Origin of the sequence: Halanaerobium saccharolyticum (genome assembly GCF_003053565.1) — a bacterium.
GTDB lineage: Bacteria > Bacillota > Halanaerobiia > Halanaerobiales > Halanaerobiaceae > Halanaerobium > Halanaerobium saccharolyticum_B.
In genome coordinates this window covers 1-115,343 of the sequence record NZ_QAXS01000002.1, presented here as the reverse complement: position 1 = coordinate 115,343, position 115,343 = coordinate 1, and the positions used below count along the sequence as shown (strand labels likewise).

The 115,343-nt window shown below is 37.7% G+C and carries 106 protein-coding genes, 1 riboswitch and 2 other annotated features (1 of these 109 running past the window's edge); of the genes, 16 read left to right on the top strand and 90 right to left on the bottom strand.

What is annotated here, in order from left to right; translation table 11 throughout:
- The 6 genes from C8C76_RS01655 to C8C76_RS01630 form a co-directional block, all read right to left on the bottom strand.
- Positions 1–1,994, bottom strand: partial view of a glycoside hydrolase family 31 protein gene (locus tag C8C76_RS01655; RefSeq protein WP_108138039.1) — the 5' portion only. The gene continues 652 nt to the left of window position 1, outside the view; 1,994 of the gene's 2,646 nt are visible here — the first part of the coding sequence; its start codon is at positions 1,992–1,994; its stop codon lies beyond the left edge, outside the window.
- A 208-nt stretch (positions 1,995–2,202) separates the two neighbouring features.
- Positions 2,203–2,475: an HPr family phosphocarrier protein gene (locus C8C76_RS01650; RefSeq protein WP_108138037.1), complete on the bottom strand. Its 273-nt coding sequence runs from the start codon at positions 2,473–2,475 to the stop codon at positions 2,203–2,205.
- A 91-nt stretch (positions 2,476–2,566) separates the two neighbouring features.
- Positions 2,567–3,820 carry a zinc-binding dehydrogenase gene (locus tag C8C76_RS01645; protein WP_108138035.1) on the bottom strand — a complete coding sequence of 418 codons (1,254 nt, stop codon included), beginning with the start codon at positions 3,818–3,820 and terminating at the stop codon, positions 2,567–2,569.
- A gap of 93 nt (positions 3,821–3,913) precedes the next feature.
- The gene (pfkB, locus tag C8C76_RS01640; protein ID WP_108138033.1) at positions 3,914–4,843 is read right to left on the bottom strand and encodes a 1-phosphofructokinase; all 930 of its coding nucleotides are present in this window, start codon (positions 4,841–4,843) and stop codon (positions 3,914–3,916) included.
- 116 nt (positions 4,844–4,959) lie between these two features.
- Complete coding sequence (locus C8C76_RS01635; protein WP_108138031.1) at positions 4,960–6,852, bottom strand: PTS mannitol transporter subunit IICBA; 1,893 nt, start codon at positions 6,850–6,852, stop codon at positions 4,960–4,962.
- Positions 6,853–8,967 carry a BglG family transcription antiterminator gene (locus tag C8C76_RS01630; protein ID WP_108138029.1) on the bottom strand — a complete coding sequence of 705 codons (2,115 nt, stop codon included), beginning with the start codon at positions 8,965–8,967 and terminating at the stop codon, positions 6,853–6,855.
- A 491-nt stretch (positions 8,968–9,458) separates the two neighbouring features.
- Here C8C76_RS01630 and C8C76_RS01625 point away from each other — a divergent pair, with 491 nt between their 5' ends.
- Together C8C76_RS01625 and lipA are read left to right on the top strand one after the other, a co-directional pair.
- Positions 9,459–10,277, top strand: coding sequence for a lipoate--protein ligase family protein (locus tag C8C76_RS01625; RefSeq protein ID WP_219909353.1), 819 nt, complete (start codon positions 9,459–9,461; stop codon positions 10,275–10,277).
- A gap of 15 nt (positions 10,278–10,292) precedes the next feature.
- Complete coding sequence (gene lipA, locus C8C76_RS01620) at positions 10,293–11,159, top strand: lipoyl synthase (protein WP_108138027.1); 867 nt, start codon at positions 10,293–10,295, stop codon at positions 11,157–11,159.
- 62 nt (positions 11,160–11,221) lie between these two features.
- Here the strand turns inward: lipA and C8C76_RS01615 are convergent, their stop codons facing one another.
- The 6 genes from C8C76_RS01615 to thrC form a co-directional block, all read right to left on the bottom strand.
- Positions 11,222–13,177 (bottom strand): fructose-1,6-bisphosphatase, encoded by a 1,956-nt coding sequence (locus C8C76_RS01615; protein WP_108138025.1) that lies wholly within the window; start codon positions 13,175–13,177, stop codon positions 11,222–11,224.
- On the bottom strand, positions 13,177–13,695 hold the full coding sequence (locus C8C76_RS01610; RefSeq protein WP_108138023.1) for a GNAT family N-acetyltransferase: 519 nt from the start codon (positions 13,693–13,695) through the stop codon (positions 13,177–13,179). Before C8C76_RS01610 ends, C8C76_RS01615 begins: the two co-directional genes overlap by 1 nt.
- A gap of 28 nt (positions 13,696–13,723) precedes the next feature.
- Positions 13,724–14,500, bottom strand: a complete 777-nt coding sequence (locus C8C76_RS01605) for an EAL domain-containing protein (protein ID WP_258222401.1) — start codon at positions 14,498–14,500, stop codon at positions 13,724–13,726.
- A 5-nt stretch (positions 14,501–14,505) separates the two neighbouring features.
- Positions 14,506–15,360, bottom strand: coding sequence for a diguanylate cyclase domain-containing protein (locus tag C8C76_RS01600; protein WP_108138019.1), 855 nt, complete (start codon positions 15,358–15,360; stop codon positions 14,506–14,508).
- 176 nt (positions 15,361–15,536) lie between these two features.
- Positions 15,537–16,931: an MATE family efflux transporter gene (locus C8C76_RS01595; RefSeq protein ID WP_108138017.1), complete on the bottom strand. Its 1,395-nt coding sequence runs from the start codon at positions 16,929–16,931 to the stop codon at positions 15,537–15,539.
- A gap of 157 nt (positions 16,932–17,088) precedes the next feature.
- Positions 17,089–18,582, bottom strand: a complete 1,494-nt coding sequence (gene thrC / locus C8C76_RS01590; RefSeq protein WP_108138015.1) for a threonine synthase — start codon at positions 18,580–18,582, stop codon at positions 17,089–17,091.
- 232 nt (positions 18,583–18,814) lie between these two features.
- Here thrC and C8C76_RS01585 point away from each other — a divergent pair, with 232 nt between their 5' ends.
- Positions 18,815–19,510: a hypothetical protein gene (locus tag C8C76_RS01585; protein WP_108138013.1), complete on the top strand. Its 696-nt coding sequence runs from the start codon at positions 18,815–18,817 to the stop codon at positions 19,508–19,510.
- Positions 19,511–19,515: 5 nt separating this feature from the next.
- Positions 19,516–19,893: a GerW family sporulation protein gene (locus C8C76_RS01580; protein WP_108138011.1), complete on the top strand. Its 378-nt coding sequence runs from the start codon at positions 19,516–19,518 to the stop codon at positions 19,891–19,893.
- 76 nt (positions 19,894–19,969) lie between these two features.
- On the opposite strand, the gene C8C76_RS01575 is transcribed toward C8C76_RS01580, so the two are convergent.
- The 12 genes from C8C76_RS01575 to ilvB form a co-directional block, all read right to left on the bottom strand.
- Positions 19,970–21,508, bottom strand: a complete 1,539-nt coding sequence (locus C8C76_RS01575) for a sensor domain-containing diguanylate cyclase (protein ID WP_108138009.1) — start codon at positions 21,506–21,508, stop codon at positions 19,970–19,972.
- 27 nt (positions 21,509–21,535) lie between these two features.
- Entirely contained in the window at positions 21,536–22,492 is a 957-nt protein-coding gene (locus C8C76_RS01570) for an aldo/keto reductase (protein WP_108138007.1), read from the bottom strand.
- The gene (locus C8C76_RS01565) at positions 22,482–24,008 is read right to left on the bottom strand and encodes a phosphomannomutase/phosphoglucomutase (protein WP_108138005.1); all 1,527 of its coding nucleotides are present in this window, start codon (positions 24,006–24,008) and stop codon (positions 22,482–22,484) included. The genes C8C76_RS01570 and C8C76_RS01565 overlap by 11 nt, the downstream gene beginning before the upstream one ends.
- A gap of 66 nt (positions 24,009–24,074) precedes the next feature.
- Positions 24,075–25,679, bottom strand: a complete 1,605-nt coding sequence (locus C8C76_RS01560; protein ID WP_108138003.1) for a putative bifunctional diguanylate cyclase/phosphodiesterase — start codon at positions 25,677–25,679, stop codon at positions 24,075–24,077.
- Positions 25,680–25,983: 304 nt separating this feature from the next.
- Entirely contained in the window at positions 25,984–26,448 is a 465-nt protein-coding gene (ribH, locus tag C8C76_RS01555; protein WP_108138001.1) for a 6,7-dimethyl-8-ribityllumazine synthase, read from the bottom strand.
- Between the two features lie 55 nt (positions 26,449–26,503).
- The gene (locus tag C8C76_RS01550) at positions 26,504–27,694 is read right to left on the bottom strand and encodes a bifunctional 3,4-dihydroxy-2-butanone-4-phosphate synthase/GTP cyclohydrolase II (protein WP_108137999.1); all 1,191 of its coding nucleotides are present in this window, start codon (positions 27,692–27,694) and stop codon (positions 26,504–26,506) included.
- A 64-nt stretch (positions 27,695–27,758) separates the two neighbouring features.
- Positions 27,759–28,421: a riboflavin synthase gene (locus C8C76_RS01545; RefSeq protein ID WP_258222400.1), complete on the bottom strand. Its 663-nt coding sequence runs from the start codon at positions 28,419–28,421 to the stop codon at positions 27,759–27,761.
- Between the two features lie 33 nt (positions 28,422–28,454).
- Positions 28,455–29,603 (bottom strand): bifunctional diaminohydroxyphosphoribosylaminopyrimidine deaminase/5-amino-6-(5-phosphoribosylamino)uracil reductase RibD, encoded by a 1,149-nt coding sequence (ribD, locus tag C8C76_RS01540; RefSeq protein WP_108137995.1) that lies wholly within the window; start codon positions 29,601–29,603, stop codon positions 28,455–28,457.
- 224 nt (positions 29,604–29,827) lie between these two features.
- Positions 29,828–29,944: riboswitch (FMN riboswitch) on the bottom strand.
- A gap of 54 nt (positions 29,945–29,998) precedes the next feature.
- The gene (locus C8C76_RS01535; protein WP_108137993.1) at positions 29,999–31,384 is read right to left on the bottom strand and encodes a hypothetical protein; all 1,386 of its coding nucleotides are present in this window, start codon (positions 31,382–31,384) and stop codon (positions 29,999–30,001) included.
- Between the two features lie 109 nt (positions 31,385–31,493).
- Entirely contained in the window at positions 31,494–33,389 is a 1,896-nt protein-coding gene (locus C8C76_RS01530; RefSeq protein ID WP_108137991.1) for an LTA synthase family protein, read from the bottom strand.
- A gap of 154 nt (positions 33,390–33,543) precedes the next feature.
- Entirely contained in the window at positions 33,544–34,014 is a 471-nt protein-coding gene (locus C8C76_RS01525; protein ID WP_108137989.1) for a GNAT family N-acetyltransferase, read from the bottom strand.
- A 17-nt stretch (positions 34,015–34,031) separates the two neighbouring features.
- Complete coding sequence (ilvB, locus tag C8C76_RS01520; protein WP_108137987.1) at positions 34,032–35,786, bottom strand: biosynthetic-type acetolactate synthase large subunit; 1,755 nt, start codon at positions 35,784–35,786, stop codon at positions 34,032–34,034.
- Between the two features lie 107 nt (positions 35,787–35,893).
- Positions 35,894–36,148, bottom strand: a binding site (T-box leader).
- A 243-nt stretch (positions 36,149–36,391) separates the two neighbouring features.
- Here ilvB and glnA point away from each other — a divergent pair.
- The 4 genes from glnA (at position 36,392) to C8C76_RS01500 (ending at position 40,570) form a co-directional block, all read left to right on the top strand.
- Positions 36,392–37,726 (top strand): type I glutamate--ammonia ligase, encoded by a 1,335-nt coding sequence (gene glnA / locus C8C76_RS01515; protein WP_108137985.1) that lies wholly within the window; start codon positions 36,392–36,394, stop codon positions 37,724–37,726.
- A 224-nt stretch (positions 37,727–37,950) separates the two neighbouring features.
- On the top strand, positions 37,951–38,733 hold the full coding sequence (nadE, locus tag C8C76_RS01510) for an NAD(+) synthase (protein WP_108137983.1): 783 nt from the start codon (positions 37,951–37,953) through the stop codon (positions 38,731–38,733).
- Positions 38,734–38,877: 144 nt separating this feature from the next.
- Positions 38,878–40,218 (top strand): ammonium transporter, encoded by a 1,341-nt coding sequence (locus C8C76_RS01505; protein ID WP_108137981.1) that lies wholly within the window; start codon positions 38,878–38,880, stop codon positions 40,216–40,218.
- A gap of 13 nt (positions 40,219–40,231) precedes the next feature.
- Positions 40,232–40,570 carry a P-II family nitrogen regulator gene (locus C8C76_RS01500; protein ID WP_108137979.1) on the top strand — a complete coding sequence of 113 codons (339 nt, stop codon included), beginning with the start codon at positions 40,232–40,234 and terminating at the stop codon, positions 40,568–40,570.
- A 119-nt stretch (positions 40,571–40,689) separates the two neighbouring features.
- Here C8C76_RS01500 and C8C76_RS01495 read toward each other — a convergent pair whose 3' ends face one another.
- The 30 genes from C8C76_RS01495 to C8C76_RS01350 form a co-directional block, all read right to left on the bottom strand.
- A complete protein-coding gene (locus C8C76_RS01495) occupies positions 40,690–42,588 on the bottom strand; it encodes an HD domain-containing phosphohydrolase (protein ID WP_108137977.1) in 1,899 nt (632 codons plus the stop codon).
- 81 nt (positions 42,589–42,669) lie between these two features.
- On the bottom strand, positions 42,670–44,607 hold the full coding sequence (gene abc-f, locus C8C76_RS01490; RefSeq protein ID WP_108137975.1) for a ribosomal protection-like ABC-F family protein: 1,938 nt from the start codon (positions 44,605–44,607) through the stop codon (positions 42,670–42,672).
- A gap of 69 nt (positions 44,608–44,676) precedes the next feature.
- Positions 44,677–45,576, bottom strand: coding sequence for a DegV family protein (locus tag C8C76_RS01485; RefSeq protein ID WP_108137973.1), 900 nt, complete (start codon positions 45,574–45,576; stop codon positions 44,677–44,679).
- A 44-nt stretch (positions 45,577–45,620) separates the two neighbouring features.
- Complete coding sequence (yhbY, locus tag C8C76_RS01480) at positions 45,621–45,908, bottom strand: ribosome assembly RNA-binding protein YhbY (protein WP_108137972.1); 288 nt, start codon at positions 45,906–45,908, stop codon at positions 45,621–45,623.
- Positions 45,909–45,977: 69 nt separating this feature from the next.
- Complete coding sequence (obgE, locus tag C8C76_RS01475; protein WP_108137970.1) at positions 45,978–47,249, bottom strand: GTPase ObgE; 1,272 nt, start codon at positions 47,247–47,249, stop codon at positions 45,978–45,980.
- Positions 47,250–47,377: 128 nt separating this feature from the next.
- The gene (gene rpmA / locus C8C76_RS01470) at positions 47,378–47,656 is read right to left on the bottom strand and encodes a 50S ribosomal protein L27 (RefSeq protein WP_076545222.1); all 279 of its coding nucleotides are present in this window, start codon (positions 47,654–47,656) and stop codon (positions 47,378–47,380) included.
- A gap of 91 nt (positions 47,657–47,747) precedes the next feature.
- Positions 47,748–48,059 (bottom strand): 50S ribosomal protein L21, encoded by a 312-nt coding sequence (gene rplU / locus C8C76_RS01465; protein WP_108137968.1) that lies wholly within the window; start codon positions 48,057–48,059, stop codon positions 47,748–47,750.
- Between the two features lie 225 nt (positions 48,060–48,284).
- Complete coding sequence (locus C8C76_RS01460) at positions 48,285–49,967, bottom strand: Rne/Rng family ribonuclease (protein WP_108137966.1); 1,683 nt, start codon at positions 49,965–49,967, stop codon at positions 48,285–48,287.
- Between the two features lie 5 nt (positions 49,968–49,972).
- Positions 49,973–50,674, bottom strand: coding sequence for a TIGR03936 family radical SAM-associated protein (locus C8C76_RS01455; protein WP_108137964.1), 702 nt, complete (start codon positions 50,672–50,674; stop codon positions 49,973–49,975).
- On the bottom strand, positions 50,658–52,535 hold the full coding sequence (locus C8C76_RS01450) for a TIGR03960 family B12-binding radical SAM protein (RefSeq protein WP_108137962.1): 1,878 nt from the start codon (positions 52,533–52,535) through the stop codon (positions 50,658–50,660). The genes C8C76_RS01455 and C8C76_RS01450 overlap by 17 nt, the downstream gene beginning before the upstream one ends.
- A 16-nt stretch (positions 52,536–52,551) precedes the next feature.
- Positions 52,552–53,691: a rod shape-determining protein RodA gene (gene rodA / locus C8C76_RS01445; protein ID WP_108137960.1), complete on the bottom strand. Its 1,140-nt coding sequence runs from the start codon at positions 53,689–53,691 to the stop codon at positions 52,552–52,554.
- A gap of 15 nt (positions 53,692–53,706) precedes the next feature.
- Complete coding sequence (gene minE / locus C8C76_RS01440; protein WP_243733931.1) at positions 53,707–53,940, bottom strand: cell division topological specificity factor MinE; 234 nt, start codon at positions 53,938–53,940, stop codon at positions 53,707–53,709.
- 42 nt (positions 53,941–53,982) lie between these two features.
- On the bottom strand, positions 53,983–54,777 hold the full coding sequence (gene minD, locus C8C76_RS01435; RefSeq protein WP_108137958.1) for a septum site-determining protein MinD: 795 nt from the start codon (positions 54,775–54,777) through the stop codon (positions 53,983–53,985).
- A gap of 23 nt (positions 54,778–54,800) precedes the next feature.
- Positions 54,801–55,406 carry a septum site-determining protein MinC gene (minC, locus tag C8C76_RS01430; RefSeq protein ID WP_108137956.1) on the bottom strand — a complete coding sequence of 202 codons (606 nt, stop codon included), beginning with the start codon at positions 55,404–55,406 and terminating at the stop codon, positions 54,801–54,803.
- Positions 55,407–55,512: 106 nt separating this feature from the next.
- Positions 55,513–57,399: a penicillin-binding protein 2 gene (mrdA, locus tag C8C76_RS01425; RefSeq protein WP_108137954.1), complete on the bottom strand. Its 1,887-nt coding sequence runs from the start codon at positions 57,397–57,399 to the stop codon at positions 55,513–55,515.
- Positions 57,386–57,883 carry a rod shape-determining protein MreD gene (gene mreD / locus C8C76_RS01420; RefSeq protein ID WP_108137952.1) on the bottom strand — a complete coding sequence of 166 codons (498 nt, stop codon included), beginning with the start codon at positions 57,881–57,883 and terminating at the stop codon, positions 57,386–57,388. The genes mrdA and mreD overlap by 14 nt, the downstream gene beginning before the upstream one ends.
- Before the next feature lie 30 nt (positions 57,884–57,913).
- Entirely contained in the window at positions 57,914–58,846 is a 933-nt protein-coding gene (gene mreC / locus C8C76_RS01415; protein ID WP_108137950.1) for a rod shape-determining protein MreC, read from the bottom strand.
- A 12-nt stretch (positions 58,847–58,858) separates the two neighbouring features.
- Positions 58,859–59,899: a rod shape-determining protein gene (locus C8C76_RS01410; protein WP_108137948.1), complete on the bottom strand. Its 1,041-nt coding sequence runs from the start codon at positions 59,897–59,899 to the stop codon at positions 58,859–58,861.
- Positions 59,900–59,963: 64 nt separating this feature from the next.
- The gene (gene radC / locus C8C76_RS01405) at positions 59,964–60,659 is read right to left on the bottom strand and encodes a RadC family protein (protein ID WP_108137946.1); all 696 of its coding nucleotides are present in this window, start codon (positions 60,657–60,659) and stop codon (positions 59,964–59,966) included.
- A 20-nt stretch (positions 60,660–60,679) separates the two neighbouring features.
- Positions 60,680–61,285, bottom strand: a complete 606-nt coding sequence (locus C8C76_RS01400; RefSeq protein WP_108137944.1) for a Maf family protein — start codon at positions 61,283–61,285, stop codon at positions 60,680–60,682.
- Positions 61,266–61,805, bottom strand: a complete 540-nt coding sequence (locus C8C76_RS01395; RefSeq protein ID WP_108137942.1) for a Gx transporter family protein — start codon at positions 61,803–61,805, stop codon at positions 61,266–61,268. Before C8C76_RS01395 ends, C8C76_RS01400 begins: the two co-directional genes overlap by 20 nt.
- A 1-nt stretch (position 61,806) precedes the next feature.
- Positions 61,807–62,217 (bottom strand): NusG domain II-containing protein, encoded by a 411-nt coding sequence (locus C8C76_RS01390; RefSeq protein WP_108137940.1) that lies wholly within the window; start codon positions 62,215–62,217, stop codon positions 61,807–61,809.
- Positions 62,218–62,348: 131 nt separating this feature from the next.
- Positions 62,349–63,341: an RnfABCDGE type electron transport complex subunit B gene (locus tag C8C76_RS01385; RefSeq protein ID WP_108137938.1), complete on the bottom strand. Its 993-nt coding sequence runs from the start codon at positions 63,339–63,341 to the stop codon at positions 62,349–62,351.
- Positions 63,342–63,361: 20 nt separating this feature from the next.
- A complete protein-coding gene (gene rsxA, locus C8C76_RS01380; protein ID WP_076545240.1) occupies positions 63,362–63,952 on the bottom strand; it encodes an electron transport complex subunit RsxA in 591 nt (196 codons plus the stop codon).
- Positions 63,952–64,560, bottom strand: coding sequence for an electron transport complex subunit RsxE (gene rsxE, locus C8C76_RS01375; protein WP_108137936.1), 609 nt, complete (start codon positions 64,558–64,560; stop codon positions 63,952–63,954). Before rsxE ends, rsxA begins: the two co-directional genes overlap by 1 nt.
- Positions 64,560–65,120 carry an RnfABCDGE type electron transport complex subunit G gene (locus tag C8C76_RS01370; RefSeq protein ID WP_108137934.1) on the bottom strand — a complete coding sequence of 187 codons (561 nt, stop codon included), beginning with the start codon at positions 65,118–65,120 and terminating at the stop codon, positions 64,560–64,562. Before C8C76_RS01370 ends, rsxE begins: the two co-directional genes overlap by 1 nt.
- Positions 65,121–66,029: an RnfABCDGE type electron transport complex subunit D gene (locus C8C76_RS01365; RefSeq protein ID WP_108137932.1), complete on the bottom strand. Its 909-nt coding sequence runs from the start codon at positions 66,027–66,029 to the stop codon at positions 65,121–65,123.
- A 15-nt stretch (positions 66,030–66,044) separates the two neighbouring features.
- Positions 66,045–67,370 carry an electron transport complex subunit RsxC gene (gene rsxC, locus C8C76_RS01360; protein WP_108137930.1) on the bottom strand — a complete coding sequence of 442 codons (1,326 nt, stop codon included), beginning with the start codon at positions 67,368–67,370 and terminating at the stop codon, positions 66,045–66,047.
- Between the two features lie 141 nt (positions 67,371–67,511).
- Entirely contained in the window at positions 67,512–68,096 is a 585-nt protein-coding gene (locus C8C76_RS01355) for an SPOR domain-containing protein (protein WP_108137928.1), read from the bottom strand.
- Positions 68,089–69,417 carry a bifunctional folylpolyglutamate synthase/dihydrofolate synthase gene (locus C8C76_RS01350; RefSeq protein ID WP_108137926.1) on the bottom strand — a complete coding sequence of 443 codons (1,329 nt, stop codon included), beginning with the start codon at positions 69,415–69,417 and terminating at the stop codon, positions 68,089–68,091. The genes C8C76_RS01355 and C8C76_RS01350 overlap by 8 nt, the downstream gene beginning before the upstream one ends.
- 130 nt (positions 69,418–69,547) lie before the next feature.
- Here C8C76_RS01350 and C8C76_RS01345 point away from each other — a divergent pair, with 130 nt between their 5' ends.
- Complete coding sequence (locus C8C76_RS01345; RefSeq protein WP_108137924.1) at positions 69,548–69,979, top strand: divergent PAP2 family protein; 432 nt, start codon at positions 69,548–69,550, stop codon at positions 69,977–69,979.
- A gap of 150 nt (positions 69,980–70,129) precedes the next feature.
- On the opposite strand, the gene tkt is transcribed toward C8C76_RS01345, so the two are convergent.
- From tkt to C8C76_RS01225, 24 genes are all read right to left on the bottom strand, one after another.
- Positions 70,130–72,094 carry a transketolase gene (gene tkt / locus C8C76_RS01340; RefSeq protein WP_108137922.1) on the bottom strand — a complete coding sequence of 655 codons (1,965 nt, stop codon included), beginning with the start codon at positions 72,092–72,094 and terminating at the stop codon, positions 70,130–70,132.
- Between the two features lie 146 nt (positions 72,095–72,240).
- Positions 72,241–73,140 carry a DMT family transporter gene (locus C8C76_RS01335; RefSeq protein WP_108137921.1) on the bottom strand — a complete coding sequence of 300 codons (900 nt, stop codon included), beginning with the start codon at positions 73,138–73,140 and terminating at the stop codon, positions 72,241–72,243.
- Between the two features lie 24 nt (positions 73,141–73,164).
- Positions 73,165–75,501 (bottom strand): glycoside hydrolase family 65 protein, encoded by a 2,337-nt coding sequence (locus C8C76_RS01330; protein ID WP_108137919.1) that lies wholly within the window; start codon positions 75,499–75,501, stop codon positions 73,165–73,167.
- A gap of 22 nt (positions 75,502–75,523) precedes the next feature.
- Complete coding sequence (locus C8C76_RS01325; RefSeq protein ID WP_108137917.1) at positions 75,524–76,336, bottom strand: Asp23/Gls24 family envelope stress response protein; 813 nt, start codon at positions 76,334–76,336, stop codon at positions 75,524–75,526.
- A 101-nt stretch (positions 76,337–76,437) separates the two neighbouring features.
- Positions 76,438–77,448, bottom strand: coding sequence for a LacI family DNA-binding transcriptional regulator (locus tag C8C76_RS01320; RefSeq protein ID WP_108137915.1), 1,011 nt, complete (start codon positions 77,446–77,448; stop codon positions 76,438–76,440).
- A gap of 214 nt (positions 77,449–77,662) precedes the next feature.
- The gene (gene arcC, locus C8C76_RS01315) at positions 77,663–78,592 is read right to left on the bottom strand and encodes a carbamate kinase (RefSeq protein WP_108137913.1); all 930 of its coding nucleotides are present in this window, start codon (positions 78,590–78,592) and stop codon (positions 77,663–77,665) included.
- A 238-nt stretch (positions 78,593–78,830) separates the two neighbouring features.
- Positions 78,831–80,069 carry a beta-ketoacyl-ACP synthase II gene (gene fabF / locus C8C76_RS01310; RefSeq protein WP_108137911.1) on the bottom strand — a complete coding sequence of 413 codons (1,239 nt, stop codon included), beginning with the start codon at positions 80,067–80,069 and terminating at the stop codon, positions 78,831–78,833.
- Between the two features lie 38 nt (positions 80,070–80,107).
- Entirely contained in the window at positions 80,108–81,037 is a 930-nt protein-coding gene (gene fabD, locus C8C76_RS01305) for an ACP S-malonyltransferase (protein ID WP_108137909.1), read from the bottom strand.
- 120 nt (positions 81,038–81,157) lie between these two features.
- Entirely contained in the window at positions 81,158–82,147 is a 990-nt protein-coding gene (locus C8C76_RS01300; RefSeq protein WP_108137907.1) for a beta-ketoacyl-ACP synthase III, read from the bottom strand.
- A gap of 178 nt (positions 82,148–82,325) precedes the next feature.
- On the bottom strand, positions 82,326–82,931 hold the full coding sequence (locus C8C76_RS01295) for a hypothetical protein (protein ID WP_108137905.1): 606 nt from the start codon (positions 82,929–82,931) through the stop codon (positions 82,326–82,328).
- A 167-nt stretch (positions 82,932–83,098) separates the two neighbouring features.
- Positions 83,099–83,536 carry an MOSC domain-containing protein gene (locus C8C76_RS01290; RefSeq protein WP_108137903.1) on the bottom strand — a complete coding sequence of 146 codons (438 nt, stop codon included), beginning with the start codon at positions 83,534–83,536 and terminating at the stop codon, positions 83,099–83,101.
- A gap of 17 nt (positions 83,537–83,553) precedes the next feature.
- Positions 83,554–84,078, bottom strand: a complete 525-nt coding sequence (locus C8C76_RS01285) for a MogA/MoaB family molybdenum cofactor biosynthesis protein (RefSeq protein WP_108137901.1) — start codon at positions 84,076–84,078, stop codon at positions 83,554–83,556.
- Positions 84,062–84,556 (bottom strand): cyclic pyranopterin monophosphate synthase MoaC, encoded by a 495-nt coding sequence (moaC, locus tag C8C76_RS01280; protein WP_108137899.1) that lies wholly within the window; start codon positions 84,554–84,556, stop codon positions 84,062–84,064. The genes C8C76_RS01285 and moaC overlap by 17 nt, the downstream gene beginning before the upstream one ends.
- A gap of 7 nt (positions 84,557–84,563) precedes the next feature.
- On the bottom strand, positions 84,564–85,523 hold the full coding sequence (gene moaA / locus C8C76_RS01275) for a GTP 3',8-cyclase MoaA (protein WP_108137897.1): 960 nt from the start codon (positions 85,521–85,523) through the stop codon (positions 84,564–84,566).
- A 13-nt stretch (positions 85,524–85,536) separates the two neighbouring features.
- Positions 85,537–87,450 carry a molybdopterin biosynthesis protein gene (locus tag C8C76_RS01270; protein WP_108137895.1) on the bottom strand — a complete coding sequence of 638 codons (1,914 nt, stop codon included), beginning with the start codon at positions 87,448–87,450 and terminating at the stop codon, positions 85,537–85,539.
- Between the two features lie 75 nt (positions 87,451–87,525).
- Positions 87,526–88,779, bottom strand: a complete 1,254-nt coding sequence (locus C8C76_RS01265; RefSeq protein ID WP_108137893.1) for a molybdopterin-binding protein — start codon at positions 88,777–88,779, stop codon at positions 87,526–87,528.
- 263 nt (positions 88,780–89,042) lie between these two features.
- Positions 89,043–91,697: a valine--tRNA ligase gene (locus C8C76_RS01260; RefSeq protein ID WP_108137891.1), complete on the bottom strand. Its 2,655-nt coding sequence runs from the start codon at positions 91,695–91,697 to the stop codon at positions 89,043–89,045.
- An 84-nt stretch (positions 91,698–91,781) separates the two neighbouring features.
- Positions 91,782–92,056 (bottom strand) — a binding site (T-box leader).
- Between the two features lie 67 nt (positions 92,057–92,123).
- Entirely contained in the window at positions 92,124–93,596 is a 1,473-nt protein-coding gene (locus C8C76_RS01255; protein ID WP_108137889.1) for a M16 family metallopeptidase, read from the bottom strand.
- On the bottom strand, positions 93,593–94,966 hold the full coding sequence (locus C8C76_RS01250; RefSeq protein WP_258222399.1) for a M16 family metallopeptidase: 1,374 nt from the start codon (positions 94,964–94,966) through the stop codon (positions 93,593–93,595). The genes C8C76_RS01255 and C8C76_RS01250 overlap by 4 nt, the downstream gene beginning before the upstream one ends.
- Positions 94,944–95,576, bottom strand: a complete 633-nt coding sequence (gene mobA / locus C8C76_RS01245; RefSeq protein ID WP_108137888.1) for a molybdenum cofactor guanylyltransferase — start codon at positions 95,574–95,576, stop codon at positions 94,944–94,946. Before mobA ends, C8C76_RS01250 begins: the two co-directional genes overlap by 23 nt.
- A gap of 72 nt (positions 95,577–95,648) precedes the next feature.
- Entirely contained in the window at positions 95,649–96,026 is a 378-nt protein-coding gene (locus C8C76_RS01240) for an ArsR/SmtB family transcription factor (protein WP_108137886.1), read from the bottom strand.
- Between the two features lie 17 nt (positions 96,027–96,043).
- Entirely contained in the window at positions 96,044–98,194 is a 2,151-nt protein-coding gene (locus tag C8C76_RS01235) for a heavy metal translocating P-type ATPase (protein WP_108137884.1), read from the bottom strand.
- Positions 98,195–98,383: 189 nt separating this feature from the next.
- Positions 98,384–99,514: a M23 family metallopeptidase gene (locus C8C76_RS01230; RefSeq protein ID WP_108137882.1), complete on the bottom strand. Its 1,131-nt coding sequence runs from the start codon at positions 99,512–99,514 to the stop codon at positions 98,384–98,386.
- Between the two features lie 133 nt (positions 99,515–99,647).
- Complete coding sequence (locus tag C8C76_RS01225; protein WP_108137880.1) at positions 99,648–100,730, bottom strand: HD-GYP domain-containing protein; 1,083 nt, start codon at positions 100,728–100,730, stop codon at positions 99,648–99,650.
- A gap of 170 nt (positions 100,731–100,900) precedes the next feature.
- Here C8C76_RS01225 and C8C76_RS01220 point away from each other — a divergent pair, with 170 nt between their 5' ends.
- The 3 genes from C8C76_RS01220 to C8C76_RS01210 all read left to right on the top strand — a co-directional run bounded on the left by C8C76_RS01220 (position 100,901) and on the right by C8C76_RS01210 (position 102,347).
- Positions 100,901–101,146: a glutaredoxin family protein gene (locus tag C8C76_RS01220; protein WP_108137878.1), complete on the top strand. Its 246-nt coding sequence runs from the start codon at positions 100,901–100,903 to the stop codon at positions 101,144–101,146.
- Positions 101,147–101,343: 197 nt separating this feature from the next.
- Positions 101,344–101,823 (top strand): hypothetical protein, encoded by a 480-nt coding sequence (locus tag C8C76_RS01215; RefSeq protein WP_108137876.1) that lies wholly within the window; start codon positions 101,344–101,346, stop codon positions 101,821–101,823.
- Entirely contained in the window at positions 101,823–102,347 is a 525-nt protein-coding gene (locus C8C76_RS01210; protein ID WP_108137874.1) for a permease, read from the top strand. The genes C8C76_RS01215 and C8C76_RS01210 overlap by 1 nt, the downstream gene beginning before the upstream one ends.
- 94 nt (positions 102,348–102,441) lie before the next feature.
- Here the strand turns inward: C8C76_RS01210 and rpiA are convergent, their stop codons facing one another.
- Entirely contained in the window at positions 102,442–103,110 is a 669-nt protein-coding gene (gene rpiA / locus C8C76_RS01205) for a ribose-5-phosphate isomerase RpiA (protein ID WP_108137872.1), read from the bottom strand.
- A gap of 314 nt (positions 103,111–103,424) precedes the next feature.
- On the opposite strand from rpiA, the gene C8C76_RS01200 reads away from it, so the two are divergent.
- Positions 103,425–104,018, top strand: coding sequence for a zinc dependent phospholipase C family protein (locus C8C76_RS01200; protein WP_108137870.1), 594 nt, complete (start codon positions 103,425–103,427; stop codon positions 104,016–104,018).
- Positions 104,019–104,088: 70 nt separating this feature from the next.
- On the opposite strand, the gene C8C76_RS01195 is transcribed toward C8C76_RS01200, so the two are convergent.
- The 4 genes from C8C76_RS01195 to C8C76_RS01180 form a co-directional block, all read right to left on the bottom strand.
- The gene (locus C8C76_RS01195; RefSeq protein ID WP_108137868.1) at positions 104,089–104,598 is read right to left on the bottom strand and encodes an FxsA family protein; all 510 of its coding nucleotides are present in this window, start codon (positions 104,596–104,598) and stop codon (positions 104,089–104,091) included.
- Positions 104,599–104,636: 38 nt separating this feature from the next.
- Positions 104,637–105,314 carry an HD domain-containing protein gene (locus C8C76_RS01190; protein ID WP_108137866.1) on the bottom strand — a complete coding sequence of 226 codons (678 nt, stop codon included), beginning with the start codon at positions 105,312–105,314 and terminating at the stop codon, positions 104,637–104,639.
- Positions 105,315–105,424: 110 nt separating this feature from the next.
- The gene (locus tag C8C76_RS01185; protein ID WP_108137865.1) at positions 105,425–106,222 is read right to left on the bottom strand and encodes a TIGR00266 family protein; all 798 of its coding nucleotides are present in this window, start codon (positions 106,220–106,222) and stop codon (positions 105,425–105,427) included.
- A gap of 18 nt (positions 106,223–106,240) precedes the next feature.
- Positions 106,241–106,546, bottom strand: a complete 306-nt coding sequence (locus C8C76_RS01180) for a hypothetical protein (protein ID WP_108137864.1) — start codon at positions 106,544–106,546, stop codon at positions 106,241–106,243.
- Positions 106,547–106,731: 185 nt separating this feature from the next.
- Here C8C76_RS01180 and fliK point away from each other — a divergent pair, with 185 nt between their 5' ends.
- Both fliK and C8C76_RS01170 read left to right on the top strand, forming a co-directional pair.
- Entirely contained in the window at positions 106,732–108,324 is a 1,593-nt protein-coding gene (fliK, locus tag C8C76_RS01175) for a flagellar hook-length control protein FliK (protein WP_108137862.1), read from the top strand.
- Positions 108,325–108,387: 63 nt separating this feature from the next.
- Entirely contained in the window at positions 108,388–108,669 is a 282-nt protein-coding gene (locus C8C76_RS01170; RefSeq protein ID WP_108137860.1) for an EscU/YscU/HrcU family type III secretion system export apparatus switch protein, read from the top strand.
- A gap of 2 nt (positions 108,670–108,671) precedes the next feature.
- Here the strand turns inward: C8C76_RS01170 and C8C76_RS01165 are convergent, their stop codons facing one another.
- From C8C76_RS01165 to C8C76_RS01150, 4 genes are all read right to left on the bottom strand, one after another.
- Positions 108,672–110,147, bottom strand: a complete 1,476-nt coding sequence (locus tag C8C76_RS01165; protein WP_108137858.1) for a 4Fe-4S binding protein — start codon at positions 110,145–110,147, stop codon at positions 108,672–108,674.
- A gap of 167 nt (positions 110,148–110,314) precedes the next feature.
- Positions 110,315–110,839 (bottom strand): hypothetical protein, encoded by a 525-nt coding sequence (locus C8C76_RS01160; protein WP_108137857.1) that lies wholly within the window; start codon positions 110,837–110,839, stop codon positions 110,315–110,317.
- A 133-nt stretch (positions 110,840–110,972) separates the two neighbouring features.
- Complete coding sequence (locus C8C76_RS01155) at positions 110,973–111,428, bottom strand: chemotaxis protein CheX (protein WP_108137855.1); 456 nt, start codon at positions 111,426–111,428, stop codon at positions 110,973–110,975.
- Positions 111,428–111,859, bottom strand: coding sequence for a bacteriohemerythrin (locus C8C76_RS01150; protein WP_108137853.1), 432 nt, complete (start codon positions 111,857–111,859; stop codon positions 111,428–111,430). The genes C8C76_RS01155 and C8C76_RS01150 overlap by 1 nt, the downstream gene beginning before the upstream one ends.
- Before the next feature lie 165 nt (positions 111,860–112,024).
- Here C8C76_RS01150 and C8C76_RS01145 point away from each other — a divergent pair, with 165 nt between their 5' ends.
- The gene (locus C8C76_RS01145) at positions 112,025–112,843 is read left to right on the top strand and encodes a hypothetical protein (protein WP_108137851.1); all 819 of its coding nucleotides are present in this window, start codon (positions 112,025–112,027) and stop codon (positions 112,841–112,843) included.
- An 81-nt stretch (positions 112,844–112,924) separates the two neighbouring features.
- Here the strand turns inward: C8C76_RS01145 and C8C76_RS01140 are convergent, their stop codons facing one another.
- The 3 genes from C8C76_RS01140 to C8C76_RS01130 form a co-directional block, all read right to left on the bottom strand.
- A complete protein-coding gene (locus C8C76_RS01140; protein WP_108137849.1) occupies positions 112,925–113,569 on the bottom strand; it encodes a Spy/CpxP family protein refolding chaperone in 645 nt (214 codons plus the stop codon).
- 134 nt (positions 113,570–113,703) lie between these two features.
- The gene (locus tag C8C76_RS01135; protein ID WP_108137847.1) at positions 113,704–114,102 is read right to left on the bottom strand and encodes a DUF2177 family protein; all 399 of its coding nucleotides are present in this window, start codon (positions 114,100–114,102) and stop codon (positions 113,704–113,706) included.
- A 3-nt stretch (positions 114,103–114,105) separates the two neighbouring features.
- Positions 114,106–115,224, bottom strand: coding sequence for a CBS domain-containing protein (locus C8C76_RS01130; RefSeq protein WP_108137845.1), 1,119 nt, complete (start codon positions 115,222–115,224; stop codon positions 114,106–114,108).
- Between the last annotated feature and the right edge of the window lie 119 nt (positions 115,225–115,343).

Below are 115,343 nucleotides of genomic sequence, written 5' to 3'. Positions count from 1 at the left end.
ACAGGAAGAATTTTAAAGTTCAGCTGCTCCTGCTGCCAGCTCATTTTAAAGATTGTTTTAGCAGTTTTTAGTTCAGATTCTGCTGCAGCACCGTTATCTTCGTAAAGTTCAAACTTGTTATCTGTCCCCGGAAAAACATCTACTATAAGAATCTCCGGATTTGAAGTATCGCCAAAATCAGTTTCTCCTGCCAGTGGAATAATAGCTCCTGCCTTTGCAAAGAGTGGAAAATCTGAAAGATCTCCATAAATATTATACCAGTTCTTACCCTGATAATATTCACCGCTGAAGTAGTCAAACCATTCTCCCTCAGGCAGCCAGACTGTCTGTCGGCTCAAATTAGTCAGCTCTGAAGCTGGTTCTAAAAATGGAGCAGCAATCAGCTCACTGCCGAAATAATACTGGTCCGGAAGTGAATAAGCTGGCTCAGACTTTTCCTGATAGTACATCGGCCTAATTAAAGAAATTGCGGTCTCTTTTGCCTTATAGCTGTGGGTATAGAGATAGGGTATCAGCTGATGTCTAAGCTGCATGTATTCTTTTGCTATCTCAAAAACTTCAGCGCCGTGGCCCCAGGGTCTGCGGTCAAGATAAGGATCTTTGGTAGAATGAAGCCTCATTACTGGGCTGAAAACCCCAAACTGCAGCCAGCGGGTATATAATTCTCGATCTTCAGTTCCCATACAGTGGCCGCCTATATCATGGCTCCACCAGCCGTAGAGGACATTGGAAGCAGTAGCAGTAAAGTAGGGCTGAAATTTAAGTGAGTCCCAGCTGACTACTGTATCCCCGGAAAAACCAATTGGATAGCGGTGGCTGCCCAGACCGCCCCAGCGAGAAAAAATAAAGTTTCGCTTGTCATCATTGCGGGCCAGATCATAAAAATGAAGATGATTTAAGCCCCAGAGCGGGTCAACTCCCTCAAGGCCGCTTTCGGTTCCCTGCTGCCAGTCCAGCCACCAGAAATCAATCCCCTCTTCATCTTCCAGCGGATTATGTAAAAATTTAAAGTAGCCGTTAATAAAATCAAGATCACTTAAATCAAATTTTATTCCCTCTTCAGTCTCCGGATCAAGCTGCATAAATTCTGCCATCTGCTGATACTGATCTTCGTGAGGATGAACTCCATCGGCAGGATGCAGGTTGAGGGCAGTCTTTAGACCTTTGTTATGCAGCCACTGCACAAACTCTTTTGGCTCCGGGAAAAAATCTCGATTCCAGCTGTAGCCTGTCCAGCCGCTTGTATATTTATTTTCAACCTGATGCCAGTCCATATCCACAATACAGACTGAAAGTGGAATCTCTTTTTCTTCAAATTCCAGCATCAGATCCTTTAATTCCTGATCAGAATACTCCCAGTAGCGGCTCCACCAGTTGCCTAAAGCCCAGCGGGGAAGTAGTGGAATCTCTCCGGTGATTTTTGAGAAATCTTTTAATAATTCTTGATAATTTTCTCCATAGGCCAGGAAATATAAATCCTGATAGTTATTAGCTTTTCCTCGAGCTTCAAGCCAGCCTGTATCATTAAAAACGAGACTCTCTGTGTCATCAATTAATGTCCAGCCAGATTTAGAAAGCAGTCCTTCTTCCAGCTCAACCGCACCATTGACTCCGTCCAGAGTTCTGTGAGTACCTTTAAGATTCTCTTCATCTTCTTTTCCGTAAAACCATAGTTCATTATTTGCTTTAACTTTTATTTTTAAATTATCCTGAGATAATTTTTTACCATTTCTTAAATACTCTAATTTCAATTTTTCAGTTTCCAGGGTTAACTGCTGCTCATCTTTTTTGAGAGAAAACTCCGGTACTCTAAGTTCTCTCTTCCAGACAAGCTGAGTTGCTCGGTCATCAAATTCTTTTTTTGGATCATATTCCAGCCGCAGAATTCCTGCAGTTAAAACAGTAATTCGCAGCTGATCACAAAAAACCACAGCTTTTCTGGCAGCTGCAGAATTAAAATCAATCTGAAAATGTTTGGCAAGTTCTGTCATCATTTCAGCTCCTTTTTAAAATTTAGTTTTAAAGATCAATTTATATTATAACACTCTCTGATAAGGCAAACAAATATTATTTTGTGAATAAAATAACTTTAACCAGGTCCAAAAAAGCTCATCACCTGTCCAAAATGATGAGCCTTTTCTATATTGCTGCTGTAAACTTATCTATTAATTTGGAAATAATCTCCAGGTATTCGGTACCTGCCTACATCTTGAAGTCATTTTCTACCAGCTCAAGCAGGGAGTTAACTGCCTCTTCCTCATCACTGCCGTCTGCCTGAATGGTGATTTTGTCATCCTGAGTTGCTCCCATAGTCATAATTGAAATTATGCTTTTAGGGTTATACTCTTTCTCCTGATTACCATTTTTAAATAAAACAATATCAGCTTTAAACTTACTGGCCAGTTTGGAAAAAATACCGGCCGGTCTGGCATGAAATCCTTCCTCATGTTCTAAAATAAATTCTGCTTTTTTCATGAAATTCACTCCTACTTTTATAATTAAAATTACAAATTTAGTCAATCAAGTCCAGATTACAAAATGGAAATATTATCCAAGTGCTCGGTACCTAAAAGTTTTCTAGTAAATATTTTTCTGCTTCTGCTGACCAGAGACCATTGTTATCTGCTATGATTTCTGCCAGTTCAGCATATTTGGGATCTTCCTTACCTTTTTTAGCAAAGTCCTCCAGTGCTGTCAGCTCCATATCGATTGAAGTATAGATTAACTTTTTGCCGCCTGGAATCTTTGGCAGATTCTGAATTGTATCAGCTGCACTGTTAAGACCCCCAACATGGGTAATCATTGTGGCCGGATTTAATCTACCCTCTGCTGACATTTTAAGTGATTCGCGCATATCATCATCATTACCACCGGTTGAACCCATAATGTGAGTTGGGGAATAGTGAATATTGTATAAGTTAAATTCTGCAGAAAGTTCCTTATCTGTGGGGCCAGCAAAGAAGTTCATACAGCCGTCCTTACCCAGAATCTGATCTCCCTGCTCAGCCAGTTCTCTTACCGGAGCGTAGACGAAGACATCATCATAGCCTTCTCCACCAACCAGTTCTTTAAGTTCTGCCGGCACATCTTCCATCTCTGCTGTGTTGACAAAATGGAGTTCAACTCCCTGTTTTTCTGCCTCTGCCTGAGTAAATAAAGAAGCTGCGCGGTCCAGACGGTCCTGGTTGATATCAGTTACTACAACTACCGAAGGTTTGCGGTCTGCATGGAGGGCATAATCGATTGCTCCTAAGCCCATCGGTCCAGCAGCACCTAAAAGTGCAACCTTTCCACCTTCTACAATCCCCATTTTGTGAATGTAATTATTGCTCTCTGTGTGGTAAACTGCATGGTAGCCGCCTACAATACAGGACATTGGCTCTGAAAGTGAGGCTTCGTAAAATCCGTCTCCCTCATATTTTAGAAGATAGCCAAGCTCCATAACTTCCTGCGGAATAATTGTGTACTCTGTATTCCCGCCAAAGTATTTGTAGGAATAACCAGGGGCATAGGGGCTTCCTTTGTAGTTTAAAGCCGGCTGAACTGCAAATTTTTCTCCCGGCTCAAACTGATCCTGCCACTTTTTACCTACCTTAATAATTTCACCTGCAAATTCGTGTCCGGTAATAGTTGGATTTTCAGCCACATCATCTGGAACTCTTTTGTGGCGGCCGCCCTGAATTACTGCCTTATAAGTTGACATACAGATACTGTTGGAAACAATTCTGGCTAAAATTTCGTCGTCTTTGATTTCTGGAAGTTCAAATTCTTCCATTCTGAGGTCGTTTTCACCATATATGCGGACTGCTCTTGTTTTCATTATTTAATCACCCTTTTAATTTTAGTTTTATTAATTTTATTCTTAAAAATTTAAAATTTTTATTTGTCCCTGCTCTCAAAGCTGTCTAATTTCTTAAAGCCTCTTTAGCTGAATTGATTTTTTAAGTCTCTCTAGATCTTTTAGACTTCCCATCTCTGTGCCATCCTTAATCAAAGTTGCACTGCTGGCTGCTGCTGCAGTTTTGAGCATTTCCTCTAAGTTGAGTTCATTTTCTAAAGCATAGGCCAGTCCGGCAACCATTGCATCACCAGCTCCAACTGTACTTTTAACATCAAGTTTTAAGGGCTCAATTTTATATTTTTTCGCTGCTGTGATAAATACTGCTCCCTCGCTGCCGAGAGAAAGCATAATCATCTGAATACCTGTATCTAAGAGACTCTCAGCCTTTCTAATCATTGTCTTTAAATCCTTAAACTCTTCCTTAAAATGAAGGCTGAGCTCATGCTCATTCGGCTTAATTAAAGTTGGGCCTGCTTTTATTCCTGCTCTAAAAAGTGGGCCATCAGCATCCAGAACTGTTTTGATATCTCTTTCTTTTGCTGCTTCAATCAGCTGAAAGTAAATATCCTCACCAACTCCGGCCAGAACACTTCCTGCCAGAACCAGTATATCATCTGGCTTTAAATCAGCAAATAGTTTTGTTTTCAATTCTTCAATATCTGCTGCAGAAATGTGGGCTCCTGACTCATTGAGATCAGTGAAAGTGTTATTGATTGGGTCCACCATCTTGGTATTGGTTCGAGTTTCTTCTCTGGTTTGGATAAATTCTGTTTTGATACCTGAGTTTTCTACCTCTTTTTTGATAAAATCACCGGCAGCTCCACCTAAAAAACCGGCCGCTGTACTCTGCTGCCCCATATTTTTGAGCATTTTAGAAACATTAATTCCTTTCCCTCCAGCATCTTTATGAACCTTTTTGATGCGGTTGAGCTGGTTGAGTCTAAAACTTTCGACAATTATTGTTTTATCTAAGGCTGGATTTAAGGTCAGTGTTTTAATCATTATTATCAATCCTTATTAGGTTATTTCAATTTTGCTTCCCCATTCAGTCAGGTTCAACTGAGGCTGAACAGGGAAGCTTTGATTTGCAACTTTCAGTTTAGAAAATCAGTTTAAAATTAGAGTGTGAATTTTTCGTAGATATAATCTATGTCATCTGTGGTTCTCAACTTTTCAGCTGACTCATTTTCTTCTATCATCTCAGAAAGGTTAGCCAGAATTTTGAGGTGTTCATTTCCCACTCCGGCGATTGCAATTACCAGATAGGCTGTTTCACCTTCAAATTCAACTCCCTCTGGGAACTGCAGAACTGAAATTCCGGTCTTTTTAATCTTCTTTTTGGCAGCTCCTACTCCATGAGGGATTGCTACTCCTTGACCGATATAAGTTGACATCTCCTGTTCTCTGTCCAACATCGCTTCCACATAATCCTGGTCAACATAACCGCTGTCTACCAGAAGTTGGCCGGCCTTTTTGATTGCTTCTGCTCTTTTAACACTTTCCAGGCCAAGCTTGATATTTTCTTTTTTTAGAATTCCTTTGTTGGTAGAAGCAGCAGATTCAGACTCGTCATTTTTTTCTACTGCTTTACTCTGCTTTTTTTGATCATCTTCTCCAGCCTTAAGTCTTTCTACAAGCTGGTCATAAACTGGAGTCTGCAGAAAATCCTGGATTGAAATATGCTCAGCCTGAGGCGCCTTCTGTTTTGCCCGCTCAGTTAGATTCTGATGAGTAATTACAATCTCTGCATCCTGAGGTATTTCATCGATAGCTTTATTGACAACTAAAATATCCAGACCGGCTGCTTCAATTTTTTTGCGAAGTTTACCGGCACCCATAGCACTTGATCCCATCCCAGCATCACAGGCAAAGACAATTTTACTTACTTCTGAAACACTTAATTTTTTAGCTTCCTTATCCATGTGTAAATCTCTACCCTTCTGCTCTCTTACCTTAGACTGAGCAGATTCAAATTCCATGGTGTCTCCTCTGGCAACTGATCTTTTAATTAAAACAGAAGCGATAACAAAAGAGACTGCTGTTGCAGCTAAGATACCTGCAAATACTCCCAGATAATTACCCCTTGGTGTCATTGCCAGATAGGCAAAGATACTGCCGGGAGAAGGTGTAGCAACTAAACCGGTATTGAAAAGGTTGAAAGTAAAGATACCGCTGGCTCCACCACCAATAACTGCTAATAAAAGTGAAGGTTTCATTAAGACATAGGGAAAGTATATTTCGTGAATTCCTCCCAAAAAGTGAATGATTATAGCACCAGGTGCGGACTGTTTTACCATACCCTTAGCAAATACCCAGTAGGCTAGAAGAATTCCTAAGCCTGGGCCGGGATTTGTTTCCAGCATGAAAAAGATTGATTTACCAGCCTCTTCTACCTGCTGAATTCCTAAAGGACTTAAGACACCGTGATTAATTGCATTATTTAAAAATAGAATTTTAGCAGGCTCAATAAAAATAGAAGCTAAAGGTAATAAACCGCGACTTACAAATGCGTTTACACCAATTCTTAAAAATTCATTTAGACCTACAACAATTGGACCAATAATCTGATAGGCTAAAACTGCTAAGAGTCCACCTATTATACCAGCTGAAAAGTTATTAATCAGCATTTCAAAACCTGATTTGATTTTACCTTCAAACATTTTATCTACGTGCTTTATAGTCCAGCCGCCAAAGGGCCCCATTACCATGGCTCCAATAAACATTGGAATATCAGAACCTACAATTACACCCATTGTAGCAACAACCCCAACAACTCCACCTCTAACACCTGCAACTAATTTACCTCCAGAAAAAGCAATTAATAGCGGCAGCATATAGGTGATCATCGGACCAACTAAACCTGCCAGGCCTTCGTTTGGAACCCAACCGGTAGGAATAAAGAAAGCTGTAATCAAACCCCAGGCGATAAATGCTCCAATATTGGGCATTACCATTCCACTTAAAAATCTACCAAAATTCTGTACCTTATTTTGAAAACTACTCTTCTGCATTTAATTTTCCTCCTTGTGATATTTAACCATACTTTTTTGTTGTAAAAAATAATCAAAGTGTTCTGAAAGTCCATAATAAATATCTTCCCGACTGCCGCTGTTAACAGCAGCTATAAAATCCTGATTTTCTATTAATAAATGACTGATCTCACTTAATACTTCTCTTCCCTGAGTGCTTCCCTTAAGTGGAGCTGCCATGAGAACAATAATTTTAATTTCAGCTACCACACCATTATCAGCCTCAATTTCAAAACCTTTTTGGGGCCTAATCACTGCAAAATATAGTTCATTAACAGCTCTGCTCTGACAGTGGAGAAGCATTATCTGATTGTGCTTTAAAACTGTACTTCCTTTTTCTTCCCGCATACTTAAATCTTTTTTAATTCTTTCCCTTTGCTCCGGCGCATCCTTAAGCAGTGCAGCTGCATCTTCAATCAGTCCAGCTGTATTTTTAAAGTGATAACCATTTATCAATTGAAAATTATTCAGTACCTCTAAAATCCCCTGATTATAGTTATTGATCATTTCCAGTTTTTCTTTAAGGGTGATTTTATTATTTCTTTGCTTGTTTTTGGCTCTGTTTTTTAAGAGAAAATCATTGATTTCCTGCTGCTGTTTTTCGTTTAAAAGCGGGTTAACCACTATTACCGGTACTTTGCTCTCCGGTATGGCAACAGTAGAAATAATCAGATCAAGATTTAAATTCTCTATTTCCTGATTATCAAAATCCAGAGTTGAAATTAAGGAAGTAACTTCGATATTTTCAAATTCCTTGTTCAGCCTTGAAGCTAAAAGTCTGGAAGCTCCAATCCCACTGGTACAGGCCACTGCTGCTCTGAATTTCTGCTGCGGCTTTCTTTTTCTCTCTACTGCTGAGCCCAGATGCATTGCTATATAGGCAGCTTCCGATTCCGGCACCTCAATATTTTCTTTTTCTGCCAGAATAGCAGCACATTTTTTGGAAACTTCAAATAATTCAGCATATTTTTCTTTAATTTCTCCTAAGAGAGGATTTCGAATATCGAGCTTCAGTTTGATCCGATTAATTGTCGGCTCCAGATGCCGAACCAGTCCAATTAAAAGCTCCTCATCATCTTCCAGGTAAATTCCCAGCTCAATTTCTGCCTTTTCTATCATTTTGCGGGATATATTAACCAGATGATAATCTTCGGTCATTGAAATTTCGTCATTGTAAACTCCACCCCGACTCTTACTTCCCATTAAGTGCATAGTTACATAGGCAATTTCTGCTTCCGGGATTGTTACCTTAAATGCTTCTGCAATTGAGGAAACAAGTTCTCTGGCGATTATAAATTCTTTTTTTCCTTTTAGATTATTAAGTACTTCCTGATTAACAGTTATTTCTTCCCCATCTTTAATTCTTTTTAAGGCAATGGCCAGGTGAACCATCAGTGCAGCATAGGCATCATCAGCCAGCTGATAACTCATCTTTTTTTCTAACTTTTTGATGTATTCATCTAATAAATTAATTGTATCCAGTCCAATTAAATTTAATAGTCGATTTTTGGAAAGATTTTTTCTCAATTTTTCTTCTGGCTCAGAATACTTATCCTGAAGCAGTAATAAAATTTCTTCTAAATTAAAATTCTGATAGAGCAGATTAATACTTGCTTTTCTGATATCCTTTTCTTTTCCCTCAAGATATACACCAAGCCCGGGTTTTCTAATTAACTCAATCTGATATTCTTTCAGCCAGCCCTCAATCTCATCTAAATCATGACTGATAGTTGCTTCTGATACATTACAGACTCTGGTAAAGGCATAAAGCTTATTGGGACGTTGATCTCTTAATAGTTCCGAGAGAATAATCATTTTTCTCTCATCAGGTGTAAAATGCCTGTCAACAGCTTCAAACTCCAGCAGTTCTGCAATTCTTTTTTTATCTTCAGCTGAGCAGTTGAGCCGAATACCTGTGCCCTTTTTCTTTTCCAGCTGTATATCATTAGTCCGCAGCCACTTTTCTACTTTTTTCAACTCCCGTAAAACGGTTCTGGAGCTGACATCTAACTTTTGAGCAATTTTCTCAGTCACAATATAATCATCATTTTCAATTAAAATCTTAATAATCTTTTTAGTTCTAGAACTAATTTTCATAACTGGTACTCCTTTGGCCAAAATTTTAGTTAAGGTGTCTTATACACCTAATTTTGTCGAACTATTATAAAATAGTTCAAAATTAAGTAGAAGCAAATTATAAGCTTATAGCTGCTCTTATTAAATTGTGTCACTTAAATGCAGAATTAATTTTTAGCTCTTCTTAATTTCTAATTTAATTTTATGCCCTTAAGCTCTAAATTACAAGGAAAAGAAAAATAGTTCTGGCAGCTGTGATAAATGACAGAATTTATAATCTTTAATTTTGTCTTATAAGTGTACATGTATTTACATGCACCGTGAACCACCCGCTTTTTGTCGAATTGTAGCGAAAACAGCTAAAAATCAGGCTTTTTCGCGATATATCTACATAAACTGACAAGTTCCCGGTGCATGGACTTGTAAAATAAAAAAAGGACCTATATCTTTTAAATAGAATATATTATATAGAGAAATTATTTAAGATTTTGATTTATACTGGAGGGATAATTTTGCTTAAATGGCGGTTAATAATTGAAGCTGAAAATGATGCCTACTATAATATGGCAGTTGATGAAGCCATTATGAAAATTCACAGTCAGGGTGATACTCCTCCTACTCTGCGTTTTTATGGCTGGCAGCCGGCGGCTCTTTCCCTCGGCTATTTTCAGCAGGCTAAAAAAGAGGTTGATTTTGAGAAGTGTCAGCAGGAGGGAATTGATCTTGTTCGGCGTTTAACTGGTGGTCGGGCAATTTTACATGATCGGGAACTTACCTACAGCATTATAATTAGAGAAGATTATAATTTACTGGCAGATTCTATAGAAAAAAGTTACCAGCAGATCAGCAGTGGACTTGTTGCCGGCTTAAATCAGCTGGGGATTGCGGCAGAGCTGAAAGCGGTTGAGAGAGGCAAAAAGGCTCCGCGCGGTCATTCTGCTGCCTGTTTTGACGCCCCATCCTGGTATGAGGTTATTCTTAATAAAAAGAAGCTGATTGGAAGTGCCCAGCGGAGAAAAGAAAACACTATTCTCCAGCACGGATCCCTGCCTTTGGATGATTCCAGCGAAAAAATTTTTGAACTTTTAAACTACAATTCAGCTGAAATGAGAAAAAAATCCCGCCGCATCTTTAAGGCTAAATCTACCAACCTTAAAAGATCGGGCTCTAAAGTTGATAAAGAGGAACTGATTAAGGCTCTGAGCTCAGGCCTGGCAGAAAAATTTAATATAAATTTAGAAAAAGCTTCTTTAACTGAAAGTGAGATTGAACTGGCCCGTGAGCTGGCCAAAAACAAATATCAAAATCAAAACTGGAATTTTAAACGCTAAAAAGGAGAAGATAAAATGTCAAAAAGAAAAAGATTACCAAAATGGCTTAGAAATAAAGATCCCCTGCAGAAAGGGATGCTGGCCACCCGTAATATGCTCAAAAATTTAGAACTTAATACAGTCTGTCAGAGTGCCCGCTGTCCCAATATTGGAGAGTGCTACAGCAAAAAAACAGCGACCTTTATGATCTTAGGTCAGTACTGTACCCGCAACTGCCGCTTCTGTTCGGTTACTCACCACAGACCGGAAGCAGTTGAACCTGAGGAAGCAGTCAGAGTGGCTGAAGCTGTCGAGAAATTAAAGTTGAAACACGCTGTCATTACTTCAGTGACTCGTGATGATCTTGAAGACGGTGGAGCAGAACAGTTTGTGAGGGTTATTAATGCCATTCGAGAAAGGCGTCCGGAGGTTTCGGTGGAAGTACTGACACCTGATTTTAATAATGATCAGGCTGCTTTAGAAAAGATTATTAAGGCCAGACCAGAAATTTTTAATCACAATGTAGAAACTGTACCCTCACTTTACGAAAAGGTACGCCCTCAGGCTGATTATCAGCAGTCACTTGCTGTTTTAAATAAAGTGGCAGCGAGTGATCCCGATATTCTAATAAAATCTGGAATGATGCTCGGACTTGGAGAAAGTGAAGAAGAACTCAACGCAGTCTGGAAGGATCTACTGCAGGCTGGAGTTGAAATTTTAACTATGGGCCAGTATCTGCAGCCGACAAATGAAAATATTGAGGTGGCAGAATATATCAGACCGGAGAAGTTTGCAGAACTCAAAGAAAAAGCTCTTGCCCTCGGATTTAAATCCGTCTCCTCCGGCCCCCATGTTCGAAGCTCTTATTTAGCTGAAGAAACTTATCAGGAATTGAATTCTTAAATTTTTAATTCTTTAGCTGATATATTAAATAAAATAAGCTGCTTTTTAAATTAGAAAAGATTTTAGCCAGGATATTTTTCTTTAATTATTCCATCCTGATAGGCCGTAAGCAGCTGCATTAGGTGCTCTACATCTTCGTTCAATTTTTTACCGATATCTGTATCGGCAATTTTCTGTGGTCTTTCAAATTTTAAAACTTCAGTTGCCGAAATTGTGTCCCTGCTGTCTTTATGCAGGGCATTTTTTTTGCTGATAAAAGGTTCGTGAGATATCAGACGCATTTTAGTATTGCTGTAAGTTAGGGTATAGCCTGCAATACCTGTTTTTTCGTGGTAAGCTGCAGAAATACCTCCATCAATCACTAAAAGCCTGCCGTTGCCCTTAATTGGACTTTCTCCCTTTTTCTCAGCCACCGGGGTGTGACCATTAATAATGTGGCCGCTTTCCGGATCAAGACCAAATTCAGTCAGAATTTTTTTGCAGACATATTCATTTTCCCGGGCCTGATAGTAGGGGTTTTTCTTCTCCCGGTAGAGCTCAGGCTGGTCCTCATCGGTAAAATAGCGCAAAAAGGTTGTCATCTTTTCTTTACCAAAAAGTGGAGATAACTCTCCCCGCCAGAGATACCAGAGCCAGTCTTTATAGCCGCCTTCACTGTCTGGTTTGGAATAACTGCGCCTGATTACATCATCAAAAAAATCCATTAACTTTTTGCCGCTATATTCTTTTCCCTCAACTTCGATTGTCGAAAAATCTCCAGCTTCAGTCATCGGCAGACAGCCGTGAAAAAGTAAATTGCCGTTGTATTTTCTGTACATATTGCCGTTATTAAAAAGAAAACGGATATCTTCCTTTAAACGATCATTATTTTTAAAGGAATAACTGAGCTGTTCAATAACTTCTTCTTCCCAGCCGCTCAGACGGTAGGGATCCAGAGGATCAACGGTGGGAAAATGGGAGTCTGTTAATTTATATTCAGCATCCGCCAGAGAAATTGTTCCCTTTTCATAATCTATTTTTTCCAGGTAGAGTGCCTCATTCATTTTAAACTCCGGCCGCTTTTTGATCAGCTGCCCCTCCAGCTTAAACTGAATCACAGCAATTGCCTTATGCATCTGGGTCATTATCTTTATTTCATCCTGATCAAGCTCTCTTTCGATTAACTTTGGTTCAAAAATTTCAGAATCAGGCTCCTGATAGTGGTTCATGGCGAACCTGGCCAGGGGCCTCATATTAATTCCATAACCCTCTTCTAAAAACTCAAGGTTACCGTAGCGGAGAGCAATTCTTAAGGCAGTAGCAATTAAAGCTTTCTGACCGAGAGCTGCTCCCATCCAGAGAATATCGTGGTTACCCCACTGGATATCAACATTATGATGGTTTTTAAGTACATTCATGATTACATCCGGTGCCGGTCCCCGATCAAAAATATCTCCAATTATATGCAGCTTATCCACTGCAAAAGATTGAATCAGCTCGGAAAGTGAAATAATAAAATTCTCAGCCTGCTCTATTTCAATAATCGTGGTTAAAATCTGATCCTTATAATCCTTTTTATTTGGATCTCCTTCTTTAATGTGCAGCAGCTCTTCAATAATATAGGCAAACTTTTCCGGTAAAGCCTTCCTCACCTTGGAGCGGGTATAAATTGAGGAAACTTCCTGCGAAATTCTGACCATATAATCCAGGGCTTCCTTGTACCATTCTGGAGGAATACCTCCCCTTTCGTGCAGCTCCTTCATCTTTGATTTTGGATAAAAAATTAGAGTTGCCAGCTCTCTTTTTTCGGTATCAGTCAGCTTATCTGAAAATATCTGATCTATCTTATACTCAATTACTCCGGAGGCGGTTTTTAACATATACTTAAATGCCTCAGCTTCTCCGTGTAAATCGGTTAAAAAATGTTCTGTACTTTTAGGTAGATTTAAAATCGCTTTGAGGTTAATAATTTCTGTGCTAACTGCAGGTATATTAGGAAACTGTTCTGCTAAAAGCTCTAAATACTTCAGATCTTTCATTAATTGCTCCCTTCTTGAATTAATTTTTCGTAGGCCAGTCTTGGACTTCCATCTTTAGTATAAATAATGCCGCAGTAGTTAAAACCTGCTTTTTCAATCGCCCGCCGCATGGCAAGATTATCCTGGTGAGTATCGATCCGGATGCTGTCTGCTCCAAGATTAGCTCCCATTTTGAATGTTTTTCTGTAGATAATTGAAATAATTCCCTGGCCTTTATACTCAGGTGCTACTGCTGCCCGGTGGATTACTCCATATAAACCATCTGCCAGCCAGCTTCCCTCCTCAATTAAATTATAGGTTGGATCTTCACCAAAGATAACTGCTGCGACAGCAATTATTTTTCCTTCTTTTTTAATTATATAGGAATTTCCAGCTTCAATATCCTTTTTTAAAGTCTCCGGATTGGGATAATTATTCTGCCACTGGTCTATCCCCTGTTCTTTTAAATATTTCTGGGCAGCTTTAATAATCTTCATGATCTCCGGTATTTCTTCGATTTCTGCTCTAACAAAGTTCATCCTGCTTTAGTTCTCCTTTCAAAATAAATTAATTATCAATACTGTTTAAAATATATTTATCTTCTTCTGCCAGCTTTTTTATAATATTTTCTTTAGTATCCGGTCTGGCAAAATAATAACCCTGAGCATAATCACAGTCCAGTTCCTGCAAAAATTCAAGCTGCTCCTTTTTTTCTACTCCCTCTGCAACTACTTTTAAATTAAGAGCGTGGGCCATATTTATAATTGAATGAATAATATTTTCTGTAGATTTTTCCAGACCAATGTTTTTAATAAAATACCGGTCTATTTTCAAATAATCCACCGGCAGTTCTTTTAGGTATTTTAAAGATGAATAACCCTTGCCAAAATCATCAAGATAAATCTTGATTCCCTTTGCCTTAAGCTTTTTTAGCTTTTTGATATTTTCTTTAATTTCTAAAATCAAATCTGTCTCTGTTATTTCAAGGCTTAATCTTTCTGGATTGATATTAAAAAACTCCAAATTTTGAATTAAGCTTTCTGCAAAGTTTGGATGCTGCAGATTTCGGGCAGAAATATTGACTGCAATTGAATATTTTTCATCTTCATTTTTCTGGTTAAACTTATTAATGTCATTTAAAGCCCTTTTGACCACCCATTCAGTCAGTGGTTCAATCAGACTGCTCTGCTCAACTAGAGGAATAAATTCAGCAGGTGAGATAAAGCCTCTCTCTGGATGATTCCATCTGATTAGGGCCTCAAATGTTTCTACACTTTTGTCAAGCAGATTTACCTTTGGCTGATAATAAAGTTCAAAATCATCATTTAAGATTGATTTATTAATATCAGCTAATAATCCAATATTACTCTCTTTAAAGCTGCTGTCCTGCTCCTGATACTGCCACAGTACTGAAGTTTTTTGGTAGCTGCTTTTTCCAGAGATATAAAGGCCTGATCAATAAGCTCATCTGCTATCTGACTCTGTTCAGGATAAGCTGTAATCCCCAGACTGATATCATTAAAAATAGAAATCTGATTAAACTCAACAGCATGATCCATGTATTCTACAAATTGACTAAGAAAGATTGATAAATCTGCTTCTTTTTTTAAAATAAGCCCATATTTACTTTCATTAATATAATAAATTTGGTCTCTAATCTTTTCAAAGTCTTTTATATACTGCAGTAATTTTTTGATATAGTTAGAAAAGTTCATAAAGCCAATCATCTTATAAATATCAATAAAATTATTGATGCTTAAGATTAATAAATAGAAATCATTTTCAGCCTCAATCTCTTTTTCCAGTTCTTTTTTTAATTTTAACTTATTGGGCAGTCCTGTTTCAGAGTCATAATAAGCAATTTGATTTACCTGCTCAAGCTGACTTTCGAGCAGAGAAAATAAATATCCGGCAAAAGTTCCAACTATAACCAGTAGAGACATTCTAAAAGTCCAGTTTTCCAAACCCTGCATTGTCATAGTACTGGTATTAAGCGGCATATAAGGTCCCAGTAGAAATCCTCCAATTAATGCAGCAGTTATTCCTCCCTTTATTTTATAAAAATAAGCAGCCAAAATAATTGGCAGGTAGATTAAATGGGCATAACTAAAGCGGGTTCCACCAGTAAAATAAACAATGAAAGCAACTAAAACAGCAAGACATAAAATCACAAAAATTGAAAGCAGGGTTCTGTCTTCAAACAATTTCAGCTTTTTATATATTTCAGGCCTTTTAATTATCCTGCACCCCCTAATAAATCTTGATAATTTAACTTCTCTTTAATCTCTATTTAAATAATTCGCTGTCACTAATTTTTGACCTGTAAAAAATTCAAGTTGATTTTGCTAATTAATTGCCTGCCTGAATTACTTGAAGATAATTAGCTATTATTCTGCTCTTTTCTCCTCTCTGAGATCATAAAATCTGCCTCCTTGATCCAGTCATCACTTAAGTATTTGCGGCCAACCCAGAGTGCCCTGCCTAAAAAGTCAACCGGGAGAGCAATAAAAACTCCCAGCAGGCCCAGATTAAAGACTACTCCCAGTAGATAACTCAAACCAAGTTTAAAAATTGTCTGCGAAAAAAGATTGCCGTATAAGGCAGACTGAGTATTGCCGGCTCCATTTAAATGACCGGCCAGCACACCATAAATTGTAATCACCGGTCCCCCAATACTGAAGGCCTTAAGAAATCTTACAGCTATTGCCAGAGTTTCTGGATTATCTCCAAAGAGACTGACTAAAAGCGGTGAATTAAAAAAGATCAAGAGTGAAAAACTGCCAATAGAAATGATAGTTAAAATGATCATTGCCTCCACCGTCTTTTTACTCTCTTCTGCTCTAGCAGAGCCAATTTTTTGTCCACTTAAAATTGTTGTCACAGTATAATAAGAGCGGTGCATGGGAGCAATTAACTGCTGAAATACACGGCGAGCAATGTGGAAAGCCGCGGCAGCCTCGGTTCCAAAAAGCAGGACTATCGAATTAAAGGGAAAGGTAATCAGACTCTGATAAAGTCCCTGTGCTATTTTGGGAGCGCTGACTTTAAAAAGCTGTTTAATTAAAATGAAATCCCAGTGTTTGAGCGGATTTTTTAGATTGAATTCACTTTTGGAGCTTAAAAATATAAAAATAAAAATTAAAGCTGAAAGGGTCTTAGCTGTAAAAGTACCAATCCCAACTCCTGGCACACCAATTTTCGGGAAAAACCCAATCCCCAGGGCCAGCCCGGCCGAAACTATAATATTAATCAGGTTGGAAATAACCTCAACGACCATTGGAGTTTTGGTATCACCACTTCCCTGCAGGGCTCGAGCAGAAATAATAGAAACTATTCTAAAAGGAGCAGCTGCAAAGATTATTAAAAGATACTGAGATCCCAGTTTGATTACTTCTGGTGCTGCTCCCAGCAGAGAGATCATATTTTCAGCAAAAAATAGAGCGATAAAAATAAAGGGAATCCCGATTAAAATTGAGACATAGATTACCTGAGATAAAATAATATCTTTATTTGCTTTAGCAGCAGCTGTTTTAACCCCACTCTCCTGAGAAATTAAAGAAATACTGCCGGTGCCGAGGCCGAGACCAATTCTTAAAATTATACTTTCCCAGACATCTCCCAGTCCAACAGCTGTCACTGCTGCCGGTCCAAAAAAGCCCATTAGAATCATATCTGTAGTTCTCATTGCTGTGACAAAAATATGATTGAGCATTACCGGCCAGGCAAGGACAAATGCTTCTTTCCAGAGCGGTAGATATGATAAAAAAACTGCCATAATTAATTCTCCTTATTTTCCCAATGATTGTTCAGCAATTGATCAGTTTAATAAAGCGTTTTGTATTTATATAAATAAAGCTTCAGCTTTTTTTGTGGATTAGTAAAATAGCCGGCGATGAAGATAAATGCCGGCATCTGAAATGTATAGATAAAATTTAAATATTTAAGATTTCTGCAATCTTTTTCTTTACTTCATCTTTGCTGCAGCTCTTCTGATGTCTGCTTTCCATAGTCTCGAGACCTTTAAGGCCGCGGTGAATTTCTGTCTCAGTTAATGCTTCCAGTTCTTCGATTATTCTATATTCATCAGCATTAATCTCTTTTTCCTTTAAGGATTCCAAAACTGCCCGGCTGAATTTATAGGGACTGGCGGTAGAGTCGACAACAGCTTTTTTCTGATCAGCACTCTGACTGCGGTATTTAACCAGAGAATCAACTCCGACTGCTGTATGAGGATCGATCAGATAATTAAATTTCTTGAAAACATTATTAATTGTGCTGCGGGCTTCCTTTTCTGTACTGTACTGGCCAACAAATAGCTCTTTAATTTCCGCCAGAGTCTGCTCATCAATTTTAAATTTATTATTTGTCTTAAGTTCCTGATACCACTGCTTGATTTGTTCACTGTCATGTCCTGTAATTTCAAAAAGAAAACGCTCTAAATTTGATGAAATCAAAATATCCATAGAGGGACTAATAGTTTTTTTGAATTCACGCTCAGTGTCATATATTCCAGTTTCTAAGAAGTCTGTCAGTACCTTATTGTCATTTGAAGCACAAATGAATTTGTTTACAGGCAGCCCCATTCGATAGGCATAGTAGGCTGCCAGGATATTACCAAAATTACCTGTAGGTACAGAAATATTAATTTTTTCCCCTGCTCTGATTTCGTCCTTATTTAAAAGTTCAAAATAAGCTTTAAAATAATAGACAATTTGCGGCAGCAGCCGGCCCCAGTTAATTGAATTAGCTGAAGAAAATTGATAATTTCCTGCTTCCATCCGCTTTTTAAACTCCTGATCTGCAAAAACATTTTTGACTGCAGTCTGACAGTCATCAAAATTTCCTTTTAGAGAAACAACATCTGTATTCTGGCCTCCGGTTGTTTTCATCTGATCTTCCTGGACCCGGCTGACCCCTTCTTCGGGATAAAAAACAATAATCTTAACTCCCTCTACATCTTTAAATCCCTCAAGAGCAGCTTTACCAGTATCCCCGGAGGTGGCGACCAGAATAACTATTTCTTTTTTTACTCCCAGTTTTTTGACTGAGCGGACTAAAAGCTGCGGCAGCACCTGCAGCGCCATATCTTTAAAAGCTGCAGTTGGACCGTGCCAGAGCTCTAAAATAAAGGTGTTGCTGTTTAATTTAACAAGCGGTGTTTTAGCTGCAGGTGGAAAACTTTCCTCTTTATAAGCAGCCTCAACCGACCCTTCTATTTCCTCTTTACTAAAATCAGTTAAAAATTTCTTGAAAATCCACTGAGCAAGTTCCTGATAGCTGGCATCCTTTTTTGCTGTAATGGCATCCAAACTCAGCTCAGGTATTGACCGGGGAACAAAAAGCCCACCTTCTGGAACCATTCCCAGGCTGATTGCCTCTGCTGAACTAACACTTCTAAAATTACCTCTAGTACTTATATACTCCATACTCTCTACCTCCACTAATTTATAATCTAAAATTTAAAAAATTGATAACTATAAATTATTATATCGAAAGTAGCTGATGATGTCTATTAAATAAGAGATTTCTTTTTTTAATAATTAGGCAGTAACTGAAAATTAGAGCTTAAAAGTTGGTGATCGGAGATATTGTTACAGAAATCACTATACAAAACTAATATTTTTGTGTATAATATTATTGTGTAAAGGAGGAAAAAAATTGCTTCAGCTTTTATTTTTGTTATTAATTTTCTTAATATTCTTTCTACTTCTGCTGCTTGTTATTCCCTATTACTACAGCTTTAGTTTTAACTACCAACAAGATTTTAGCTGCAGCATTAATCTCTCGCTAATTTTTTTGAAATTACACTTCAGCTGGCAGGGGGAAGACCAATCTTTTGTTATTGAAATATTTGGTTTCCAGAAAAATCTGCAGTTAAGAGAAACTAAAGTGGGGAGTTTAATCGAAGAGAAATCAAAAAAGGTAATCAACAAAAAAATTAATGAATTGGGTTCTAAAAGTAAAAAGAAAGAAAAATCTAAAAAGAAATCAGCTTTCAACTTTGATTTTAAACTGATCAATAAGGAAAATTTAAACCATATTTTTAGATTTATTGTAGAGCTCTTTAAAATTCTAAAAATGGATTATCTAAAATTATACATCTATTTTTCCTTTGCTGATCCTTATTACAACGGACTTTTTCTGGCTTTTTATTACACTATTAAGGAACTCTTTGACTATCCCGATCTTAAGGCTGAAATCAGCTGGCAGGAGGTGGTTTTTGAAGCAGAAGGCTCTACCGGCGGTAAAATAATACCGGCCCAAATAATTTTTCATTTATTGAAATTTGTATTTTCTCTAAAGACTATTAAAATATTGTGGCGTTTATATCAATTAAATTCTAAGAAAGGATGATTCTGATGCAGAGTGCTGAAAAAGTTCTGGAAACAATGTATGCTAAACTCGATAACTTTTTAAAAACTGAAACAGTTGTTGGGGAAATGATTGAAGTTGGTGAGGTTAAATTGATCCCGATTATTACCGCTTCCTTTGGCCTTGGTGGTGGCATTGGCGAAGAAGAAAATGCTGGTGGCGGTGGAGGTGGAGTCGGCTGCAAAATCTCACCTGATGCGATCCTGGTTATTCGCGGGGCTGAAGTGGAAATGATACCTGTAAAAAGTAAGGGCTCTCTAGATAAGTTGATAGAAAAAGTTCCCTCTCTGATTGAAAAGATTGAAGAGGCAAAAGAGAAAAAAGAAGCAAAGAAAGAAGAGGCTGAGCCAGAAAAAGATGAGTAGTTAAGCAGCAGCTTTTTGCCCGTCTGTGCTTTCTAATTTAAAGTCCTGAGTTAAAAAACTCAGGACTTTTCTCTACTTAAACTTCAACTCTATTTCTTCCTTTTTCTTTTGCTCTGTAGAGAGCGTCATCTGCCCTTTTAATCAGTTGATCAATATTATCACCATTCTTAATTTCTGCAGCTCCAAAACTGGCTGTTACCTTACGCTTTTCCATAAAGTTATATTCTTCAATTTCTTTTCTCAATTTTTCGGCAAACTTTTCGGCATCCTGAAGACTGCTCTCCGGAGCAATAACTATAAATTCTTCTCCTCCCCAGCGGCCAAAATAGTCACTTTTACGGATGTTTTTCTTTACCAGTCTGCTCAGTTCTTTTAGAATGAAGTCTCCCTGATCATGGCCGAAATTATCATTAATACTTTTAAAGTGGTCAATATCAAAAATAATCAAAGAAAAAGAATTATTATATCTGCGGCTGCGGTCATATTCTCTTTCCAGAACCTCAGTCAGATGATGGCGGTTGCTTACCCCGGTCAGCTGATCATTGTGGGCTAAAAATCTGAGCCTGCTGTTGCTGGAAAAAATTATAGTCAGTAGAATAATAGTCAAAATCAAAAATATCATAGATATAATAATTGTCGTAAAGAAATTTTGATTGATAAAGTTAAGTGAATCATTCTCCTGATAGCTGATTAAATAGGCTTTGGTTTTTCCATCTATCCCCTTAATATTGATAAAACTGCCGGTATAGTAGCTGCCGTCAACTCGACTGGAAACTACAAAAGAATTTTCTGCAGCAGTTTGAGCAGCCAGTTCTTTTTGGTTTTTTCGATTAATTTCCCTGATAATATTAAGATTTACCTCACTCTCAGCTTTGAGCAGGTTATTATAAATTTCTTTATCATAACTGTATTCTGGAATAATTGAAGAGTTTAGATAATTCGACTGTTCTTCTTTAAATACAGTCTCTTCTATCAGCTCATTCTTAATTATAAAGGCATTTGCTCCACCAAAATTATCCTTTAACAGCTCTGTAACCGCCTGAAAAGAAAGGCTGAATTCAACTGAAGCCAGGTGTTCACCATTGTAATTTAAAGGATAAATATAGCGGTAACCATTAAAAATACGGCCCTCTTCGAAGCCTACAAATTTTCTTTCTTCTGTATTGACATATTTAATACTATCTCTGACGTCAAATAGATTATCACCATAGGTTTCTGGGCGGTGCATTCGCAAAAAACTGCTGCCATCTTTAAAATGTATGTGCAGCTGCCGGACATGATATCTTTTCAAATCCTCATATAAGGGCTCCAGCTCTGCCTGTAGGTAGTGGCGGTAGTTATCCCGGCGATCTTCAAACTCCCAGCCATAATATATTATCCTTTTGATCTTCTCACTGTCAAGAATATTGTTGAAAACAGCATCAGCTGCAATGTTATAGGTATTTAAGATTACCTCTACTTCAGAATTAAGTCTTTCTAAACTTCGATTTAAAAAGAACTGTTCCTCTTCTGTTTTTTCAGTATAACTAAATAATATAAACACTACAAAAACTATAATTACCAGAATTAGAGTCATCAGATAATATTTATTTGAGAAAAAAATAGGTTTCTGCATCAAACCATCCTTAATTCAGGCATATATTTAATTACTTAAATTTTCTATTACCTTGTTTGACTCCTCAGTTAAAGCAAGCATTTCTGCTTCACTCAGCTCAAAATCTGCTGCGGCTGCATTTTCTCTGGCCTGTTTTTCGTTTTTGGCCCCCACTAAAGCTGTGGTTATGCCCGCCCTACTAATTGCCCAGTTAATTGCTGTCTGAGCAGGGGTCTGATCATGGGCAGCGGCAATTTCTTTAAGCAGCTTAATCAGGCTCTGAGTCTGCGGCCAGTTTTCTTTTTTAAAGAAAGGATAAAAACCAGCTCTATTGTCCTTTTCATCCTCAAACTCCGGTCTTTCCTGATATTTACCGCTTAAAATCCCGCCACCTAAAGTTCCATAACTTAAGGAGCCAAGATTATGGTCAGTTAGGTAGGGTAATATTTCAGCTTCAATATCTCTTTTTAAAAGAGAATACTGAGGCTGCAGTGATATTATATCAGTCATCTCAGAAATCTGCTTAAGCAGATCTACTTTAAAATTACAGACACCCAAATACTTAAATTTACCTTCTCTTTTTAACTTCAGCAGTTCTTCCACACTTTCTTCTAAAGGAGTATCAGGATCAGGCCAGTGAATCTGATAAAGGTCTATCTGCTCAACATTTAATCTGCTTAGAGAGGACTCAATTTCTTTTCTAATTCTTTTCGGACTTAAATCTCTGATATATTTAGGCCCATCACGGTGAGTTCCACATTTTGTTGCAAGAACAACTTTATCTCTAATGCCCTCAATTGCCTGACCGACAACTTCTTCTGCATGTCCGGCACCATAAGCAGGTGCAGTATCAATTAGAGTAACTCCAGCCTCTACAGCAGCTCTGATTGCCCTGATTGACTGCTGATCTTCGACTCTGCCAAATGTATCATTACCATAGGCCCAGGTTCCCAGACCAACAGCAGAAACTTTTAAATTTGAATTTCCAAGATATCTATACTCCATAATTAACCTCCAATTTATCATAATTATTCAAAAAATCTTTAAGCTTTTTGAGAATTTGACTCAAACTCTCCTCCTGATCACATTCAACATTGAGGACCAGAACCGGATCATGGAGTGACATTCTTAATAAAAACCAGTCATTAGCACCACAATTTACCCGGACTCCCTGGTAGTTTTTAGGTGCAATCTCCCAGCCATCAATATCTTCAACAAAATCTTTTAGATTCTCGAGAATCTGCTGACCGTAGTCTTTAAAATCATCAAGCTGAATTGTCATTCGATATTCCTCTTTAATTTCAGCTTCAGCAAGATCTGCAATTAGATCTCCAACCTTACTATTTTCTTCAGCATTTAAATTAGCCATTTTGATCAGCACTTTTGCCACCAGATAGGCCCCATCATCAAGAAAATAATTTTCTTTAAAAGCTGCATGCCCGGAAGTCTCTATAGCAAGTGGAGCACTTTCACCTTCACTTTCCAGTCTTTTAGCTTCATTAATTACATTTTTGTAGCCTCTTTTAAAGCGGTGGTGTACTCCCCCCAGTTTATCTTCGATAAAATCTTTAAGGCCAACTGAGGTCACTGAATCTGTGACAATCGTTGCTCCTGGATCGTTTTCCAGAACAATTGCTGCAGCCAGGGCAATTAATTTATTCCGATTAATCTCCTGTCCGCTGCTGTCTACCACTGCGGCTCGATCAACATCAGTGTCAAAAATAATTCCCAGATCAGCTTTGTTTTCAAGCACTGCCTGCTGAATCGAATGCATTGCTTCTTTGTCTTCCGGGTTGGGAGCATGATTGGGAAAGTTCCCGTCCGGTTCTAAAAACTGACTGCCTTCGGTATCCGCACCAAGACTTCTCAGAATTTTTTCAGCAAAAAACCCACCGGAGCCGTTACCGGCGTCAACTATTATTTTAAAGTCAGCCAGTGGTTTATTCTGATCAACTTTGGGACTTAAGTTTTTGCGGATAACTTTTTTGATATGTTCAGCATAGTCAGAAATCAAATCAATCTCTTTTATTTCAGCAGAATCTAAATCCAGCTGACCTAAGAATTCTTCCTCTCTCTCAGCAGCCAGATTTAAAATATCAATTACATTTTCCTTTTCCAGTCCTCCCTGACGGGTAAAAAATTTAAACCCATTTTTATCAAAAGGAAGGTGGCTGGCTGTAATCATTATTGCTCCATCGTACTGGTGTCCCTCTAAAATAGTTGACATAAACATTGCTGGAGTAGAAGCCAGACCTGCACTGTAAACTTCTGCCCCTGCCAGTTTCATTCCCTGAGCGAGAGCTTTTTTTAGCCTGTCAGCACTTAAGCGGGAATCATGACCTACTGCAACTTCGATCTCCTCAGTTTCCCTGTCCAAATTAGCTGCCAGCCAGTTAACAAAAGTAAAACCTATACCTGCAGCCGCTTCTTCTGTTAAATTGGGCCTTTTTCCCTCAGCAGCAATTGCCCTGCCTCTTACATCAGTACCACTCAGTAGTTTTTCCCATTGAATATTTGACATTAAAATCACTCCATTTTGATTTTTTTCATTAAAAATAAAAATTTATCCTAATCAAAGCTTTATTAGTTAAAATACTTTTGATATCTGGTATTCACTTAAGGGTTTATTTAGAAGAAACCCCTGCAGATAATCACAATTATGATCTTCTAAATAATGCAGCTGCTCAACTGTTTCCACTCCTTCAGCTACAACCTTGATTCCCCACTGCTGAGCCATCTCAATAATTGGTGGAACCATCATTTTTTCACTTGCTGGATTCTGAGAAATTAGATCAATAAAAGCCTTATCAATTTTTATAACATCAAGTGGAATATGCTGCAGATAACTTAGAGAAGCATAACCGGTTCCAAAATCATCCATCGCAATACTGATCCCCAGCTCTTTTAATTTATATAAAACATCTATAACATATTCCTGATCAGATATAAAAAGTGACTCAGTAATCTCAAATTCCAGTTTAAAGCCTTTAATTTTTTCTTCATCTATAATTTTTTTAACTGCTGCTACAAAACCAGGATCAGTCAGCTGAACAACAGAAATGTTGATTGAAAGAACCGGGATTTCTTTAAATTTCTCTTCTAAAAGCTTAAATTTCCTAATCGAAGTCCTGATAACCCATTCTCCAATCTCCTTAATTAAACCAGTCTTTTCAGCAGCCGGAATAAAGCGGGCCGGGCTAATTGTTCCCTGTTCAGGTGAATGCCATCTGATTAAAGTTTCAAAACCCCTCAGTTTTTCGCCATCAATTTTATACTGTGGTTGAAAGACTAAATGAAATTCCTCGTTTTTTACTGCTCTTTTTAGAGAATCTTCCATCTGTACACCAGCGATAACATCTTTCTCCATATTTTTAGCAAAAAACTCTATTTCTTTATTAAGGCTCTGTTTGGCCTTATAGATTGCTATATCAGCACTTCTTATCATTTCTTTGCTGTTTTGACCATCTTCTGGATAAGCTGAAATACCGAAATTACTGCTTAATGTAATTTCTTTCTGATCATATTTATAAGTTCTTTCCAGTTCTCTTTTTATTTTCCTGATATATCTTTTCAATTCCTCTGCTTCCAGTTCACGCTGAACTACAACTGCAAACTCATCACCACCAAGACGAGCCGAAAGATCATTTTCATCAACAATTTTCTGGAGTCTAAAAGCTATTTCCTGCAGAATATAGTCTCCGGTTTCATAACCCCAGGAATCATTTATTTTTTTGAAATTTTTAAAATCAATAAAAATCAACTTATAATTAATTTTTTCAGCCTCTGACATTGAGGAAAGATAATCAAGCCTCTCAATTAACATTTCTCTATTGGCTATTTCTGTTAGATTATCATAATAAGCCATGTAATGTAATTTTTTCTTTTCCTTTTTCAGCTGATTAATTTTTAAGCTTATTTCCCGCTGGTAAACAAAAATTAAATACAGAATTATTAGGACTGTTAAATAAGCAATTAAAGCCGGTAAAAATGAGATAGAACTGCCAACGATCATTAATGTCAGTACCGAAAAGATTGAGAACACATTCAGTATTAAAGCTGAAACAAAGCCTTTTAGAGCATATTTGATTGTCAGGGAAAGCAGTAAAATAATCTGCAGCTGAACAATTATTCCTCTAATTGTTGCCGATGAAAATTTTAGACTGCTTAAATTTGCTGAATTACTGAGTATCAAAAAAACTGCAGAAAAAATATAGAAAATGTTAAATGAAATTAGAATTTTATTGTTTATATAATCACTAATTTTAATTTTCTTAATTTCATCCCTTAAAAAATATTCAAAGATTGTGTTGTTATCATTTGACCTGCCTTCAATATTAGTATTAGTTAATTAATAGTATACCTAATTTTATGATTTAAATCAATTAAAAACCGACTTAATTTAAGGCATAAATTAAAACAGTTGAAAAAATCCTCCTCAGGAAATCTAAAAATTTACTGACGAGGATTTATAATTAGTGGTTTTTTAAATAGTATTTTTATTCAAGTTCCTGAAAAAGGTTAACCATCTCAATCAGAGAAACAGCAGCATCATAACCTTTATTTCCGGATTTTGTACCGGCTCTAGAAATAGCCTGTTCAATTGTATCTGTTGTCAGAACTCCGAAAATAACCGGCTTTTCAGTATCCAGACCTGCTTTAGCAACCCCTTTTGAAACCTCTGCTGATACATAATCAAAATGAGGAGTTTCTCCTCTAATAACTGCACCCAGGGCAATTACACCGTCATATTCTTCTTTAACTGCAAGTTTCTTTGCAGTTAGCGGAATCTCAAATGCTCCCGGCACCCAGACAACATCAATATCTGCCTCATCCATTCCATGTCTTTTTAAGGCATCAACTGCACCTTCCAGTAATTTACCGGAAATAAATTCATTAAAACGCCCAACTACAATTGCTGTCTTCATTCCCTGTGCATTCAGTTTTCCTTCGATTGTCTTCATTTTTATCATTCTCCTTTTTGTGAATAATTTATTTTGTACCCGGTTCAAATAAGTTTTATAGATCGAGCAGATGGCCCATTTTATCTTTTTTAACTTTGAGGTAAAACTCATTTTCCTGATTTGGATCAATTTCGATTGGAACTCTTTCAGTCACTTTAAGGCCGTAACCTTCGAGGCCGACAATTTTGGTTGGATTATTTGTCAGCAGGCGGATTGTTGTCAGTCCAATTTCTGAAAGAATCTGAGCTCCAATTCCATAATCTCTTAAATCAGGATCAAAACCGAGAGCCACATTGGCTTCCACGGTGTCCATTCCCTGATCCTGCAGCTGGTAGGCCTTAATTTTGTTGACAAGCCCTATACCGCGGCCTTCCTGCCGCATATAGAGTACAACTCCTCGGCCCTCATCTTCAATTTGCTGCAGCGCTGCTGCCAGCTGCTCACCACAGTCACATCTTTTGGAGCCAAAAATATCTCCAGTAATACACTGGGAGTGAACCCGAACCAGTACATCTTCTTTATTTTCTACATCACCTTTGATAATTGCAATGTGCTCTTTATCATCAACTTTAGTTGTAAAAACCTTAATTTTAAAATCACCGAAATCAGACGGCAGTTCTGCTTCTGCTGCCAGCTCAATCAGCTTATCCTTTTCTTTTCTGTACTTGATTAAATCTTCAATTGAAATTAATTTCAAATCATGTTTTTCTGCAAATTCTTTCAGATAAGGTAGGCGCCCCATTTCCCCATCCTCTTTAATTATCTCACAGATAACTCCTGCAGGCTTTAAACCAGCCAGTCTGGCTAAATCAACAGCGGCCTCTGTATGACCGGCTCTTCTTAAAACTCCACCTTTTTTAGCAACCAGCGGAAATACATGGCCGGGGCGCATAAAATCACCGGCTTTGGAATTAGGATCGACCAGTTTTTGAATGGTAAGTGCCCTCTCCTGGGCAGAGATACCGGTTGTAACCTCTTTATGGTCAACAGAAACTGTAAAAGCTGTTCCGTGAGTTTCTGTGTTTTCATCAACCATTAACGGTAAATCAAGGCCTGAAATTGCCTCACTTTCCATTGGTGTACAGACCAGCCCTCTTGCCTCCTTGATCATAAAATTAATGGCCTCTTTATCTACTTTTTCAGCAGCCATTAAAAGATCACCTTCATTTTCTCGATCTTCATCATCAACAACTACTACCATTTTTCCTGCTTTAATATCTTCTACTGCAGCTTCTATTTTATCCATTTAAATTCTCCTTTCGGACAAATATTTGCTTTAACTTTTTAAAAAATATTTTTAAATATTTTATTTATACAAAACCATTTTCAGCTAAAAAATCTTTCGACATCTCTGTCTCAGCTCTCGCTTGACTGGTCTTATTCCCGAGCATCTTATAAACATATTTGCCCAGCATATCAGTCTCAATATTAACCAGATCTCCAGCAGCAAGTTCGGAAAGATTTGTTTCTGCCCAGCTTTCTGGAATCAGTGAAATCTTTAAAATACCGTCTGTAATTCCCATCACTGTCAGGCTGACTCCATTTAAGGCAACCGAGCCTTTGTGAACAATAAATTTTTCTGTCTCCTGATCAACTTCCAGTTCTATAATTTTAGCATTATTTTCACTTTTAATTGACCTAACAGGTGCTGTGCTGTCAACATGTCCGGTGACAAAATGACCGCCAATAAAGTCACCAGGCCGCAGAGACTGCTCTAAATTAACAATTGATCCCCGCTCTAAATCACCCAAGTTGGTGGCTTTTAAAGTCTCAGGCATCACATCCGCCCTAAAATAATCACTGCCAAAATCAACTACTGTCAGACAGACCCCATTGACTGCGATGCTGTCTCCTTTTTTTACTTCATTTAGAACTTTCTCAGCCTTAATTTCCAGCTGATACTTGCTGCTGCCTTTAAATTTGCGCAAAAATTGACCTTTTTCCTGAATTATACCGGTAAACAATAAATTCACCTCCCATTTCAGTGGCATATTTATAAACTAAACTCAGCTTTGAGTATTTTTCCTTTCTCCAATTAATAGAATATTATCTCCCAGATTTTTCTGTTCAGTAATTTTTAGTTCAACTGCAGCTGACATCATTTTGGGACCGCTGCCGCAGAAAGAAGCTATACCGTCACTGCCTCCATAAATTTTGGGAGCAATAAAATAATAAAATTTATCGACCAGATCTTCCTGCAAAAATGTATGACTTAATCTAGCTCCTCCTTCAACCAGGAGACTGCTTATTTTACGCTGATGCAGGGTTTTTAAAATTTCTCTAAGCTCAAAATAATCATCGTTTTCAGCCTTAAAACTCAAAAGCTGAACCTGCTCTTTTTCCATTAATTTTTTCTTTTTGGCGTGGATTGCTGCCGCCCTGGCAGGAGGAAAATCATCGGCACAGATAATCAGGGTTTCGGCCTCTGACTGCTGATTGATAATTTTAGCATCCAGCGGAATATCAAGTAGAGGATCCAGAATAATTCTTAAAGGATCAATACCATTTTTATCTTCCAGCCTGGCAGTTAGCGAAGGATCATCAGCCAGTACTGTACCAATCCCAACCATAATTGCATCAACCCGATGTCTTAATTTATGACCCTCCAGCCTGGCTTTGGAGTTGGTAATCCATTTAGAATCACCAGTGCTGGTAGCTATATATCCATCCAGGGTCTGAGCCTTTTTTAAATAGACAAAGGGATATTCACTCTGAATATATTTCAAAAAAATTTCATTTAAGACTTCAGCTTTTTCCTGAAAAAGTCCAACTTCAACTTCTATCCCCGCTTCTTTTAACATTTCAATTCCTCTGCCAGCTACCTCAGGGTTGGGATCAACCATAGCAATTACTGCTCTTTTAATCCCGGAATCAATAACTTTTTGAGCACAGGGTGGTGTTTTGCCATAATGGCTGCAGGGCTCAAGTGTAACATAAATCTCAGCACCACGGGCAGCTTCCCCTGCAGCCTCAAGTGCAAAGACTTCTGCATGGGGCCCACCATACTGCTGATGATAACCCTCACCAATAATTTCTCCATCTTTAACCACAACCGCTCCCACCATAGGGTTTGGGGAAGTACTTCCTTCACCTCTGCGGGCAAGATTTAAAGCCCTGGCCATATACTTTTGATCATCAATTGAAAAATTCTGCATCTTATACCTCCAGTACTTCTTAGATTATCAATCTTTATTCGATAATTTTTGTTTCCCAGATCTTAAAAGATATTTTTTAAGATCTTTTTATAGTATTAAAATAGAAAAAGCCCCTCCATCACTGGAAGGACTTTAATAGTCATTTTTTAATTTAAATCTATCAACAGCTAAAAACTTCACTTATTCTGCCATAAATCTACAAAATAAATTAGATTAATAAATTTAAAATCTAACTCCCTTCCAGACTTTACTGTCGGTTCTGCATTTCATCAGATCAATCCAAAATGGACTTGTGGACTATTACCACCGGTAGGGAATTTCACCCATCCTCGTTAGTTATATTCAATTTTCTAGTTATATTTTAGCATTTTAAGCTTGAATTGTAAAGTTAAATTTTACTCAAAGTTTAAATTATCCAGTCTTCCCCAGATCTCCAGCTGATAATATCCCTCTTCATCCTGCTCAAAATTATCACCATTTAGAAGTTGAGCAAATAAAAGGAGCTGTTCTACAGACTGATTTTTAGCTTTAAATTTAAGCAGTGAGCTGCTGATATAAGGTACCTCTTCACTATAATTGAATTCTGCATTCAGCCGGGCATCAATTAAGTTTGAAATTAAATCTAATTCGCTTTTGCCCTTCGGATGGTTAAACTGCTGCAGATAATTTAAAGAATTTATATTGAGTTCAAATTCACCATTTTGAGCTAAAATACCGAAACTGCTCTGATTTACTTCCTGACTTAAATTTTCTTTCAGGACAAGCTGAAAGTCACTTAGATTGAAATTAAGATCAAATTTCTGAATTTGATAATTCTTTTTTTCGGAATCTAAATACATTGCAAAATCAGAATCGAGATTTAATTCGGCAAAGGAAAATTGATTAAACAGCTCATTTTCAGAGAGATTTATTAACTCACCATTTAGAGCAAGTTGATAATTACTCTGCAGCTCTTTTAAAAGCAGTTTTTGATTTTGGCGGCTGTAAAGAACAATTTCTGCCAGTGCTGTTTCCATCTCTTCTACCATTTCTTCTGGCTCAGTGTCTGTTTTAGAAGTCTCTGCTGCTTCCACTTCTGCTTCTGCTTCTGAGCTCTCCTCCAGCACAGTCTCAAAATCAAGCTGATAATCGATAAATTCATTTTTTAAAGCAAAATCATTTACAGTTAATTTCTGATTCTGGCTCTGATAATCAGAGTTAAAAGCAAAGTCGCTAAAAGTAGAAATTCGCTCCCAGTTAGCTTTAGTAATTCCATAACTTCGATAAAAGGGATAATCATAAATTACTTCTTCACTTGCAATATTTAAGCGATGATTATTTTTAATTAGCTTTAGTGGTTCCTTAACAGACTGAGAATTGATCTCCCCCTGATAGCTGAGGCTGCTGTTATAAAAGTCAAAATGATTATTCTGCTGCAGATCATAAAAACTAAATTTGTCTACTTCTGCTGTAATGTCTTTTTTAGCTAAAAATTCTCCATCTTTAAGGTAATTGAAGATCTGCTGCCAGCTGAATTCTATTTCTGCCCCGTTGAGTTCAATACTCTGATCACTGTTATTTTGGAAACTCAGAGTATTAATCTCCACCCTTCTTAAAAGTGGGTTAGAATTAATATTTAAATAACGGAGCTGATAGTTATTTTCTGCTGCAATTTCTTTAAGATCATTTTCTAAATCTCCGGCCAGTTTGCGGCCCAAAAAATAATTCAGCGAAAATACTGCTGCCGCAATTAAGAGCATTAATAAGAGATAAATTGAGGCCTTTTTGAGAAATTTTTTCATAATTTGCCCCTTTCTTTTATTTTTATGAAAATTCTATTAATATTATAACATAAAGTCAAGTAAATAAAAATCTCCTCAGCCATAAACTTCAGGTTGAGGAGAATTAACTTTATTCACTTAAAAAGCTGTTCATTACTTCCTGCATATAATTAATTGTATTGTTTAAGCGTTCTTTTTCGTTTTCAGGAAGCTCAACATCTAAGTCGCCAGTACTCTTTTTATAGGAAATTTTTTCGAACTTACTTTCTTCTTCCGGGCCGGCAGGAACTCTAATGTAGAGCTGATCTTTATAAATTATCTGGGGTATCTCATGCAGAAAAAGCAGTGGATTTTCAAGATCTTTTAAAAGAGAAACTCCTAAAAATTCTTCCGGTTTTTCCGGATAACCCATTAGATCTAAAATTGTAGGAGCAATATCTGTATGACTGCCGCTTTTAGCAATAACTTCTGGCTCAATATCCTGATGATAAATAAAAAGTGGAATATGCTCAGGTTCTTTTATATTTCTGTGATTTGCAAAATTATCTCCTGACCTGTATTCTTCTTTATTTATATCAGCAACATGGTCAGAATAAATTACAAATAGTGTATCCTCCATAAGAGAACTTTCTTTAATTTTTTCGAAAAACATTTCCAGTGAATTGTCAACAAAATACATGGAATTAAAATAATCCCTGACGATTGGAGTTTCAATTTCTGCAAATTCCTCAACTTCATATTCTTCAGGGTAAAAATTAAAGGGAGTATGGCTGCTGACAGTAATAAAAATTGAGAAAAATGGTTCTTCTGCAGTTTTAAGATATTCAACTGACTGGTCAAAAAGGTCATAATCATTGATTCCCAGATAGGTATCCTCGCCGACTATTCCCTCTTCAACTGAAAAATCTTCCCGGCTGTAAAAACGGTCAAAGCCCATTTCTAAATAACCTTTGTCCCGATAGAAAAAGCCTTCTTTATTGCCGTGAAAAGCATAGGTATTATAATTATCCCGCCTTAAAACATTGACTATTGTATTAAATTCCCGCATATCATTACTTCTAAAAGCATAATTTCGGTTGATTGGATAAAGTGAAGTCAGAAAAGAAAATTCAGCATCAAAGCTGCCATTAATGTGGTGAGCGTAAATATCAGAAAAATATTTAGATTTATCTTTAAGCTGATTTAAAAAGGGTGTCACTTCTCTGCCATTATACTGATAATCTATTAATTTTGCATCCATTGATTCCAGCTGAATTACAATAACATTTTTAATGTTTTTAAGGTCTTCTTCAGCACTCAACTCTTTTTCTGTTTCCACCTTTTTTAAGTCAACCTCTAAATTCTCGGCGGTATTTTCCTTAGCCCGCTCTCTTTTATTTCTAAGCTGCTGATATTCTGCCAGATAAAGCGGTAAGATCCCGTAAACATTGACAAAAGCTGGAGTGCTGTGGTTAAAAAGTTCCATAAAATTATCAGCGGGAAATAGACTGTAGCTGTAGAGCAGCTGACTAAAAAATAAAATTATTATAATCAGCACTAAAATAAAATTGTTTTTAAGCAGACTTTTGCGGCTGAACTGGGAACTTTTTAATTGTGGTGTTTCTGGCTTAGCTTTATAGGTTAAATAGATTAAAATTGGGATATCAAAAACTAACAGGAGATCAAGATCCCAGTTAATAAGCTGTCTGGTCAGAACTCTAAAGGGGCGAATTCCCTGACCCATTATCATATCAGTCAGGCTGAGATAATTACCAAAATAGCGGTTATAATATAAATTGGCGATAAAAAATAAGAAAAAAAGCAGATAAATAACCAGGGTAACAATTTTTCTTTTTTTATTTCTCAAAATTATACCGTAAAGTAATGTAAAGGCCAGAACTACAATTACATTTTTTAAAAGCAGAATGCTTAAGGAAGGCACATTAAATATATACCAGTTAAAATAATTATATTTTATTAAAAATCCAATTAAAAGCAGAGCAAAAAAGAATTTATCCCGCTTTCTCAACTGCAGACTGCTGAACATTTTTAATCCCCCCTCAAGCAGAAAACTTTCCCTGATATTTAACTATTACAGAGAAAGTTTTGAGAATAATTATCATCTAATTATATCTTAAACCATTTAGGGATATTTATCAATAAATTATTTTTGAAATTTCTGTGAAGAATTAAAGGGAAGTTTATTTGAGCATCTTCTTATAAATGCTTTCCTCACTACCTTCAATTATCTGAGCAGAACAGGTCTTTTTATAATACTCTACAGGGCCAGCGCCTCCAATTACAGCATAGGGGTAGCCGTCCTCCCGCAGCGCTTTTAGAGACTTTAGTAAAAGTGAAGTTCCAATCCCCTTTTTACGGGCCTTTTCTCCCACCCCGGTCGGTCCAAAAAAACCTTTAGCAGTCGTATCATAACAGGCAAAACCTAAGAGTTCTCCCTCTTTAACTGCGATAAATATTTTAGCGGGGCTGGCAGCCACTGCCACATCCGCCTCAGAAACCCAAACTTCGGAAAAATTATCACGGATCCAGTTTAAAATATAATTTTTTTCTGGTGGAATGGCTCTTCTAATTTGAACATCCTCATCTTTTAAAGAATGAAGTGGCTTTTCTAAAACCTCTAAATCATATAATTTAACTAGCATATCTGGCATTTAAATTGTCCTCCTAATTATTTTTTATTATCTTTTCTTAAGATCATTTCCTTCAGGCTGCCTCCTGCCGAAACCATCGGGAATACATTTTCCTCTTCTTCAATCATAAAGTTAAGAATATAAGCTGAATCTGATTTAATAGCGTTTTCTAAAGCTGATTTGATATCTTTACGCTCGGTAATTGTCTCACCCTTAATTCCATAGCCCTTTGCTACCTGAATAAAATCGGGTATAATTTCAGGACAATTTTCATTTGGTTCGGAACATTTAGGGGGACAGTCTGCCTGACGGCGGAGACAGGTTGCAGAATACCTCTTATCATAAAATAATTCCTGCCACTGACGCACCATTCCCAGGTACTGATTGTTAAAGAGAATAATCTTAACTGCTACCCTGTTTTTGGCTGCAGTTGCCAGTTCCTGGATATTCATCTGGAAACTGCCGTCTCCAACCAGGGCAAAAACTTCCCGCTCAGGGTTGGCCAATTTAGCTCCAATTGCTGCCGGAAATCCATAACCCATGGTTCCCAGTCCACCAGAACTGATAAAGGTTCTGGGTTTGGAATATTTGTAGTACTGAGCTGCCCACATCTGGTGCTGTCCTACTCCAGCTGTGATTACAGCATCTCCTTCAGTCAGCTGATATAAAGTTTCAATGATCTCTGAAGGTAGTAATTTATCAGCTTTTTCTGGATCAGCCTTTTGGTCAAGCTGCTTCCATTCTTCAACTTCCTTAAGCCAGGCAGGCCTTTTGACCTCTTTGATTCTCGGCAGCAGCTCCTCTAAAGCCAGCTTAACATCTGCCGTAATCGGCACCTTAGTTTTAACAATTTTAGCAATTTCCGCCGGATCAATATCAATATGGATAACATCTGCATTAACAGCAAAATCCTCTAATTTACCGGTTACCCGGTCATCAAAGCGGGCACCGAGGGCTATGATCAGGTCAGAATTTGAGATTGTCAGATTGGCCTCTGTTGTCCCGTGCATCCCGAGCATTCCCAGGGAAAGGTAAGAGTTTTCATCAAAAATACCGATCCCATTTAGAGTTGTAGTTACAGGGATTTCGGCTTTCTCAGCCAGCTCTTTTATCTCCTGATCGGCACCGGAAATTATTGTGCCACCTCCGGCATAAATTACCGGCTTTTTGGCCTGATTAATCAGTTCTGCTGCTCTTTTAAGCTGCAGTTTATTGGCCCTATAAGTCGGGCTGTAGCCGGGAAGATCAACCTGATCAGGATAATGAAATTCGGCCTCGGCCTTTAAAATATTTGAAGGTATATCGACTAAAACCGGGCCCGGACGGCCTGTCGAAGCTATATGAAAAGCCTCTTTAATTATTCGGGACAGATCTTCCACCTCATTGACAATATAGTTATTTTTAGTAATCGGCATTGTAATCCCTTTGATATCAGCTTCCTGAAAGCCATCAGTTCCAATCATTGTATTTGGAACCTGACCGGTAAAAGCTACCAGAGGGACTGAATCCATATTGGCAGTTGCCAGGGCAGTAACCATATTGGCAGCACCCGGACCGGAAGTTGCAATACAGACTCCAGTCTTCCCGCTGGAGCGGGCATAACCGTCTGCTGCATGGACTCCTCCCTGCTCATGGTGGGGCATAATATGTCTGATTTTAGAGTCATAAAGTTTATCATAAATATCAATTACCTTGGCACCAATATAACCAAATACAGTATCTACTCCTTCTGCTTCCAGTGACTTTACAAAAATTTCTGCTCCTGTTATCTTATTATTTTGCTTACTACTCATCCTACTCACTCCTCTTTAAAATAAAGATAATAAATTTAAGCAATAATCTCTAAAATTTAACTTTAAAAATTAAAAAAACCCTCATCTCAACTAATAGCTAAACTATTAATCGGGACGAGAGTTCTCTCACGCGGTACCACCCAACTTGCTGTTTCAACAGCCACTTAAAGCACTGAATTAATAAATCTCAATACCTCTGCACTAGATAACGGATGCATTTCCAATCAGGAATCCGGCAGCTCCTACTCTGTTCAAAGCTGCAGTTCAAGGGCTACAAAAATAATTCTTTAGATCTCGGTTCTCAGCTATCCCGATTCTCTGTAATCACTGGAAATTACTTTCCTCCCTCTCACAACTTTTATCTTATTTATTTTGTATATTATACATTAATGTTAGAAAATTGTCAAGAATCAGTCGCCGGAATATTATATCTGTATACAGGTATTTAAAAATTGCTTATTTGCTTAAATTTTAGTTAAGAATCCTGCTGCAGCAGCTCTGATGACTATTCTTTTGCTGTTTTTAACTCTATTGACGAAATTAGAAAAAGGAATTATACTGAAATCAACAAATGAAAAACGAAAATTATTAGGAGAGTGATTATGATGTCCAAGTACAGCAAAGAAGATATTTTGAAAATGGCAGAAGAAAAAAATGTTAAGTTTATCAGAATGCAGTTTACTGATATTCTGGGAATAGTAAAAAATGTTGCAATCACAGCCAAGCAGCTGGAGGATGCCCTGGATAATAAAATTATGTTTGATGGATCTTCCATTGATGGTTTTACCAGAATTCAGGAGTCAGATATGTATTTAAGACCTGACTATGATACCTTTACTATTTTTCCCTGGCGTCCGGAAGAAGGTGGAGCGGTTGCCCGTTTAATCTGTGATGTTTATACACCAGACGGCAAGCCTTTCTCAGGTGGACCCCGTAATGTTTTAAAAGAGGCTTTAAAAGAAGCTGAAGAAATGGGTTATGATATGAATGTTGGACCTGAGCCTGAATTTTTCTTATTTCAGTTAGATGAAAATGGCGATGCAACTACCAAGACACACGATGATGGTGGATATTTTGATTTAGGACCAATTGATAAGGGAATTAATGCCCGCCGCAGTATTGTTTTAGCTCTAGAAGAGATGGGTTTTGAAGTTGAAGCATCCCACCATGAAGTAGCTCCCGGTCAGCATGAAATTGATTTCAAATATGCTCCCGCTTTAAAAACAGCTGATAATATCGCTACCTTTAAATTTGTGACCAAGGCAATTGCTCACGAGCACGGCCTGCATGCTACCTTTATGCCCAAACCAATCTTTGGTGAAAATGGCTCCGGAATGCACGTCCACCAGTCATTATTTAAAGATGGAGAAAACGCATTTTATGATGAAGATGACCGACTCGGTCTAAGTAAAACTGCTTATCATTATATTGGCGGATTATTAAAACATGCCAGAGCGATGGCTGCAATTACCAACCCTTCTATCAACTCCTATAAGCGTCTGGTACCTGGTTATGAAGCTCCAGTTTATCTTTCCTGGTCAAGTGCTAATAGAAGTGCTTTAATTAGAATTCCTGCAGCTCGTGGTAATGGAACCAGAGTTGAATTGAGAAACCCTGATCCAACTGCTAACCCTTATTTAGCAATTGCTGTCATGTTAAAAGCAGGTCTTGATGGAATTAAAAATGAAATTGAGCCGCCAAAAGAAGTTTTAGAAAACATTTATGAAATGTCCTTAGAGCGCAAAAACGAACTCGGTATTGAAAGTCTGCCCGGCAATATTAATGACGCTGTAAATCTGCTGTTAGAAGATGAAGTTATTAAAAGTGCCTTAGGTGAACATGTAATGGAACATTTTGTGGCAGCTAAAAAAGTTGAGTGGGATGAATACAGAACTCAAGTTAGCCAGTGGGAACTGGATAATTATCTAACCAAATTTTAATTAAGCTTATTTCTGAATAAAGTTGTTTCTCTAAAAACAAAGTAAAATAAGATAATCTATTGGAGTAATAAAATTTCTACTTTTTGAGAAATGAGAAGCTAGAAGAACTGACTCCCCTATAATTAATGGCCTCCCAGTTGAATATTTTCTGGGAGGCTAATGCTTTTATAATCTTAAACTTATAAGCTATCAAGAAAAATAATATTAAAATTGAGGTGTTAAAATTGTTAGATAGAAATTATCAAGAAATTGAAAATAAACTGGTGGACTGGATCAGAAAAAAAGTTAAAGCAGCAGGTTTAAAAGGTGCCGTGGTCGGCCTCTCGGGTGGAATTGATTCTTCAGTTACCTCTCTGCTCTGCCAGAAGGCTTTTCCCGGTGATACTCTGGGCTTAATTATGCCCTGTCAGAGCAGTCCTGAGGACCGAGTTGATGCAATTAAACATGCTGAAAAATTTGGTATTGACTATCAGGAAATTGATCTCAGCCTGACCTATCAGCAGCTTTTAAAAACAGCTGCAGCCAGTGAGCCCAAACTTAACTTAGAAAAAGTAATTAATAGAAAAAATTTGTCTGCTGCTGATCGGAGCACCAGGCTTGCCCTGGCCAATATTAAGCCCAGATTAAGAATGACTCTGCTCTACTTTTATGCAAATCTAAATAATTATCTGGTTGTTGGTACAGATAATAGAAGTGAGCTCAAACTCGGTTATTTTACTAAATATGGTGATGGGGGAATCGATATTGCTCCCCTGGGAAATCTGGTTAAACTTGAAGTCAGAGGGCTAGCCAGAGAAATGGGAATTGACCAGAAGATAATTACCAAAGCACCTTCAGCAGGTCTCTGGGATGGTCAGAGCGATGAAGATGAACTTGGTTTAAGCTACAGAGAGCTTGATTATTACCTGGTAGATGGAGAAGCTGAGCCAGAAACTGCAGCCAGAATAGAAGAGATTGCTGCAGCCAACCAGCACAAGTTAGAGCTGCCGGCCATACCTGATTTTTAATAAAGTAGTCGTCAATTAGATTTTTAAATCCAGCATGAATCACTGTATACTGTTATATAAACTTCAGATTCCTTGCTTTTTATGTAAGCTATATATATAATCTACTCATAGTTAACATATACCTAACACGAGGAGGAAATTATTATGAGTAGTAGAGGAATGAGAAGTGAAATGAAAAAAATTATTTTGATGACATTGTTGATGGTGATTTTATTTAGCGGACTGGTTCTGGCCCAGGAAGATCAGGCAGCAGCCAACGCAGTTGCAATTGATACTATCTGGACTTTAATTGCAGCCTTTTTAGTTTTCTTTATGCAGGCCGGATTTGCCATGGTTGAGGCAGGATTTACCAGAGCTAAAAACGCGGGTAACATTATTATGAAAAATATGATGGACTTTGCTTCCGGTTCTTTAGTCTTCTGGGCAGTTGGTTTTGCCTTTATGTTCGGCTCAGGCAACAGTTTTATTGGAACAACCGGTTATTTTCTCCAGGATACATTTGCAAATTTAGGACTTGATATCCCAATAGCAGCTTTCTTTATTTTCCAGACTGTTTTTGCAGCAACTGCAGCAACAATTGTTTCTGGAGCAATGGCTGAAAGAACTAACTTTTCCGGTTACTTAGCTTACAGTGTTGTGATTACCGCATTTATCTATCCTGTTGTAGGACACTGGATCTGGGGCGGCGGCTGGTTAGCAGAAATGGGACTTGTTGATTTTGCCGGCTCAACTGTTGTTCACTCTGTTGGAGGCTGGGCTGCTTTAGCAGGAGCTATTGTTTTAGGACCGAGAATTGGTAAATATAATAAGGACGGCAGTGCCAATGCCTTACCCGGACACAACCTTTTGATGGCCGCACTCGGTGTCTTTATTCTCTGGTTTGGTTGGTTTGGATTTAACCCCGGTTCCACAGTAGCTGGAACAGATTTATCTATCGCATCTATTGCAGTAACAACCAACCTGGCAGCTGCAGCTGGTGCTGTAATGGCGATGATTGTCAGCTGGATTAAATATGGCAAGGCTGATGTAAGTATGACTTTAAACGGCGCTCTGGCTGGCCTGGTTGGAATCACAGCCGGTACAGCTGCTGTAGGAAATCTTTCGGCGGTAATTATCGGTGCAATTGCTGGTATGATAGTAATTTACTCGGTTGAATTCTTTGACAAATTACAGATTGATGATCCTGTAGGTGCTGTTTCTGTTCATGGTGTCTGTGGAGCCTTTGGTACAATAGCAGTTGGAATCTTTGCAACAGAGGGCGGCTTACTATTTGGTGGTGGATTTGAGCTGCTGGTAACTCAGATAATTGGTGTGACAGCTGTTTTCTTCTGGGCTTTTGGTCTTGGTTTTGTGCTCTTTAAAGTTATTGATGCCGTTATCGGCCTCAGGGTTTCCGAAGCAGATGAGATTGAGGGGCTTGATTACTCAGAACACGGAGCAGAATCTTATCCGGACTTTATGGTAAATGTCAAAGCTCAAAATTAAAGGAGGTACTAAAATGAAAAGAATTGAAGCGATTATCAGGCCTGATAAAACAGACCGCTTGATTGACAGGCTTGAAGAAATTGGAATTAGTGGTTTAAATATTACAGAAATTAAAGGTTATGGTGCCCAGAAAGGTCATTCAGAAACCTATAGAGGTGTAACTTATAGAATCAGGCTCCGTAAAAAAATAAAGGTAGAAATTATTGTCGAATATACTGATGTAGATCGGATTGTTGAAGCAATTAAAGAAGCTGTTCAGACCGGGGAAGTTGGAGACGGAAAGATCTTTGTCTCTGATATTGAAAATGTAATTAGAATTCGAACCGGTGAAGAAGGTGCAGTAGCTCTTTAATTAAATCTGATAATATTATTAAACTATCACATAATAATATTATATTATAAGAAAAGCCTGCCAGATATTTTCCTTCTCTCGGCAGGCCTTTTCTTTATTTTGATTAAATTTTTATCATTTTAGTCAGCCATTAGCTCAATAAATTCTGCTGCCAGTTCTGGATCAAACTGACTCCCGGACTGTGCTTTAATTTCTTTTAGAGCCTCTGCTTTGGAAATCGCTTCTTTGTAGACCTGTTCTTCTGTCATCACATCATAGGCGTCAACAATAGCAATAATTCTTGCCAGCAGGGGGATCTCGTCTTCCTTCAAACCGCGGGGATAACCACTCCCATCCCACCTTTCATGATGTGAGAGCACTTCTTCTGAAATATGCGAAAACTCTTCAGTTGCATTTAAAACCCGATGTCCAACTGCCGGATGAGTTCGAATTTCTTTCCACTCGGCTTCAGTCAGTCTATCTTTTTTATTTAATATTTTTTCGGGAATTACCGTTTTACCTATATCATGCAGTTTGGCAATTAAAGTTAACTTATTAATCTCTGTCTGACTTAAACTAATTTTTTCTGCCAGTTTAGTTGCCAGCTCCGCCATCCGTTCCGAATGACTGGAGGTCTCCTGACTTTTTTCACTTAAGGTTTTTAAAAGGGTATTTAAAATATTGCTTTTAATACTCCTACTTTCTGTCAGTTTGTTTTTATACATCTTTGATTCCGCTTCATCCAAAATCTCAAAAACATCTTCAAAATAATGTTTTTTTACACCAAAGCCAAGGGCAGCAGAAAGCGGCAGTTTGCTTCCATCTTCAAATTCTAAAAAGGTATCAGCAATTTTTTTATTGATCCGCTCAATAATCTTTTTAACTGCCTCACTATCAGTCTCCGGCAGCAGGATCACAAACTCATCTCCACCCCAGCGGGCAATTAGATCAGTATCCCGACAGCTGTCTTTTAAAATCGCAGCCATTTTTTTAAGCAGTTTATCTCCTTCATTATGTCCATATGTATCATTTACCAGCTTAAGACCGTTTAGATCTGCCATAATCAGTGAAACTGGAAAGCGATTTTCCTGATTTAAATTCTGAATTTTATTTTCCAAATAGGAGCGGTTATAGAGATCAGTCAGGCTGTCATGATAGCTGGCATATTTTATTTTCTCTTCACTTTTTATCTTATCAGTAATATCACTCTGAATTGAAATTATTCCCACTTCATTGTTGGGAAGAGTTATTTTTCTCTCCTGGAGCCTGATAAACCTCTCTTCCCCACTGCTGTTTGCTGAAGGCAGCTCATGGATCATTAATTCTCCCTTTAAAATTTTTTCTATATTTTCTCTGGCTATATCTTCCTGATTATCCGGAACTACAGTTTCAAAAACTGTCCTTTTTACAAGCTCCTCTCTGGAATAGCCGCAGATTTTTTCCATAGTTTTGTTGACCTTTAATATTCTGCCATTTTGATCCTCAATCATAACTCCAACCGGCAGGTTTTCAATCAATTCCGCATAATACTGGCGGAGATTATTATTTAAGTGGCTTTGATATATGATCTCCAGATCACTTTCGATCAAATTTTTTATAAACTTAATCTGTTTTTTTACTAAAGTATTAAAATTTCGCTCTCTTTTATCGTGGATACAGACTGTACCATAAATCTCTCCTGTAGGCCATAAAATTGGATAACCCAGGTAAGCGATCAGACCATTTTCCATATAAATTGAATTCTGCCATTTTTTTATTTCAGCTGCATTATTAATTTCCAGTGCTGATTTTTGCTTAATTACATCATTACAGTAAAGCCCCTGAACTTTAAACTTTTCTCCTTCAGAAAAAATATTCTCCCTGTTTGAACTCCCCTTTTCAATCCTTATATAGGGTGCCTGATAGTGATTAATCAGAGCATCCTGAGCCTCAGAAAAATCAAGCAGGAGATCCAGGAGCTGCTGCCACTGCTCCACAACTGTCTCAGAAATCTCAATATTTTCAAGCTTAATTTCTATTTGATCTAATATATCCTCCATTATCCCTACCTCACATTTTAAAGTCCGGTTCCCATTCCGACATAATGCTCAGTTTCATTAGAAATTATTAAAATATTTTTATTAAATAAGTTTTTCCCATTCCCGATAGTAATCTTCTAATTTATCATTTTTAGTCTGATAGTCATCCTTTAACTGCTGCAGAAGTTCGTAGTTGTCGATATTTTTTTCAGCTGTCATCTCTGCCTCCAGAGCTGAAAGTTCTTTTTCCAATTTTTCGATTCCTGCTTCAAGCTCTTCCAGCCTCTTCTGCCGCTTCATTTCCTGACTGCGGGCCTCTTTTTGGGCCTCATAGTCAAGTTTGCCTTCACTCTTCTGCTCTTCTTTTTCCTGCTGCTCCTGAGCGGATATCTGCTCCTGCTTTTTTTCTTTATAATAGCTGTAATCACCAAAATATTTATTCAGTTCCCGCTGATCAAGCTCATAAATATAGTCAACAACCTTATCCAAAAAATAGCGGTCATGAGAAACAATTAAGACTGTTCCCTGATATTCCTGAAGTGCCTCCTCCAGCACCTCACGTGAAGCCAGATCGAGATGGTTTGTCGGCTCATCAAGGATTAAAAAATTATAATTACCACTCATCAGCTGCAGTAAGCGCAGACGACTTTTTTCTCCACCACTTAGCTGCCCTACCTTTTTGAAAACATCTTCTCCGGTAAATAAAAAAGAAGCCAGCATATCCCGTGCTTTAGAATTGTTTACAGCTGTTTCCCGCTGCAGGGCTGTGATCAGATCGTCTTCGGGATTAAAACCCTCAAATTCCTGGCGGTAATAGGCTGGATAAATATTGGTCCCGATCTTTACTCTCCCCTGATCGGCAGTAATTTCGCCCATGATAATTCTTAAAATTGTAGATTTTCCAGTTCCGTTGTCACCAATAATAGCTGCCTTGTCACTGCGGTGGAGTTCAAAATTTAAATCAGCAAAGAGTTTTAGGTCTTCAAAACTTTTCGCTAAATTTTCGACCAAAAGAACATCATCCCCACCTCTGATTTCAGTATCCAATTCCAGCTTCATTTTTCTACCTTTGAGCCGTGGTTTTTCCAGTCGGTCAATCCGCTCCAGCCTTTTTTCCATTGCCTTCGCTCTTTTAAACATCTTTTCGCTGTCCCGAGAGCGTCCCCAGATATATAACTGCTCGATTGCATCTTCCAGCTCTTTTATTTTTTTCTGCTGATTTTTATATTCCCGCAGCCGCTGCTCATATCTCCTTTTGCGCTCTTTTTGATAGTAGCTGTAATTACCGCTGTAATCTTCATTTTTGCCATTTTTAATCTCCACAATTCTTTCAATAGTATTGTCCAGAAAATAGCGGTCATGAGAGATAATCAGGAGGCTGCCCTGATAGGAATTAAGATAAGTTTCCAGCCACTCGACCGATTTTAAATCAAGATGGTTTGTCGGCTCATCTAAAAGCAGTAAATCAGGCTCCATTAAAAGCAGTTTAGCCAGACCAACTCTTGTTTTTTCTCCTCCACTCAGCTGAGCAAGAGTTTTGGTCTGAATCTCCTCTTCATCAAATCCCATACCGGCTGCCACCTGTCTAATTTTACTCTGGTATTCATAACCTACACCTTTTTCAAATTTGTGCTGAAGCTCACTGTATTCTCTCATAGTTGTTTCGAGATCATCAGAATGAGCCTCAGACTCTTCGGCTTTCTCACCGTGGTGGGCAATTTTTTCCTCCAGCCGCTGCATTTCTTTGATCTGCCTTTTGACTTCAGCAAAGACCTTTTCCAGCTCCTGATAAATTGTCAGTTCAGAATTAAAATCCGGCAGCTGGTCAAGGTAACCAACTTCAATATCATTGCGGACAGAAACTGTTCCCTCAGAAAAATATTCCTGGCCGGTAATAATTCTAAAAATTGTAGTTTTACCAGAACCATTTGGACCGATTAGAGCCACTGATTCTCCCTGATTTACATTCAGCGAAAAATCTTTGAGGACGGTTTCGATACCATATTCTTTTTTTAAATTATTAATATTTAAGATAGCCATTTAATATCACACATTTCTCTTCTCTTAATATTTTTATAATAATTATTGCTCAAATAAAATAGCTTAAGTTTAATATACTTCCGGTTCGGCAACTTTTTCGCTGTTTTTAAAAACAACAGCCAGGGTGCCTGGTCCAGCATGAGAACCAACTGCAGCCCCAATCTCACTGATAAAAATTTCTTTGGGCTTAAATCTGGCTTCGATTTCTGCTTTTAATTTCAGAGCATATTTTTCATTTTGAGAGTAGGTTAAGGCAATTACCTGTGATTCCGGCCTGTCAGCTTTTTTCTCTATTTGATCGAGCAGATAAGAAATCATTCTCTTTTTTCCCCTGACCCGGTCGTGAGCTAATATTTTACCATCCTGAATGTGGAGTATTGGTTTAATATTTAAGACATTGGCCATTACAGCCCTGGTCTTAGAAATTCTGCCGCCGCGCTTGAGCATCTCCAGATCACCAACAGCAAAAATATGCTCCAGCCGGGAGGCATCAGCCATTAAATCCTCTACCACCGAATCAAGTTCTCTTCCTTCCTGCAGCCATTTTGCAGCCCTGTAGACTAAAAGTCCCTGACCGACAGATGCTGCTTTGGAGTCAATAATTGTGATTCGATCACTATCCAGCTCATTATCAAGGGTGCTGTTTAGCTCTTTTTTGGCAAGTACTGCTGATTCTAATATCCCGCTCAGTTTGGATGAAAAAGCAATTACCAGCAGCTGGTCATATTCTGCCAGTGCTTTTTTGTAGACCTCAATAAATTTTGCTGGAGTTATCCTTGATGTTCTGGGAACTCCATTTTCCTCTTCTTTTAGCAGCTGATAGAAATCAGCAGGCTGCAGATCAGCACGATCATAGTAAGTTTTATTATTAATATTTACTTCTATATTTAAAAATTCAATATCATAGCTGTCAATTATTTCTGCTGGTAAATCAGAACAGCTATCTGTTATTATTTTAACTTTTGACATAAAAATTCCTCCCTGTGAAGCTCTCCCCCGGGTTTAATTGTTATTTAAAGTTTAAAATTTGAGTCTTCATCACGCTGGCGGAATAAAACTGCAATACCACCTATAACCTGCACTACATCCGAACCGGTTGCTGTGGCCAGCTCTTCTGCAGCAGATCGAGTTGTTCTGCCTGTGCTTTCTAGAATTCTAACTTTCAGCAGCTCATGGTCTTCTAAAGCAGCATCTAACTGTTCAATTACAGCCTCAGTAATTCCATCTTTACCCACATGAACAATGGGATCCAGCGAATTCGCCTCTCCTCTGAGATAACTCCTATTTTTTCCTGTTAACATTATATCACCTTCTTTCTGACAAATAACTATTTTTTACAAATTTCACTAAATTATCACATTTAGCATTTATTATTCCACATAATCAAATTCTAGGGGTCCAATAACTACTGTATCCCCTTCTTTTACTCCTTCTTTTTCCATCATATCATTTAAACCATAGTGTTTTAAAACCCGCATCAGCCTCTGCACAGCTGCATCATTATTAAAATCAGTTTTCTCCAGATAGGAGTCCAGCAGGGTTCCTTTAATTTCATATTTATCTTTATTTAACTTATCGATATATAATTCATCTACAAAATCAGGTCTGATCACTACCTCTTCTTCTTTTTCAATTTCTCTTTCCGGCAGTTCTTCCAGACGCTGTCCCAGATGATAAATTAGGGGCTTACACCCTTCTCCAGTTACTGCAGAAATCGGGAAAACACTGTAGCCTCGGTCATTTAATTCTGATTTAACAGTTTCTATATTCTGCCTTCCTTCTTCAAGGTCAATTTTATTTAAGGCAATAACCTGTTCTAAAGAAGCAAGGTAATCATTGTATTTATTTAGCTCATTATTAATTTTTTCAAAATCCTCAAGTGGATCTCTACCTTCAATCCCTGAAACATCAATTACATGAACTAAAAGCCTGGTCCGCTCTAAGTGTTTTAGAAATTCATCACCAAGACCTGTACCCTGATGGGCACCTTCTATTATACCAGGAATATCTGCCATAACAAAGGACTGATACTCACCATATTTAACAACCCCTAAATTCGGATGCAGGGTGGTAAAGTGATAGGAATCAATCTTCGGCTTGGCATGTGATACCTGAGAGATCAATGTTGATTTACCTACATTGGGATAACCAACCAGACCAACATCAGCCAGCACTTTAAGCTCCAGTCTGATTTTGCGCAGCTCACCCTTAGCTCCATTTTCAGAAAAACGGGGTGCTTTCCGAGTTGACTTTTTAAATCTGGCATTTCCTTTTCCGCCTCTGCCGCCTTCTGCAATCACATACTCATCTCCTGCCTCTTTTAAATCAGCAAGAAACTGATCAGTATCTGAATCATAGACCATCGTTCCCGGCGGTACTTCCAAATAGAGATCTTCTCCATTTTTTCCGTGCATCTTTTTACCCTGACCATTCTGGCCCCGGTCAGCTTTATAAATATTGTTATAGCGGTAATCAGCAAGGGTATTCATCCCTTCATCTACTCTGAGGATAATGCTGCCGCCATCTCCGCCATCTCCACCGTCAGGACCTCCCTGATCAATATATTTTTCCCGGCGAAAACTGACAACACCATTACCACCATCACCAGCTTTAACTTTAAATTCTACTTCATCTATAAACATCATCTTCACCTCCTATTTTTTGAATAAATTAGACAAAATCACAAAATACTTTTACGCAGCAGAGCTTAAAATTTAAACAGCAAAAAACCCTCAGCACCTAGAGCACTGAGGGATATTATACAATAATATTAGTTAGCAATAGCTGCTACCTGATCTTCTGTATAGACACTGATCTGACGATTCTTTTTACCTTTTCTTTCAAATTTAACATAACCGTCAACCTTGGAGAATAAAGTATCATCACTACCACGGCCAACATTTAAACCTGGCTTGAATTTAGTACCTCTCTGACGCACTAAAATACTACCAGCTGATACGAATTCGCCGTCGAATTCCTTAACACCAAGTCGTTTCGATTCACTATCACGACCATTCCGGGAACTACCAACACCCTTCTTCTGGGACATTTAACTCCACCCCCTTAGAAAATAAATTTTTAAAAATTTAAAAGTTAAATACTGACCAAAAGTCAATATTACTGCTTATCTATAAGATAAATTAAGCATTAATGTCTTCGATTAAAACCTTAGTGTAAGGCTGTCTGTGACCGGTTTTCTTGCGGTATCTGATCTTTGGCTTATATTTGAAAACGACAATCTTTTTATTCTTACCCTGTTCGATTACCTTTCCCTTAACAGAAGCTCCCTCTACCATTGGAGAACCTGCTTTAAAACCATTATCATCAGATAAAGCTAAAACCTGATCAAATTCTACATTTTCGCCTTCCTCAGCAGAAAGCTTTTCAATTTTAATAATCTGACCTTCTTCAACGCGGTACTGTTTACCGCCAGTTTTAATAATAGCGTACATTATATGTTACACCTCCCTTACCTCAGACTCGCCGGATGAGGCACTCTTCTTAGAAGAGATTTTACGGCCTGTACCATGCGGTTTTGGCACCTTCAAAATGAAGGCTGGATAAATAACTCCAGATATAAATTCTAGCATAAATCGGCTCCAGAGTCAAGGAAATCACCAAAATCAATGTTCTCCTCCTCGACCCTGAATTTTAAAAGTTAAAACTCTGATTAAAAATTAGGCCAGATGTGCTCTCGCATAGGTGCGGTGCATATCATCAATAATTATTTCAACTTCATTATCCACCATATTACCGGCTCCATTGACAATGATGATATAACCATCTATTCTGGCAATACCAGCATTTTCGTTGCTGGCATGCTGATCTTCGATTTTAACTGTTATTCTGTCACCGGCATCCAGATCCAGTACTTCCGGCTGCAGGTCTTCTTTTGTTCCCTTTTCAATAATCATATCTTCGTATTTAAGCTCAGCATTGCCGCTGATAAAAATATCAATACCAAATTTGTTTTCCAGCTCCTGCAGTTTTTCTCCTCCAGCACCAATTAAAACTGCTGCTACCTCAGGGTGCAGTTCTAAGGAAACTGCCGGATATTTTTTGCGGCTGGTAATCTCATCTATTTTACGGATAACCTTCATCGCTACTGTAGACTCTGATAAAACCTTTCCGGTTCCACCACAGACAGGACAGTCCTTCTGCATCAGTGAACCAAAACCCTCTCTTACTTTTTTGCGGGTCATCTCCAGCAGTCCGAGCTGCGTAAAACCTAAAATCGAAGTCTTGGTTCTATCTTTAGTCAGCTCATTTGCCAGCAGATCGGTAACTGACTGCTGATCAGAGTGATTGTTCATATCAATAAAGTCAATAATAATAATCCCACCGATGTCCCTCAATTTGATCTGGCGGGCAATTTCTGCCACTGCTTCTTTATTGGTTTTAACTATTGTATCCTGAAGATTTTTCTTACCGGTGAATTTACCGGTATTAACATCAATTGAAACTAAAGCCTCTGTCTGGTCAATTACCAGATAACCACCAGATTTAAGCCAGACTTTGCGCTGCAGCAGGCTCTCTATCTCTTTTTCGATATTATAAGCCGCCAGAATAGGTATATTGCGCTGATAAAGGGCAATCCTATTCTTTAAATCAGGGGCAAAAACTGAAGTTAGATCAATTAAACGCTGGTAGTCCTTTTTATCATCAACTACTACTCGATCAATATTTTCATCAAGATAATCTCTAATTAAATTTTTGAGTAAATCTTCTTCCTGATATAAAATATCTATATCATTTTTTTGGAAAAAATCATTACGAATTCGCTTCCAGGTTCCTGATAAAAAATTATAATCATTCTGCAGCTTGCTGTAGCTTTCATCATGGGCATTGGTCCGAATGATCAAACCTTCTTTACCATTTTTTAAATCCTGGGCGATTGATTTTAAGCGTCCGCGCTCACCATCATCATTAATCCTGCGGGAAATCCCGATTTTATTATCTGATGGAATGTAGACAAAAAATCTACCTGGGATCGAAATCTTACAGGTAACCTTTGCCCCTTTGCTGCCCATCGGTTCTTTAACAACCTGAACCATCAGCCACTGACCCGGCTGCAGCACATGCTTAATATTTAGATCTTTTTGACTCAACTTCTTTTTCTGCTCACTACTTAAAATTGGATATAAATCATTTAAGTGAATAAAAGCATTGCGGGCAATACCGATATCAACAAAAGCCGCCTGCATACCGGGCAGTACATCCTGCACCCTGCCCCGATAAACATTACCTGCAATTTTATGATAGGTATCTCTCTCAAAAAACAAGTCTTCCAGCGAATTATTATTTAATAACGCTGCTCTTCTTTCTCTGTATTCCGAATTAATTATTATTTGTCTGCTCATCTATCTCAACTCCCGATGAATTTTTCTGCATAGGGAGGGTCAAATTTTTCTCCATCATTTACAAAAACTCCCTCTCTCACAACCTGTAGAGGAGAAAACTCTTTGATTTCTGGATATTTTTCTCTGAGAGCCCGGTTGAGCTCTTCTGGTCTTACATTCCCTCTACTCCCTGTAACAACTGCAAATTTCCATTTGTTTTTATCTGTTATCTCTGCAGAAAATATTCTTTTCTTTAAATCTATTTTTCTGTCCGATTTTTTCCTTCTGTGTCTGATAATCATTATTTCTTCCTGATTCATAAATTCCTCTAACATTTTCCTTTCTGCTTCTAAACTTTTTGCTTCTGTATAATCAAAATTAATAGTATAGATAGCAGTATCAACTAAAGATGAAAGTGAACGAATATCATCCGGTACTGCTACCGCTTTTAAAAATTTTAAATGCTCAGGTGAGGCAGCATTTAAGTCTGCCAGGATCTTTTCCGGCTCCATTTCTTCCTCCAGCTCAAGATCAAAATACTCCCCCTTGCTGATTAAACCAACCGCAAGCGGTGGGCCAATAGCAAGATTAATCCGCGGATTATAGCCCTGAGAAAAGGCTGCCGGCAGTTCTGCTCTCCTGATAATTCTTCTTAAAGTTTTAATAACCTCTAAATGCGAAATATACATTAGATCTTCTAATTTAGCAAATTTAATCCTGTAATTCATTTGTTCTACCACCTACTAACTCTAAATCAACTTCAAAATTGCCGCAGATTGCACAGCCGTGACAGTCAGCGAATCTGCAGTCATCTATTAAAATTTCCTGGTAGGCATTTTTATATTCCCGCAGCAGAAATGATTTGGGAATCCCAATATCTAGTTTCTCCCAGGAAAAAATTTCATCTTCTTTTCTTTCCCTTAAATAATTTTCAGGGTCTATCTCATTTTCTCTAAAGGCTTCGCCCCAGATTCTGGGCTCAAAGCACTCATGCCAGCCTTCAAAGCGGCTGCCCTTTTCCCAGGCAGAAGCAATTACTTGAGAAAGTCTTCTGTCTCCTCTGGCAAGTACTCCCTCCAGACGAGAAAGCTCCGGATCATTCCAGCTGAAAGAAAAGCTTCTTCCCTTAATATTATCTCTTAAATAATCGTGTTTTTTTATAATCGTTTCTATATCATCCATCTTATGCCACTGAAAAGGAGTGAAAACTTTAGGAACAAAGGTTGATACACTGACAGAAACTTCTATCCGCCGCATTCTTTTTTTAGTATTTCGGCGGACTTCCTGGCCAATATTCCTTATTTTTTGAGCCATCTCTGCTATACCTTTAACATCTTCCATTGTTTCAGTCGGCAGACCAATCATAAAATAAAGTTTGATCTTGGACCAGCCATTTTCAAAAGCAGAGCGGGCTGCACTGTAGATATCCTCTTCACTGATATTTTTATTGATCACATCTCTTAAGCGCTGTGTCCCTGCCTCAGGTGCAAAGGTTAAACCGGTTTTACGAACTTTGTTGACTTCTTCGGCCAGTTCAACAGAAAATTTGTCGACCCGCAGTGAAGATAAAGAAACACTGATCATTTTGTCACTAAATCTTTCTGTCATCTGCTGCACCAGTTTTTTGGCCTCAGTATAATCGACTGTACTGAGAGAAGTTAAAGAAATCTCATCATAACCTGTTGACTTTAAAGCTTTCTCAGCCAATTCCATTAAGCGCTCAACACTTCTTTCTCTTACCGGCCTGTAGGCCATTCCAGCAGCACAGAACCGGCAGCTTCTGGTACAGCCGCGCGAAATTTCTAAAACAACTCTTTCGTGCACTGTATCGCGGTAGGGAACTATAAAATCTGTGGGGTAAAAAGCCTGATCCAAATTCTGAACTACCTGTTTTTTAACCCTATCTTTTTCACCCGGGGCTGAGTTTAAAGCTAAAATCTCACCCTGCTCACCATATTCCTCACTGTAGAGTGAAGGAACATAAACTCCGGGCATTTTATTTAGCTTCTTTAGAATCTCATCTTTTTTTAATCCCTGAGCCTTTAGATCTTTATATTTATTTAAGAGTTCAACAATAAAAGCTTCTGCCTCTCCTACAAAAAAGAGGTCAATAAACTCTGCTATTGGTTCAGAGTTAAATACAGTTGAGCCGCCGGCAATTACCAGTGGATCTTCTTCTGCTCTCTCGTCAGCATAAATAGAAAGACCGCTTAAGTCAAGCATATTTAAAATATTGGTGTAGCTCATTTCGTACTGCAGGGTAAAACCTAAAATATCAAAATCTTTAATTTCATGATAAGACTCCAGAGTATAAAGTGGAATCTCTTCTTCTTTCATTAAATCTTCCATGTCCTGCCAGGGAGCATAAACCCTCTCCGCCAGCATATTCTCTTCTCGGTTGATTAAATGGTATAAAATCTTCAGGCCCAGATGTGACATACCGATTTCATATACATCGGGAAAGGCCAGAGCCACTTTTAGGCTCTCCGGCTGCCAGTCCTTTTGAATAGAATTCCATTCATTACCAGTATAGCGCTCCGGACTGGAAATTTTATATAAATTTTCTATAATTTTTTTCTTATACTGCAAAAAACCACCTCATAATTTAAAACATCAATTTATTTTTTCTTAAGTTTATATTTATTACTATTGCCACTGCAGTCAGTGAGGTCAGCATAAATGTTCCCCCGTAACTGATAAAAGGCAGGGGAATACCCGTAATCGGCATAATTCCCATTGTCATGCCGATATTTTCTAAGACATGAAATAAAAACATTGCCATTACCCCAATCACAACCAGATAGCCATAGCGGTCCCTGGCATTTTCTGCTATATTTAAAAACTGCCAGAGTAAATATAAAAATAAAAGTATTACAACTGCTGAACCTAAAAATCCAAATTCTTCCCCAATTACTGAAAATATAAAGTCAGTATGTTTTTCCGGCAGAAAATTAAGCTGATTTTGAGTGCCTGCAAAAAGACCCTTACCAAAAGTTCTGCCTGAACCAAGGGCAATTATCGACTGAATGATATTATAGCCGCTGCCGTGGGGGTCAATATTGGGATTTATAAACACTATTAATCTATTTAACTGATACTCTTTTAAAAATGGTAGTGGTGTATCAAGCACAACATGAGCCGTTATTATAAGTACCAGTAAAAGAAAACCACCACCAAAAACTGCCGCCATATATTTAAAATTACCGCCGCCAGCAAAAAGCATTACTAAATAAATAAAAAATAAAACCAGGGCAGTCCCCAGATCATTTTGTAAAATAACCAGCACAAAGGGAATAAAGGCAATTATCGAAGGCAAAAACATCCCCTTTAAATAGCCCATATCATCAGAATTATTGTCAATTACTGCTGCCAGAACTAAAATCAACATAATTTTAGATAATTCTGAAGTCTGCAGGTTAAAGGCACCAATACTGATCCAGTGTGCCCCGCCGGCAACACCCTGACCCAAAAATATAGTTGCTGTCAGCATCAAAAGCATTGAAACATAAATAACTGCTGCATATTCTTTAAAAATTTTATAATCAAAAGCCTGCAGAATAAAAACAACCAGCAGTCCCAGTACAACTGAGACTGCCTGTTTTTGTAAAAACCTTAAAGCACCACTGTCTACCTGATTGATTTCGACAGCAGAACTAATGCTGACAAAACCAATAATAATTAACAGAATCACAGCAAATGGTACATTAAAATTTAAATAACGCAGGAATTTTTTATTCCAGTACATATTGGAACAACCCCTCTATTTTGAACCCTTGAGGGGGAAATTTGCAACTAAGGCAGTCATATCGTCCTCTCGTTTAACATCCATTTCAATCTTTTGAGAATCAACATCTATATATTTACTCAAAACACCTATTAATTCATCACGCATTGCATCCATTTCATCTGGAGTCAATTTCACTCTATCCTGAACAAGAACAAACTGCAGTCTTTCCTTTGCTACACTCTTACTCTTTTTGTCATCACTTTTCAAACCGAGCCACTTTAATATATCGATTTTACTCCCCCCCTTATATTAAGATAAACCAACTAATTTTTTGAATCTGGTTATAAAACTATCTTTTTCTAACGGCATCATCGGCAGATCTTCACCCATAATTCTGCGGGCAATATTGCGGTAAGCCTGACCTGCTTTAGCATTATCATTTAAGGCAATCGGTTCACCTTTATTAGTAGAAACTACAATACCTTCATCTTCCGGAACAATACCTATTAAATCAATAGCCAGTATCTCTATCATATCATCAATACCCATCATGTCTCCGCGGTCAACCATATCTGCTCTAATCCTGTTGATAATAACTTCTGGATCACGCAGACCTTCTGCTTCCAGCAGACCAATAATCCGGTCAGCATCACGGACAGCAGAAATTTCGGGTGTAGTAACAATAATTGCTCTGTCTGCACCAGCAATTGCATTTTTAAAACCCTGCTCGATTCCCGCTGGTGAGTCAACAACAATAAAATCCATATCTTCTTTTAATTTTTCAATAAGCTCCTTCATCTGAAAAGGAGTTACAGAAGTTTTATCTCTTGTCTGTGCAGCTGGTAGTAAATAAAGACCATCATAACGCTTATCTCTGATCATAGCCTGCTCCAGCCGACAGTTGCTTTCAACAACATCAACAATATCATAAACTATTCTATTTTCCAATCCCATAACAACATCCAAATTTCTAAGACCAATATCAGCATCTATTAAGCACACTTTATTCCCCTGCATTGCCAGGGCAGTACCAATATTTGCTGAAGAAGTAGTTTTTCCTACTCCACCTTTACCTGAAGTAATAACAATTGTTTTGCCTGCCAAATTTCATCCCCCCTGGGTTTATTCTAAATTTTCTCAACCATAATTTGATCATCTTCTATAAATGCTCTTTCTGCCTGAAGTTTTGAACTATCACTATCATCAGGTGAACGAGCAATTAAGGACGCAATTCTTAACTGGGTTGGGTTCAATTTTAAAGCTGCAACCTGAGAATCTTTGCTGCCGCCTGCACCTGCATGAACCACACCCCTCAGTCTTCCAAAAACAATAATGTCTCCACCCGCTATAACTTCAGCTCCGGGGTTAACATCACCAACAATCACAACATTGGCCTGATGCTTGACCCTCTGTCCAGATCTCAGGGTTCTGTTAATAATTACAGCATCTGATTGCTGGGCATCCATCTTTTCTTCAGTTTCAATTTTGCGAGCTGTAAAATAAATTTTATTAACCTGATTATAATTCTTTACTATTTCCATCAATTCTTCCAGCTGTTCATATGCCAATTCCAGTCCACTTAAGTTTAAATACAGATTAACACCTGTAAAAAAGTCAGACGCTTCAGCTGCATGAAGACTGACAGCCTTTTTGATATTACCAAAGGTACTGCCATCACGAAAATTCATTACTATACCATCTGAAACTGCCTGAAATGAAAATACAGAAGCCATAAGATCTCTCCTCAGTTAAACACTTTTTAATATATTCTTTAATTAAGTTCAAAGTCCTGCCTGAACTGTAAAAATACTGACTAATTAAGGATCTTTATAAAGTTAATCAGCCGTTAGCTTTTTCCTCCTGATAATAATAAATCTTTTTTCGATTATTATGGTGATTTTTGAAACCAAAATAATACTCCATAATTTCTCTAGCTATAGGTACAGAAAAAGCACTGGATTCCCCATTTTCTATAAATACCACTACAGCTATCTGAGGGTTATCATAGGGAACAAACCCGCCAAACCAGGCGTGGTTGGCCCCTCCTGTCTGAGCTGTACCGGTTTTACCGGCAGCAGTCAGTGGAAAATCATTAAAATGTCTGGAGGCTGTACCATAACTTTTATTGATTACATCATGCATTCCTTCTTTGATAGCCACAAATACACTGCTGTCAATTTGATCTCTTAAATCAATATTAATCTCCGGGTCAAATTCTTTTTCTATTTGACCATCAGCATTTCTAATTTTGTTAACTATCTGAGGCTTATATCCCAATCCATCAGCCGCGATAGTAGAAATTAAACTGACGATTTGAACCGGTGTTGTCAGCAGGCTGCCCTGGCCAATTGATAGGTTGACTGAATCTCCTGGATACCAGCCTGTGTTAAGCTGCTTTCTCTTCCACTGGTCATCAGGGACCAGCCCCTTTTTTTCTGAAGGAAGATCTATACCTGTTTTGCTGCCCAGTCCATACTTTCGGGCATATTCTGCCAGTTTATCGCCATTATATTCTTTATATAATTCATAGCCAAGCTCGTAAAAAACTACATTGTTGGAACGAGCAATTGCCTTAACAAAATCCAGTTTTCCCTCACCTACCGGATTCCAGTTTCTAAAGGGTCGTGACCAGTTTGGAATAGAAAAAGTACCATTGGAATCATAAAAACTGGTACTGGCCCTAACACCCAGTTCTTCCATTGCTGCTGTCCCGGTTACCAGTTTGAATATAGAACCAGGAGGTACAGCTGTCATTATATTTCTATCAAGCATTGGCCGTAAAGGGTCATTAACCAGTTCCTGATAGTCACTGCTGCTGATCCCCTTTGCAAATAAATTTAAACTGTAATCTGGCAAACTGACACTGCTTAAAATACCGCCTGTATCAATATCCATTACTACAGCTGAAATACCGGTCGGCATTGATAAATCCTCATCTTCTTCTGCCTTTTCTCTTAAGTTCTGATAATTTTCAGCCAGCAGTTTTTCGACAGCACTCTGCAGTGAAAAATCAATATTTAAAATCAGATCACTGCCCGGCTCAGGTTTTTTAATTCCGATAGTCTTTATTTTTTCTCCTCTACTGTTAACCTCTATCTGCTCAGCTCCGCGTTCACCATTTAAATAAAATTCATATTCTCTTTCCAGTCCACTTTTACCAACAAAATCACCACCACGATAATTATAGCCGGCTTCATTATATGAAACCAGTTCCTCTTCATTGATCTCACCTATATAACCTGTAGTATGAACAAGTTCTGCAGGATAAATATAATCCCGCATTGAAGACTCTTTGACAAGCAGTCCGGATAAGATATCTTTGTTTTCTGCTATAATTACCATATCTTCTTTGCTTAAATGACGCGCAAGAAGTATTGGATCTATCGCTGATTTAGGTTCTGCACTGTTATAATTTGAGACCAGACGAGATTCAGCCAGACTGCTTAGTTCTGCCAGCTGATTTAAAATTTCTTCTGCTGATCTATCTGGTGGAATTTCATTCTGCATCAGATACAAATTATAAGTAAGCCTGTTAGAAACTATAATCTCTCCCCGCCTGTCATAAATTCTACCGCGGGGGGCATTTATTGGTCTAACGGAAATCCGATTACCTTCTGAAAGTTCATAGTAATAATCTCCCCGTGCCATCTGAAGATAAGCAGCCCTCGACAATAAAATAATAAAAATCATAAGAATAACTACTCTTAGTATTTTATGTCTGTCCACTTATACCCCATCCTCCCCAGAGAAAATAAACTAAATAAGCAAAAAAGGTAATCAGGGCATTTAAAGCAGCCAGTGGCAGGATTATTTCTTTGATTAAGACTAAATAATTAGCCGCAAATAAATAATTTTCTTTCAGAAGCAGATATAATAATTCGTGAACCACTGTCGCCATAAATACTCCTAATGGAGGAATTAATAAATTCTCAGGAAAAAAGCGGCCTGATAATAAAGCAGCCAAAAAAGCAACAGCTGTTTTTACCGGTGTAAATAGGCCAATAAAAGATGTTAAAAAAACATCCTGAAAAAGACCTCCAAAAGCTCCATAAATCATTGCATCTTTAGCTCCAAAAATTATAGCTCTAACTACAATATAAATAAGTATAAAGTCCGGTATCAGTCTTAAAGATGGGAAAATAACAGCCATAGATAACTGGCAGATTAAGAGAAAGAGTAATATTAAAATATTATAAATATATTTTTTCAATTTAACCTCTCCATTATAAACATAGTAAGCCTAATTTTCTTCAATTTCCTCATCTTCTCCAATTGCTTCAGCTGTTTCACTGTCTTCATTCAATGCGTTTTGCTCGGTTTCAATATCACCGCTGATTTTTGAATCAAAATTCTTAATTACCATTACCTCTTCCAGAGTAATATCACTGATAAATAAATTTATCTCAGCTTTCTGAGAAAGGCCGTAATTATCAGTTTCAACTTTTCTAACCTCTCCGATTTTTAAACCGGCTGGAAAATTATTTGATAAACCCGAGCTTAGAACAATATCACCGGTTTCTAAATCAGCATCCCAGGCTATATTATCCATAATATTAGGCTGATCATCTCTGCCGCTGCCTCTAACCAGTCCAATCTCTCTGGATTCAGTTCTGGCAATTATACCGCCAACAACAAAATCCTGATCAGTGATTAAGCGAACCTGAGCAGAATTACTGCCTGTATTTTCTATTCTTCCTACTAGAAAACCCTGATAACTTATAACCGGCATTCGATCCTGAACTCCATCTCTGCTGCCGCGGTTTATAGTTATGGTTTTTTCCCAGATTGAAGGAGAATTAGCAATCACTTCAGCACCCTGCATCTGATAATCAACTTTTTCTTTAAAAGCAAGAAGATCTCGCAGCCTTTTATTTTCTCGATTTATATTTTCTAAAAAAAGAATCTGCCTCTCGAGAGTGCTATTTTTTTGACGCAGTTCTTTAATCTCCTGATTAACTTCATCAATTGAAAATAAAGTAATAAAGTAATTTTTAATATTTTCTACAAGATGATGAATCAGATTAAGGACAGGAGTAATTGTATTGTAAATTAGATCACTCAGCCAGTTAATAAAAGGTAAATTAAGATCGCTAAAATAAAGAAATGATACGATTATAATAAGAGTGATTACCAGAACTGCTGCAATTAAAGTATTCCTGTTAAATTTAAACAACAGGTACACCCCCTATGATAGTTTTTTGGGTGTAATTAAGATCTTTTTTAAAGAATCAATTTCTTCTAAGGCAATTCCTGTTCCTTTAGCAACACAATCTAGAGGCTCATCTGCAATATGTACCGGCATCTGAGTCTCATCAATCAGCAGTTTATCAAGACCCTGCAGTAAAGCACCACCACCGGTTAAGATAATACCTCTATCCATTACATCAGAGGCAAGTTCTGGTGGAGTTTTTTCTAAGGTCATTTTGACTGCATCAATAATATTAACTACCGGTTCTTCTAAAGCCTTCTGAATTTCTTCACCGTTAATTTCTATAGTTTTTGGTAAACCGCTGACTAAATCACGGCCTCTAATTTCTTTAATGCCTTCAGGGTTATCGCTGAAAGCAGCTCCAATTTCAATTTTAATTTCTTCGGCAGTTCTTTCACCGATCATCAGATTATACTTTCTCTTTACATACTGAACAATGGCAGCATCCATATCATCTCCACCAATTCTGATCGAACGGCTGGTTACAATACCTCCCAGAGAAATAACTGCAACTTCTGTAGTTCCTCCACCAATATCAACAATCATGTTTCCGGTGGGCTCATGAACCGGTAAGCCAGCTCCAATTGCTGCCGCCATCGGCTCCTCAATTAAATAGGCTTCTCTGGCTCCAGCATGAACAGCAGCATCAATTACCGCTCTCTTTTCTACTTCTGTTACTCCCGAAGGAACACAGATAATTATTCTCGGTCTAACCATTCTACTTCTCTTATGAGCTTTGGTTATAAAATAACGGAGCATTGATTCTGTAACATCAAAATCTGCAATAACTCCATCCTTCATCGGTCTTACTGCTATAATATTACCGGGTGTTCTACCAATCATTCTCTTAGCTTCATCCCCGACAGCAAGTACTTCCTGCTTGTCCTTCTTTAAAGCAACAACTGAGGGTTCTCTAATTAAGATACCCTTCCCTTTAATATAAACCAGTGTATTTGCTGTCCCAAGGTCAACACCCATATCCCTTGAGAATGGTGCACTTAAAAATTTAAAAACCATTTACTTAAAACCCCTTTCAAATTATATAAAATCAAATTAAAATTAATAAATTTATTCAAAAAAATTAAAACAAAGCTTTTTCTTTAAAACTTAAATATTTATCTCCGGCAATTATAATATGATCCATTACTTCGATTCCAATTATTTTTCCGGTCCTGACAAGTTTTTTGGTAATACTTATATCATCAGCACTGGGAGTTGGGTCACCACTTGGATGGTTGTGAACTAGAATCATAGCTGCACTGCTGCGTCTAATCGCTTCTTTAAATACTTCCCGGGGATGAACAATCGAGCTTGAAAGTCCTCCGCGTGAAATTTCAGGAATAGCAATTACTTTATTTTTTACATCGAGCAGAATCACCCGCAGAACTTCCTGCTTTAAAAAGCGCATTTCTCCGACCAGCAGTTCTGCCGCCTGAATTGGATTGCTTACCAGATCTCTTTTTTGATTTTTAAGAGCTGATATTCTGCGGCTGAGCTCAGTTACAGCATTAATCTGAGCCGCCTTAGCAGTTCCGATGCCGTTAATCTGCTGCAGTTCTTCGCAGCTTAAATCCTGAAGTCCTTCCAGACCGCCATAAAAGCTGAGCAGATCCTGTGCCAGTTCAACAGCAGTCCTCTCCTTATTTCCAGTCCTAATAATCAGCGCCAGCAGCTCAGCAGTTGATAAATATTTGCTTCCTTTTTTCAGTAATTTCTCTCGTGGTCTTTCCTCAGCTGGCAGTTCTTTGATGGTGAAATTGGTCTGCAGACCTTCCATCAAAAATTAGCTCCTTTCTCTTATAAGATTCCATAATTAAATTTATCCATTAAATCAGCAAGCTGGTGAATGGGAAGTCCCATCACCGAATAATAAGATCCTTTTATTTCTTCCACAAAAAGACCTCCAAAACCCTGAATAGCATAGGCTCCAGCCTTGTCCAGCGGTTCTCCAGTTTCAACATAATTTTCTATTTCGCTCTCACTTAAAGCAGTCATTTTAACCTCGGTAATATTATAATCAAGATAGCTTTCGCCTGTCCGGGAATTTAAAACTGCAACCCCGGTTATAACCTGATGCTTATCTGAGCTTAACTGTTTAAGCATTTTTCTTGCTTCAAATTTATTGCCTGGTTTTCCTAAGATTTGATCATTATGGACTACTACTGTATCAGCAGCAATAATCAGAGCATCCTCTACCAGTTTTGAAACAGAACTGGCCTTTTTTTCTGCCAGAACTTTGACCAGCTCAACCGGGTCACTGTGGTCAAAAGCTGATTCATCAATTTTTGAAGGTACAATAGTAAATTTTAAATTTAACTGTGTTAAAATTTCTTCTCGCCGAGGAGAAGCTGAAGCTAAAACCAATTTCAGATCACTTTTTATATTATTTGCTTTTTTGATCATTAAAATTACCCCCAGTAATTGAGTACGGTAAATGTTTTAAAGTAAAAAAGCTGACCAGCCCCACTCCAAATCCAGTCGGTAAAGCAAGCAGGACTAAAAATGGAAGGTAATAAAATATTCCGCGGTTGGCAATAATAAAATAGGCAGCTGTTATTTGAGCTGTATTATGAGCAACAGCACCAATGATGCTGATTCCGATTAAAGAAAAATATTCCTTGAAAAAATAATAAGCAAGATACATTAAAAGAAAACTTAAAATTCCACCGCTGAAACTTAAATAAAAATTGATTGTCATAAAAGTCCCCGCAAGCAGAGATCCTAAAACGACTCTAAAAATAACAACCTGAAAAGCCGCCCCAAAACCAAATAAAGAAATGGCAATTAAAGATACGATATTTGCCAGTCCCAGTTTGGCACCTGGAACAACTGCCGAAAGTGGAAAAAAGCTCTCCACCAGGTGTAAAACCAGACCCAGAGAAATTAACAATGAAATGACTACTATTTTTTTAGTTTTTTTCATCCTACCAGCTCATCCCATCTATGTCTGAGTTTGTACTTTCCAGCCAGAGGCTTAGAGAATTAGGTACACAGACAATAATTGGTCCTTCCCTGTCAACCCAGCCTGTTTTTTCGCAGATTTTGAGCGGATCATCAGCCGGTGCCTCCTGAACTCTAACTCGACCCTGATTAACCTCTATTGTGTGGATTCCAATTGGCCCTTCAACTTCAAAAACTATTGGCTCATCATAACTATCGGCCACCGCAACAGTTTTAATCAATTCATCTCCCTGCTGCACCTTTAAAATCAGTTCTTCACCTTCAGCAGGTGAGCCAAAATAATAGAAAGGAATCAACAATAAAATAAGGCTTAAAATAATTACAAAGCCAATCAAAATTTTATCATATAATGTTAAAATATCATTTATTTTCAATTAAATTCACCACTGATTTCTTTTTTACTACCATTACTATATATTTTAACATCTTTTACCTCTGATGTCCACACTCTGAGCAAAGTCAAAAACCCGCCCTTTTAAAAGGCGGGTTTAAAAGCAATTAATTATTAATTTTCATCTTTATAAAAAACATCAACTGCGTCAACATTACAGGCTTCATAACAGAGCCCACACTGAATACATCTCTCCTGATCAATTTCGTGGAGCTTTTTAACTTCTCCATCGATACAGTCAACCGGACATGCTTTAGCACAGAGAGTACAGCCCACACATTTATCATTGATTTCAACTTTTTCTATCCATCTTCCCTGAAATTCAATTGTTCCTGTTGGACACTTTTCTGCACATTTACCACAGTTAACACATTTTTCGTAATCGATCACTGCCAGATTATCCTTCATCTCTATTGCATCAACCGGGCAGACCTTAGCACAGAGACTGCATCCGATACAGCCAACCTCACATGTTTTACGGACAATTTTACCAGTATTGTGAGATGAACATCTGATATGAGTCTGACCTGATAAAGGTGCCAGAATTAAGACATTACGCGGACATTCTTCTACACATTTGCCGCAGCCTGTACATTTATCATAGTCTATCTGTGGCAAACCGTTTTCACTCATCTCAATAGCATCAAAGGGACAGACGACCTCACAATCACCAAAACCAAGGCAGCTGTACTGACATTCTTTTTCGCCACCATTAACTGAATGAGCGGCTTTACAGGTTTCAATTCCCTGATATTTTCCAGATTTAGTTGTTTCTTTAATACCGCCACCACAGAGTAATTCAGCAACTACTTTATCAGAACTACCTGCATCAGCTCCCATAATATCTGCGATATTTGATGCTACATTATCTCCACCAACAGGACAGCCTCCTACTGGTGCCTCTCCATTAACTACTGCTTCGGCAAAAGCCTCACAACCTGCATAACCACAGGCTCCACAGTTAGCTCCGGGAAGTGCATCCTCAACTTTACCGACTCTTGGATCCTGCTCAACTTTAAAATGTTCTGAAGCAAATCCCAGGCCAGCCGCTAAAAAGGCTGCAATTCCTCCCATACTAATTAAAGAATATAAATATGTTGGATTCATTTAATTTACTGCCACCTCCACTACATTGAGATGAGACCGGAAAAGCCCATAAAAGCCATTGCCATAATACCCGCTATAATCAGGGTAACTGGAACACCTTTTAATACTCCCGGTACATCGCCAAATTCTAATTTTTCTCTTAAACCAGCCATTAAAACTATCGCTAAGGTAAAACCTACACCAGCACCGAAACCAAAAACAACACTGGCAATAAAACTGTAGCCGTTTAATGGAATCAGTAAAGCCAGTCCCATAATTGCACAGTTGGTGGTAATTAGGGGCAGGAAAATACCTAAAGCTTTATATAAAACCGGACTTGTTTTCTTAATAAACATTTCAACAAACTGTACTAAAGAAGCAATTACAATAATAAAGGAAACATACTGCAGAAATGGTAAGTTAAATGCTTCTAAAATAAAAGTGTTGATCAACCAGGTTGCAGCTGCAGTCAGGGTCATAACAAAGGTTGTAGCAAGCCCCATACTGAATGCTGTTTCCACCTGTTTTGACACACCTAAAAAGGGACAGATCCCTAAAAATCTAACCAGGATAAAGTTATTGATTAAAACAGTACTGATAAATAATAATAATATCTGTGTGAATTCTTCCATTATTTACCCTCCCTGCTGATCTGATTCATAATTCCAACTAAAATTCCTAAAGTAATAAAAGCTCCAGCAGGTAGTACCATAATTACCATTGGACGATACCATTCTCCCAGTAACTGTACCCCAAACATTGAGCCCATACCAAAAAACTCTCTAATCATTCCCAGCAGAGTCAGAACCCAGGTGAAACCTAAGCCCATCCCAATTCCATCTGCAATAGCTCGCGGGGTCGAATGTTTAGAAGCAAAAGCTTCCTGGCGACCTAAGATCAGACAGTTAACTACAATCAGCGGAATAAAAATACTGAGTGAGGCAGCTATCCCCGGGAAAAATGCCTTTAAAAAGTAATCTGTAAAGGTTACAAAAGTAGCGATAATAAGTATGTAACTTGGAATCCGCACATTAGCCGGAATTAATTTTTTTATTAAAGAAATTACTATTTCGGACATAATCAACACAAAAGAAGTTGCCAGTCCCATTGCCAGTCCATTTGCTGAAGTATTAGTTACAGCAAGGGTTGGACACATACCAATTACAAGTCTAATAATTGGATTTTCAGCCCAGAGGCCATTTTTAAAATCTGAAACTATCTGTTTAAAATCTAAAGACATTAATTCCCACCTCCATAAGCTGAATTAATTTTTTCTAAAGCATCTTCAATAATTCTGGTCGCACTTTCTGAAGAAATCGTTGCTCCTGCAATAGCCTGAACCTGCATTTCTTCAGAGGGAGGAGTTTTTACAACATTATAATCTCCAAAAGGCTTGTCTTCAAAGTTGGACTTAAACTCACTCTCTGTTATTCTGGCACCCAGACCCGGTGTTTCCTGGTGATTTAAGACACTAATCTTATAAATTTTATCGCTTTCCGGGTCAACACCGATCATGATCTCAATGGCACCATTATAGCCGCCACCGCTATTTTGGAAAGCGACACCGATCTGCTCACCCTGAGCATCATAGCCTTCATAAAATATATTTCCGTTCTTCTCTACCTCTTCTACTTCTGCTACATCAGGCAGAACCTCATTTATCGCCTGTTTTCTGGCTTCAGCCTGATTGGCCTGAATATAAGGTGTTGTCCACTCATAAACAAAAGTCAGCAGTAAAGCAGAAATAATACCTATAGTAGCTAAAGTTAAAACTAATTTTTTTGTGCTATTTTTTTCCATTTATCTCACCTCTCCTAAACTGCGAGGTCTGGTATATCTGTTAATTAAAGGAACTGCTGTATTCATTAATAAAATACTGTACATTACACCTTCTGGATATCCACCCCAGAGTCTGATAATTACTACCAGAAGACCGGCTCCGATACCGAAAATCCAGCGTCCCAACTTTGTTGTTGGACTGGAAACCATATCTGTTGCCATAAATAAGGCACCCAGCATTAAACCACCGGCAAAAAGATGGAAAATCGGATCTACACCAAAGGCAAAAGTACCTAAAAACACTGTTCCCACCATTGCCAGAGGAATTCTCCAGTTAACATAGCCCTTATAAAGAAGGTAGGCAAAACCTAATAATAGAGCTAAAGCAGATGTTTCTCCTAAAGAACCACCAATTTGTCCGACAAAAAGATTCCAGGTATCAGTTGCAATTCCATCCATCTTCATCTGACTTAAAGGAGTTGCAGAAGAAACACCATCTACAGTCCAGGTTGTCATTAAAACTGGATAGGCTGCTGTTAGAAAAGCTCTACCCACTAAAGCAGGGTTAAATGGATTTTGACCAATCCCACCAAAAACCTGTTTTCCAAGTCCAATTGCTACCACTGAACCAAAAAAAGCTGTCCAGAGTGGTATAGAAGGTGGCAGAGTCAGTGCCAGAAGTAATCCAGTTACAACCGCACTCCCATCCTTAACCGCAATTTTTTTATTTCTTATTTTTTGAAATATGTATTCTGTTAAAACCGCACCAGCAACAGCTGTCAGAATCACTGAAATCGCTCTTGCTTTAAAGAAATAAACCGCAGCAAAAACTGCTGGCAGCAGAGCAATAACAACTGACCACATGATTTTTTGAACTGAATCACGGGCTCTGACATGTGGTGAGGATGTTACAATTAGTTCATTATTCATTATTGATTATCCTCCTTAATTCTCTTCTCTTTTTTTCGCCATTACCTGTGCCTTACCCAGACGCAGATGATGTACCAGAGGTATTTTAGCCGGACAGACAAAGGAACAGGATCCACATTCAATACAGCTTAATACCTGCCATTCTTCCAGTTCATCTACCATATCATTTTTTGCATAATTAACCAGCTGAGTCGGCATCAAAAACATCGGACAGGCATCCACACATTTTGCACAGTTAATACAGGGAGATGGTTCATAATCTTCAACCTCATCTCTAACTAAAACAAGAATACCAGAAGTTCCTTTAACTCCCGGAATATTTAAATGCTTCTGAGCTGCTCCCATCATTGGTCCACCTGTTATCACTTTGGCAGCATCTTCTTTTAAGCCGCCTGCTTCTTCAACAAGGTCACCAATATTGGTACCAATTCGATAAATTAAATTTTGAGGAGAATTTATTCCCCTACCTGTAATTGAAATAGATCTTTCATAAAGTGGCTTTCCGTCTCTAATTGCATCAGCAACTGCAGCAGCTGTTGAAGTATTATTAACAACAACCCCAACATCAAGCGGCAGGCCACCGGCTGGAACTTCTCTGCCGAGTATCGCTTCAATCAGCATTTTTTCTCCACCCTGAGGATATTTTGTTTCTAAAGCCTGAACTTCAATATTTTCTTCATCTTTAACTGCATCCTGCATACTTTCGATTGCCTCAGGTTTATTTTCCTCAATTCCAATAATTCCTTTGGGCGCACTTGCAGCCTTCATTAAAGCTTTTAAACCAAAAACAATACTCTTAGGCCTCTCCACCATTACTCGATGGTCAACTGTTAGATAAGGCTCACATTCTGCTCCATTTAAAATCACATAATCAACATTTTTATCATCAGGAACTGACACCTTAACATGAGTTGGAAACATCGCTCCACCCATACCTACTATTCCTGCCTCTCTGATGATTTTTCTAATTTGAGCTGCATCGAGCTGATCTAAACTCTCATGTTTTTCCAGACCAGAATTAAGAAAATCTTCTTCGGCTGCCTCAATAACTACAGCATCTACAATATTTCCACCTGGATCTGTTACTTTTCTAATTTCTTTTACTGTCCCAGAGACAGAAGCATGAATAGGAGCACAGACAAAACTGTCACTATCAGCAATTTTCTGGCCCATATCAACCTGATCACCCTTGCTGACAAGTACCTTCAGCGGTGCACCTATGTGCTGTTTTAGAGGAATAATAACTTCCTCAGGACGTTTAGCATTTTTTAAGGGTTTATCCTTGGTTAAATCCTTGTTATATTCAGGATGTATACCCTGTTTAAAAGTCAAAGCCTTCACTATATAATTTCACCCCTTATATATTTTTTCTAAGAAAATTTATAATTGAAAAATTTACTATAAATTTAAATTTAGAATGCAAACCATAAATTATTATATACTAATTGTTAAATAAGAACAACACTATTTGAGAAAAAGATTTTATTCACGAATGACTATGAATCCAGGATATCCTTCTTCCTCCAGATCAGCAGCTGCAGATTCGGCCTCATCTCTATTTTTATAGCCAATTACCTGAACCTGATGAGGACTGCTATCTGTAATTAAAACCTGATAGCCAAGCTCTGAAACTGTTTCTTTTACTGTTAGAGCATTATTATAATTGGAAAAAGCTCCAATCTGGACCCCAAAGCCACCTGGCTCTTCACTATTTGGGGTAGAATTATCAGCAGTTGTTTCTTCTGGACTCTGCTCTGGTTCTGGAGCAGCTGTCTCAGTTTGACTTTGGCCTGCCTGCTCAACAGCAATCTGCTGTTCTTCTTCTGTAGGTGCGGTGAGATTATTTTGACTGTTATTTACTTCTTCTGATTCCGGCTTGCTTTCTTCCTGCGGCTCCTGAGTGACAGCAGGCGGATTCTGTGCCTGGTCTGCCATTTCTGGAGACTCATCCTCCTCTACCAGAAAAGAAATCAAATAGCTTCCGGTTAGATAACCAATAAATAGAGCAGCTATTGACATAAAAATAACTACCACAACTAAAGAAAATCCATTTTCTTTTTTATTCATTTTCTCCACCTCTAATATTATTTGACATAAATTCAACTCCAGCTTCAAAAACTGTATTGAATGAGCCAGCTGCAGCAATTAAATCAGCTTTTTCAGCATTCTCAAAAGCTGCTCGACTGGCATTGGATAAATTATTATAGATCTGATATTCAAATTTTTTCGATTTAACCTGCTCAGCTAAATCTTCAATTTTAATTGTCCTAAAAGAGTTATTTTCAGCCAGATAAAATTTTGGGCTGAGATTATAATTAATAAATTCTGTTAAAATAGCAGCAAGGTCCTTATCTTTAAGAACAGAAAAAACAAAATGCAGCTCTTTATATTCAGATTTAGAACTGCTAATATTTTTAAGCAGTTCTCTAAACGCTGCTGGATTATGGGCACCATCCAGAATGATCAGAGGGTTCTCATAAATTTTCTCCATTCTCCCCGGCCAGTAAATATCCGCCAGAGCCCGCTTAATTTCATTTTTTTCCACCGGATAGGAGTCTGATAATTCTTCTACAGACCTTAAAGCCAGCGCAGTATTTACAGCCTGATGTTCGCCCAAAAGTGATAGTCGATATTCAGCTTTATTTTTCCCTTTTCTTTTTAAATGGATAATATTTTCTCTTAGATTACCACTGCTCTTAATTAAATCATATTCCTTACTTAAAGCAATAAACTTTGAATTTTTAGCTCGAGCTTTATTTTGGATCACACGGAGTGCTTCAGGCTGCTCAATAGCCGTAATTACTTTAGAATTTTCTTTGATGATTCCTGCTTTTTCAGCTGCTATTTCAGCAATTGTGTCTCCCAGAAATTCCCGGTGTTCCAGACTGATATTGGTAATCAGCGATAAAAGTGGTTTTTTAACAATATTAGTAGCATCAAGCCTGCCTCCGAGTCCGGTTTCCAGAATTACTATTTCTGGGTCATGCTGTTTAAAATATTTGAAAGCGGTGGCAGTTACAATTTCGAAAAAACTGGCTTCTACCCCGGTCTGCTCTTTCAATTTTTCAGCTGCCAGTTTAACTTCAGCAGTGATTTCTTCCAGTTCATAGGTCGAACAGGGCCTGCCGTTTATTTTAATCCGCTCATTAAAATGAAAAAAATGAGGTGAGCTGTAAAGAGCAGTTTTATAACCTGCTTCTCTGTAAATTCGTTCTAAAATAGCTGCAGTTGAACCTTTACCATTTGTCCCTGCAATGTGTATTACATCTAAATCACGCTGCGGGTTTCCTAGATACTTCAGTAATTTTCTGATCCGCTCCAGGCCCGGTTTATAGCCGGCTTCGCTTCCAAACAGCGATAAAGAATTTATATATTTAAAAGGATCCATAATTTCCTCCAGTTCTATATTTGCATTAAATAGCATTTTTAAGATAAAATATATTAAGGCACTATTATTATTATACACAAAAATGGAGAAAAGAACAAAAATTAATATCTAACTATTTGGGGGAGATCACATGTCATTACTGGGAGTATCAATTTTTTCGCTTTTTGCAGCTCAATTTTTAAAAATATTTTTTATTAGACCAATGAATTTTTATACCTTTTTCACTTCTGGAGGAATGCCCAGCTCTCACTCTTCTTTTGTTTCAGCTCTCACAATTACAGTTGGCTTAAAACACGGCTTTTCTTCTGACCTTTTTGCCATTGTAACTGTTTTCGCTTTAATTGTAACTTATGATGCCAGTGGTGTCCGGCGGGCAGTAGGCCAGCAGGCAAATGTCTTAAACAATCTGATCAAACACCTTGAAAATAAATCCTCTGTCAAAGAGAGACAGCTGTTGATCAAAGAAGATTTAAAAGAATTAATCGGCCATACTCCTTTTGAAGTATTTGCTGGAGTTCTGCTGGGAGCAGTAATAGCACTTTTAAACTGGTATTATATTTAATTAAACTTGAAAGTGGTTTATAAAAATAAAAACCATCAGCTAAAAGGAAGAAAATCCGCCCAACTGATCAGCTAACTGATCTGCTCTGGACGGATTTTTTCATTTACTCAATCCTGATTAAATATTAATTTTTCTAGTACTTATATTATACTATTTTAAAGCTGCTTCAATCTCTGCTGCAACTTTTTCTGCTTTAAAGCCTAATTCTTCTCCAACTTCCTGACCTTTTCCACTTAAACCAAAGCGGTCAAGTCCGATAACCAGGCCGTCTCTACCAACAATTTTGTACCAGCCAGTTGTTACTCCTGCTTCGACTGCTACTCTTAACTTAACTTCTGGCAGCTTATGATCTGCTGCATATTCTTCGAACTTTCTTCTTTCTGGTACTGATACTACTGCAGCTTTGATACCTTTTTCTGCAAGAAGTTTAGCACTCTCTTCTGCCAGGTTAACTTCACTACCGCTGGCAAAGATCATTGTATCTGCATCTTCTGGTTTGCTGACAAAGTAGCCGCCATTGTTGAAGTTATCCAGACCCTGATATTTTTCGATATGCTTTAAGTTCTGTCTGGTTAGAATTAGAGCTGTTGGCTGGTCTGTTGTTTCCAGGGCTTCTACCCAGGCAGCCTTGGCTTCTTCTTCGTCTCCAGGTCTTAAAACTTTAAGTCCGGGGATAATTCTTAAGGATTCAACATGCTCTATCGGCTGATGGGTTGGTCCATCTTCTCCAACAAAGACTGAATCATGAGTAAAGACATAGATTACAGGCTGCTTCATTAAAGCTGCCAGTCTGATTGCCGGACGCATATAATCAGCAAAGGTTAAGAAGGTTGCTGCAAATGGTCTTAGGCCCTGGTGTAAGGAAATACCATTAACAATGGCTCCCATCGCGTGTTCTCTGACACCAAAGCGGAAGTTGCGGCCGGAGTAGTTACCTTTCTGCACCTCTCCGTATTCTCCGTTATAGGTTTTAGTTGAAGGAGCTAAGTCTGCTGAACCACCAACTAAATAAGGTACTACTTCAAATACTTTGCTTAAAGCTGCTCCAGCTGATTTTCTGGTAGCTATTGGAGCTTCTATCTCTAAGTCCATAATTTCTTCTTTTAAGTCAACAGGAAGTTTGAGGCTCATTGCCTGATCCCATTCTTTTTTCAGTCCAGGGTTTGCTTCAGCCCAGGCTTTAAACTCTGCTTCCCATTCCAGTCTTTTATCCTGCATCTCAGCCGCCTGCTTGCGGAAGAATTCTTTGACCTCATCTGAAACATAGAATTTCTTGTCTAGAGGCAGTCCAAACTTTTCTTTTAAGCCTTTGATCTCATCTTCTCCTAAAGGTGCACCGTGAGCATCTGCTGTATCCTGCTTGTTTGGTGCTCCTAAGGCGATATGAGTTTTAGCCATAATTAAGGTCGGTCTGTCTTTATCAGATTTACCCTGGTTGATCGCATCTCTTAGCTGATCGATATTGTGTCCGTCTACATTTTCTATTACCTGCCAGCCAAAAGCCTTAAAGCGGTCGGCTACTGATTCGGTAAAGGACAGATTGGTGCTGCCGGCAATAGAAATATCATTATCATCATAGATTGCAATTAACTTATCAAGACCTAAATGTCCGGCCAGTGATGCTGCCTCAGAGGTGATACCCTCCATCATACAGCCATCACCCATAATTGTGTAGGTATAGTGGTCTACAATTGTGTGTTCTTCTGTGTTATATTTTTCTGCCAGCATCTTTTCGGCTAATGACATTCCAACTGCATTGGTAAAGCCCTGGCCTAAGGGTCCGGTTGTGGTCTCTACTCCATCTGTTTCTCCATACTCGGGGTGACCTGGTGTTTTAGAATGGAGCTGTCTAAAGTTTTTCAGGTCCTCCATGGAAAGATCATAACCTTTTAGGTGTAAAAATGAGTATAAAAATGCTGATCCATGTCCTGCTGACAGTACAAAACGATCTCTATCCGGCCAGTCTGATTTTGAAGCATCCATATCCATTACTTCTCCGAATAATAGGGCACCAATATCAGCACAGCCAATCGGCATTCCTGGATGACCAGAATTTGCCTTTTCTACAATGTCTGCAGATAATCCTCTTACTGTATTTGCAACTTCTTTTAACAAAATTTATCCCTCCCAGAATTAAATAAAGTTTTCTCAACTATTATTTTATATGTTAAGCCATAAAATGTCCAGTCAGACAAATAAATAATTTCAGTTTAAGATGCAGAAGTTTATTAATGACTAACAGAGTTAATTTAAGCCATAAATTAACTCTGAGCCTCATTTAACTCACTCCGCCTCCGTTTTTGATGGTTATTATAGACAGAGGCTAGATAAATTCCTCCCAGAATAAAAGCGCCTCCAATCATAGTTGTCAGTCTTACCTGTTCATTTAAGATTAACCAGGCTAAAAAGGTGGTTAAAATTGGCTCTCCCAGGATTGATAAAGAAACAATAGATGTTGAGAGATAGCGAACTGCATAATTGAGAATTGAATGCCCAATCAGAGTCGGTCCAACAGCCAGCGCCAAAAAGAGCAGATAATTATTTAAGCCGTGACCGGTAAAAGGAATATCAAATAGATAAACACCGATTCCTAAAAATATGGCGGCATATGTATATAAAATATAGAGGTAGGGAAAATAATCAAGTTTTTTTCGCACCCCTCTGCCGATAAAAAGATAGGAGGAGGCAAATAAAGCTGCCGAAAGAGCAAGAAAATTACCAAAAAGCTTATCCCCCAACTGATATAAATCTCCAATACTAATAACTGTACTGCCAATAACTGCCATAATAATCCCGATGACTGCTCCTTCTTTCAAATCTTCTCTGGCAAACAAATACTCTAAAATAATTGTGAACAGCGGCTGCAGGGCCACAAAAATAACTGAATTGGAAATATCAGTATACTGAATAGAACTAATCCACAAAATAAAATGAACCGCTAAGAGAAAACCGACCAGTAAAGGTCGGTAATCCAGAAAATAACGTGCCTTGCTTTTATGTTTGAAAAAGAAATAAGGACTTAAAAGCAGAACTGTAAATAACATTCTGTAAAAGGCAGTTATCAGCGGTGGTGCTGAAACTATTTTAATAAGTATTCCAGAGAGTGATAAAAAGAAAATTCCAACTGCAAGCAGTATATATATCTTTTTTTTAAAATCCATTTTATCACACCTGCTTTTTTAAATTTATTGTATTTCTACTTCCTGACTTAAATTACTTTCTTCCAGAACAATCAGCTGATCATAGTGCTTGAATTCTACTTTATCCCCGGAAATCAGCATATATTTAACCTGATTTTCTTTAACTGTAACCTCAATCTGACTTCCCTTAAAACGGAGTCTAAATTGATATTCATTCCAGCCGTCCGGCAGATGAGGATGGAAGTATAATTTACCATTAAACATTCTCATCCCACCAAAACCCTGCACCAGAGCCAGCCAGGTTCCACCCATACAGGCAGTATGAACTCCCTGATAGGCATTTTCATTATAATCATCCAGGTCAAGGCGAGCAGTCTGCATAAAGTAATTATAGGCCTGATTTTTGTAACCTATCTCTGAGGCCAGAATACTGTAAATTGCCGGAGATAGAGATGAATCATGGGTAGTTTTGGGTTCATAATAATCATAATTTCTAATCTTTAAATCACGGCCAAACTGATCCCCAAGCTGGAGCATCAATAGTATCACATCAGCCTGTTTGATCACCTGATAGCGCCAGATAATCAGCGGATGCCAGTTTTTAACCAGAGGCAATTCAGCATCAGGTATATTATCTACCTCAATTGGATTCTTATAAAGAAATGAGTCATCCTGAGGGGTGATTTCTAATTCCTCATTGTGCGGCAGATAAATATCTTCTTTAATTTCCTTCATCTCTTTAATTTCATTTTCGGTTAATCCTATCCGCTCTGAGAGTCTTTTGTATTTTTCAGGCGCTCTTTCTTTAATGATCTCAGCCATTTTAACCGCTGTATCCAGATTAAATTTAGCCATATAATTAGTGTAGGCATTATTGTTTACACCGGGTTTATATTCATCCGGACCGCAGACTACATTGAAGCAGAATTGATTATTCTTCATTGGAATATAGCTGCCCAGGCTGAGCCACATCCGAGCTGTTTCAATTAAAATTTCCAGACCGTAATTTTCAATAAACTCCTGGTCCCTGCTTACCTGGTAATAGAGATTAACAGCATAGGCAATATCAGCATTGATATGATACTGTACGGTTGAGCCCATAAAAAAGCCGGATGCCTCTTCTCCGTTAATTGTTCGCCAGGGGAATAATACACCATTAAGCTTCATCCGCTCAGCGTTTTTTCGAGCTTTATCTAGAGTATTATATCTAAAGAGCAGCAAATTTCTTGCTACTTCCGGCCGCTGAAAAGCATAAAAGGGCAGTATATAACTTTCTGTATCCCAGAAATAATGACCTTCATAATACTCACCACTAATTCCCTTGGCAGCTACACTTGTCTGACCATCCTTACCTGTAGCCTGCAGAATATGAAAAGCATTGAATCTAAATGCCTGCTGCAGCGAATCATCTCCATCAATTTTAACATCTACATCCTGCCAGTAACCTGACATAAATTCTGCCTGTTCTTCGACCAGGTTTTCAAAACCGGTAATTGAAGCTCTGGCAGCTGAAGCTCTAGCATCACTGAGAGGGTTTTCGCCCTCTTCCTGACTGTGATTGACCCCAACAATTTTATCGATTGTATATTCTTCACCCTCAACTGCACTGATGTCAAAAATCCAGTCAACCCGGTTATCGGATGATCTTTTTTTAACCTCCGCGTTATCCTTAGAGCGCTCATCAAGCAGATGTTCTACCACATAGGCAACCTTAAAGTTTGTGCTTTTAACTCTATGTAAAAGATGGCCGGTATTGGTATCAACTTCGCTTTCTATGACTTCTAAAGCTTTTTTATCCCGCAGGTGGTGGTGGTTGCTGACATCTCCATTGACAGCAGAATTAACACTGATCTTACCGGAAAAGTTTATCGCTTTAAACTGATATCTGATAGCCCCAATATGTTCCCTGCTTAAAGAAATTAAACGTGTAATTTTAACCTCTATCTTTCTTCCCTGGCGGTCTTCCCAGAGAATTTTACGCCTTAAAACCCCCTGCTGCAGGTCCAATTCGCGTTTGTAATCTAAGATCTGTCCCTTTAATAAATTTAATTTTTCTTCGTTAATATAGAGATTAATTTCACTCCAGTCAGCTAAATTAACCATTGTCTGACCATTTTGGGGTAAATTCGGAGCTTCTTCTCCATACATTATTTTTTCTGACGCATAAACTCCATTAATATAAAAACCTGGAGTTGAAGTATCTTCACTCCCCGGATAATCTTCTTCCAGAGTTCCCCGCAGTCCCATATAACCATTACCCAGAGTAAAAATAGCCTCATTGTGGTGGTTGTGGTCTAAGAGAAATTCTTCCTCAGTAATTTTCCAGGCCTGAGAAGGATAAATTGCCTCTTTATCCATTTTTCTGGCGTGATATGTTCTCAAATCAAGTCCCCTCCTTAAATTTTTATTCCCTCACTTTGAGAGAATATACTTCTATATTAATTTCTTTAACATTAATTCCTGTATTATTTTCCAGGTGTTCTTTTAAAGCTGCTTTAAATTCTTTAATAAATTTTCTAATTTTGATGCCATAGACAATCTCCAGGGATAAATTGATAAATAACTGGTTATTTGTTTCTTCAACTTTAACTTTTTTAAACTCGGTTATTTTAGGATATTTATTAATCAAATATTCAATTAGATCAACCAGAACCCGGTTACTAATACTTAAATTCCCGTAAAAGCTGAACCTTGGCCGAACAATACTTTTTTCATGTCTGACAGTCTGATTGTCTTTTTTAAAAAAGAGTTCTAAAGAGTGGAGTAAATAACCGGAAAAATCCTGCTCAACCTCAATTGTCGGCACTGGAATTACGTGTTTTCCCTCATTGTTGCGTACTGAAAGTGCTTTTTCTATTTCCTCTGCTGAAGAAATATCTTTAATATCAATATACTGATCAATTCCTCCAAGTTCAAGTCTTTCATCAATTCTTTCGACCATTCCAGTTGAAGTTCCCAGAATTAATATTTTATCTTCATTAAGTTTTTTTAGACATTTTTTAACTTCTTCCGTTTGTTTTTCATCAAAAAATAAAGCCCGTCTGATGGCTCCCATTTTACTTTCTTCTCTTTTGGCAGAGCTTCCCGCCATAATTTTACCGGCATAGATTAAAAGTCCATCATCAACTATCAGTGGAATCTGATACTGATTTGCCAGCAAAACTGCCCGGTGACTTTTCCCTGTTCCACTGGGTCCAACAAGAGCATATACTTTCATATTTTAAAATTACCTTCTTTCCTTAAAAAATAAAATAATTGACCTCAGGTTGATTATATATTTTTTTAGGAATAATTTCAATTTAATGTGAGAAGAAAGATTTAATTTATGTCCTGAACTGAATCTCTGACCACTAATTCAGGAGGATATAAAATATGTTTCCCTGCCAGATCCTGATTTTCAATTATTTTAATCAGGAGCTCGACAGCTTTTTCTCCCTTTTCCAGTCCTGTGTTTTTAATAGTTGTTAATGGCGGCTCTATATATTCGCCCATTTTAATTGAATCAAAGGCAATTAGCGAAAGATCCTCAGGAATTCTAATCCCTGCATCTTTCAGAGACTTAATAATTCCAAGTGCCATTAAATCGTTAGCAGCAAAAACTGCTGAAATTTCATTATAATCTTTGATCAAATTTTTGGCAGCTAAGTGGGCTCCTTTTTCTGTAAAATCAGATTCGATAATCCAATCCTCATTTAGCTGAAGATTATTCTCCTTTAAAGCCTGAAGATAACCTTCTAACCTGTATTTACCAGCCACCAAATTTAAAGGACCTGTTATTGTGGCAATTTTTTTGTGGCCCTTTTTTATTAAATAATCTACAGCCTGATAAGCCCCCAACTGGTTATCTGTATCAACCCAGGAAATATCTCTATCAGCCATGGGATTGCCATTAAAAACAAAAGGTATTTTATTTTCTTGAAGATATTTTATTCGCGGATCATTGAGTTGAGGTTCGGTTAGGATAACCCCATCAAAATTTATTTTTTGATTAATTTCTTTAAAAGATGCAAAGTTTTCTTTTTCAACTGGTGGAATAGTTAGACTGTACCCCTGCTGATAGGCTGCATTATTAACTCCATGCAGAAATTCCAGAAAAAAGGGGTCTGAAACGGATCGTGGAGCTGAAGGTAAAATCACAGCTATAATCTTAGTGTTTTTTTCTGCAAGTGCCTGAGCAACTTTATTTGGCTGATAGTTATATTTTCTGGCAATCTTTAGAATATTATTTTTGGTTTCTTCTTTGACTCTGCAGTCATTTTTTAGGGCACGAGAAACTGTTGATTTTGAAACTCCTGCCATTTCTGCAATATCAGACATTTTAATTTCCATTTATTATTCCCCACTTTTTAATTTTTGCAACCGGTTGCAAAAAAGTATAAAAAAATAATCTGTTAAAATCATAGCATTATATTTCTCTAATGTAAAGGCAATTGATATATTTTTATCAATTTAAATTAGTGAATACAAAGACTCAGGATAATAAGACTGCATAAACCATGTTAAAAAGGGAGTCAATTTAAAATCAACTCCCTCCACAAAATCATTATTTAACAATTATTGTTCCAGCCTCACCTTTTACAGCCCCGCTAACTTTATTTAAAGAGGTAATTACAGCTTTTTTTCCACCTTCTCTTACAAATTTGACTGCTGATTCTACCTTAGGTGCCATACTTCCTCTGCCAAACTGTCCTTCAGATAGATGTTTTTCGATTTCTTCAATTGTAATTTCGCCCAGAGCCTTTTCTTCAGCTGTACCATAATTTATCATCACATTATCTACATCTGTTAAAATTAAAAAGAAATCAGAGTCTGTATTCTGAGCCAGAATGCAGCCGGCCCGATCCTTATCAATAACTGCCTCAACACCCTTTAATTCGTTTTCCTTTTCTACTACTGGAATTCCGCCTCCTCCAGCAGCAATGACAATCCTCTTATTTTCGATTAAATCATTAATTAAATCTTTTTCCATTATTTTAAGTGGCTGCGGTGATGGTACAACTCTTCTCCAGCCGCGGCCGCTGTCTTCCACCCATTTTTCTCCCTTTTCTTTTTCCTGTTTTTTAGCATGTGCTTTATCAAAAAAAGGTCCAACAGGTTTTGAAGGGGTATCAAAGGCAGGATCATCCTGATCAACTAAAACCTGAGTTACTACTGAAGTACTATGTAGTTTAATATTTTTATCTTTAAAAACATTTAAAAGGCTGTTCTGAATCATATAACCTATAAATCCCTGGGTTTGAGCTCCACAAAAATCAAGGGGCAGTGCCGGAATCTTGCTGGCGGCAGCCTGCTGTAATAATATATTCCCAACCTGTGGTCCATTTCCATGGGTAATTACAATTTCATGGCCTGAGGCAGCTAATTCTCCAATCTGTAAACAACTCTGATAAACATTGTTCATCTGTTCAGCTGCTGTTCCTTTCTGTCCTGGTTTTAAAATTGCATTTCCACCTAAAGCAATTGTCAGTCTCATCCTATAACCTCCAGATAAATATTAATTTTAAATTAAAAAATTAAATATAATTTAACTATATAACAATAATATAATATATTTCTGAAAATTACAACATATTTTTAGAGAATAATGCCTAAATAGAAAAAAGACCTGCCGCCAGGCAGATCTCATTAAAAATAATTTTATTTGTGAATTCATTTACTTGTACCAGGTTCAAAACGGGGGTTTTGAACCTGGTACAAGAGTATATCTATTATTACTTATATTTTTTAATTACAATACAGGCATTCTGACCACCAAAACCAAAGGAATTACTTAAAGCAGCATTAATTTCAGCTTCTCCTGCTTTATTTGGCTGATAATCAAGGTCACAGCCTTCGCCTCCTTCTTCAAAATTCATAGTAGGAGGTACAACATTTTCTTTAACTGCCATAGCAGAAATAATTGCTTCAACTCCACCAGCAGCACCAAGTAAGTGACCGGTCATTGACTTGGTAGATGAAACTTTCAGCTTATAAGCATGATCACCAAATAGCTTTTTGATCGCTGTTGATTCGTACTGATCATTTAAAGGTGTTGATGTACCATGGGCATTAATATAATTGATTTCTTCAGGCTTCATACCTGCTCTTTCAACTGCTGCCTTCATAGCTCTAACAGCACCTTCTCCCTCTGGAGCTGGAGATGTAATATGGTAAGCATCACCGGAAGCACCATAACCAACAACCTCAGCAATGATATTAGCTCCCCGCTTTTTAGCACTTTCTAAAGTCTCTAAAATCATAATACCGGCACCTTCACCGATAACAAAGCCATCTCTATCCTTATCAAAAGGACGGCTTGCTTTCTCAGGCTCATCATTTCTGGTTGAGAGAGCTTTCATATTACCAAAACCTGCAACTGCAGAAGGTGTAATCGAAGCTTCTGTACCTCCAGCAATCATTATATCAGCGGCACCTCTCTTAATTGTCTCAAAAGCCTCGCCAATTGCTGTAGTAGCTGATGCACATGCTGTTACAGTATTCATATTTGGCCCCTTTGCCCCGGAATAAATAGCAACATTACCGGCAGCCATGTTAGAAATCATCATTGGAATAAAGAAAGGACTAACTCTTCTCGGTCCCCGGCTGTGAAGTCTTTCTACCTGTTCTTCAAAAACTTCAATTCCACCAATAGCGGAACCAACTATAACTCCTGTTCGATCAGCAATCTCATCAGTAATTTCTAAACCTGCATTTTCTAAGGCCTTCATTGCTGAAACAATTGCATACTGACTGTAAAGTGCAAGTCTTTTTGCTTCCTTGCGCTCTATGTAATCTCCTGGATCAAAATCTTTAAGCTCAGCTCCAATTTGACTTGGAAAATCGGCAGCATCAAAATTTTCGATTTTAGAGATACCTGATTTTTCAGCTTTAATATTTTCCCAGAATTCTTCTAATTCTGTACCCAAAGAATGAACAACACCTGCACCTGTAATTACAACTCTTTTACTCATTTAAATAATCTCCTCCTAAATCAATCTGATTAAATTTATTATTTTAATTTCTTTAATGTCTTTTTAAGGCTTTTTTCATCTTCAACATTATAGGCATTTAATGAGCGGTCAATTCTTCTCATCAGACCTTTTAGAACTCTGCCCGGGCCAACTTCAACATAATCTTCGTAGTCATCAGCTTTAAAAAGCTCAATAGTTTCTACCCAGCGCACACTGTTATCCAGCTGTTTAATCAGTGCAGCCTTAATCTCACTGCTTTCTTTGACATAATCAGCTGTAACATTGGCAATTAAAGGAATCTGAGCATCATTAAAATCAACTGCTTCGATTGTATTTTTTAGCTCTTCTTTTGCCGGCTCCATTAAGGGTGAGTGAAATGCTCCACTAACTGAAAGGGGAATAACTCTTTTGGCTCCCTTTTCGGCTAAGAGTTCTTCTGCTTTACCAACTGCTTCTACCTCACCAGAGATAACTACCTGACCGGGAGAATTATAGTTAGCTACTGTTACAATACCATCAACCTGATTTAAAACCGCTTCAACTTCCTCATCAGCAAGTCCAATCACTGCTGCCATAGTCCCTTTACCTTCTGGATCTGCCTGATCCATCAGTTCACCACGGCGGCGCACCAATTTTAAACCATCTTCAAATGACAGAACACCAGCGGCATGAAGGGCTGAATATTCTCCCAGGCTGTGGCCTGCTGCTGCAGCTGGCTCAAGTCCATTTTCAGCCAGAACTGCCTTCACCATAGCACTCACTGTATAAATTGCAGGCTGGGTGTTTTTAGTGTTATTTAGATCTTCTTCCGGACCATTAAAGATCATATCTTTAAGATCAAAATCCAGAATCTGATCGGCCTCATCTAAGACCTTTTTTGCTGCTTCATGGTTTTCATAAAGCTCTTTTCCCATACCTACATACTGTGAACCCTGTCCTGAAAACATAAATACTAAGTTGTCACTCATTTGAAAAGCCTCCAGTTAAATATTTTTTTCACTTAATCTTCCAGTATATTAATTTTACTTTTAAAATCATTTATTTAGAAATCTATTTTTTCTTTCAGTTTTTATAATTTATTAGAATAATTATTTAAGGTCATTCCACTCCATTACTGCAGATGCCCAGGTTAAACCGGCACCAAAAGCTACCAGTACTACCTTATCACCATTATTTAATTTCCCTTTTTCTTTTGCCTCTGCCAGCGCAATTGGGACTGAAGCAGCTGAGGTGTTCCCATATTCAGGCAGATTTACATAAACCTGATCATCGGATAACTTTAATCTCTTTGCTGCCGCTCCAATAATTCTGGTGTTTGCCTGGTGAGGAACAAGTAAATCAACTTCCTCTTTTTTAACTCCGGCTTTTTTGAGCACTTTTAGTGAAGCTTTCCCCATTGTTTTAACAGCGAATTTAAAGACTGGGGTACCTTCCATATAGAGATAATGACCGGCATTATCAATAGTCTCATGAGATGCAGGCTGTCTTGAACCTCCAGCTGGCTGATATAAAGTATCTGCACCTGAACCATCTGAACCTAAATCAGTAGCCAGAATCCCACCTTTATCTGCAGCCGAAAGAACTGCTGCTCCAGCTCCATCACCAAATAAGACACAGGTACCTCGGTCTTCCCAGTTTAAAATTTTGGAAAGCACCTCAGTTCCAATGACCATCACATTATCATACATTCCTGATTCAATAAAATTGGCCGCTACACTGACTCCATATACAAAACCGGAGCAGCCGGCCTCTAGATCAAATGCTGCTGCATTTTTGGCTCCTATTTTATCCTGAATAATACAGGCAGTAGCTGGAAACATCATATCCGGAGTAATTGTTGCTACTATAATCAAATCTAAATCTTCTGCAGCAAGTTTTGCATCTTTTAATGCTTCTTTTGCAGCTTCAACTCCTAAATCTGATGCCGCCTGATCATCAGCAGCAATTCTCCTTTTTTCGATTCCTGTTCTTGTTCTTATCCATTCGTCACTTGTATCTACTATGTCTTCTAAATCATGATTTGTCATTACTTTTTCCGGGAGATATTTACCCAGACCTGTTATAGTTGCTCTACGCAAAATATTCACCTTCCTTAGTTTGTCTATATGTAATTTATCACTTTTTCGACTCTTAGTCAAGTTTAGCAAAAAAAATAATAAGGGTACCGGGTACTTAGAAATATCTGGAATTTATTTGATAACAGGATTTGTTTTTGCTAAATATTTCCAGGTACCCGGTACCAGCATTCATTTTAGATTAGAATAAACCCAACTGACATTTCACTATTTTTACATCCTGTTCTTTAACAATTTTACCGATCTGAGGAACAGACATTTTAAGTAAATCAGCTAAGAGATGAGCCTGATAACAGGTCATTTTTTCGGGCTGAATTATAAAGGGCAGTCCATTGAGCTTCCCTGCAGAAAGTAGGGTATTGGTGTTAATCTTGATATTTGCTCTGTTTTTTACCATTTTAGCTGATTCCTTTTCTGGTTCATCTTTATTTTCTAAATAAAAAAGCAGATCCGGATTCAAAAAATTAATAATCGTATTTCCTTCGATAAAAAGTCTGTCTATATCATCATCGAGAAGGTTGCGGGCCAGCTGGTAGGCACTCGGCAGTTCTGCTGCAGGACTCTCTAAAAGTATTACTTTATCAGCTCCATGCTCAACAACTCTTGCTGTATCTGTACCTGCCTGATTAATTATTTTTGGATCATTAATCACCTTATATTGATCAAGTTCATTATTGATCGATGTTTTGATAACTGCTGTTTTGGCACAGCTGTCTTCTAACATTAAGGAAATTAAAGTCGTCTTACCAGCCTTACTGGCAGAAGCGCTGACTCCTATCATTTCCATAATTATTCCTCCTTATAGATTCAATTTATTGGTTAAAATCAATTGTGTTATTTTTCACCAGAAAGAGATCTTCCCAATAAAATAGTAAGGGATTATCAGTAAAAAATCAAATCTTAGTCAAAAATATTTTATATCCCCACTGTTTTAATGATTATTCTGAGCTGAGGCTACAGAATTTCTATTTTATCGCCGGCTTTAACTTCTCCACCTTTAATTACTCTGGCAAAAACTCCTTCTCTGGGCATTACACAGTCTCCAATTGTCTGCCTGATCTCACAGTCGTGGTGGCATTTTTTTCCGATCTGAGTTATTTCCAGTAAAATCTCTCCATTAATTCTGAGCTGCTGACCCACAGGGAGTTCAAATAAATTCTCTAGACCTTCAGTTGTAATGTTTTCGGCAAAATCACCAAAATTGAGTTCATAGCCCTGACCCCGCATCTTATCTATGCTGCTGCTGTCTAATAAGCTAAGCTGTCGGTGCCATTTACCGGCATGAGCATCACCTTGAAGCCCATAATTTTCAAGCAGCTCACCTTTATTAATTACTTTTTTGGTTGTTCCCTTTTCTTCACTCAAACAAACTGCCTTTACTCTTGCTTCCATTTACCACACCTCTTAATTTATTTATTTTTATGACTGTGCTGATGTTCGGTTATTTCTCCCTTTAAGATTTTAACACCGTGAGGAATAATTTCGATTACTGCCTCAAGACATTCACGGACTGCTTTGGGACTGCCGGGAAAGTTAATAATTAAAGTCTGTTTTCTGATACCCGCTCTGGCCCGAGAGAGTGCAGCCTGAGGGGTGATGGAAATTGTATCTGCTCTAATTTTTTCCGGGATTCCAGGCACCTCTTTTTCGATAACCGCCAGAGTTGCTTCTGGAGTAATATCTCTTTTAGCAAAGCCGGTGCCCCCGGTAGTTAAAATTAAATCAGCTTTTTTCTGGTCAGCAATCCTGCTTAAAGTCTCCTCAATCTCTGCTTTTTCATCGGCAATTATTTCTTCGTAGACAATTTCTGCCCCGATATTTTCCATCATTTCTTTAATTACCGGTCCGCTCAAATCTTTTCTTTCACCTCTTGAGCCCTTGTCACTGATAGTTAAAACTGCTGTTTTTATTTTGAAGTTATTCTGCTCGCTCATAGATTCCACTCTTCCCTCCGGCTTTATAAATTAGTCTAATATTATTGATTTCCATCGACTTATCAACTGCTTTGGCCATATCATAAATTGTCAGAGCTGCCAGATTTACAGCCGTCAGAGCCTCCATCTCAACTCCTGTCTGGCCGCTGTTTTTAACTTCTGCTGTAATTATTATTTTATCTTTAAAATCAAGGTCAAAGTCTACTTTAATGCTGCTTAAAAGCAGGGGATGGCACATTGGAATTAAATCTGAAGTCTTTTTGGCCCCGGTAATTCCTGCTATCCTGGCTGTTTCAATAACAGCTCCTTTTTTTAAATTACCCTTTTTAATCTTCTTTAAAGTCTCTGGCTTCATTTTGATTTCGCCAGCTGCTCTGGCTGTACGCTCACTTATTTCCTTCTTTGAAACATCTACCATTTTTACCCTGCCATTTTGATCTATATGGGAAAATTCTTTTTTTGAATTATCTTCACTCATCTTTATTTTAGCCTCCGATCTGGGACATATTTCTGCTGTAATCCTGCTGCTCAAAATTAAGATTATGACAGGCAGGTTTAATTTTTAAGGCCTGCCTGTAAGCAGCGATGATTTCTTTTTCATTAATACCGGCTAATTTAACTTCCTGATTTGATGCCAGGCATGGTTTAAACTTGCCATCGGCAGTCAGGCGCAGGCGATTACAGCTGCTGCAGAAATGTTCACTTAGAGCTGAAATAAAGCCGAGCTTTCCTGCTGCTCCTTCAATCTTAAAATAGACTGCCGGTCCACTACCCTTACTGACTGCAGGCAGAAGTTGATATTTTTCACTGATTAGTTCTTTGATTTCCTTTGTGCTGATAAATTTTTCTGCTTCAGCCTCCCCACCTAAGGGCATATATTCTATAAATCTGATGCTCAAATTTTTCTTTCGGCTTAGTTCAACAAAGTCAAATAATTCATCATCATTGACTCCGCGCATGACAACAACATTTAATTTGACTGGATCCAGACCGGCATTTAAAGCCGCACTAATCCCTTTTAATACCTCAGCCAGATTGTCTCTTCTTGTAATTTTTTTGAATTTTTCTGGTTTAAGAGTATCCAGACTGATATTTATTCGATCCAGACCTGCCTTTTTTAACTGCTGAGCTTTTTCTGAGAGTAAAACTGCATTTGAAGTCATAGAGATATCATCTAACTGAAGCCTGTTTAAATCTGAGATGAAATCTTCTACCCCCAGCCGCACCAGAGGCTCTCCTCCGGTAATTCTAACTTTTTTGATACCCAACTTAATTCCAGTTTCTACAATTTTTAAAATTTCTTCATAGCTTAAAATATCCTGATGATCTTTATTTTCGACTCCTTCTGCCGGCATACAGTAGCGGCAGCGGAGGTTGCAGCGGTCAGTTATTGAGATTCTTAAGTAATCTATTTCTCGACCCAGCTGATCATTTAGTTTCTGCATTTTGTGGCCTCCATTATAAATCCAGAATTTTAATTTCTCCGGTATTTCGGCACTGATAACCGCCCAATTTTTCAATTTCAGTTTTCAGCTGATCCTGACTAATCAATTCTATTAAAGCCTGAATTTGGGGCTGCTCCAGAATTTCTTCCCGGAATATTAGATCATACCTTTCCTCCGCCAGGGGCAGAAAATCAACTTCCATAACTTCTGCTGCAGCCCGAATACCTAAAGCTGCATCTGCTGAACCTCTGCCAACAGCTGCTGCTGCAGCGATATGGGTAAATTCTTCTTTTTCATAACCTGATATTTGCTCTGGTTCAATTCCGTTTTCTGCCAGCAAATAATCAAATAAAACTCTGGTGCCCGCACCCCGCTGTCGGTTAATATAATTAATCTCGGCTTCGGTTAAGTCCTGGAGAGCATTGATCTTTTTGGGATTACCCGGTTTGAGGTATAAGCCCTGCTCCCGGTGGACGAGATTAAGAACTACCAGTTTTTCGCCTTTAAAAAACCTCTGCAAATACGAAATATTATATTCTCCAGTTTCCGGGTCAAGCAGATGGGCTCCAGCCAGCTGTGATTCTCCCCGGCGGAGAGCAGTTAAACCTGCCATTGAGCCAACTGTCTGCAGTTTTAAATCAAAATTATAATTTTTTTGGTGCAGCTGATTCCTGATTAAATCCAGGCTCAGATCATGGCTGCCGATTAAAAGTAAATCATTTTTTATTTTATTTTTTTCCTTTAATAAAATCACGGGCGCCTTATCACCTGGATGCAGACCTTCTTTATTTTCGGCAATCCGCATAATTCCATCAGCCTTTAAAATTGATTCCATAGCTGATGAACCTCTTTTTAAAGGTACTGCTGTATACTTACCCTCAGCATCAACAGTTAAGTTAACCCGCAAAAATTCCTCCAGACCAATATCAGAGGGAACTTTTCTTTTTACTTCAGCTTCAATTTGATTAAAATCAGCTGCCTGTATTCCCTGCAGCTGAGATACCAGTTCCCGAACAAATAGCTGATTATCAAGCCAGGCAGAAAGTGGGTAGCCAGGCAGCCCAAAAACTGGCTTCCCGTCTATTTCAGCTGCTATCAATGGTTTGCCGGGCATTATATTTACACCGTGAAATAAAATTTCTCCCTTTTCTTTCAAAATATCAATTGTATAGTCTCCTCTGCCGGCTGAAGAACCGGAGAGAACAATAAGCATATCACTTTTTTCTGCCGCTGCTGTTAGAGCTTTTTCAATTAAATTCTTCTGATCGGGAATTATATCCGAGATTTTGACCTCTGCGCCCCATTTTTTTAAGGCAGCCCTCACCATCTGAGAATTAAATTCTACTAATTCTCCTCTTTTTGGAGCTGCTTCGGCTTCAACCAGTTCATCTCCGGTTGGAATTATTGTAATCTGCGGTTTCTGATAAACCTCAACTTCTGTTACTCCCGCTTCCAACAGGGCACCAATATCATAATCTTTTATCCGGTGAGCTGTTGTAACTAAAAGATTCCCTTTAACCGCACTCTCTCCGATCGAGCGAATGTGATTCCAGGCTGGAACTCCCTTTTCAATCTGATATGTGTTTTGATCAATCTGATTTACTTCTTCAATTTTTATTACTGCATTAAACTGCTCCGGAATCGGGTCCCCGGTATCTACAGCTACTGCATCTCTGCCAATTTTTAATTGAACTGGATTTCTCTCGCTGGCACCTGCAGTCAGCTGAGCTTTAACTGCTATTCCGTCCATTGCCGAAGCATAATAATCCGGAGCTGAGCGGGCAGCTTTAACTGCCTCTGCGCTAACTCTCCCCTCAGCTGCAGTAGTTTTGATTTTTTCAGTCGCTGTTCTTAAATCTTTAAAATTGTTTTTTAATTTTTTTAGAGCATCAGCAAGTGATATTTTATCTAAGTATTTTTTTACCATAGCCTAATTCCTCTCTTTAACTATTTATTTAAATCAACAAATCAATATATTTTTAGATTGGACCTGTTATTAATCTTATTCAATCAGAGTCAGCTCAACTAACTCTCCTTTTTCTTTCCCCTCCTGATTTCTGGGAACTCGCAAAAGAGCATCGCCATGGGCTAAATTGGTTATTAGACTTGATTTTCCCAGCAGAGGTTCTGCCAACAATTTGTTATTTTCTTTGATAATTCTAACCGGAATATATTCTTCTCGTCCCTTATCTGAAACCAGACTTCTTGTTAATTGAGCTTTGATTGGATATTTATTCTCTTTAATTCCAATTTCAGCTGCTTCTTTTTCGCCATTTAATACCCTTACAATCTCGGCAACTAAAATATTATTAACTGTCCAGGCAGATGCTGGATGGCCGGGAAGACCAATAACAATTGTATCCTCAATAACTGCTAAAATTGTCGGTTTACCTGGTTTAATTGCCAGGCCGTGCAGGAGAACTCCGGGCTCTCCTAAAGAATTAAGCAGATCAATGGTCATATCCTTGATTCCAACTGAGCTGCCGCCTGATATCAGGACTAAATCCTGACCCAGCTCATTTTTGACAGCTTCTTTTAGTTTTTCAAATTTATCTTCTACTATTCCCACTTTTTTGGCAGCTGCTCCAATTTTATTCAAATAAGAAGTTATAGAATAACTGTTAATATCTCTAATTTGACCGGCATCTGCTTCAGCCTCTGCTGAAATTAATTCGTCTCCAGTAGAAATAACTGAGACCTCTGCCCTGCTGAAAGCATTAAATTCAGTGATCCCGAGTCCAGCAAGTGCTCCAATATCGCGGGCCATTAGCTTATGCCCCTTTTTAAAGAGTAATTCACCTGCAGCTATGTCTTCTGCCTTCTGAACCAGGTTTTCGCCTGCTGCCAGTGATTTAAAGCTCTCAATTGTATTTTCATCAATTTTTTCTGTGTCTTCAATCATTAAAACCGCATCTGCACCTTCTGGCAGCATTCCACCCGTTGGAATAGCTGCTGCCTGACCATTTTTTAACTTCAGTTCAGTTCCCTTCCCCATTTCTATACTGCCTGCAATCTCAAAATAGGTCGGCATCGAAGCTGAAGCTCCAGCTGTATCAGCAGCTTTGACCGCATAACCATCAACTGTAGAGCGGCTAAAAGGAGGCAGATCAACTGGAGAAAAGATATCTTCTGCCAGAATTCTGCCTAAAGAATTTTCCAGATTTAATTTTTCTCTGCTCAAACTTTTATTACTTAAAAAAGATTTAATTTCTTCCCAGAATTTCTCCGGGGGATTTAATTCTAAAAATTCTCTCATAATAGATTATTCATCCCTTCCAACTGATATAAAAATATTCAAAAAATTTGGCTTCTCTATAAAATTTATTCTAGTTAAAAGTTGGAAATCCTTTTTTGAATATTAAAAAATAACGATATTAAAAATTAATTTATTTAAGAAAAATATAAAAAAGCCGGCAACAGCCAGCCTTTGTGAATTATATCTTTTTAACCAGGTCCAAAAAGGTTTTATTGTACCGGGTCCAAAACGACCGCTTTGGACCCGGTACCTTAACATTAAACTTACTCAGCTAATTCTTTTTTGCGTTCAATCAGCTTTTCTTTCTTTTCTCTGTATTCTTTGAGTTTCTGTTTTTCTCCTTCAACTAAATCGGCAGGCGCATTATTGACAAAGCCTTCATTATTTAGTTTACCTTCTGCTCTTTTGATTTCAAAATCCATCTCTTCTATTTCTTTTTCCATTCTTTCTATCTCTTTATCCAGGTCAATCATACCTTCAAGCGGCAGAATTACCTCAACCTCTTTAACTATAGAAGTTGACACCTTATCAGGTCGCTCAAGCTCATCTCCACCTATTTTTAGCTCTTTGATCCGGGCTAAGTTTTCAATATATTCTCGTCCTTCTTCTAAAATAGCAAGCTTGGCCTCAGGTGCAGCAAGCAGTGCTTTGATTCTGCGGCCGGGATTAACCTTCATTTCATTTCTGATATTTCTAACAGACTTGATCACACTCATCACCAGATCCATCTTTTCCACTGCAGCAGCATTTATATCCTCTTCATTTTTCTCAGGATACTGGGCCCGCATAATAGTCCCTTCAGTTCCCGGCAGTTTCTGCCAGATTTCTTCTGTGATAAAGGGCATTACAGGGTGCAGCAGTCTGAGCAGACTTTCTAAAGTATTGAGCGCATAAAACTGGGCTGTCAGTTTCGCTTTCGGATCTTCATCCTGATATAATCTGGCCTTGAGAAGTTCAATATACCAGTCACAGAACTCATTCCAGATAAAATCATATAAGGAGCTTGACATTTCCCCAAAATTATATCTCTCCAGAGCATCATCAATTTCTCCGGCTACAGTATTTAAGCGGCTCTGCATCCAGTCATCAGCCAGAGTTGGTTTTAAATCAGCCTCATCAACAGATTCCAGCTCAAAATCCTCCAGGTTCATCAGCACAAAGCGGGAAGCATTCCAGATCTTATTGGCAAAGTTGCGGCTTGCTTCCAGTCTTTCTTCTCTAAAGCGCATATCATTACCCGGGGTATTACCAGTAATCAAGGTAAAGCGCAGCGCATCTGCTCCAAATTGATCGATAATATCTAAAGGATCAATTCCATTACCTAAGGATTTACTCATCTTTCTTCCCTGAGCATCACGAATCAGACCGTGAATATAGATATCTGAGAAAGGTTTTTCATCCTGGAATTTAAGTCCCATAAAGATCATCCGAGCCACCCAGAAGAAAATGATATCTCTACCGGTTACCAGGACATCAGTTGGATAAAAGCTCTCTAAGTCAGCAGTCTCTTCCGGCCAGCCTAAGGTTGAAAATGGCCAGAGTGCAGATGAGAACCAGGTATCTAAAACATCCTCATCCTGACGCAGATTGGTGCTGCCGCAGTTGGGACAGCTCTCAGGTTCTTCTTTACTTACAATTACCTCATCACAGTCATTACAGTAATAAACCGGAATTCGGTGGCCCCACCAGAGCTGACGGGAAATACACCAGTCGCGGATATTATTCATCCAGTTCATATATACTTTGGAAAAGCGGTCAGGCACAAAATTAATATCGCTATCTTCAACAGCTTCAATTGCCGGCTCGGCCAGGGGCTGCATCTTAACAAACCACTGCTTGGAAATTAAAGGCTCAATTACTGTATCACAGCGGTAGCATTCACCAACATTGTGCATATGGTCTTCAATTTTAACCAGCAGACCTTCTTTTTCAAGGTCCTCAATTACCTTTTTGCGGGCCTCATAGCGGTCCAGTCCGGCATAAGCTTCACCGGCAGCTTCGGTCATTTTAGCATCTTCATCGATTACAGTCACAATCTCTAAATCATTGCGGCGGCCGATCTCAAAGTCATTTGGGTCATGGGCAGGTGTTACCTTAACCATTCCGGTTCCAAATTCACTGTCTACATATTCATCAGCAATGATTTCGATTTCACGGTTAACTAAGGGTACAATTACCTTTTCTCCAACCAGATCTTTGTAGCGCTCATCAGATGGGTGAACAGCAATTGCAGTATCTCCAAGCATTGTTTCCGGTCTGGTGGTAGCAATTGTAATATAGCCCTCCCGGTCTTTATAGGGATATTTGTAGTGATAGAATTTACCTTCCGTCTCTTTGTGTTCAACCTCGATATCACTTAAAGTAGTGTGGCAGCTTGGACACCAGTTAACAATATAGTCTCCCTGGTAAATTAAGCCTTCCTCATATAATTTAATAAAAACTTCTTCTACCGCATCTGAGCAGCCTTCATCCAGGGTAAATCTCTCCCGGGACCAGTCACAGGATGAGCCCATTTTTTTGAGCTGATTGGTGATTCTGGTTCCGTATTCTTCCTTCCACTCCCAGGCTTTTTCTAAAAACTCATTCCTGGTCATATCTTCCTTTTCTATTCCTTCTTCCCTCATCTTATCTACAACTTTAACCTCAGTTGCAATACTTGCGTGGTCAGTACCGGGCAGCCATAAGGAGCGGTAGCCCTGCATTCTCTTCCAGCGGGTTAAAATATCCTGTAAGGTATTATCCAGGGCATGGCCCATATGCAGCTGACCTGTGATATTTGGGGGAGGCATCACAATACTAAAGGTCCCCTTCTCATCTTCTCTTTTTTCCCTTGGTGCAAAATAATTGTTTTCCAGCCAGTACTCATACCATTTATCTTCGGTTTTGGCCGGATCATAAGTTTTTTCTAAGTTTTCCACTTTTATTCCCCTCCATTAATAATAATCTAAAATCACTAAAATTTAATAATTATATCTAAGGTATAAAAAAAGCCCTCTCATCCAGTTAAGGACGAAAGAGCGTTTAATTCGCGGTACCACCTTAGTTCTTCCTGCTTATACTGCAGAAAGCTCTCATTAGTTAACGACTGCTGTGCCGCTGCTGATTAATTCAGATTATAATAACAGCAATTAGCTGCTCTGCTGCTATTTTTAAATCCGCCTGGTCAGCAAAACTCAGAGACGACTTCATTTTCTTTAACTGCTGGAATCTTACAGCCGCTGGATTCCATTCTCTTTCAGCTTCAAGGAAAATTACTACTTCTCATCAAAGTTTTTAATTATTCAACTATCGTTATTATAATATCTCATAATCCAGTCTGCTGTCAAGAGCTAAAATCTACTCAGTCAATTTAAAACCGGATTCTCAATTACTTCTACCTCAAGTCCGGCTTCTTTAAACTGGGGCAGTATTTTTTCTTTGGGACCGACAATTACTGTAAATAAAATCTCCGGATAAAGTTCCTCTGCAAAAATCTGCTGAACTTCTGCGGCCTCAAGTCCATTATACTGTTTGATGAAATTATTTAGATAATTTTTTGAGCCATTCTCAAATTCGAGCTGATAAACAATCTCCTCCAGCACATCTATCTGGTGCTGATAGGCTTTGGGGAAAACCGCATTATAGAGATTAATGTTTTCAAAGAGCTCTTTTTCCTGAAAAGGATCTTTAGCTGTCTTAAGCTTAAGCATCTCTTCTTTAACAGCTTCCATACCAGCAAGGGCTTTTTCGGGATCAAGACTTAAATTGATAAAATAAGCTCCTCCATAATCATTATATCTGACCTGAGCATTAGTACCATAAACATAACCCTTTTCACTGCGGAGATTCTCCATCAGGCGGCTGTTAAATCCACCACTGCCAAATATTCGATTTGCCATTAAAAAGGGAATTCTTTTCGGATAACTGCTGGTATAAAAATTATAGCCCAGCCTCATATTGGCCTGAGTGGCATCAGCTTTATCAACGACAATTATTTTTTGATGAATTTTTGGATTAACACTAACATAGCTTTCAGCTGGCTTCTCACTCGCATTTTCCCAGCTGGCAAAATTTCTTTTAAGCCTGGTCTTTAAAGCTTCCATTTCGAAGTCTCCACTAATAGCAATTGAAATTCGCTCAGGTTGAACAATTTTACTGTAAAAATCCTCCACCATTTTGGAATCAACCTGATTTAAAAATTCTAAGATTAGATTGTAATTATAATTATAACCATAAGGATGCTCTCCATATAGATTCTTAAAAAAGTGCATATTTAATAAAGCTGAATCATTATAGAACTGCTGCCTGTAGAGCTGCTGATATTCTGCGACAGTTCTCGCAAAGTGGCTGCCTGCAAATTCTGGTCTAATCAGAACTTCAGCCAGCAGGGAAAGTAGTTCTTCAGTTTCAGTATTTAAAGAATTTCCACTGATTGAAATCCTATCTGAGCCAGCGCCCAGATTTAAGGAGAGAGCGTTAATTTCTTTAAAAAGAGAAAATTCACTTTCACTGTAATTTTCGCTTGCTTTGAGCATCAGTTCTGTCATTAGAGATGTTATCCCGGCATTATTCCTGCTTTCGTTAATTTTACCACCATTGATATAACCCCTGACTTCCACAATCGGCAGGCTCTTATCCTCAAGCAGATAAAATCTCATCCCATTTTCCAGCTCCATAAGCTGATAATCAGGTACCTCAATCTCAGGTTTTTCGTTTACCACCTCTGCCAGTTCTCTAAAAAAATCAGGGCTGAATTGATCAGTGCCTGCAGAAAGATTAAAACTAAAAACCAGGATCATAATCAGGCTGTAAAATAAAATATTCTTAATTTTAGTCACTGCTGAGCACCACCTTTATTTTCCGGTAAAATATAGCCTTTTGTCCGCTGGTCTGGACTGAAATATTTTTTGGCAGTTCGAATTAGCTCTTCTCTACCCAAATTATTGATATACTCTATTTTTGCTTCTATTAAATCTGCCTGATTAAAGCGCAGTTCATTTAAAGCATAAGTGGAAGCTGCTGAGTTAATATCCTTTTGAGAAAAAATTAAAGATTTCTGGTACTGCTTTTTAACCATCTCAAATTCCTGGGCAGTTATACCCTCAGTAAATATTTTTTCCAGCTCCCTATCAAAAGCCTGCTGTGCCTGCTCAACTAAATTCTGATTTGAAGGAATAAAGTAGATCAGGGCAAAAGAATCCGTGCGCAGGGGATAGAGAAAAGCCCCACTGTCTAAAATTATACCAGCCTCCTGCTGCAGCTTCTGCTTAAGCCGTGAACTCTGGCTGTTTGCCAGAATATCGAGAAAAATTTCTAAGGCTGTTATTTCAAGCTGATCAGCAGCTGGAATTCTGTAGAGCTGAAGTGCATAGGGAATATTAGTATTTAATTCAACTTTTTTAGTCTTCTCTGCCAGCTGAGCCGGCAGTTTAAATTCTTTGCGGTCAATCTCAGCTGCCTGGTAGGAGCCATAATACTCTTCAGCCAGCTTTTTAACCATCTCGGCCTCCAGATCACCACTGACAACCACTAAAGAATTGTTTGGTGAATAATACCGCTGGTAATAATTCTGCAGCTGCTGAGGTGAAATGCTGTTGATATCTTCCATCCAGCCGATAACATTATGCTCCAAATAACTATCTTTAAATGCATGAGCTTTAATCTCTTCAAAGCCCCGGGAGAAGATATTATTTTCAGTGCGCATTCTTCTTTCCTGTTTGATTACTTCTCGTTCCCGGTTGATTTCAGCATCATTAAATTTTAAATTCTGCATCCGATCTGACTCCAGGGCCATTACCAGTTCCAGCATCGAAGCCGGAACCTCATGGTAATAATAAGTGTAGTCAAAACTGGTAGCAGCATTTAGCTGACCGCCAACCGAAGAAATCAAATCATCAATCTCACCTTCAGGAAGATTTTCTGTTCCCAGAAACATCAGATGTTCTAGGAAATGAGAAATCCCGGTCTGATTATTTTGCTCATCGATTGAACCTACATTATAATAAATAGAATATCTGATTAAAGGAATCGAATGATCCGGAAACACCATAAACTGCATTCCATTATCCAGTTCAAACTGCTGGTAAGCTGGCTCCTGCAGCACAATATCCTCTGCTGCAGTCTGCAGAGAATAAAACAGTATTAGTGATAAAAAACACATGAAAATCAAAAATAATTTGCTTTTTTTAGTAATTCCTATCTTTTTCAAAACTCCCTGCCTCCTTATTTAAATATTTTAATGCCACATTTTGATCTTCAGGATAATTAAGATTAAAAAAAAGCTTTTTAAGATTAAATTGTCTTTTTAATACTTCTTCCTTAATTACTTTTTTCCTGCTCTCTGGATAAAAAGATTTAAGTCTAAGATTATTGTTTAGAATTTCTTTTTTGATCACAGGGAGCAGAGAACGCTGATAAAGAGCAGCCAGTGGTTCCAGATAACCATTAAACTGAGGTACAATAATCTCAGCTTCTGGGTTTAAAGTTCGCTCTCTTTTAATAAAATCAAAGTAATTTTTATTTAAAAAGGGCATATCACAGCCGCAGACAAAATTATAACTGCTGTCAGAAAAATAAAGACCGGTATAGATGCCGGCCAGTGGTCCACAGTTCTGATAGATATCATCTCTAATTTCGGCTTCTTTGAGAAAAGAATAATCCTTTTTAGAGCCCACTACAATTACCCTGTCAAAATTGCTATTTAAATTATGGTAGATATATTCAATTAATCTCATGCCGGCAAAAGGAATTAGAGCCTTATCACTGCCGAAACGGCTGCTTGCTCCTCCTGCCAGCAGTACTGCATTCATTTGAGTCATTAAATCTTCCTCTACGGAGTTATTATAATTATCTGGATAAAAATTTGTTGGATAAATTTTACTGCTGTCTATCTAATCTTCAAGTACATGTTCAAGTCCCTGACCAAAAAGACACATTACATGATCATCATCAAGTGAATAATAGACTGAGCGCCCCTCTTTGCGGTATTTAACCAGCTTATTATTTCTTAAAACTCTAAGCTGGTGTGAGATAGCAGACGCACTCATCTCAAGCAGCTCGGAAAGATCACAAACACAGAGTTCCCTTTCTTTTAAGGCATAGAGAATTTTAATCCGGGTTGGATCTCCCATAGTCTTAAATAGCTCTGCCAGATCATAAACTACCTCATCTGCCAGCTCCTTTTCCTTCATTACCTCTACTACCTGGTTATCTGGATTAAAAACCTCACAAATATCACAGATCGCCTTTTCCTTTAGTTCAGCTACCATTTTATTCACTCCATTTCTTAAATCTCTTCTGTCTTCAAAATTCTCATCACATTAAAGACTGCCATTAAAGCAACTCCAACATCTGCAAATACTGCTGCCCACATTGATGCCAGACCAAAAATACTTAAGATCATAACAGCAGCTTTAATTGAAAGAGCCATAATAATATTCTGCCAGACCAGTTTTTTAGTTTTAGCAGCAATTTTTAAAGCTGAAACAATTTTAGCAGGCTCATCAGTCATCAGCACCACATCTGCAGCTTCAATCGCAGCATCTGAACCAAGACCGCCCATCGCAATCCCTAAATCTGAGCGGGCAAGTACAGGTGCATCATTAATACCATCTCCGACAAAAGCCAGTTTTTTGGAACTCTGCAGCAGCTCTTCTACTTTTTCTACCTTCTGGTCAGGTAAAAGCTCAGCATAGTAATTATCAAGCCCCAGGCTTGCTGAAATATCTGCTGCAGCTAACTGGTTGTCACCTGTCAGCATTGCTAAATTCTTAATTCCCAGCTTTTTGAGACCGGAAACTGCAAATTCTGAGTCCGGCTTCAGCTGATCAGATATAATAATTGAAGCCAAAAATTGACCATTTTGAGCTAAATAAACTGCTGTACCACTACTTTCTGCTTTTTTGAACTCTATATTATTTTTCTGCATAAGTCTTTCGTTTCCTGCTAAAATAAGATTATTATTCAGCTCCGCTTTAATCCCGGCTCCCGAAATTTCCTGATAGTCAGCTGCCGCTGAATGTTTTTTGAAATCAGAAGCTGCCTCAACAATTGACTTTGCAATTGGATGATTAGAAAACTGCTCCACTTCAGCAGCCAATTTTAATATTTGATCCCGGCTGTGCTGACTGTAAATATTTACTTCTGTAACTTTAAAATCGCCTTCTGTTAGAGTACCAGTTTTATCAAAAACAATAGTATCCAGTTCATTTAAAGCTTCCAGATAGTTGCCGCCTTTGACCAGGATTCCATTTTTGGAAGCCAGCCCAATCCCCCCAAAAAAACCAAGGGGAATCGATACAACCAGAGCACAGGGACAGGAAACTACCAGAAAAATTAAAGCTCTGTAAAACCACTGGCTGAAGGCTGCACCTGTAAAAAGTGGAGGTAAAACAGCAACTAAAGCAGCTGTCAGCACCACAAAAGGTGTATAATAGCGGGCAAATTTGCTGATAAACTGTTCTGTTGGAGCTTTTTTGGAACTTGCATTCTCCACCAGCTCCAGGATCTTTTTAACAGTGGAATCCTTGTATTCCTTAGTGACTTTAACTGTAATCAGTTTATTTAGATTTATCATCCCACTTAAAACCTGATCACCCTCAGCAGCATCTTTGGGCAGTGACTCTCCTGTTAGCGCTGAGGTTTCGAGGGCTGTTTCTCCACTGACAATTTCCCCATCAACCGGTATTTTCTCACCGGGTTTAACGGCAATTAAATTACCAACACTTAAGCTTTCTGGTTCCACTTTAATAATCTCGTCATCTTTGATTAAATTGGCGTATTCAGGCTGAATATCCATCAAATCTTTTATTGAGCGCCGGGAATTGTTGACTGCTCTTTCCTGAAATAACTCACCCACCATATAAAACAGCATTACAGCTACAGCTTCCGGATATTCTCTGATTCCAAAAGCTCCAATAGTAGCAATTACCATTAAAAAGTTTTCATCGAAAATCTGACCCTGACCGATATTTAAAACTGCCGACTTTAAGACAGGGTAGCCGATTAAAAAATATGCTGTTATGTAAGCAGGTAAAGCCAGACTATTAAAAATAGTCCCCGCAAAAAGATTTAAATGAGCAAAACTTAAAGCAGCAATGAAAAAGATACTGCCGATAAAAATATTTTTCTTCTGCCAGAGATATTCCTTTAGAGAGCTGCCAGAATTGACTTGATCTCTGTCTTCCCCTTTATTTTTAACTTTAACCCCGGGTTCAATTCGATCTGAAATCTGCTGCAGCTCTTCTCTAATTTTTTCCAGCCTTGATTCTTCTGCTGCAACTTTAAGGGTAGAGGTAGCAAAATTAAGCTCCACATCCTCCATACCCTCCAGATTTTTAATCTGATCCTCAATTTTTAAGGCACAATTGGAACAGTTTAAACCTTCCAGTTCAAATTCTTTTTCACTTTTTTTATTCTTATCTGCTGTCTGCTGCATTATTTCCACCTCATCTTATTTATGATATATGAACAATTATTCAAGTATTTCATATATTAATTATAAGTTATCTGGATTTTAATGTCAAGAGTACGCTTATCCAGTTAATACTCAGATATAATCCCTCTAAATAAAGAAAACTCCTCACTAAATTAATAATGAGGAGTTTGAAATTCAATTATTTTAATTTTATTTGTTGATATAGTTTAAAGGGTTTTCCGGTCGGCCGTTAACCTGAACTTCAAAGTGAAGGTGAGGTCCTGTAGAATTTCCGGTATTACCGGAGCGAGAAATGACTTCTCCCTTACCAACTGATTCACCGACACTGACCAGAAGTTTAGAGTTATGTGCATAAAGTGTTCTTAAACCTCTTTGATGCTCAATGATTACTACATAACCGTAGCCTGTGGCCCAGCCGCTGTAGACAACCCTACCTGAGCTGACTGCTCTAATTGGGCTGCCCATTGGCGCTGCAAAATCAAGACCTTCGTGAATTCTTCCCCAGCGGGGTCCATAATAAGAGGTGATCCGGGTATTAATTGGATACATAAATTTCTGATCCAGGCGATCCTGATAACTAAATTCTGGTTTAGCACCTCTTAATACCAGTTTTTGGTCTATTTTAAGCTTTGAAGAATCTTCAAGATTATTATCTTCCATAACTGTTTCAACTTTAAGATTAAATTTGCGGGCAATACTGGCCACACTTTCTCCTGGTGAAACTCTATAAATAATACCTTTAACAGGTAAAATTTTAAATTCCTGTCCTGGCTTGATGCTGTTCATATTGCTGATATTATTGGCTCCAATTAAGGAATCAATATTTAAACCATGCTGATGAGCTATATCCCAGAGAGTTTCTCCACTTCTAACTTTATGTACTTTAACCTGATCGATTAATTCTGGTTCATATCTTTTTTCAAAGGCTGTCTGCTGCTCTGGATTGTTTTCTGCTCTCTGTTCCGTAAAAATTTTCTTATCTTCTCGCTCAGCTTCTATATTCTGCTCTCTATTTTCTTTGGTCTGATCTATATCTAGTGAATTGGACTTCCGCTCTGAATCCGGACTTGATGTCCGATCAGACTCTAAATCAAGCTTATTTTCAGGCTGCAGGCTCTGTTCTGGAACTGAAGCATTAAGTTTCTGCTCACTGTTACTTAAAACTCGCATCTGCTGCCCATTGGTCCTCTGTCCAGTTTTGCTCAGCTGTCTGTCTGCAATTCCGGCTCGTCCACCTACATTCATTGAATTACTGTAGGCAGAAAAAGTAAGCAAAATAAATATGATAAAAAAACCTGTTAAGCGCTCTCTTCTTCTCAATTTTTTCTCCACCTTTTGGTCTTTTATTAAAAATTTCTCTTATTGAGTAAAATTGTTATCTACTTTACTATTATAACAGAAACAGCGGACTATTTAAAGACTTTAATGCTAAAAATGAAATTAAATATTTACTTCAGCTAATATTATCCAGAAATACATCTGTAAGCCAGGGAGAAAACTGTTTACCTCGATTAATTTTTATTCTTTTAAGGGCCTCTTTTCTGCTGAGAGCCTTTCGATAGGCACGGTTGGATGTCATAGCATCCCAGGCATCTGCTATAGAAACAATCTGGGAAATTAGGGGGATTTCAGTTCCTGTCAGCTGATCAGGATATCCACTTCCATCCCACTTTTCATGGTGGTGAAGTACATATTTTGCTATATCCTTTAATTCTGCTGAATCTTTTAAAGCTCTGTAGGCCCATTCGGGATGTTTTTTGATTCTAAAAAATTCCTCTTTGGTTAAAGGTCCATTTTTAGTTAAAATTGAAACCGGAATCAATGTTTTACCTATATCATGCAGCATACCGCTCCAGTAAGCTTTCTCAATTTCACTTTTAGTCAAACCGGCAGCCCGAGCAAGATCTTTACTCAATTTAGCAACCTGCTGGTTGTGTCCTTCTGTGTACTGATCATGAATAGCAAGCAGATTGCTTAAAGATAGAATAACCTCCCGCTTAAATTTTTGCTGCAGTTTTTGATAACTCTTAGCTGTTAAATATGATGAAGCTATTTTTTCTAAGATAGACGCAATTTTAACTGACTCCCTGCTGAAGCTCTTATAAGTCTCCCCAGAAATATATAAGATTACCGCTCCTAAAAATTGCTGATCAAGCTTTAAATTTATAATTATTTTTTTATTTACCGGCTGTGATTTAAATAAAATATCTCTGCTTCGGCTGACAGGCTCCTGCTTCTTAAAATTATCCAGGTCAAAATTTAACAGCTCTTCCCGATAAATCTTTTCTAAAAAATAGGCAGAATCCTGATGGTTGATTACAATTCTGCCGTAATCAGCCTCGGGGATTAAGTTAAATCCTTTATTTAAAATTAAATTTAAAAAGTCGATTTCTGTGTCTGTCTTATTTGTCTTTTCAATTAAATCAACTATCGTCTCAAGATTAGAATTAAGTTCAGCCAGCTTAAGAAAATAATTAATTAAATCTGAATCTTCAAGTTTTTCTCTTTCATTTAAAAGAAACTGCTGCTCATACATAAATACTCCTTTCGCTCTCAACCACTAATTAAGTTTATTTCTTCTTCATTATAACATATTTTTACAAATATATGTAATTATTTTCAATTAAAATTTAATAAAGGATTTTTTCCATTTAAATAGAAATTATATTTTAAGGCATCAGATCTTGAATAAGAAAGGATGATAAAATGTATGACCTGGTATTATATTATTACCCAACCTGTCCTTACTGCAGAAAAGTAACCAAATTTATTGACAGAAATGATTTAGATCAGATTGAACTTAAAAATATTAATCAGGATCAAAAAGCAGAATCTGAACTAATAAAAGTCGGAGGAAAAAGGCAGGTTCCCTGTTTATTTATTGATGATGAACCCTTATATGAGTCTGATGATATTATCAGCTGGTTGAAAAGTAATCTGGTTGAAGATTAAAGCCTTGCTGATATTCAACTAAAACCGCTCTTTCGGGAGCGGTTTTATATTTTATTTATATTTGAATTTATAAATATTATGTGAGCTGGCGCATAGAAAACAGATTAAATCGCAGTTATAATATACAGGTACTTAAATTTAGTTATAATAACACAACAGGGGGAAATTGTTTTTATGCTATTTAAAAACGAAATTATATGATTTATTATTTTACAGCAGCACTAACAGCTATTTTATTTATTATTGATCGTGAAAAAACAATCAGGGGTTTAAAGATTGGGCTGAAAAAAATACGCAAAAATTCGCCAGTTTTTTTGAATATGATAATTCTGGTTGCTTTTTCTTTGTATTTTGTTTCTGATGAGCTGATTTTGAAGTTTCTAGGAGATGGCAGTGGTGCAGTTGGAGTAGCACTGGCAGGAGGTCTTGGTTCGCTTGCTTTTATGCCTGGTTTTGTTGCCTTTCCACTGGCAGGAATACTGCTGGAAAAAGGGGTTAGTTATACTGTTATTGCAGCCTTTACAACAACCCTGATGATGGTGGGACTTGTTACCTATCCGGTAGAAAAAGACTTTTTCGGCCTTAAGATTACCGTTATCAGAAACTTAATCTCTCTGGTGATGGCGATTATAGTCTCAATTGCAATTGGTCTTTTTTACGGGGAGCTGTTTATCTAATGACAAAACACTTAAAGGATTACTGGTTATTTATTATTTTTGTAATTTTTACAGCGGCTGGATTTATATTGGATTTAAATACTGCCCAGGGAGTTTTCGATAATTTTTATTCATTCTTTTTAACAATGATCAAATTTGTCCCTGCAGTTTTTCTTTTGATTGGATTATTTGAGGTCTGGGTTGATAAAGAAACAATTGAAAAACATCTGGGAGAAGAATCCGGTTTTCTTGCCTACCTGTGGGCAATTATTCTGGCCAGCACAACTGTTGGGGGCTTATATGTCGCCTTTCCAGTTGCAGCAGCTCTGTATAAAAAAGGAGCAAGCCCGCGCATAATCTTTAGTTATATCGGCACAGCTGCAATCTGCAGGATTCCAATGACTCTTTTTGAAGCAAGTTATGTTGGAGTTTCTTTTACAGCAATCCGCTGGGCAATTTCTATTCCGCTGGTTATTATCAGCAGTATTTTGATGGAAAAAATACTGGCAGCAAAGGATTTAGAAAAAATATCTGAAAATACTTAGTCCACTTAAAAAAGTTGCTTTTAAATTAAACTGAATAATTTTAGACTTAAAAGGGGAGCTCAGCAGATGCCGGCTCCCCTTTTTAATTATTCAATTACTTTTCTAAGACTTCAACATGGCCGTCATTATAGCCCACAACAACTATTTCTGCCATTTCAGCAAAAATTCCATTTTCAACTACTCCCGGCAGTTTATTTAATTCAACCGCTATTTTGACGGGATCTTCAATTTTTCCAAAATTACAGTCTAAAATATAATTGTCGTTATCAGTTACAAAAATTTCGCCGTCTTCTTTTCTGATTTCGGAGCTGCAGCTGAATTTCTCAATCATCCGCTGTGTATACTGCCAGCTGAAAGGAGTCACCTCTACCGGCAGGGGGAAAGCACCGAGATTTTCTACCATTTTTGATTCATCAACAACAATTATTAATTTATCGGTTGCTGAGGCAACAATTTTTTCTCTAAGCAGTGCCCCTCCACCACCTTTGATCAGGTTAAAATCCGGATCAACCTCATCAGCACCATCAATGGTCAAATCCAGTGCTTCAACATTTGCCAGTTCGACCAGTTCAATACCTTCTGCTGCTGCCAGTTCTGCAGTTTCTTTAGAAGTGGGTACAGCTTTTACCTTTAATCCATTTCTGACCATTTCCCCCACCTTTTTAATTGCATAATAAGCGGTGGAGCCGGTGCCGAGGCCAATTACCATTCCATCTTCAATATATTCTGCTGCTTTTTCTCCTGTAAGTTTTTTTGCTTTCATCTCTTATCTCTCCTCTTATTTATTTGATTATAATTATGCTTAATCAATATCCAGTAAACAATTTAACAGAAATCTTAGCTCAATTGAATTAAACTTAAGTTAGATTTTGTTTAGAATAGTTATTTCACTTAAAATCTTATCAAAATAAAGTTTTAGATTCAATAATTAAATTTTTCTTCTCACAGAGATTTTTGAGGAAAATTAATCCATTTGCTAAACAGGCTTAAAATATGTTATGATTAATATATCGAAATTTGTTGAAAAGGCTTTAAAATTACCGGGAGGTATTAACACTGGATACTAGAACACACAAGATGCTGGCTTATAAAATCCACGATCATTTTGCTAAAAATGATATCTGGCTTTCCACAACGGCGCTGGCCTGGGGAAGTATGAAGCCTGATTTTATTAAAGGAGATATAAGCCACTTTAAAGATGAAACTATGGAAATATTTTATCAGCAATTTGAAGAATTAAAGGATATGAATCCGGATCAGAATCCCTATAAATTTGCAGTTAAACTGGGAGAATTGTTTCACTATATTGCAGATTATTTCTGCAGAGCCCATAATGACCCTGAGCTTGACCCGGGAACACTCTGGGAGAAAACAGTCCATATTTTTCACGAATGGAAATTAAATCAGCACGCTCAGAATCTGCACCCTGATTTTTTTAAACGAGAATTAGAAGAGAAATTTGTCTATAGAAATGATCTGGAGACTTTTATTGAAAAAGAACATGCAGAGTTTTTAGAGAGAGAATACAGTTTTGAAGATGATTTAGCATCAGCTTTTAGAGTCTCTATTCTGATGACCAATAAGCTGATTTACGAAATGCAGTTAGAGGAGAATTACGCTTTTGCTCATGTTTTCAATCTAAGACATCGTCTGCTCTATCAAAATGCATAAATTAAATAAGAACTCAAAAAGAGGAGCTCTCAGTCTGAGACTGGCTCCTCTTTTTTGTATTTACTGATTTTTAATGTTTTAAATCTTCATCTTCTTCTACCTTTTCAGCCTCGACATCGATAAAATCATCCTCATAATCAGCATATTTATCATTTTTCTGCTGCTTATTTCTCTGCTGCTTAAACTGGCTCCCGTAATGAACTTCAACTTTATTTTCCTTAACATATTTTAGGAAATATTTTTTGACTAAAGCTGCTATTAGATCCCGAGAACCCGGTAATATCAGTAGAAAACCTGTGATATCAGTCAAAAATCCCGGTGTTAAAAGCGTTACTCCACCGATTAGAATCAAAAAAGCACTAATTAAATCATCTGTCGGCATCTTGCCCTGATTAAGGGTGGTACGAATATTACTGACTACCTGATAACCCTGTCTTCTGGCAATGCTAATCCCGGCAGCTCCTGTAAAAACAATAACCATTACAGTAGTGAAAACTCCAATGAATTGACTGATCTCCAGTAAAAAATAAAGTTCAATCAGTGGTACTAAAATAAAAATCATTAACAATTTAAAAAACATAATTACCTTCCTCAATTAAATTACATAATTTATTTTCATTAACTTTCCTGATAATTAACATGACCTAAAAGCTCAATCTCATTGATCAATAGTCTGAATCTGCAGCCTAAATACTTTGCTGCCTCCTTACACAGTTCCATTCGGTATAAATAAATTTCGAAATAGTCCATTACCTGACTGATCGAAGAATCATAATCGATACTTAAGGTGATTGTTTCTTCTTCCGCATCTACAGAAATCTTGGAATCTCTGATAGCCAGATTTACCCGATCATGGATAAAAGTAGAATCCTTTTTATTAACCCTGGTTCTGTGAGCATCACTCTTATCAGCCAGAATCAGGGCAGCAGTAATAGGACTTACAGCCTGACCAATCTCTACATCATGATTGGCAATTGCTGTTGTTATTTTTGTTATATCTTCTAAAGGAACATCCAGCCGGCGCAGTTCAGTATAGACTATATTGGCACCTGATATTCCATGGTGTTTGCGATTAAACATGTTGCCCACATCATGCAGATAACCGGCAATAGCTCCCAGTTCAACTGTTTTTTTATCAAAACCTAAGTCTTTTAGAATTCTTTTGGTGGTATCAGAGACAAAATTAACATGACGAAAACCGTGTTCTGTATATCCTTTTTCTGACAGATAATGATTTGCTTCTTTGATCATATGCTGAAAATCAGGATTGGCTTTTATCTCTTTTAAAGTTAACATTCTATTACCTCCCTTATTTATTTTTTCAGTATATTATTAATTTTATAGGTATTAATATACATTATCTAATATTCAGGGAGGCTTTGCAAGTTAAAGAGATTACAATTTGATTAAAAATTATCCCCATCCAGCATATTACCGATCTGTCCCAGTACAGAACCCTCTCCCTTTTGTTTGCCCGAAACTCGAGGTGCGCTTTTAATAATTCGATCTGCAAGTCTGGAAAATGGCAGACTCTGCAGATAAACTGTACCTGTCCCCTGCAGGGTGGCTAAAAATAAACCTTCCCCACCAAAGAGCATGGACTTTAATTCACCTGCTCGCTCAATGCTGTAATCAATACCAGACGTAAAACCGACCAGACAACCAGTATCTACTTTAAGTTTTTCGTTTTTTAGTTCTTTTTTGACCACTGTTCCCCCGGCATGAACAAAGGCTCTGCCGTCACCACTTAACTTCTGTAGAATAAAACCTTCGCCGCCAAATAGTCCACTACCAAAACGCTTACTAAATGTTATATCTACCTTTGTTCCCAGAGCAGCACATAAAAAAGCATCTTTCTGACAGGTAAACTGATTCTGCGGCATTTCTGCCAGGTCAAGGGCAATGATTTTACCGGGATAAGGAGCGGCAAAGGCTATTTTCTTTTTGCCGTAATCCTTATTGGTAAAATGAGTCATAAATATTGATTCACCGGTAATAGCTCGCTTGCCGGCTCCAAATATTTTTCCTAAAATCGACTTATCTACCTCAGTTCCATCTCCCATCTTGGCCTCAAAAGAAATCCCATTATCCATCCAGTTCATTGCTCCTGCTTCAGCAATCACTGTTTCTTCAGGATCCAGTTCAACTTCCACAACCTGCATATCATCACCTATAATTTCGTAATCAATCTCATGGCTCAGCATTAAATCTCCTCTTTTCTTTTATTGGACTAGATCAGAAATTTCAGCCGGGGTTATTAAACGATCATCGTAGGATATTATTAATTCTTCTTCGGTAAATTCAATTTCGTCAACGATTCCTGTATAAGCTTTAACCCGATCAATTAAAACCTCAGCCTCACATTTCATCTCCTGCAGACTAATTCTATATTCAACAGTATATTTCCTGCTGTGTTCTGATTTTTCTTTTAATATCTTTTCCAATTCTTCCTCACTCAACTGCTGGCTGGCACAGTTATCATCTGCATTATGTGAACCACAGCCGCAGTTTCCACATTTATCAGACATGATTAACCTCCTTTACGATTTTATAAATTTATAAAAATAGAGTAATTTAATTTTTTATTTGAAAATAATCTTTAAAGAGATTCTTAACCTCTGCTATAATAATATATGAGTTTTTAGAGGATTTCAATCAATTTTATCGAAATAAAGAGTAAGTAATGGAATATAATATCCCGGGAGTGAAATTTATGGACTTAAATGGTCTGGCACCAATTAGAAAACTCGATATAGGAATGCTCAGACAGGCTTTAAACACAGATAATATCAGCACTGATGAGAGCCAGGCTAAAAGTGAGAGTGCTGAACTGCTGCCTGAAATTTTTCGTCTGCTGGCTTCTCTCGAAGATGATACCCAAAAAATGCTTTTAGACAGCTGGGCTAAACTGGAGATGCCCCTCAGCGAAAAAACTGTCGGCAGCCTGCTTCAGTACCTTGATCAGAATCCGGCCACAACAGCAGAAGATAAAATGGCTGTGATCAAAGCCTTTGCCTTTTTGGAAAGTAATGGGCTTCCCCTTTCGGAAAAGCTAATCAGTGGTCTGCGCTCAGTTTTTAATAGTAATGGAAATCTCAGTTCGATGCTCGAGCAGTTTATGGGTTCAGATAATACATTATCTCAGGAGCAGCTGAATAATCTGCTTAGTGATCTGGACTTAGCCGATCTAAAAAGTTCTCTGCTCAACTTTGATAATTTAAACCAGCAGATTCAGGCTGAGGCCAACCAGGAAGCTTTATCTAATGCTGATCTTGGCTCCTTAAATTCCCTCAGCGGTAATCTGGAATCTACAGCTGATATTCCAGCAGAGCTGACTGAAAATCAGAACCTTAACCCTCAGATTTTGAATAATTTTAATCAGCTGGACCAGGAAATTAAAAATTTGATTTTAAATAATTTTAAGAGCCTCGGCCAGAATTTTGATCAGGATACGCTTAAAATTCTAAATAATTTTCTGGCTGATAATAACATTGAAGGAAGTGCCGAAAAGCTCGCACTTTTAAAAGCTTTTTCCTTCCTCGAAAATAATCAGCTGCCCCTCACAGAAAGCATAATCAGAGAAACAGCAGCTCATTTTGAAGGAAACATTAATCAGTTTGCTGAAAATTTAACTGATAAAAGTCAAATCTTAACCAATTTGAATAATCAAGATTTTCCCCTGCTCAGTGAAACGGAAACAGCTGTCAATCTAAGCTCTTCCAGCTCAGAAATTGCAGAAAGCCTAGCTGCTCAGAGTAAAATTTCAAACCAGATTCTCTCTCTATTTAATAAAACCGGCGGGGAAAATGAAGAAAAAATAGCAGACAATATTCTGGGCCAGAAATTGATCAATCTGCAGCAGCAGAATCAAAATTCACCCCTGATGCTCGCCCTAGAAATTCCTGTGCAGCTGCCGAATAATAAATTATCCTCTCTGCTTTTAAAGGTGGAAAAGGAAGAAAGTGATGGTGCTGGCAGTCAGAATTCTAATAAAGGCTATAATATCTCTTTTATCTTAGAATTCGAAAATATAGGACCAATTCAGACAAAAGTTAATGTCGATCAGAAAAATATTAAGACTACTTTTTTTACTGAAAGTGCTCAGACTGCAAATTTAATTGAATCAAATTTTGGCAGACTACAGTCGGCTCTAAAGCAGGAAGGATTTAAGATTAACAGTGTTCGAATCAAGAATTTTAGTAATCTAGCTGAAGAAAAAAATCAGTTTTTTAATAAATTGATTTTAAATGAGTTAAACGAACTTGACGAGGAAGGTCAGTACAGACATATAGATATTAAGATCTAACTTAATCGCTGCAAAATAAGTTTTTAAATTATAATTCATAACTTTTGGAATGAGGTAATAAAGATGACAGCAGATAAAAAAAACTCTGAAACTAAAAAAACAGTTGCTTTAAAATATAATCAAAATACTGATCGAGCTCCAAAAATTATTGCCAGTGGTAAGGGAAGTATAGCGGAGATGATAATAAAAAAAGCCAGACAGGAAAACATCCCAATTAGAGAAGATAAGGATGTTGTCCAGGTTCTGGCTGAACTAAATATCGGAGATGAAATTCCCGAAGAATTATATACTGTTATCGCAGAAATACTTTCTTTCTTTTATGATCTGGAAGATCTGCAGTCTTAAATTTAAGTAGATTCGGCATAGATGTGGCTCTGATCAAAATCCTTTTCTTCTAAGAGCTGTCTGGCTGCAGCCTCCATTGGCCCCGGTCCACACATATATATTTTATAGTCATCAAGCTCATATTTATCCATCACATCAGTGACAAATCCCTTTTCTCCATTCCAGTTGTCATCAAAGGCAACGACCGGAACAAAATCAAATTTATCAGATTCTGCATCCATTTCCTCAAAAAAGTCTCGGTAGAGGAACTGATCTTCCTCGTTAACCCCATAAATTAACTTTGCATTTTTTATGTGATTATCATTGTGGACTATATCTTCAACGATTGGTATAAAGGGTGTAATTCCAATTCCTCCCCCAACAAGCATTACATCTTCTGCATCTTTGTCAACTACTAATTCGTGCCCCATTGGTCCCTTAAGTTCAATTACCTGTCCCTCTTCAAAATCTGAGAAGATAATGCTGGTTCCATAACCATCTGTAATTCTCATTACTGTTACCTTAATCAAACTGCCATCATCCTCTATTCCAGCGATTGAATAAGCTCTATACATCTGATGTTTATCAGAGACTTTTACCAGTATAAACTGGCCTGCTTCTACATCGATGTGGGGTGGCTCCATTAGTCTGAAAGAAAATTCTTTGATATTTCCAGAAAGCTCTCTTATTTCTTCGATTTTTGCCCTGATATTATCCTTGTGATAATAATCAAGTTCTCCTTCTTCCCAGATATTAAATTCATCAGCTGAGTTATTTTTTATCTCTAAAATTCCTGCCGGACAGTTTTCCACACAGGTATTACAGCGAATACATTTCTCGTTATCCAGCTGACCATCTTCATTCCACTCTAAATATGGATCAAGCTGCATCGGACAGACTCGAGCACACATTCCACATTCATGACAGAGATCAGTAGACTCTATAGTTACTTTAGCATCAGTCTCATTGTTAATGCCAAGGTTTTTTCCAGCTTTATAACTCATATGCTGGATGCTGCCCATTGGACAAAATTGACACCAGGTTCTGGGAGAATAAAAAAAAGAGGTTATCCCACCTAAAACTGTTACCATTAAATAACTGGCTACAAAAATAAAGCCCAATTTGTCAAGAAATGGGGCCTGACCATAAATGTTTATGACACTGACCAATTTTCTTCCAATTTGGAAGGAAAAAAATAAGAAAAAAGAAATTCTTAAAAATTTTGATTTAAAAAAATGTGGGATCTCTCTATTTTTACTAAACTGCAGCAGTACTGAGTCAAATAAACTTCCATGGGGACAGATATTTCCACACCAGTAGCGGCCTTTAAAAAACGATGTCAAAGAAAGCCCCGCAATTACCGGCAGTACAAAAAGTCCAAACTTTGGAAACCAGAGCCCTCCGATTGCAACGGTTAAAGTAAAAATCCAGGCATATTTTCTCAGCAGGGTAAACGTTCGATTTGTTTCAATATAATATATTGATTCTATATTTTCCATTGATAATCCTCCTAGTTATAATATTTATATATCTGGATAATACAATATTATATTTATAAACAAATGTCAATAACCAGGGGAATAGTTCTATTAGTTAAAATTTTTAGAATTATAATCTAATATCCGACGGGATTACCGCCGGATTTAAAATTGCAAAATATATGTCATTATTTAAGCGCAATATCGGCCTGATACCATTTAATAAATTCCTCTAAAAATTCCTCAGGCAGTAATTCTAAATAAATAATTAATTCATCTTCTGCAGTTTCTGCATCAAATTCTATGATTAATTTGCGGCCTGCCAGCTCGAATAATTGCTCATCAATATCTTCAAGCTTTTGAAAATGAGGAATCTCAACATCCTCCCCCCTTAAAGAGCGGAAAATTATTCTTTCAATATCTCTTCTATTGACAACTATTGTTTTTAAATGATCATCACCTTTAAGCACAATTGTTCTATTGGTTAAAATAATCTCTTTGTTCCAGACTTTATAAGTGCTGATTATTATTGGCAGAGCATCAAAAGCAAATAATAAAACTCCTGATAAATAAACCAAATAAATTAAAATTCGCTGATAAAAACCAATCCCGGGATAAAAAAACTGCAGCAAAATACCTGCCAGAAAAATCCCTACTGGAGTATAAAGCTTTTCTAAAAATTTATATTTATTATACTGATAGATTTCCTCCATAATTTATGCCCCCATCCATAATAATTTTAACTGCTAAATTGATAACTAAAGATTTACTATTATATATATTATTCTCCAATTAAAAAAATTATCCTGCCCAAAATGAGAAAAGCTCCCGCAGGAGCTTTAAATACTAATTAATTGAAAAACCAACATCAAATTCTCCCAGATCCGTATTAAATTTAACCATTAATACTTTATCTGCTTCAGAACTAATATTGATATTTTTACCTGTTACAATCTGTGGAGGAGCAATATCACAGCTTAAATCCTGCTCAGCTAAGCCGGTTGTTGCCTTACCGCTGATAATATTTCCTAATTCCCCCATGGCTGAGGTTACAAATTTATCAAGTTCCTCCATTTCCATTCCTGACATCGCTTCGACTACCTTTAAAGCCATTTCTTTGGAAAAACTGTATACTATAGATCCTTTTATATCTCCTGTCATGCCAATAATTACATTTGCCTCCTTATCAGTTACCAGATCTTCCTGAATTGAAACTTCTCCCTTTTCCGGCTTTACTGAAAGCATGGTTTGAAAAACTGAATCGGTTGCTGCAATTATTGGATTTAAGTATTTTACATCCATTACTTTAGTTCCTCCTCTTTCTCTTTTACAGAGTTTATATGTTCCCCAATATCCTGATCAGTTGAAGCAACATGGTTGATCAGCCAGGTTAAAAGCCGGCCGCTGAATTCCAGCAGAAAATCATCATCATATTCATCTGCACTATATTTTTCCTGAAATTCTGCAACTTCTGCTTTGAAATCTTCATGAATTTGATGATGCTCCTCAAAATCAGGGTAATTAAATCTTTTCTGCAGAGCCTCTTCAGCATCAAAGTGAGTCACTACATATTCGCCCATAAAATTCAAAGTTCTTTCTACCTCTTTTTTCTTCTCTGAATTTTCTTGATCACTTCTTACAGTCTGAATAAAATCTCCCAGGCGCTTAAAAAGTTCCTGATGCTGTTCATCTACCAGTTCTACTCCAATTTTATATTCTTCTCTCCAGATCATTTTTTCACTCCTCTGTCAAATATGTAAAAATTAAAGACTGCTTATATTTTATTACAGATCATCAGCTTTTTCAAATATCACACTTTGATCATTGTAAATGAATTAAATTCAGATTATAATAAAAGTAGAGGAAAATTAAATTAAAACTGCCGGGAGGTAAAAAATATGCTTAAAAAAATCACTATTTTCAGTATTTTAATAATGATAATTTTTAGTTCAATTTCTGCAGCTGCAGTTGAGCTGGATGACTTTGATAAGAAGCTTTTGGTTAGGATTTTTAAAGATGTTGACAGTGAAGATGTAGAATATATGGCTCGTCTGGGGCTGGATAGTAAGGATATCAGTTTAATTCTTTATTATTACAGCAACTCAGATAAAAAACTTGATCAGGGTGATCTGGAGAGACTGGTCAGAAATCGCGAAAGAATTAATGAATTTCACTATTATTATGGAATGCCATCGATCATCTTTGATGATGAGCTGGTCAGATTTAGACATCCTTACCGCGAAAGACACTTCCCACCACTTGATACTAAAAAATATGATAAAAAATATGAGTTCAACGGCGGAACTGAAATAATCAAGGTACGCGGCAATAATTATGATTATAAATATAATAATCAGCGGACTGGAGTCGAAGAAAAAATAGAAATTAAAAATCAAAAATATGAATATTATTACCGGGACCGCAATATGATAGAAAAACTTGAAGTCCACCATGCAAATCAAAAGTACAGTTACTATTACAAAAATTTAAATACTGGTCGAACTATCAAAAAAGAAGGCAGGGGCCGCCGGGTAACTAAAGATATTGTTTATGAAGAATTAAGAGAAAGATATAATGATTTAGAAGAAGACGATGATTGGGACGATGATGGCGGTGACTGGGATAATGATGACTGGGCTGATGAGGATCCAGATGATGATAATGGAGTAGATATTCAGTTCGATATTAAGATTGATCTGAGTGATCTTTTTAATTAAGATTTGTTTTAAATTAAACAGCCAAACTTTAAAAAGGCCGGTTTTAGCCGGCCTTTTTCATTTGCTTAACTTTATTAAAATTTAGTGACACCAACCGGGTCCAAAGCCAGAAACACTTCTATTGTAAGCTCCACCACTGCGGAATCCACCAGATCTAGCTCCAAAATTACTTCTGCCCATCATACCATAATGATAGTCTTCATCAAATCTTGAGTAGCCGCTTCTGCCAAAACCTCTTTGAGATCCCGGTCCAAAATCATTATTAAAACGATTTTGATAACGCTCTTCATAGTTTTGACGGTTTTCTGCAATTAAAGCCAGCTGTTCTTCAGTTAAAACTGCTTCCATTTTTTCCTGATTGCTGAGTCTTTTTTCATCCATCTGCACTAAAACTTCTTCGATCTTATCTTCAATTTCACCAATCTCAGCATTAGATGCACCGCGGAATTCTTGATCTCTAAGTTCACGGTTTAAATCTCTAAGCTGATCTCTTAAATCCTCAGTTTGAGTATAAAATTCATTTCTTAAATCTGCAATTTCATTAATCTGCTCTTCACTTAACTCAACTCTGTTATAACCAATTCCAAACTCTCCTGCATCTTCATTGTAGCGGGGCTGGTTGGCTGCCGGTCCCATCTTAGACTGGGGACCCTGAGCAAAAACTGCACCTGTAAAAACTGAGACTACAAAAGCCAGCACCATTAAACTAATTAATAATTTCTTCATATTAATTCACTCCTCATAAATTTTTGTTTTGTCATTAATGAACTTTAATTTTCATTAATGCTTTTCTTAACTTCTGACTTAATTATAGGAGCAAATTATGAAGGAATTATGAATTTGAAAAAATAATTTAAAATTTATCTGAAATAATTAATCACAATATAGCTTAAATAAGAAGTTATTCCACCAAGAAATGTTCCCCAGATTAAATCGATAATTGTAATTGTCAGGGGCCAGTCCTTAATTGTAGCGAGATTTGTCAGATCATAAGTAGAATAAGTTATCAGTCCAAAAAACATACCGGCAAATAAGGCATACTGCCAGCTGGAAATTGCCAGGGCTTGATTAAGAACAAAGAAAACCAGACCGGCCGTAAAAAGCAGATAGAAAATAAAAGCAGCAGTCATATTAAAGTTTTCTTTCATCAAAAATCCCAGCTGATTGCGGTAAAGATTTCTGGCCACTGCTCCCAGCCAGATAAAATCAATCACCAAAAAAATTATAAATGTGATGAGATAATTTTTTAAAAATACCATTGCTTACAGCTCCTCTTTATTTATATTTTCTAACTGTCTAACTCTAAGTCCGGTCATTACATCTGAGCGGGTGATAATTCCTTTAAGTTCCTCACCCTCCATTACCAGCAGTCGGCCAATGTCTTTCTGGAAAAGAAGTTTAAATGCCTCATAAAGCTCATCATTTTCCCCAACACAGTGCAGTTCTTTGTTCATTATTGTCTGGACCGGAGTGTTGCGGTATTCTTCCTGATTTATCTTCTGTGCATCTTCCATGGTTACAATACCAACTACTTTATCGTCCCTCAGCACAGGGAAACCAGAATGTTTATCATTAAACATTTTTTCTATTAAGCGGTGGACACTCATATTAACCGGTACTGTTTTAACCTCCTTAGTCATTAAATCCTTTACCTTTAAGTTTGAAAGAGCACTCTTAATATTGCTGAATTGGTGTTCCTGAGCGGCACCTATATAGATGAAAAAGGCAATAAAGACTAAGAGAAAGTTTCCGCTCATAAAACCTAAAATACCAAACATTAGAGCAAAACCCTTACCAAATTTGGAAGCAATCTCTGTTGCCCGCCTAAAAGAAGTGCGCTGGGCAATAAAAGCTCTGAGAATTCGGCCTCCATCTGAGGGAAAGGCAGGCAGCAAATTAAAGATTGCAAGAAAAATATTTAGCTGACCTGTATATAAAATTATCAGCCTGAAATCTTCCAGGATAAAGTTAGGTGCAAGACTAGCGGCAAAGACAAAAATCAAACCCAAAGCCAGACTGGTCAGCGGTCCGCTGGCTGCAATTTTCATTTCATCTTTAGGATCTTTGGATATTTCTTCGATATTTGCCAGACCGCCAAAGAGCATTAGAGTAATATCTGTAGTTTCCACATCCTTTGTTCTGGCTACAAGTGAATGTGCCAGCTCATGAATCAGGATACTAATAAAAAGCATAACCGCCATAATAAACCCGAGTAGATAGGGATTTAAAAGCAGCTGCCTTCTTGCTATATCAGTATTTTCTGTTAGATAAACGATATTATTACCAAAAGCCCAGGCGAAAAAAGGAAGAATAATTAAAAGGCTGACATGTATTTTAACGGGAATTCCAAATAAATGTCCAATCGTAAAGGAACTTTTCATACTTATCACCCCTGATCAAATTTTTAAGATTTTCGGCTAAATAAGCCCTTGATTGATAAGGCTTAATAGCACCTTTCAAAATTTTTCACCCCAACCTGAAACCAATATTTCCCTTTATC

What these genes read in the sequence shown, in the direction of transcription:
- C8C76_RS01235 (WP_108137884.1), bottom strand. Translation starts at nt 98,194, where the DNA reads ATGCAGCAGACAGCAGATAAGAATAAAAAAAGTGAAAAAGAATTTGAA.
- C8C76_RS01650 (WP_108138037.1), bottom strand. Translation starts at nt 2,475, where the DNA reads ATGAAAAAAGCAGAATTTATTTTAGAACATGAGGAAGGATTTCATGCC.
- C8C76_RS01645 (WP_108138035.1), bottom strand. Translation starts at nt 3,820, where the DNA reads ATGAAAACAAGAGCAGTCCGCATATATGGTGAAAACGACCTCAGAATG.
- ribH (WP_108138001.1), bottom strand. Translation starts at nt 26,448, where the DNA reads ATGAAGACAATCGAAGGAAAACTGAATGCACAGGGAATGAAGACAGCA.
- C8C76_RS01530 (WP_108137991.1), bottom strand. Translation starts at nt 33,389, where the DNA reads ATGTTCAGCAGTCTGCAGTTGAGAAAGCGGGATAAATTCTTTTTTGCT.
- moaA (WP_108137897.1), bottom strand. Translation starts at nt 85,523, where the DNA reads ATGCAGAAACTAAATGATCAGCTGGGTCGAGAAATAGATTACTTAAGA.
- fliK (WP_108137862.1), top strand. Translation starts at nt 106,732, where the DNA reads ATGGACTTAAATGGTCTGGCACCAATTAGAAAACTCGATATAGGAATG.
- rpiA (WP_108137872.1), bottom strand. Translation starts at nt 103,110, where the DNA reads ATGAAAGCAAAAAAACTTACAGGAGAAAAAGCAGCAGAATATATTGAA.
- C8C76_RS01370 (WP_108137934.1), bottom strand. Translation starts at nt 65,120, where the DNA reads ATGGAAAAAAATAGCACAAAAAAATTAGTTTTAACTTTAGCTACTATA.
- ilvB (WP_108137987.1), bottom strand. Translation starts at nt 35,786, where the DNA reads ATGAGTAGTAAGCAAAATAATAAGATAACAGGAGCAGAAATTTTTGTA.
- C8C76_RS01570 (WP_108138007.1), bottom strand. Translation starts at nt 22,492, where the DNA reads ATGGAGTATAGATATCTTGGAAATTCAAATTTAAAAGTTTCTGCTGTT.
- C8C76_RS01270 (WP_108137895.1), bottom strand. Translation starts at nt 87,450, where the DNA reads ATGGTAAAAAAATACTTAGATAAAATATCACTTGCTGATGCTCTAAAA.
- C8C76_RS01165 (WP_108137858.1), bottom strand. Translation starts at nt 110,147, where the DNA reads ATGGAAAATATAGAATCAATATATTATATTGAAACAAATCGAACGTTT.
- C8C76_RS01455 (WP_108137964.1), bottom strand. Translation starts at nt 50,674, where the DNA reads ATGAATTACAGGATTAAATTTGCTAAATTAGAAGATCTAATGTATATT.
- C8C76_RS01635 (WP_108138031.1), bottom strand. Translation starts at nt 6,852, where the DNA reads ATGCAGAAGAGTAGTTTTCAAAATAAGGTACAGAATTTTGGTAGATTT.
- rplU (WP_108137968.1), bottom strand. Translation starts at nt 48,059, where the DNA reads ATGTACGCTATTATTAAAACTGGCGGTAAACAGTACCGCGTTGAAGAA.
- C8C76_RS01240 (WP_108137886.1), bottom strand. Translation starts at nt 96,026, where the DNA reads ATGGTAGCTGAACTAAAGGAAAAGGCGATCTGTGATATTTGTGAGGTT.
- C8C76_RS01210 (WP_108137874.1), top strand. Translation starts at nt 101,823, where the DNA reads ATGACAAAACACTTAAAGGATTACTGGTTATTTATTATTTTTGTAATT.
- minC (WP_108137956.1), bottom strand. Translation starts at nt 55,406, where the DNA reads ATGGCTTCTGTATTTTCATTTCAGGCAGTTTCAGATGGTATAGTAATG.
- C8C76_RS01595 (WP_108138017.1), bottom strand. Translation starts at nt 16,931, where the DNA reads ATGGCAGTTTTTTTATCATATCTACCGCTCTGGAAAGAAGCATTTGTC.
- C8C76_RS01535 (WP_108137993.1), bottom strand. Translation starts at nt 31,384, where the DNA reads ATGAAAAAATTTCTCAAAAAGGCCTCAATTTATCTCTTATTAATGCTC.
- rsxA (WP_076545240.1), bottom strand. Translation starts at nt 63,952, where the DNA reads ATGGAAGAATTCACACAGATATTATTATTATTTATCAGTACTGTTTTA.
- C8C76_RS01215 (WP_108137876.1), top strand. Translation starts at nt 101,344, where the DNA reads ATGATTTATTATTTTACAGCAGCACTAACAGCTATTTTATTTATTATT.
- C8C76_RS01460 (WP_108137966.1), bottom strand. Translation starts at nt 49,967, where the DNA reads ATGAGCAGACAAATAATAATTAATTCGGAATACAGAGAAAGAAGAGCA.
- C8C76_RS01145 (WP_108137851.1), top strand. Translation starts at nt 112,025, where the DNA reads ATGCTTAAAAAAATCACTATTTTCAGTATTTTAATAATGATAATTTTT.
- arcC (WP_108137913.1), bottom strand. Translation starts at nt 78,592, where the DNA reads ATGAGACTGACAATTGCTTTAGGTGGAAATGCAATTTTAAAACCAGGA.
- mobA (WP_108137888.1), bottom strand. Translation starts at nt 95,576, where the DNA reads ATGACTCAAATGAATGCAGTACTGCTGGCAGGAGGAGCAAGCAGCCGT.
- C8C76_RS01190 (WP_108137866.1), bottom strand. Translation starts at nt 105,314, where the DNA reads ATGTTAACTTTAAAAGAGATAAAAGCCAATCCTGATTTTCAGCATATG.
- C8C76_RS01225 (WP_108137880.1), bottom strand. Translation starts at nt 100,730, where the DNA reads ATGTATGAGCAGCAGTTTCTTTTAAATGAAAGAGAAAAACTTGAAGAT.
- C8C76_RS01150 (WP_108137853.1), bottom strand. Translation starts at nt 111,859, where the DNA reads ATGATCTGGAGAGAAGAATATAAAATTGGAGTAGAACTGGTAGATGAA.
- C8C76_RS01320 (WP_108137915.1), bottom strand. Translation starts at nt 77,448, where the DNA reads ATGGAAATTAAAATGTCTGATATTGCAGAAATGGCAGGAGTTTCAAAA.
- C8C76_RS01365 (WP_108137932.1), bottom strand. Translation starts at nt 66,029, where the DNA reads ATGAATAATGAACTAATTGTAACATCCTCACCACATGTCAGAGCCCGT.
- C8C76_RS01350 (WP_108137926.1), bottom strand. Translation starts at nt 69,417, where the DNA reads ATGGATCCTTTTAAATATATAAATTCTTTATCGCTGTTTGGAAGCGAA.
- C8C76_RS01295 (WP_108137905.1), bottom strand. Translation starts at nt 82,931, where the DNA reads ATGGAAATGATAGGAGTCAGCGCTTCTGCCAGTAAGGCTGGTAAGACG.
- moaC (WP_108137899.1), bottom strand. Translation starts at nt 84,556, where the DNA reads ATGAGTGAAGATAATTCAAAAAAAGAATTTTCCCATATAGATCAAAAT.
- yhbY (WP_108137972.1), bottom strand. Translation starts at nt 45,908, where the DNA reads ATGTTAACAGGAAAAAATAGGAGTTATCTCAGAGGAGAGGCGAATTCG.
- C8C76_RS01345 (WP_108137924.1), top strand. Translation starts at nt 69,548, where the DNA reads ATGTCATTACTGGGAGTATCAATTTTTTCGCTTTTTGCAGCTCAATTT.
- C8C76_RS01580 (WP_108138011.1), top strand. Translation starts at nt 19,516, where the DNA reads ATGCAGAGTGCTGAAAAAGTTCTGGAAACAATGTATGCTAAACTCGAT.
- C8C76_RS01495 (WP_108137977.1), bottom strand. Translation starts at nt 42,588, where the DNA reads ATGGAGGATATATTAGATCAAATAGAAATTAAGCTTGAAAATATTGAG.
- C8C76_RS01180 (WP_108137864.1), bottom strand. Translation starts at nt 106,546, where the DNA reads ATGTCTGATAAATGTGGAAACTGCGGCTGTGGTTCACATAATGCAGAT.
- C8C76_RS01170 (WP_108137860.1), top strand. Translation starts at nt 108,388, where the DNA reads ATGACAGCAGATAAAAAAAACTCTGAAACTAAAAAAACAGTTGCTTTA.
- C8C76_RS01160 (WP_108137857.1), bottom strand. Translation starts at nt 110,839, where the DNA reads ATGGAGGAAATCTATCAGTATAATAAATATAAATTTTTAGAAAAGCTT.
- C8C76_RS01615 (WP_108138025.1), bottom strand. Translation starts at nt 13,177, where the DNA reads ATGAAAGATCTGAAGTATTTAGAGCTTTTAGCAGAACAGTTTCCTAAT.
- C8C76_RS01575 (WP_108138009.1), bottom strand. Translation starts at nt 21,508, where the DNA reads ATGCAGAAACCTATTTTTTTCTCAAATAAATATTATCTGATGACTCTA.
- C8C76_RS01135 (WP_108137847.1), bottom strand. Translation starts at nt 114,102, where the DNA reads ATGGTATTTTTAAAAAATTATCTCATCACATTTATAATTTTTTTGGTG.
- C8C76_RS01400 (WP_108137944.1), bottom strand. Translation starts at nt 61,285, where the DNA reads ATGATCAAAAAAGCAAATAATATAAAAAGTGATCTGAAATTGGTTTTA.
- glnA (WP_108137985.1), top strand. Translation starts at nt 36,392, where the DNA reads ATGTCCAAGTACAGCAAAGAAGATATTTTGAAAATGGCAGAAGAAAAA.
- C8C76_RS01155 (WP_108137855.1), bottom strand. Translation starts at nt 111,428, where the DNA reads ATGGATGTAAAATACTTAAATCCAATAATTGCAGCAACCGATTCAGTT.
- C8C76_RS01325 (WP_108137917.1), bottom strand. Translation starts at nt 76,336, where the DNA reads ATGAAAGTATATGCTCTTGTTGGACCCAGTGGAACAGGGAAAAGTCAC.
- C8C76_RS01525 (WP_108137989.1), bottom strand. Translation starts at nt 34,014, where the DNA reads ATGCCAGATATGCTAGTTAAATTATATGATTTAGAGGTTTTAGAAAAG.
- C8C76_RS01500 (WP_108137979.1), top strand. Translation starts at nt 40,232, where the DNA reads ATGAAAAGAATTGAAGCGATTATCAGGCCTGATAAAACAGACCGCTTG.
- C8C76_RS01265 (WP_108137893.1), bottom strand. Translation starts at nt 88,779, where the DNA reads ATGAGAGAATTTTTAGAATTAAATCCCCCGGAGAAATTCTGGGAAGAA.
- C8C76_RS01565 (WP_108138005.1), bottom strand. Translation starts at nt 24,008, where the DNA reads ATGTCAAATATTCAATGGGAAAAACTACTGAGTGGTACTGATGTAAGA.
- rsxE (WP_108137936.1), bottom strand. Translation starts at nt 64,560, where the DNA reads ATGTCTTTAGATTTTAAACAGATAGTTTCAGATTTTAAAAATGGCCTC.
- C8C76_RS01200 (WP_108137870.1), top strand. Translation starts at nt 103,425, where the DNA reads ATGCTGGCTTATAAAATCCACGATCATTTTGCTAAAAATGATATCTGG.
- pfkB (WP_108138033.1), bottom strand. Translation starts at nt 4,843, where the DNA reads ATGATTAAAACACTGACCTTAAATCCAGCCTTAGATAAAACAATAATT.
- fabF (WP_108137911.1), bottom strand. Translation starts at nt 80,069, where the DNA reads ATGAGTAAAAGAGTTGTAATTACAGGTGCAGGTGTTGTTCATTCTTTG.
- C8C76_RS01220 (WP_108137878.1), top strand. Translation starts at nt 100,901, where the DNA reads ATGTATGACCTGGTATTATATTATTACCCAACCTGTCCTTACTGCAGA.
- C8C76_RS01410 (WP_108137948.1), bottom strand. Translation starts at nt 59,899, where the DNA reads ATGGTTTTTAAATTTTTAAGTGCACCATTCTCAAGGGATATGGGTGTT.
- C8C76_RS01395 (WP_108137942.1), bottom strand. Translation starts at nt 61,805, where the DNA reads ATGAAAAAAACTAAAAAAATAGTAGTCATTTCATTGTTAATTTCTCTG.
- C8C76_RS01385 (WP_108137938.1), bottom strand. Translation starts at nt 63,341, where the DNA reads ATGAATCCAACATATTTATATTCTTTAATTAGTATGGGAGGAATTGCA.
- rpmA (WP_076545222.1), bottom strand. Translation starts at nt 47,656, where the DNA reads ATGTCCCAGAAGAAGGGTGTTGGTAGTTCCCGGAATGGTCGTGATAGT.
- C8C76_RS01550 (WP_108137999.1), bottom strand. Translation starts at nt 27,694, where the DNA reads ATGGATAAAATAGAAGCTGCAGTAGAAGATATTAAAGCAGGAAAAATG.
- C8C76_RS01290 (WP_108137903.1), bottom strand. Translation starts at nt 83,536, where the DNA reads ATGGAAGCAAGAGTAAAGGCAGTTTGTTTGAGTGAAGAAAAGGGAACA.
- ribD (WP_108137995.1), bottom strand. Translation starts at nt 29,603, where the DNA reads ATGCAGAATTTTTCAATTGATGATCAAAAGTATATGGCCAGGGCTTTA.
- C8C76_RS01285 (WP_108137901.1), bottom strand. Translation starts at nt 84,078, where the DNA reads ATGAGCGAGCAGAATAACTTCAAAATAAAAACAGCAGTTTTAACTATC.
- C8C76_RS01140 (WP_108137849.1), bottom strand. Translation starts at nt 113,569, where the DNA reads ATGAAGAAATTATTAATTAGTTTAATGGTGCTGGCTTTTGTAGTCTCA.
- C8C76_RS01185 (WP_108137865.1), bottom strand. Translation starts at nt 106,222, where the DNA reads ATGCTGAGCCATGAGATTGATTACGAAATTATAGGTGATGATATGCAG.
- C8C76_RS01610 (WP_108138023.1), bottom strand. Translation starts at nt 13,695, where the DNA reads ATGAACTTTGTTAGAGCAGAAATCGAAGAAATACCGGAGATCATGAAG.
- radC (WP_108137946.1), bottom strand. Translation starts at nt 60,659, where the DNA reads ATGGAAGGTCTGCAGACCAATTTCACCATCAAAGAACTGCCAGCTGAG.
- obgE (WP_108137970.1), bottom strand. Translation starts at nt 47,249, where the DNA reads ATGTTTATAGATGAAGTAGAATTTAAAGTTAAAGCTGGTGATGGTGGT.
- C8C76_RS01130 (WP_108137845.1), bottom strand. Translation starts at nt 115,224, where the DNA reads ATGAAAAGTTCCTTTACGATTGGACATTTATTTGGAATTCCCGTTAAA.
- C8C76_RS01195 (WP_108137868.1), bottom strand. Translation starts at nt 104,598, where the DNA reads ATGTTTTTTAAATTGTTAATGATTTTTATTTTAGTACCACTGATTGAA.
- C8C76_RS01355 (WP_108137928.1), bottom strand. Translation starts at nt 68,096, where the DNA reads ATGAATAAAAAAGAAAATGGATTTTCTTTAGTTGTGGTAGTTATTTTT.
- fabD (WP_108137909.1), bottom strand. Translation starts at nt 81,037, where the DNA reads ATGAGTGACAACTTAGTATTTATGTTTTCAGGACAGGGTTCACAGTAT.
- abc-f (WP_108137975.1), bottom strand. Translation starts at nt 44,607, where the DNA reads ATGGCTATCTTAAATATTAATAATTTAAAAAAAGAATATGGTATCGAA.
- C8C76_RS01335 (WP_108137921.1), bottom strand. Translation starts at nt 73,140, where the DNA reads ATGGATTTTAAAAAAAAGATATATATACTGCTTGCAGTTGGAATTTTC.
- rodA (WP_108137960.1), bottom strand. Translation starts at nt 53,691, where the DNA reads ATGTACTGGAATAAAAAATTCCTGCGTTATTTAAATTTTAATGTACCA.
- C8C76_RS01630 (WP_108138029.1), bottom strand. Translation starts at nt 8,967, where the DNA reads ATGAAAATTAGTTCTAGAACTAAAAAGATTATTAAGATTTTAATTGAA.
- lipA (WP_108138027.1), top strand. Translation starts at nt 10,293, where the DNA reads ATGTCAAAAAGAAAAAGATTACCAAAATGGCTTAGAAATAAAGATCCC.
- C8C76_RS01485 (WP_108137973.1), bottom strand. Translation starts at nt 45,576, where the DNA reads ATGTCAAAAGTTAAAATAATAACAGATAGCTGTTCTGATTTACCAGCA.
- thrC (WP_108138015.1), bottom strand. Translation starts at nt 18,582, where the DNA reads ATGGAGTATATAAGTACTAGAGGTAATTTTAGAAGTGTTAGTTCAGCA.
- C8C76_RS01505 (WP_108137981.1), top strand. Translation starts at nt 38,878, where the DNA reads ATGAGTAGTAGAGGAATGAGAAGTGAAATGAAAAAAATTATTTTGATG.